Annotated in this window: 98 protein-coding genes and 2 pseudogenes (2 of these 100 only partly in view); 46 read left to right on the top strand and 54 right to left on the bottom strand. The window is 72.5% G+C overall.

Translation table 11 applies throughout. The features are described 5' to 3' along the window. Positions 1 to 178, top strand: the final stretch of a protein-coding gene (locus tag GCL84_RS18095) for an ABC transporter permease (protein ID WP_156756667.1). Its footprint begins 563 nt before the window's first position; the window shows 178 of its 741 coding nt (coding positions 564–741); its start codon lies off the left edge, out of view; the stop codon is at positions 176 to 178. Positions 179 to 189: 11 nt separating this feature from the next. Continuing rightward, positions 190 to 1,119: an ABC transporter substrate-binding protein gene (locus tag GCL84_RS18090; RefSeq protein ID WP_156756666.1), complete on the top strand. Its 930-nt coding sequence runs from the start codon at positions 190 to 192 to the stop codon at positions 1,117 to 1,119. A gap of 54 nt (positions 1,120 to 1,173) precedes the next feature. Here GCL84_RS18090 and GCL84_RS18085 read toward each other — a convergent pair whose 3' ends face one another. Then, positions 1,174 to 1,953: an IclR family transcriptional regulator gene (locus GCL84_RS18085; RefSeq protein WP_156756665.1), complete on the bottom strand. Its 780-nt coding sequence runs from the start codon at positions 1,951 to 1,953 to the stop codon at positions 1,174 to 1,176. An 83-nt stretch (positions 1,954 to 2,036) separates the two neighbouring features. On the opposite strand from GCL84_RS18085, the gene hutH reads away from it, so the two are divergent. Genes hutH through hutI form a run of 5 tightly spaced genes read left to right on the top strand, consistent with a single transcriptional unit; the run spans position 2,037 to position 8,827 of the window. Further along, positions 2,037 to 3,575, top strand: a complete 1,539-nt coding sequence (gene hutH, locus GCL84_RS18080) for a histidine ammonia-lyase (protein ID WP_156756664.1) — start codon at positions 2,037 to 2,039, stop codon at positions 3,573 to 3,575. After that, positions 3,572 to 5,227: a urocanate hydratase gene (gene hutU / locus GCL84_RS18075; protein WP_156756663.1), complete on the top strand. Its 1,656-nt coding sequence runs from the start codon at positions 3,572 to 3,574 to the stop codon at positions 5,225 to 5,227. The genes hutH and hutU overlap by 4 nt, the downstream gene beginning before the upstream one ends. Then, entirely contained in the window at positions 5,224 to 6,405 is a 1,182-nt protein-coding gene (locus GCL84_RS18070; RefSeq protein WP_156756662.1) for an allantoate amidohydrolase, read from the top strand. The genes hutU and GCL84_RS18070 overlap by 4 nt, the downstream gene beginning before the upstream one ends. Next, on the top strand, positions 6,402 to 7,679 hold the full coding sequence (locus tag GCL84_RS18065) for a formimidoylglutamate deiminase (RefSeq protein WP_156756661.1): 1,278 nt from the start codon (positions 6,402 to 6,404) through the stop codon (positions 7,677 to 7,679). Before GCL84_RS18070 ends, GCL84_RS18065 begins: the two co-directional genes overlap by 4 nt. Beyond that, positions 7,676 to 8,827: an imidazolonepropionase gene (gene hutI, locus GCL84_RS18060; RefSeq protein ID WP_156756660.1), complete on the top strand. Its 1,152-nt coding sequence runs from the start codon at positions 7,676 to 7,678 to the stop codon at positions 8,825 to 8,827. The genes GCL84_RS18065 and hutI overlap by 4 nt, the downstream gene beginning before the upstream one ends. Here the strand turns inward: hutI and GCL84_RS18055 are convergent. Then, the gene (locus GCL84_RS18055; RefSeq protein WP_156756659.1) at positions 8,772 to 11,534 is read right to left on the bottom strand and encodes an NACHT domain-containing protein; all 2,763 of its coding nucleotides are present in this window, start codon (positions 11,532 to 11,534) and stop codon (positions 8,772 to 8,774) included. The two genes, hutI and GCL84_RS18055, sit on opposite strands and share 56 nt — an antisense overlap. 72 nt (positions 11,535 to 11,606) lie before the next feature. On the opposite strand from GCL84_RS18055, the gene GCL84_RS18050 reads away from it, so the two are divergent. Further along, on the top strand, positions 11,607 to 12,593 hold the full coding sequence (locus GCL84_RS18050; protein WP_156756658.1) for an aldo/keto reductase: 987 nt from the start codon (positions 11,607 to 11,609) through the stop codon (positions 12,591 to 12,593). Here GCL84_RS18050 and GCL84_RS18045 read toward each other — a convergent pair whose 3' ends face one another. The 10 genes from GCL84_RS18045 to GCL84_RS18000 form a co-directional block, all read right to left on the bottom strand. After that, positions 12,594 to 12,773: a DUF6104 family protein gene (locus GCL84_RS18045; RefSeq protein WP_156756657.1), complete on the bottom strand. Its 180-nt coding sequence runs from the start codon at positions 12,771 to 12,773 to the stop codon at positions 12,594 to 12,596. It lies immediately after the preceding gene. 69 nt (positions 12,774 to 12,842) lie between these two features. Then, the gene (locus GCL84_RS18040; RefSeq protein WP_156756656.1) at positions 12,843 to 16,616 is read right to left on the bottom strand and encodes a multifunctional oxoglutarate decarboxylase/oxoglutarate dehydrogenase thiamine pyrophosphate-binding subunit/dihydrolipoyllysine-residue succinyltransferase subunit; all 3,774 of its coding nucleotides are present in this window, start codon (positions 16,614 to 16,616) and stop codon (positions 12,843 to 12,845) included. 466 nt (positions 16,617 to 17,082) lie between these two features. After that, positions 17,083 to 20,823 (bottom strand): ABC transporter ATP-binding protein, encoded by a 3,741-nt coding sequence (locus GCL84_RS18035; protein ID WP_156756655.1) that lies wholly within the window; start codon positions 20,821 to 20,823, stop codon positions 17,083 to 17,085. Positions 20,824 to 20,963: 140 nt separating this feature from the next. After that, positions 20,964 to 21,866, bottom strand: coding sequence for a hypothetical protein (locus GCL84_RS18030; protein WP_156756654.1), 903 nt, complete (start codon positions 21,864 to 21,866; stop codon positions 20,964 to 20,966). Continuing rightward, the gene (locus tag GCL84_RS18025) at positions 21,863 to 23,200 is read right to left on the bottom strand and encodes an ABC transporter ATP-binding protein (RefSeq protein WP_197523332.1); all 1,338 of its coding nucleotides are present in this window, start codon (positions 23,198 to 23,200) and stop codon (positions 21,863 to 21,865) included. The genes GCL84_RS18030 and GCL84_RS18025 overlap by 4 nt, the downstream gene beginning before the upstream one ends. A gap of 74 nt (positions 23,201 to 23,274) precedes the next feature. Further along, positions 23,275 to 23,679 carry a hypothetical protein gene (locus GCL84_RS18020; protein WP_235926392.1) on the bottom strand — a complete coding sequence of 135 codons (405 nt, stop codon included), beginning with the start codon at positions 23,677 to 23,679 and terminating at the stop codon, positions 23,275 to 23,277. Continuing rightward, complete coding sequence (locus tag GCL84_RS18015; protein WP_156756652.1) at positions 23,676 to 23,882, bottom strand: hypothetical protein; 207 nt, start codon at positions 23,880 to 23,882, stop codon at positions 23,676 to 23,678. The genes GCL84_RS18020 and GCL84_RS18015 overlap by 4 nt, the downstream gene beginning before the upstream one ends. 468 nt (positions 23,883 to 24,350) lie before the next feature. Further along, entirely contained in the window at positions 24,351 to 25,469 is a 1,119-nt protein-coding gene (ald, locus tag GCL84_RS18010) for an alanine dehydrogenase (protein WP_156756651.1), read from the bottom strand. 124 nt (positions 25,470 to 25,593) lie between these two features. Further along, positions 25,594 to 27,057 carry a PucR family transcriptional regulator gene (locus tag GCL84_RS18005; protein ID WP_235926391.1) on the bottom strand — a complete coding sequence of 488 codons (1,464 nt, stop codon included), beginning with the start codon at positions 27,055 to 27,057 and terminating at the stop codon, positions 25,594 to 25,596. Between the two features lie 21 nt (positions 27,058 to 27,078). Beyond that, positions 27,079 to 27,945, bottom strand: coding sequence for an SGNH/GDSL hydrolase family protein (locus tag GCL84_RS18000; protein ID WP_156756649.1), 867 nt, complete (start codon positions 27,943 to 27,945; stop codon positions 27,079 to 27,081). Between the two features lie 208 nt (positions 27,946 to 28,153). Between GCL84_RS18000 and GCL84_RS17995 the strand changes: the two genes are divergently transcribed. Beyond that, the gene (locus tag GCL84_RS17995) at positions 28,154 to 29,458 is read left to right on the top strand and encodes a bifunctional o-acetylhomoserine/o-acetylserine sulfhydrylase (RefSeq protein ID WP_156756648.1); all 1,305 of its coding nucleotides are present in this window, start codon (positions 28,154 to 28,156) and stop codon (positions 29,456 to 29,458) included. Beyond that, positions 29,455 to 30,501, top strand: a complete 1,047-nt coding sequence (gene metX / locus GCL84_RS17990) for a homoserine O-acetyltransferase MetX (RefSeq protein ID WP_156756647.1) — start codon at positions 29,455 to 29,457, stop codon at positions 30,499 to 30,501. Before GCL84_RS17995 ends, metX begins: the two co-directional genes overlap by 4 nt. A 102-nt stretch (positions 30,502 to 30,603) precedes the next feature. Here metX and GCL84_RS17985 read toward each other — a convergent pair whose 3' ends face one another. The 4 genes from GCL84_RS17985 to GCL84_RS17970 form a co-directional block, all read right to left on the bottom strand. Continuing rightward, positions 30,604 to 31,089 carry a hypothetical protein gene (locus GCL84_RS17985; protein WP_197523331.1) on the bottom strand — a complete coding sequence of 162 codons (486 nt, stop codon included), beginning with the start codon at positions 31,087 to 31,089 and terminating at the stop codon, positions 30,604 to 30,606. Positions 31,090 to 31,146: 57 nt separating this feature from the next. Then, entirely contained in the window at positions 31,147 to 33,180 is a 2,034-nt protein-coding gene (locus GCL84_RS17980; protein WP_156756645.1) for a bifunctional diguanylate cyclase/phosphodiesterase, read from the bottom strand. A gap of 5 nt (positions 33,181 to 33,185) precedes the next feature. Then, on the bottom strand, positions 33,186 to 33,974 hold the full coding sequence (locus GCL84_RS17975; RefSeq protein WP_268891361.1) for an SAM-dependent methyltransferase: 789 nt from the start codon (positions 33,972 to 33,974) through the stop codon (positions 33,186 to 33,188). A 126-nt stretch (positions 33,975 to 34,100) separates the two neighbouring features. Next, a complete protein-coding gene (locus GCL84_RS17970; RefSeq protein WP_235926389.1) occupies positions 34,101 to 34,724 on the bottom strand; it encodes an SACE_7040 family transcriptional regulator in 624 nt (207 codons plus the stop codon). A 166-nt stretch (positions 34,725 to 34,890) separates the two neighbouring features. Between GCL84_RS17970 and GCL84_RS17965 the strand changes: the two genes are divergently transcribed. From GCL84_RS17965 to GCL84_RS17950, 4 genes are all read left to right on the top strand, one after another. Further along, entirely contained in the window at positions 34,891 to 35,685 is a 795-nt protein-coding gene (locus tag GCL84_RS17965) for an SGNH/GDSL hydrolase family protein (RefSeq protein WP_156756642.1), read from the top strand. 95 nt (positions 35,686 to 35,780) lie between these two features. Further along, a complete protein-coding gene (locus GCL84_RS17960) occupies positions 35,781 to 37,394 on the top strand; it encodes a carboxyl transferase domain-containing protein (RefSeq protein WP_156756641.1) in 1,614 nt (537 codons plus the stop codon). A gap of 8 nt (positions 37,395 to 37,402) precedes the next feature. Continuing rightward, the gene (locus GCL84_RS17955) at positions 37,403 to 39,388 is read left to right on the top strand and encodes an acetyl/propionyl/methylcrotonyl-CoA carboxylase subunit alpha (protein WP_156756640.1); all 1,986 of its coding nucleotides are present in this window, start codon (positions 37,403 to 37,405) and stop codon (positions 39,386 to 39,388) included. Further along, positions 39,385 to 40,542: an acyl-CoA dehydrogenase family protein gene (locus GCL84_RS17950; protein ID WP_156756639.1), complete on the top strand. Its 1,158-nt coding sequence runs from the start codon at positions 39,385 to 39,387 to the stop codon at positions 40,540 to 40,542. The genes GCL84_RS17955 and GCL84_RS17950 overlap by 4 nt, the downstream gene beginning before the upstream one ends. A gap of 93 nt (positions 40,543 to 40,635) precedes the next feature. Here GCL84_RS17950 and GCL84_RS17945 read toward each other — a convergent pair whose 3' ends face one another. Then, a complete protein-coding gene (locus tag GCL84_RS17945; RefSeq protein WP_156756638.1) occupies positions 40,636 to 41,250 on the bottom strand; it encodes a hypothetical protein in 615 nt (204 codons plus the stop codon). Between the two features lie 127 nt (positions 41,251 to 41,377). Beyond that, positions 41,378 to 42,175, bottom strand: a complete 798-nt coding sequence (locus GCL84_RS17940; protein ID WP_235926387.1) for an SAM-dependent methyltransferase — start codon at positions 42,173 to 42,175, stop codon at positions 41,378 to 41,380. Between the two features lie 91 nt (positions 42,176 to 42,266). On the opposite strand from GCL84_RS17940, the gene GCL84_RS17935 reads away from it, so the two are divergent. Then, positions 42,267 to 43,316, top strand: coding sequence for an alpha/beta fold hydrolase (locus tag GCL84_RS17935; RefSeq protein ID WP_235926406.1), 1,050 nt, complete (start codon positions 42,267 to 42,269; stop codon positions 43,314 to 43,316). 142 nt (positions 43,317 to 43,458) lie between these two features. On the opposite strand, the gene GCL84_RS17930 is transcribed toward GCL84_RS17935, so the two are convergent. Then, positions 43,459 to 43,971 (bottom strand): hypothetical protein, encoded by a 513-nt coding sequence (locus GCL84_RS17930; protein WP_156756636.1) that lies wholly within the window; start codon positions 43,969 to 43,971, stop codon positions 43,459 to 43,461. 204 nt (positions 43,972 to 44,175) lie between these two features. On the opposite strand from GCL84_RS17930, the gene GCL84_RS17925 reads away from it, so the two are divergent. Continuing rightward, entirely contained in the window at positions 44,176 to 44,370 is a 195-nt protein-coding gene (locus GCL84_RS17925; RefSeq protein WP_156756635.1) for a DUF5302 domain-containing protein, read from the top strand. Positions 44,371 to 44,378: 8 nt separating this feature from the next. On the opposite strand, the gene GCL84_RS17920 is transcribed toward GCL84_RS17925, so the two are convergent. From GCL84_RS17920 to GCL84_RS17905, 4 genes are all read right to left on the bottom strand, one after another. Continuing rightward, positions 44,379 to 45,764, bottom strand: coding sequence for a WS/DGAT/MGAT family O-acyltransferase (locus tag GCL84_RS17920; RefSeq protein WP_156756634.1), 1,386 nt, complete (start codon positions 45,762 to 45,764; stop codon positions 44,379 to 44,381). Between the two features lie 82 nt (positions 45,765 to 45,846). Next, a complete protein-coding gene (locus tag GCL84_RS17915) occupies positions 45,847 to 47,343 on the bottom strand; it encodes a serine/threonine-protein kinase (protein ID WP_328618779.1) in 1,497 nt (498 codons plus the stop codon). Between the two features lie 154 nt (positions 47,344 to 47,497). Then, complete coding sequence (locus GCL84_RS17910) at positions 47,498 to 47,698, bottom strand: DUF397 domain-containing protein (protein ID WP_235926386.1); 201 nt, start codon at positions 47,696 to 47,698, stop codon at positions 47,498 to 47,500. An 8-nt stretch (positions 47,699 to 47,706) separates the two neighbouring features. Beyond that, positions 47,707 to 48,567, bottom strand: coding sequence for a helix-turn-helix domain-containing protein (locus tag GCL84_RS17905; protein ID WP_156756631.1), 861 nt, complete (start codon positions 48,565 to 48,567; stop codon positions 47,707 to 47,709). Between the two features lie 431 nt (positions 48,568 to 48,998). Here GCL84_RS17905 and GCL84_RS17900 point away from each other — a divergent pair. The 3 genes and pseudogenes from GCL84_RS17900 to GCL84_RS17890 form a co-directional block, all read left to right on the top strand. Continuing rightward, a pseudogene (locus GCL84_RS17900) lies at positions 48,999 to 49,709 on the top strand (FAD-binding oxidoreductase); the annotation flags it as partial. Between the two features lie 29 nt (positions 49,710 to 49,738). Continuing rightward, positions 49,739 to 50,596, top strand: coding sequence for a MaoC/PaaZ C-terminal domain-containing protein (locus tag GCL84_RS17895; protein ID WP_156756630.1), 858 nt, complete (start codon positions 49,739 to 49,741; stop codon positions 50,594 to 50,596). Positions 50,597 to 50,645: 49 nt separating this feature from the next. Beyond that, positions 50,646 to 51,260, top strand: a complete 615-nt coding sequence (locus GCL84_RS17890) for a class I SAM-dependent DNA methyltransferase (RefSeq protein ID WP_197523329.1) — start codon at positions 50,646 to 50,648, stop codon at positions 51,258 to 51,260. A 72-nt stretch (positions 51,261 to 51,332) separates the two neighbouring features. Here GCL84_RS17890 and shbA read toward each other — a convergent pair whose 3' ends face one another. Further along, positions 51,333 to 51,956, bottom strand: a complete 624-nt coding sequence (shbA, locus tag GCL84_RS17885) for an RNA polymerase sigma factor ShbA (protein ID WP_268891360.1) — start codon at positions 51,954 to 51,956, stop codon at positions 51,333 to 51,335. A 500-nt stretch (positions 51,957 to 52,456) separates the two neighbouring features. Between shbA and GCL84_RS17880 the strand changes: the two genes are divergently transcribed. The 3 genes from GCL84_RS17880 (at position 52,457) to GCL84_RS17870 (ending at position 56,222) form a co-directional block, all read left to right on the top strand. Beyond that, entirely contained in the window at positions 52,457 to 53,410 is a 954-nt protein-coding gene (locus tag GCL84_RS17880) for a D-2-hydroxyacid dehydrogenase (RefSeq protein ID WP_235926385.1), read from the top strand. A 279-nt stretch (positions 53,411 to 53,689) separates the two neighbouring features. Next, positions 53,690 to 54,985 carry an acyl-CoA dehydrogenase family protein gene (locus GCL84_RS17875; RefSeq protein ID WP_156756756.1) on the top strand — a complete coding sequence of 432 codons (1,296 nt, stop codon included), beginning with the start codon at positions 53,690 to 53,692 and terminating at the stop codon, positions 54,983 to 54,985. 25 nt (positions 54,986 to 55,010) lie between these two features. After that, entirely contained in the window at positions 55,011 to 56,222 is a 1,212-nt protein-coding gene (locus GCL84_RS17870) for an acyl-CoA dehydrogenase family protein (protein WP_156756628.1), read from the top strand. Positions 56,223 to 56,416: 194 nt separating this feature from the next. On the opposite strand, the gene GCL84_RS17865 is transcribed toward GCL84_RS17870, so the two are convergent. Then, the gene (locus GCL84_RS17865; RefSeq protein ID WP_156756627.1) at positions 56,417 to 57,019 is read right to left on the bottom strand and encodes a hypothetical protein; all 603 of its coding nucleotides are present in this window, start codon (positions 57,017 to 57,019) and stop codon (positions 56,417 to 56,419) included. A gap of 144 nt (positions 57,020 to 57,163) precedes the next feature. Next, positions 57,164 to 58,750, bottom strand: coding sequence for an alpha/beta hydrolase family protein (locus tag GCL84_RS17860; RefSeq protein ID WP_156756626.1), 1,587 nt, complete (start codon positions 58,748 to 58,750; stop codon positions 57,164 to 57,166). A 183-nt stretch (positions 58,751 to 58,933) separates the two neighbouring features. On the opposite strand from GCL84_RS17860, the gene GCL84_RS17855 reads away from it, so the two are divergent. Beyond that, positions 58,934 to 59,917: a LysR family transcriptional regulator gene (locus GCL84_RS17855; protein WP_156756625.1), complete on the top strand. Its 984-nt coding sequence runs from the start codon at positions 58,934 to 58,936 to the stop codon at positions 59,915 to 59,917. Between the two features lie 250 nt (positions 59,918 to 60,167). On the opposite strand, the gene GCL84_RS17850 is transcribed toward GCL84_RS17855, so the two are convergent. The 5 genes from GCL84_RS17850 to GCL84_RS17830 form a co-directional block, all read right to left on the bottom strand. Further along, entirely contained in the window at positions 60,168 to 61,316 is a 1,149-nt protein-coding gene (locus GCL84_RS17850) for an acyl-CoA dehydrogenase family protein (RefSeq protein WP_156756755.1), read from the bottom strand. After that, positions 61,316 to 62,134, bottom strand: coding sequence for a hypothetical protein (locus tag GCL84_RS17845; protein WP_156756624.1), 819 nt, complete (start codon positions 62,132 to 62,134; stop codon positions 61,316 to 61,318). Before GCL84_RS17845 ends, GCL84_RS17850 begins: the two co-directional genes overlap by 1 nt. 20 nt (positions 62,135 to 62,154) lie before the next feature. Continuing rightward, positions 62,155 to 62,844, bottom strand: a complete 690-nt coding sequence (locus GCL84_RS17840; protein WP_156756623.1) for a histidine phosphatase family protein — start codon at positions 62,842 to 62,844, stop codon at positions 62,155 to 62,157. A 227-nt stretch (positions 62,845 to 63,071) separates the two neighbouring features. Next, complete coding sequence (locus GCL84_RS17835) at positions 63,072 to 64,403, bottom strand: hypothetical protein (RefSeq protein ID WP_156756622.1); 1,332 nt, start codon at positions 64,401 to 64,403, stop codon at positions 63,072 to 63,074. Further along, entirely contained in the window at positions 64,403 to 64,918 is a 516-nt protein-coding gene (locus tag GCL84_RS17830) for a GNAT family N-acetyltransferase (protein ID WP_156756621.1), read from the bottom strand. The genes GCL84_RS17835 and GCL84_RS17830 overlap by 1 nt, the downstream gene beginning before the upstream one ends. Positions 64,919 to 64,958: 40 nt before the next feature. Between GCL84_RS17830 and GCL84_RS17825 the strand changes: the two genes are divergently transcribed. Continuing rightward, positions 64,959 to 65,933: a hypothetical protein gene (locus tag GCL84_RS17825; RefSeq protein WP_156756620.1), complete on the top strand. Its 975-nt coding sequence runs from the start codon at positions 64,959 to 64,961 to the stop codon at positions 65,931 to 65,933. A 392-nt stretch (positions 65,934 to 66,325) separates the two neighbouring features. Here the strand turns inward: GCL84_RS17825 and GCL84_RS17820 are convergent, their stop codons facing one another. Together GCL84_RS17820 and GCL84_RS17815 are read right to left on the bottom strand one after the other, a co-directional pair. Continuing rightward, on the bottom strand, positions 66,326 to 66,508 hold the full coding sequence (locus GCL84_RS17820) for a DUF397 domain-containing protein (RefSeq protein ID WP_156756619.1): 183 nt from the start codon (positions 66,506 to 66,508) through the stop codon (positions 66,326 to 66,328). An 81-nt stretch (positions 66,509 to 66,589) separates the two neighbouring features. Next, positions 66,590 to 67,660, bottom strand: a complete 1,071-nt coding sequence (locus tag GCL84_RS17815; protein WP_156756618.1) for an MBL fold metallo-hydrolase — start codon at positions 67,658 to 67,660, stop codon at positions 66,590 to 66,592. Between the two features lie 524 nt (positions 67,661 to 68,184). On the opposite strand from GCL84_RS17815, the gene GCL84_RS17810 reads away from it, so the two are divergent. Next, positions 68,185 to 68,817 carry an LPXTG cell wall anchor domain-containing protein gene (locus GCL84_RS17810; RefSeq protein WP_156756617.1) on the top strand — a complete coding sequence of 211 codons (633 nt, stop codon included), beginning with the start codon at positions 68,185 to 68,187 and terminating at the stop codon, positions 68,815 to 68,817. A gap of 62 nt (positions 68,818 to 68,879) precedes the next feature. Here the strand turns inward: GCL84_RS17810 and GCL84_RS17805 are convergent, their stop codons facing one another. Continuing rightward, complete coding sequence (locus tag GCL84_RS17805) at positions 68,880 to 69,332, bottom strand: Lrp/AsnC family transcriptional regulator (RefSeq protein ID WP_197523328.1); 453 nt, start codon at positions 69,330 to 69,332, stop codon at positions 68,880 to 68,882. Positions 69,333 to 69,427: 95 nt separating this feature from the next. Next, positions 69,428 to 70,051: a TetR/AcrR family transcriptional regulator gene (locus GCL84_RS17800; protein ID WP_197523327.1), complete on the bottom strand. Its 624-nt coding sequence runs from the start codon at positions 70,049 to 70,051 to the stop codon at positions 69,428 to 69,430. 31 nt (positions 70,052 to 70,082) lie between these two features. Between GCL84_RS17800 and GCL84_RS17795 the strand changes: the two genes are divergently transcribed. Both GCL84_RS17795 and GCL84_RS17790 read left to right on the top strand, forming a co-directional pair. Continuing rightward, positions 70,083 to 70,529: an HIT family protein gene (locus GCL84_RS17795; RefSeq protein WP_235926383.1), complete on the top strand. Its 447-nt coding sequence runs from the start codon at positions 70,083 to 70,085 to the stop codon at positions 70,527 to 70,529. A gap of 405 nt (positions 70,530 to 70,934) precedes the next feature. Next, entirely contained in the window at positions 70,935 to 71,924 is a 990-nt protein-coding gene (locus GCL84_RS17790; RefSeq protein WP_156756615.1) for a hypothetical protein, read from the top strand. A 215-nt stretch (positions 71,925 to 72,139) separates the two neighbouring features. On the opposite strand, the gene GCL84_RS17785 is transcribed toward GCL84_RS17790, so the two are convergent. Then, positions 72,140 to 72,736, bottom strand: a complete 597-nt coding sequence (locus GCL84_RS17785; protein WP_156756614.1) for a TetR/AcrR family transcriptional regulator — start codon at positions 72,734 to 72,736, stop codon at positions 72,140 to 72,142. A gap of 80 nt (positions 72,737 to 72,816) precedes the next feature. On the opposite strand from GCL84_RS17785, the gene GCL84_RS17780 reads away from it, so the two are divergent. Both GCL84_RS17780 and GCL84_RS17775 read left to right on the top strand, forming a co-directional pair. Next, entirely contained in the window at positions 72,817 to 73,716 is a 900-nt protein-coding gene (locus GCL84_RS17780; RefSeq protein WP_156756613.1) for a sterol desaturase family protein, read from the top strand. A 66-nt stretch (positions 73,717 to 73,782) separates the two neighbouring features. Beyond that, positions 73,783 to 75,237, top strand: coding sequence for a cryptochrome/photolyase family protein (locus GCL84_RS17775; protein WP_156756612.1), 1,455 nt, complete (start codon positions 73,783 to 73,785; stop codon positions 75,235 to 75,237). Here GCL84_RS17775 and GCL84_RS17770 read toward each other — a convergent pair. After that, positions 75,234 to 77,591 carry a helix-turn-helix transcriptional regulator gene (locus tag GCL84_RS17770; RefSeq protein WP_156756611.1) on the bottom strand — a complete coding sequence of 786 codons (2,358 nt, stop codon included), beginning with the start codon at positions 77,589 to 77,591 and terminating at the stop codon, positions 75,234 to 75,236. The genes GCL84_RS17775 and GCL84_RS17770 overlap by 4 nt on opposite strands. After that, positions 77,588 to 79,096, bottom strand: a complete 1,509-nt coding sequence (locus tag GCL84_RS17765) for an Hsp70 family protein (RefSeq protein ID WP_156756610.1) — start codon at positions 79,094 to 79,096, stop codon at positions 77,588 to 77,590. The genes GCL84_RS17770 and GCL84_RS17765 overlap by 4 nt, the downstream gene beginning before the upstream one ends. Before the next feature lie 290 nt (positions 79,097 to 79,386). Here GCL84_RS17765 and GCL84_RS30140 point away from each other — a divergent pair, with 290 nt between their 5' ends. The 7 genes from GCL84_RS30140 to GCL84_RS17730 all read left to right on the top strand — a co-directional run bounded on the left by GCL84_RS30140 (position 79,387) and on the right by GCL84_RS17730 (position 89,073). Continuing rightward, positions 79,387 to 81,117: an IniB N-terminal domain-containing protein gene (locus GCL84_RS30140; protein ID WP_156756609.1), complete on the top strand. Its 1,731-nt coding sequence runs from the start codon at positions 79,387 to 79,389 to the stop codon at positions 81,115 to 81,117. Between the two features lie 110 nt (positions 81,118 to 81,227). Continuing rightward, complete coding sequence (locus tag GCL84_RS17755; RefSeq protein WP_156756608.1) at positions 81,228 to 83,027, top strand: dynamin family protein; 1,800 nt, start codon at positions 81,228 to 81,230, stop codon at positions 83,025 to 83,027. Next, complete coding sequence (locus GCL84_RS17750) at positions 83,024 to 84,160, top strand: P-loop NTPase family protein (protein WP_156756607.1); 1,137 nt, start codon at positions 83,024 to 83,026, stop codon at positions 84,158 to 84,160. The genes GCL84_RS17755 and GCL84_RS17750 overlap by 4 nt, the downstream gene beginning before the upstream one ends. Before the next feature lie 139 nt (positions 84,161 to 84,299). After that, positions 84,300 to 84,671: a hypothetical protein gene (locus GCL84_RS17745; protein ID WP_156756606.1), complete on the top strand. Its 372-nt coding sequence runs from the start codon at positions 84,300 to 84,302 to the stop codon at positions 84,669 to 84,671. Next, the gene (locus GCL84_RS17740; protein ID WP_197523326.1) at positions 84,668 to 86,062 is read left to right on the top strand and encodes a DUF2867 domain-containing protein; all 1,395 of its coding nucleotides are present in this window, start codon (positions 84,668 to 84,670) and stop codon (positions 86,060 to 86,062) included. Before GCL84_RS17745 ends, GCL84_RS17740 begins: the two co-directional genes overlap by 4 nt. 150 nt (positions 86,063 to 86,212) lie before the next feature. Next, entirely contained in the window at positions 86,213 to 86,533 is a 321-nt protein-coding gene (locus GCL84_RS17735) for a hypothetical protein (protein WP_156756604.1), read from the top strand. A gap of 14 nt (positions 86,534 to 86,547) precedes the next feature. Continuing rightward, positions 86,548 to 89,073 carry a tetratricopeptide repeat protein gene (locus GCL84_RS17730; RefSeq protein ID WP_197523325.1) on the top strand — a complete coding sequence of 842 codons (2,526 nt, stop codon included), beginning with the start codon at positions 86,548 to 86,550 and terminating at the stop codon, positions 89,071 to 89,073. Between the two features lie 192 nt (positions 89,074 to 89,265). On the opposite strand, the gene GCL84_RS17725 is transcribed toward GCL84_RS17730, so the two are convergent. From GCL84_RS17725 to GCL84_RS17705, 5 genes are all read right to left on the bottom strand, one after another. Next, entirely contained in the window at positions 89,266 to 89,433 is a 168-nt protein-coding gene (locus tag GCL84_RS17725) for a DUF397 domain-containing protein (protein WP_156756752.1), read from the bottom strand. A gap of 388 nt (positions 89,434 to 89,821) precedes the next feature. After that, entirely contained in the window at positions 89,822 to 90,151 is a 330-nt protein-coding gene (locus GCL84_RS17720; protein ID WP_156756602.1) for a hypothetical protein, read from the bottom strand. 285 nt (positions 90,152 to 90,436) lie between these two features. After that, positions 90,437 to 90,886: a hypothetical protein gene (locus tag GCL84_RS17715; protein ID WP_156756601.1), complete on the bottom strand. Its 450-nt coding sequence runs from the start codon at positions 90,884 to 90,886 to the stop codon at positions 90,437 to 90,439. Positions 90,887 to 91,058: 172 nt separating this feature from the next. Beyond that, positions 91,059 to 91,226 (bottom strand): DUF397 domain-containing protein, encoded by a 168-nt coding sequence (locus tag GCL84_RS17710; RefSeq protein ID WP_156756600.1) that lies wholly within the window; start codon positions 91,224 to 91,226, stop codon positions 91,059 to 91,061. Between the two features lie 2 nt (positions 91,227 to 91,228). Continuing rightward, positions 91,229 to 92,059, bottom strand: a complete 831-nt coding sequence (locus GCL84_RS17705; RefSeq protein WP_235926405.1) for a helix-turn-helix domain-containing protein — start codon at positions 92,057 to 92,059, stop codon at positions 91,229 to 91,231. Between the two features lie 105 nt (positions 92,060 to 92,164). Here GCL84_RS17705 and GCL84_RS17700 point away from each other — a divergent pair, with 105 nt between their 5' ends. Together GCL84_RS17700 and GCL84_RS17695 are read left to right on the top strand one after the other, a co-directional pair. Next, entirely contained in the window at positions 92,165 to 92,602 is a 438-nt protein-coding gene (locus GCL84_RS17700; RefSeq protein WP_156756598.1) for an SRPBCC family protein, read from the top strand. 85 nt (positions 92,603 to 92,687) lie between these two features. Continuing rightward, positions 92,688 to 93,167, top strand: a complete 480-nt coding sequence (locus GCL84_RS17695) for a hypothetical protein (protein WP_156756597.1) — start codon at positions 92,688 to 92,690, stop codon at positions 93,165 to 93,167. Between the two features lie 4 nt (positions 93,168 to 93,171). Here the strand turns inward: GCL84_RS17695 and treZ are convergent, their stop codons facing one another. The 4 genes from treZ to GCL84_RS17675 all read right to left on the bottom strand — a co-directional run bounded on the left by treZ (position 93,172) and on the right by GCL84_RS17675 (position 100,337). Then, positions 93,172 to 94,890 (bottom strand): malto-oligosyltrehalose trehalohydrolase, encoded by a 1,719-nt coding sequence (gene treZ / locus GCL84_RS17690; RefSeq protein WP_156756596.1) that lies wholly within the window; start codon positions 94,888 to 94,890, stop codon positions 93,172 to 93,174. Next, positions 94,887 to 97,139: a malto-oligosyltrehalose synthase gene (treY, locus tag GCL84_RS17685; RefSeq protein WP_156756595.1), complete on the bottom strand. Its 2,253-nt coding sequence runs from the start codon at positions 97,137 to 97,139 to the stop codon at positions 94,887 to 94,889. Before treY ends, treZ begins: the two co-directional genes overlap by 4 nt. A 5-nt stretch (positions 97,140 to 97,144) precedes the next feature. Continuing rightward, positions 97,145 to 99,262, bottom strand: a complete 2,118-nt coding sequence (gene glgX, locus GCL84_RS17680) for a glycogen debranching protein GlgX (protein WP_156756594.1) — start codon at positions 99,260 to 99,262, stop codon at positions 97,145 to 97,147. A gap of 94 nt (positions 99,263 to 99,356) precedes the next feature. Further along, entirely contained in the window at positions 99,357 to 100,337 is a 981-nt protein-coding gene (locus tag GCL84_RS17675) for a serine/threonine-protein kinase (protein WP_197523323.1), read from the bottom strand. A gap of 172 nt (positions 100,338 to 100,509) precedes the next feature. On the opposite strand from GCL84_RS17675, the gene GCL84_RS17670 reads away from it, so the two are divergent. From GCL84_RS17670 to GCL84_RS30670, 3 genes are read left to right on the top strand one after another with little or no spacing between them, the layout of a single operon-like run. Continuing rightward, entirely contained in the window at positions 100,510 to 100,920 is a 411-nt protein-coding gene (locus GCL84_RS17670) for a BatC protein (RefSeq protein ID WP_197523322.1), read from the top strand. Further along, positions 100,917 to 102,161, top strand: coding sequence for a cupin domain-containing protein (locus tag GCL84_RS17665; RefSeq protein ID WP_235926379.1), 1,245 nt, complete (start codon positions 100,917 to 100,919; stop codon positions 102,159 to 102,161). Before GCL84_RS17670 ends, GCL84_RS17665 begins: the two co-directional genes overlap by 4 nt. Beyond that, a complete protein-coding gene (locus tag GCL84_RS30670; protein WP_156756592.1) occupies positions 102,158 to 103,039 on the top strand; it encodes a sucrase ferredoxin in 882 nt (293 codons plus the stop codon). Before GCL84_RS17665 ends, GCL84_RS30670 begins: the two co-directional genes overlap by 4 nt. 125 nt (positions 103,040 to 103,164) lie before the next feature. Here the strand turns inward: GCL84_RS30670 and GCL84_RS17655 are convergent, their stop codons facing one another. Both GCL84_RS17655 and GCL84_RS17650 read right to left on the bottom strand, forming a co-directional pair. After that, entirely contained in the window at positions 103,165 to 103,575 is a 411-nt protein-coding gene (locus tag GCL84_RS17655) for a DUF1707 SHOCT-like domain-containing protein (RefSeq protein WP_197523321.1), read from the bottom strand. A 208-nt stretch (positions 103,576 to 103,783) separates the two neighbouring features. Continuing rightward, the gene (locus tag GCL84_RS17650) at positions 103,784 to 104,893 is read right to left on the bottom strand and encodes a S1 family peptidase (RefSeq protein ID WP_156756590.1); all 1,110 of its coding nucleotides are present in this window, start codon (positions 104,891 to 104,893) and stop codon (positions 103,784 to 103,786) included. Between the two features lie 302 nt (positions 104,894 to 105,195). Between GCL84_RS17650 and GCL84_RS17645 the strand changes: the two genes are divergently transcribed. The 4 genes and pseudogenes from GCL84_RS17645 (at position 105,196) to GCL84_RS17630 (ending at position 109,653) form a co-directional block, all read left to right on the top strand. Continuing rightward, on the top strand, positions 105,196 to 105,426 hold the full coding sequence (locus tag GCL84_RS17645; RefSeq protein WP_156756589.1) for a hypothetical protein: 231 nt from the start codon (positions 105,196 to 105,198) through the stop codon (positions 105,424 to 105,426). Between the two features lie 14 nt (positions 105,427 to 105,440). Next, on the top strand, positions 105,441 to 106,355 hold the full coding sequence (locus GCL84_RS17640; protein WP_156756588.1) for an alpha/beta hydrolase: 915 nt from the start codon (positions 105,441 to 105,443) through the stop codon (positions 106,353 to 106,355). Further along, positions 106,352 to 107,991: pseudogene (locus GCL84_RS17635) on the top strand (ABC-F family ATP-binding cassette domain-containing protein). The gene GCL84_RS17640 and the pseudogene GCL84_RS17635 overlap by 4 nt, the downstream one beginning before the upstream one ends. A gap of 198 nt (positions 107,992 to 108,189) precedes the next feature. Continuing rightward, the gene (locus GCL84_RS17630) at positions 108,190 to 109,653 is read left to right on the top strand and encodes an AlkA N-terminal domain-containing protein (RefSeq protein WP_156756587.1); all 1,464 of its coding nucleotides are present in this window, start codon (positions 108,190 to 108,192) and stop codon (positions 109,651 to 109,653) included. A 26-nt stretch (positions 109,654 to 109,679) separates the two neighbouring features. Here GCL84_RS17630 and GCL84_RS17625 read toward each other — a convergent pair whose 3' ends face one another. Then, entirely contained in the window at positions 109,680 to 110,909 is a 1,230-nt protein-coding gene (locus GCL84_RS17625) for a nucleotide sugar dehydrogenase (RefSeq protein ID WP_156756586.1), read from the bottom strand. Between the two features lie 9 nt (positions 110,910 to 110,918). Beyond that, positions 110,919 to 111,224, bottom strand: a complete 306-nt coding sequence (locus GCL84_RS17620) for a hypothetical protein (protein ID WP_156756585.1) — start codon at positions 111,222 to 111,224, stop codon at positions 110,919 to 110,921. Between the two features lie 279 nt (positions 111,225 to 111,503). Here GCL84_RS17620 and GCL84_RS17615 point away from each other — a divergent pair, with 279 nt between their 5' ends. Then, positions 111,504 to 112,040: an EF-hand domain-containing protein gene (locus tag GCL84_RS17615; protein ID WP_156756584.1), complete on the top strand. Its 537-nt coding sequence runs from the start codon at positions 111,504 to 111,506 to the stop codon at positions 112,038 to 112,040. Between the two features lie 66 nt (positions 112,041 to 112,106). Here the strand turns inward: GCL84_RS17615 and GCL84_RS17610 are convergent, their stop codons facing one another. The 3 genes in view from GCL84_RS17610 to GCL84_RS30125 are tightly spaced (each overlapping or abutting the next) and all read right to left on the bottom strand, a layout consistent with a single transcriptional unit that may run on beyond the window. Next, positions 112,107 to 113,411: an FAD-dependent oxidoreductase gene (locus tag GCL84_RS17610; RefSeq protein ID WP_156756583.1), complete on the bottom strand. Its 1,305-nt coding sequence runs from the start codon at positions 113,409 to 113,411 to the stop codon at positions 112,107 to 112,109. Beyond that, on the bottom strand, positions 113,408 to 114,439 hold the full coding sequence (locus tag GCL84_RS30130) for an Ldh family oxidoreductase (protein ID WP_156756582.1): 1,032 nt from the start codon (positions 114,437 to 114,439) through the stop codon (positions 113,408 to 113,410). Before GCL84_RS30130 ends, GCL84_RS17610 begins: the two co-directional genes overlap by 4 nt. Further along, positions 114,436 to 115,343, bottom strand: the 3' portion of a protein-coding gene (locus GCL84_RS30125; protein WP_156756581.1) for a Gfo/Idh/MocA family oxidoreductase. 106 nt of this gene lie beyond the right edge of the window; only the last 908 of its 1,014 coding nucleotides appear in the window; the start codon falls outside the window, past its right edge; the stop codon is at positions 114,436 to 114,438. Before GCL84_RS30125 ends, GCL84_RS30130 begins: the two co-directional genes overlap by 4 nt.

The following is a 115,343-nucleotide window of genomic DNA, read 5'->3' as shown; positions in this document are numbered from 1 at the left end:
CGAGTTCGACCAGATGGCCGCGGGCGCGATCCTGATCGCCGCGCTGGCCATCGTGGTGGAGCTGGTGCTCACCGGCGTGCAGTGGCTGGTGATCTCGCCTGGTTTGCGCAAGGCACGCACGACCCGCGTCAAATCGACCCAGCAGCGGGCTCTGGAGCCCGCTTCGGAAAGCACATGAGGAGCCCCAGGATGAAGCGCGTACTCACAGCGGTGGCAGCGGCCACCACGGCGCTGCTCACCCTCTCCGCCTGCGGGGGGTCCTCGGACCCGCTGGCGAACCAGCCGGGGGGCGACGCCGCCCCGTCGGACACGATCGCGATTGGCTCGGCGAACTTCCCGGAGAGCACCCTGCTCGCCGAGATCTACGCGGGCGCGTTGGAGGCCAAGGGCGTCAAGGTCGAGCGCAAGCTCAGCCTGGGCAGCCGCGAGACCTACTACGCAGGCCTGCAGGACGGCTCGATCGACCTGATCCCCGAGTACACCGGCGTGCTGCTGGTGCACGTCAACAAGCTCGCGGGCAAGGACGACACCGCCGAGAGCACCGAGGACGAGGTGTACACGGCGCTGCGGTCGGCGCTGCCGGACACCCTCACCGTGCTCGCCAAGTCGACCGCGGAGAACAAGGACGCCGTGGTCGTCACCAGGGCGTTCGCCACCGAGAACAACCTCAAGACGATCGAGGACCTGGCCAAGCTCGGCCCGGTGGTCTTCGGCGGCCCGCCGGAGTTCCAGCAGCGCGGCGACGGCCTGCCCGGCCTGGCCAAGGACTACGACCTCCAGATCAAGGAGTACCGCTCGCTCGACGTGGGCGGCCCGCTGACCGTCGAGGCGCTCAAGACCGGCAACGTGCAGGCCGCCGACCTGTTCACCACCGACCCGGCGATCGAGACCAACGACTTCGTCGCCCTCGAGGACCCGAAGTCGAACTTCGCCGCCCAGAACGTGGTGCCGCTGATCAACAAGGCGAAGGCCACCGACACGGTGAAGACCACGCTCGACGCCGTCTCGGCCAAGCTGACCACCGAGGCGCTGATCGAGCTGAACGCCAAGCTCGCGGGCCCGACCAAGCCGAACGCCGCCACGGTGGCCAAGGAGTGGCTGGCCCAGGCGGGCGTCTGACCGCTCCGCGACGAGGGCCCGCACCCGCTCGGGTGCGGGCCCTCGCCACGTCCATCAGCCCCCGGCCCCGCCGATCCGCCTGCTCAGCTCCCCGGCGGCCTCGGTGGTCGCCCGCGCCTGCCCCGGCCAGGTCTCCCCGCAGCCCGGGTCGGCGCACTCGTGCCGGAACGTCGTGCTGATCGCCGCGACCGCGCTGCCGTTGTGGTCGCGCACCGCCGCCGCCACCGACGCGAAGCCCTCGGTCACGAAGCCGTCCTCCACCGCCCACCCCCTGGCCCGCTCCCCGGCCAGCAGCGCCCGCAGCCCGGGCAGGTCCCCGGGCCCGCGCCCGGTGCGCCTCGCGAACGACCCCCGCCCCGGGAACAGCGCCCGCACCTGCGCGGCGGGCACGTGCGCCAACACCGCCCGCCCCGAGGCCGTCAGATGCGCGGAGACGCGCACCCCCACATCGGTGACCGTCTGCGTCCTCGGCGGCTTCTCCCGCGCCACGTAGAGGGTCTCGGCCCCGTGCAGCACCCCCAGGTGTGCCACGTGCCCGGTCCGCCGCGCCAACCGGGCCAGCACCGGACGTCCCAACCGCTGCAACGGGTCGTGCCGCAGGAACGCCGACCCCACCTCGAACGCGGCCACCCCCAGCCCGTAGCGCCGCTCCTCGGGCAGGTGCGTGACAAACCCGGCCGCCACCAGCTCGCCCAACAGGTGGTAGGTCGTCGACCGGGGCAGGCCCAGCTCCCGCGCCACGGCCGCGGCCGTCACCGGCCCCGCCTTGGTGGCCAGCAGCCGCAGCACCGCCAAGCCCCGCCGCAGCGCGGGCACGTCGCTGCTGGCACCCATGGCCGCACCCTAGTCTGAGATCCCAGACGGAGACACCCGATCTCCCCTCGTGCCACGGCCGCCGCACCGCTGTCATGGACCACATGGAGCAGGTCCTGATCGACGGCGGCGGCCTCACCCGCTCAGACGTGGTCGCGGTCGCCCGAGGCGCGGCGACCGTCCGGCTCACCGCCGAGGCGCTGACCGGGATCGCCGCCACCCGCGCGCACATCGAGGCGCTGGCCGACGCCCCCACCCCCACCTACGGCATCTCCACCGGCTTCGGCGCCCTCGCCGTCCGCCACATCCCCCAGGACCGCCGCACCGACCTCCAGCGCTCCCTCATCCGCTCGCACGCGGCGGGCGCGGGCCCCGAGGTCGAGCCGGAGGTCGTCCGAGCGCTGATGCTCCTGCGACTGCGCACCCTGGCCACCGGCCGCACCGGCGTCCGCGTCGAGACCGCGCGGGCCCTCGCCGCGATGCTCAACGCCGGGATCGTCCCCGTGGTCCACGAGTTCGGCTCCCTGGGCTGCTCCGGCGACCTCGCCCCGCTGTCGTCGATCGCCCTCGCGCTGATGGGCGAGGGCGAGGTGCACAACGCCGAGGGGGATCGGTTCCCCGCGGGCACAGCGCTGCGCCGGGCGGGCATCACCCCGGTCGTGCTGGCGGAGAAGGAGGGCTTGGCCCTGGTCAACGGCACCGACGGCATGCTCGGCATGCTCTCGCTCGCCGCGGCCGACCTCGCCGCCCTGCTCGACACCGCCGACCTGACCGCCGCGATGAGCGTCGAGGCGCTGCTGGGCACCGACCGGGTCTTCGCCACCGACCTGCAAGCCCTGCGCCCACACCCCGGCCAGGCGGTCAGCGCCGCCAGGATCGCCGCGCTCCTCGCGGGCTCCGGCATCGTCGCCAGCCACCGCGGCCCGGAGGACACCCGCGTCCAGGACGCGTACTCGCTGCGCTGCGCCCCCCAGGTGCACGGCGCCGCCCGGGACACCCTCGCGCACGCGGAGACCGTCGCCGACCGCGAACTGACCGCCGCCATCGACAACCCCGTGGTGCTGCCCGACGGCCGGGTCGAGTCCAACGGCAACTTCCACGGCGCCCCCGTCGCCTACGTGCTGGACTTCCTGGCCATCCCGGTCGCCGACGTCGCCAGCATGGCCGAGCGGCGCACCGACCGGATGCTCGACGCCACCCGCTCGCACGGCCTGCCCCCGTTCCTGGCCGCCGACCCCGGCGTCGACTCCGGGCACATGATCGCCCAGTACACCCAGGCCGCCGTCGTCTCCGAGCTCAAGCGCCTGGCCGCGCCCGCCTCGGTCGACTCCATCCCGAGCAGCGCCATGCAGGAGGACCACGTGTCGATGGGCTGGTCGGCCGCCCGCAAGCTGCGCCGCGCCATCGACGGCCTCACCACCGTCCTGGCCGTCGAACTGCTCACGGCCGCCCGCGCCTTGGACCTGCGCGCCCCGCTCACCCCCTCCTCGGCCACGGGCGCCGCCCGCGACCTGCTCCGCCAGACCGTCCCCGGGCCCGGCCCGGACCGCCACCTGGCCCCCGAGATCGCCGCCGCCGAGGCCCTGGTCCGCTCCGGCGCCCTGCTCAGCCGCACCGAGGAAGCCACCAGGAGGCACCTGTGACCCCCGGACCCCGTCCCGTCCGCGCCGCCCGCGGCACCCGGCTCACCGCGAGGAACTGGCAGACCGAGGCCGCGCTGCGGATGTTCTACAACAACCTCGACGCCGAGGTCGCCGAGCGCCCGGACGACCTGGTCGTCTACGGCGGCACCGGCAAGGCGGCCAGGGACTGGGCCAGCTTCGAGGCCATCACCCGTGAGCTGACCACCCTGGCGGCCGACGAAACCCTCCTGGTGCAGTCCGGCAAGCCCATCGGCGTGCTGCGCACCCACGAGTGGGCCCCGCGCGTGCTGCTCGCCAACTCCAACCTGGTCGGCGACTGGGCGACCTGGCCGGAGTTCCGCAGGCTGGAGGCCGCCGGGCTGACCATGTACGGCCAGATGACCGCCGGGTCGTGGATCTACATCGGCACCCAGGGCATCCTGCAGGGCACCTACGAGACCTTCGCCGCCGTGGCCGCCAAGCGCTTCGGCGGCTCGCTGGCCGGAACGCTCACGGTCACCGCCGGGCTCGGCGGCATGGGCGGCGCCCAACCCCTGGCGATCACGATGAACGGTGGCGCCGCCCTCTGCGTCGAGGTCGACCCGGCCCGCGCCCGCCGCCGCGCCGAGACCCGCTACCTCGACGAGGTGGCCGACTCCCTGGACGACGCGATCGCCCGCGTCACCGCGGCCAAGCGCGCCAGGCAAGCGCTTTCGGTCGGCGTCATCGGCAACGCCGCCGAGATCCTGCCCGAGCTGCTGCGCCGAGCCGTGGACGTCGACATCGTCACCGACCAGACCTCCGCCCACGACCCGCTGGCCTACCTCCCGCGCGGCGTCGACCCCGCCGACTGGGCCGACTACGCCCGGGACAAGCCCGACGAGTTCACCGACCGCGCCCGCGAGTCCATGGCCGAGCACGTCGAGGCCATGCTCGGCTTCCTGGACGCGGGCGCCGAGGTCTTCGACTACGGCAACTCCCTGCGCGGCGAGGCCCACCTCGGCGGCTGCGCACGTGCCTTCGACTTCCCCGGCTTCGTGCCCGCCTACATCCGCCCCCTGTTCTGCGAGGGCAAGGGCCCGTTCCGCTGGGTGGCCCTGTCCGGCGACCCGGCCGACATCGCCGCCACCGACCGGGCGATCCTGGACCTGTTCCCGCACAACGAGTCCCTGGCCCGGTGGATGGCGCTCGCGGGCGAGCGGGTCGAGTTCCAGGGCCTCCCGGCGCGCATCTGCTGGCTGGGGCACGGCGAACGGCACCTGGCAGGCCTGCGGTTCAACGAGATGGTGGCCTCCGGCGAGCTGTCCGCCCCGGTCGTCATCGGCCGCGACCACCTCGACTGCGGCTCGGTGGCCTCGCCGCACCGCGAGACCGAGGCCATGGCCGACGGCTCCGACGCCATCGCCGACTGGCCGCTGCTCAACGCCCTGGTCAACACCGCCTCCGGCGCCACCTGGGTGTCCATCCACCACGGCGGCGGGGTCGGCATGGGCCGCAGCATCCACGCGGGCCAGGTCACCGTCGCCGACGGCACGGCGCTGGCCGCCGCCAAGATCGAGCGGGTGCTGTCCAACGACCCGGCGATGGGCGTCCTGCGCCACGTCGACGCCGGGTACGACCGGGCATCCGAGGTGGCGCGGACGTCCGGCCTGACCATCCCGGCGCGCCCGTGACGGGCCTGGCGGACCTCGCCGGGGTCGGCGTCGACCGGCGGGGCGGCTTCGCCAGGCACGGGTTCTCCGGTGTGGACCTGGAGCTGCGCCGGTGGTTCGCCGAGGAGGCCGAGCGGCGCGGGCTCGACGTGGAGACCGACCGCAACGGAAACACGTGGGCGTGGTGGGGTCCCCCGGGCGAGTCCGCCGTGGTGACCGGGAGCCACCTCGACTCGGTGCCGGGCGGCGGCGCGTTCGACGGGCCGCTGGGCGTTGTTGCCGCCTTGCGGGCTATCGACCTGTTGCGGGGCAGGGGTTTCACGCCGGGCAGGCCGCTCGCCGTGGTCGTGTTCGTCGAGGAGGAGGGCGGGCGGTTCGGCAGCGCGTGCCTCGGGTCGCGACTGCTGACCGGCGCGCTCGACGCCGACGCCGCGCGCCGGTTGACCGACCCGGGCGGGGTCTCGTTGGCCGAGGCGGTGCGGACGTCCGGGTTCGACCCGGCCCGGCTGGGGCGGGACGGGGGCGCGTTGCGGCGGATCGGGGTGTTCGTCGAGTTGCACGTCGAGCAGGGGCGCGGGCTGGTCGACCTGGGCGCGCCGGTGGGCGTGGCGTCGTCGATCCTGGCGCACGGCCGCTGGCGGTTCCGGTTCACCGGCGAGGGCAACCACGCCGGCGCCACGATGATGGGCGACCGCCGCGACCCGATGGTCGCCGCCGCCGCGACCGTGCTCGCGGCTCGACGGGCCGCCGTGGACGACACCCGGGCCACCGTCGGCCGCCTGGTCCCGACACCCGGCGGCACCAACGTCATCCCGTCCAGCGTCGACCTCTGGCTCGACGCGCGCGCCCACGACACCCCGCGCACCCGCGACCTCGTCGCCACCATCACCGAGGCGGCGTGCCGCGCCGCCGCCGACGAGGGCTGCGCGGTCGGGATCACCGAGGAGTCCTACGGCGATCCCGTGACCTTCGACGTCGGGTTGCGCGATCGACTTGTCGACACCCTCGGCGGCGTCCCCGTGCTGCCCACCGGCGCCGGGCACGACGCGGGCGTCCTCGCCGCGCACGCGCCCACGGCGATGCTGTTCGTGCGCAACCCGACCGGGGTCAGCCACGCGCCGGAGGAGTTCGCCGAGGAGGCGGACTGCGCCGAGGGCGCGCGAGCGCTGGCGGACGTGCTGGCGGAGCTGGCTCAGTGACAGCCAGGTACTGGGCGCCATGGGCGTGGCTTCCTTCCGGGATCGAGGAGGGCGTTCTCTTGGAGGTCGCTGGCGGGGTGCTGGAAAGTTCTCGCCGGGGTTCACCCGATGGGGCGATTTCGTTGCCGGGCCTGGTCCTGCCCGGCATCGCCAACGCGCACTCCCACGCCTTCCACCGGGTGCTGCGCGGGCGCACCCACGGGGACGGCGGGACGTTCTGGACGTGGCGGGAGCGCATGTACGAGCTGGCCGCGCGGCTGGACCCGGACTCCTACTTCCGCTTGGCACGAGCGGTCTACGCCGAGATGGCCCTCGCCGGGTACACCGCCGTCGGCGAGTTCCACTACCTGCACCACAGCGCTTCGGGCCCCTACGACGACCCCAACGCCATGGGCCAGGCGCTGATCGCGGCGGCGGGAGAGGCGGGCGTGCGGCTGACGCTGCTCGACGCGTGCTACCTCGCGGGCGGAATCGGCGAGCCGCTGTCCCCGGTCCAGCGCCGATTCTCCGACGGGACAGCGCAGGCCTGGCTCGACCGTGTCTCAGTCCTTGAGTCGCCGCAAATGGCTCGGACCGGCGCGGCGATCCACTCGGTGCGGGCGGTCCCACGCGGAGACCTGGCAGTCGTGGCCCAGTTCGACGGGCCGTTGCACGTCCACGTCTCCGAACAACCCGCCGAGAACGAGGCTTGTCTGGCCGCCTACGGGCGCACCCCGACGCAGCTCCTGCACGAGGCGGGCGCGCTCGGCCCGCGCACCACCGCCGTCCACGCCACCCACCTGGCCCCGGCCGACCTCGTACTGATCGACAACGCCTGCTTCTGCCCCACCACCGAGGGCGACCTCGCCGACGGGCACGGACCCGCGCGGGAGCTGCTCGACGCCGGGGCGCGGCTGTCGATCGGCAGCGACCAACACGCCGTGGTCGACCCGTTCGCCGAGGTCAGGGCGTTGGAGCACGGGGAGCGATTCCGCAGCGGGACGCGCGGGCGGTTGAGTCCGCAAGAGCTGGTGACGGCCATGACGACGGCCGGGTACGCGTCGCTGGGCTGGCAGGGCGGCCTGGTCCCGGGCGCCGTGGCGGACTTCGTCTCGGTGCGGATGGACTCGGTGCGAACAGCGGGATCGCTGCCAGAACAAGCGGTCCTGTCGGCTTCGGCGTCTGATGTGGACACTGTGGTCATCGGCGGGCGGGTCGTGGTGCGCGGCGGTGAGCACGTGCTTGGCGACGTGGGGCGGCTTCTGGCGGACGCGATCTCGCAGGTGTGGACATGAGCACCCTCATCACCGGCATCGGTGAGCTGACAACACAAGGCGGCCTCGGCACCCTGCACAACGCCGCCCTCGTGCTGGAAGGGGAGCTGATCGAGTGGGTCGGCCCCGCCACCTCCGCCCCCCACTGCGACACGGCTGTCGACGTCGAGGGCCGGGCGGTGCTGCCCGGCTGGGTCGACTCGCACACCCACCTGCTGTTCGCGGGCGACCGCTCCGCCGAGTTCGGCGCGCGCATGGCCGGGAAGCCCTACGCCGCGGGCGGCATCATGACCACCGTCGAGGCCACCCGCGCAGCCACCGACGACGAGCTGCGCGCCAACCTCCGCCGGTTGGTGGCCGAGGCGGCATCTCAAGGAACCACCTGCCTTGAGACGAAAACCGGCTATGGCCTCACTGTCGCCGACGAGCTCCGCCTGGCCCGCCTCGCCGCCGAGCAGGTCGACGAGGTCACCTACCTGGGCGCGCACGTCGCCCCTCCCGACACCCCCGACTACGTCTCCCTCGCCGCGGGCGACATGCTCACCGCCGTCGCCCCCCACGTCCGCTGGGCCGACGTCTTCTGCGAAACCGGCGCCTTCACCGCGGACGAGTCCCGCGAGGTCCTCACCGCCGCCGCTGCCGCGGGCCTGGGCCTCCGCGTCCACGCCAACCAACTCGCCCCCGGCCCCGGCGTCCAACTGGCCGTCGAACTCCACGCCGCCTCCGCCGACCACTGCACCCACCTCACCGCGCAGGACATCGACGCTCTCGCCAGCTCCACCACCGTCGCGACCCTCCTCCCCGCCTGCGACCTCAGCACCCGCCAACCCCTCCCACCCGCCCGCGCCCTCTTGGACGCAGGCGCCCGAGTCGCCCTGGCCACCAACTGCAACCCCGGCAGCTCCTACACCACCTCCATGCCCTACTGCGTCGCCACGGCCGTCCTCCAGATGCACATGACCATCGACGAAGCCCTCACCGCCGCCACCCGAACCCCGGCGCTGTCCCTCCACCGCCCCGACCTGGGCCACCTCATCCCCGGGGCCCGCGCCGACCTGCAAGTCCTCGACGCCCCCAGCGCCACCCACCTCGCCTACCGCCCCGGCGTCCCCCTCACCTGGGCGGTCTGGCGAAAAGGGACTCTTTTGCGTCCTGTACCAGCACGATGACCTCGCTTCTGCGCCGCCTGCTCTCCGCACGCTCGTGGAGCATGGTCGCCCCGTAGATGACCTCTTCCAATGATGCTGCCGTGTGCTGCTCGACCAGCCCCCGTTCGCCCGCGAGGCAGACTGCCATGACCCTGATCGTCGACGCGGCCTCGCGGTGCAGCTTGCCTGGCGACTGCAAGACCACACTCGCGCGGCGCAGCTCACGACTCGCGTGCTGCGCCCAAGGCGGCATGCCCGACCACTCGGCCAGCAGGCTCTTGACCCGGTTCCACCTGGGCAGCACCGACCCCGGGTTCATCACCCGCTCCCCCTGGGTGAAGGGCAGGCAGTTCAGCAGTGAGTCCGTGAAGGCCCTCTTGTCCGCGTGCGCGGTGGCCTTCTCGTAGGCTTCCGCGAGGGCCTTGCCCACGTAGGTGCTGAGAATCCCCACCGGCCCACGGGCGTCCAGGAAGACCACGGGCGGGAAGCGGTGGAGCATCACCCTGATCTCGCCCCGCCACCGGTCGGCCCACATCCGGGCCTCGTCGGCGGTCAACCTCGACTTGGGCATCGGAGTTCGGTGGAACACACCCCACTTGCTGGCCCGGAAGAGCCGCACGTGCTGCGCGGTGTCGTCTGGCGACTCGCTCAAGTACACGAGGGCGCTCCAGACGTCCACCGCGGCGATCAACGGGATCAGCCTGACCAGATCGGTTTCGAGGATCGGGGTCAGGGCTGACTGCGTCACCCAGTGCGGGTGCTCGCCGGGGTGGCCGTTGCGCAACCCGGTTGTCGTCCACACGTCCTTGTCCGCCACGCACCCGGCTTCGGGTCGGGCGAGTTCGCGCATGCTGGGGAACCGAATGCCCTCGCCGAGGGTGCTCTCCGCCCACCGGGAGAATTGCGCGGCCTGCTGGTCGCCGATACCGATCACCGGGCCGGCGCTGTGCGCCATGCGGGTCACTCCTGCGGTAGTCAGCTCGAAGAGCCGGTAGAGGTTGGCGGGGACAGGCGATCGGCACAATCGAGCCCCGCTGGGCAACGTGACCGCGTCGCGCAGGTAGCGGCTGAGCAGCACACCCGCGACCAGCCTCAGCTGGTCCAGGGGGAGACGTCCGTCCTGGGCGCTGTCGAGCATCGCCCACAGGTCGGCGCGCAGGGTCGCGTCCAAGTCGGCGCCGTCCTCCAGACAGTCGTAGGCGCGGATTAGGGCGGGCACGGTGCCCCGCGCCAAGCAACCGCGCACAACCTCGTCCGCGTCCACCAGGGCGGTGTAGAGCAAGGTCGTTTCGCGCCACCACGGGTTGTCGGCGTTCTCGACGAGCAGTGCCACCAGTGCCTTGTCGCGGATGTGCACCGCGGTCAGGTACTCCTGGAACGTCAGGTGCGCGAAGGCGTAGCGATCGTTCTCGCGCTCGACTAGCAGGCCGTTCGACGACACGTCGGCCACGACATCCTCGGCGGTCATCTGGGTGGAGACGCGGCGCAGCAACGGGGTGAAGGTCTCGACGACTGCCGCTTTGGGCAGCTCCCGGACGCCCTCGACCATCAGGCGGTGCGCCAAGGCCCGCAGCAGGCCCTCCAACCGGTCGCCGGGAATGGCCCTGTCCAAGCGTTTCGCCTCTTGGCGGCGCCACAGCATGACCTGGCAGATCTCGGCGTAGAGGTCCACGCGGCGGCCGGGGAGCGCGCCCCGGTACTTGTGCACGTTGGCGATCATCGTCAGCAGCAGCGGGTTGGCGGTCAGCTCGTCGAGGTCGGAGGCGTCACGCAGGCGGCTCAGCAGGTCCTCCGCCGCTGTCGCCGCTGCACGGTCGACATCGTCGCCCACCGTGCCGGTGGTGATGCGCTCGCTGGCCCGGTACCAGGTGTGGACGAACTCCTTGACCTGCCCGGGGGTGAAAGGGCGGGTGGCGAGGATGCGTGCGCCCTCGACAGGGGCCTCCTCGTACCCGCCGCGGCGCGAGGTCAGGACGAAGTCGTTGTCCGGGTAGGTGCGGGCCTGGTGCTCGACCCAGGACGACACCGTCAACCGATCCTCGCGGCGGGCGACCTCGTCCAAGCCGTCGAGCAGGACGACGCAGTCACCCGCGCGCAGGCGCTGCTCGAACCAGCCGGGTGGGACGCGGGCCGCTTCGTCGCGCAGGGTGCCCGCGACGACGGTGGGCAGCGCGACGCCCCTGGTGACCGCGTCGATGTGGTCGCGGAGGTAGAGCAGGACCGGGATGCGGCGTTTGCGGCCGCGGTCGGTGCAGATGCGGCGGGCGGTGTGGCGCAACAGGGTCGTCTTGCCGCTGCCGGGGGTGCCGATGACAGCGAGCAGCGCCGGGGCGTCCTGGTCGAGGAAGTCGCCGATGTCGTGCCTGGCCGCCGCGCCGACGTGCGCGATCAGGCCGCCGCCGACCTGGTGTGCGGGTTGGGGGACCAGACTGACCTGGACGTAGACCTCGTCGAGCTCCGGGGTGGCCACGCCCAGGGTGGCCAGCCCCTTGAGGTCTATGAACCGAAGACCCGCCAGCACGGACTCGCGGTAGGTGTGCGCGTAGCGGCGGGTCATCCTGTCGAGCCGGTCGACCACCCGGGCCTCGCGGCGTTTCCACACCTTGGCCGCGACCCCGCTCACCGCCCCGCAGACTCCCACCAGCGTCCCGGCGATCGGGCCCCACGCCGCCGCGGTGCCCACCGCCCCGGCGATCACGGTCGCCGCGGCGCCGATCTCCTTGATCAAGTTAGGTCCCCCTCGATTTGGAATGAGGCACGGTACACCGACCTGGAGCGGCTCCGGGGTTACGTTGGAGGCATGGAGTACACGAACCTCGGACGCAGTGGGCTGTCGGTTTCCCGGTTGGTGCTGGGGACCATGAACTTCGGGCCGGAGACCTCGGAGGAGGACAGCCGGACGATCATGGATCAGGCGCACGAGCACGGGATCAACTTCTTCGACACGGCGAACGTGTACGGCGGGACCAAGGGGCTGACCGAGGAGATCATCGGGCGCTGGTTCGCCCTGGGTGGTGGGCGGCGGGACAAGACCGTCCTCGCCACCAAGTTGTACGGGCCGATGGGGGACTGGCCCAACGACAACAAGCTCTCGGCGCTCAACATCCGGCGGGCGGCCGACGCGTCGTTGAAGCGCTTGCGGACCGACCACATCGACCTCTACCAGATGCACCACGTCGACCGGGACACCCCGTGGGACGAGATCTGGGAGGCCTTCTCCGTGCTGCGCCAGCAGGGGAAGGTGCTGTACTTCGGGTCGTCGAACTTCGCCGGGTGGCACATCGCGCAGGCCCAGGAGGCGGCGCGGCAGCGGGGGTTCCTCGGCCTGGTCAGCGAGCAGTCGATCTTCAACCTGCTCAACCGGTTCGCCGAGCTGGAGGTGCTCCCGGCCGCGCGGCACTACGGCCTCGGGGTGATCCCCTGGTCCCCGCTGGCGGGCGGGCTGCTCGGCGGCGTGCTGCGCAAGGGGCGCGAGGGCACCGGGTCGCGGGGGAACTCCGAGCGGGCGGCCAGCGGGGTGGCCAAGCACCGGGAGGCGCTGCGGGCGTTCGAGGACCTGGCCGAGGCGCGCGGGCAGGACCCGGCCGACATCGGGCTGGCCTGGGTGCTGGCCCAGCCCGGCGTGACCGGGCCGATCATCGGGCCGCGGACGGTCGAGCAGGTGGACGGGGCGCTGCGGGCGCTGGAGACCACGCTGGACGACGAGGTGCTGGCGAAGCTGGACGAGCTGTTCCCGGCGCCGGGGCCGCAGGGCTCCAAGCCCGCTCCGGAGGCCTACGCCTGGTGATCAGTCCTCGGGATCGTCGTCGTCGCGGGCCAGGAAGGTGGCCAGGCGCTCCACGGCGTTCTCGTAGTCGGGGTGGAGGTCGACGAAGGCGCGCATCCGGTCGGCGAGCCAGGACAGGCTGACCTGCTCCTCGCCGCGGCGCTCCTCCAGCTCCTCGATGCCGCGATCGGTGAAGTACAACGTGAACTCCCTAGAGAACGGCGGAACCGCCGGGGCGAGCACGCCCCGGCGGTTCCGCAGTGTTCCAGATCAGTCGAACGCCTTGGCGATCAGCGCCCGCTGCTCCAGCTCGTGCACCTTGCTCGACCCGGCCGACGGGGCCGACATCGGCCTGCGCGACACGCGCGTGATGCGCGAGAGGCGGTCCGGGAACAGCTCCGGCAGGATCAGGCCGTAGAACGGCCACGAGCCCTGGTTGGCGGGCTCTTCCTGGACCCAGCGCACGTCCTGGGCGTTGGAGTAGCGCTCGAACACCAAGCCCAGCTTGCGCTCCGGCACCGGGTAGAGCTGCTCGACGCGCACGATGGCGGTGTCGGTGACCCCGCGCTTCTCGCGCTCGGCGACCAGCTCGTAGTAGAGCTTGCCGGACACGAACAGGATCTTGCTGACGCCCGCGGGGTCGACCGCGCTGTCGTCGATGATCGACTCGAACCGGGTGCCCTCGAGGAAGTTCTCGACCGGGGAGGTCGCGGCCTTGTTGCGCAGCATCGACTTCGGCGTGAACACCACCAGCGGGCGCTGCACGCCGTCGAGGGCGTGGCGGCGCAGCAGGTGGAAGTAGTTCGCCGGGGTCGAGGGCACCGCCACGGTCATGGAGCCCTCGGCGCACAGTTGCAGCCAGCGCTCGATGCGGCCCGAGGTGTGGTCGGGGCCCTGGCCCTCGTGGCCGTGCGGCAGCAGCACGACGACGTCGGAGAGCTGGCCCCACTTGGCCTCGGACGAGGAGATGTACTCGTCGATGACCGACTGCGCGCCGTTGACGAAGTCGCCGAACTGCGCCTCCCACAGCACCAGCGCGTCCGGGTTCGCCACCGAGTAGCCGTACTCGAAGCCCAGCGCCGCGTACTCCGACAGCGCCGAGTCGTAGACCATGAACCGGCCCTGGTCCTCGGACAGGTTCTGCAGCGGCAGGTACTCCTTGCCCGTCTTGCGGTCGATCACCGCGGCGTGCCGCTGGGTGAACGTGCCGCGCCGGGAGTCCTGACCGGCCAGCCGGACCATGCGGCCCTCGAGGTTGAGCGCCCCGAACGCCAGCAGCTCGCCGAACGCCCAGTCGATGCCGCCCTCGCGGGCCATCTTCACCCGGCGCTCCAGCACCGGCTTGACCCGCGGGTGCGGGTTGAAGCCCTCGGGCAGGTCCATGTGGGCGTCGGCGATGTGCTCGAGCACCTCGCGGTTGACGCCGGTGGCCAGCTTGGCGGGCACCTGCTGCTCGGACTCGACCGACGGGCTCGGCGAGATCGGGTGCTTCTCCAGCTCCCGCACCTCGTTGAACACGTGCTCGAGCTGCGAGGAGAAGTCGCGCAGCGCCTTCTCGGCCTCCTCGACGGAGATGTCGCCGCGGCCGATCAGCGACTCGGTGTAGCCCTTGCGGACCGAGCGCTTGGTGTCGATGACGTCGTACATCCCGGGCTGGGTCATCGAGGGGTCGTCGCCCTCGTTGTGCCCGCGACGGCGGTAGCAGATCAGGTCGATGACGATGTCCTTGTTGAACGCCTGGCGGTAGTCCATCGCCAGCCGGGCGACCCAGTAGCAGGCCTCCGGGTCGTCGCCGTTCACGTGGAACACCGGAGCCTGGATCATCTTCGCCACGTCGGTCGCGTACTGCGACGAGCGCGAGTTCTCCGGGGCGGTGGTGAAGCCGACCTGGTTGTTGATGATCACGTGCACGGTGCCGCCGGTGCGGTACCCGCGCAGCAGCGACAGGTTCAGCGTCTCGGCGACCACGCCCTGACCGGCGAACGCGGCGTCGCCGTGCAGCGCGACGGGCAGCACGGTGAAACCCTCGCCGCCCTTGTCGAGCAGGTCCTGCTTGGCGCGGACGATGCCCTCGAGGACCGGGTCGACGGTCTCCAGGTGCGACGGGTTCGCCGTCAGCGCCACCCGGGTCTCGCCGTCGCCGAACATGCGGAAGTACTTGCCCTCCGCGCCCAGGTGGTACTTCACGTCGCCGGAGCCGTGCGCCTGGCCCGGGTCGAGGTTGCCCTCGAACTCCTGGAAGATCTGCGCGATCGGCTTGCCGACGATGTTGGCCAGCACGTTGAGGCGGCCGCGGTGCGGCATGCCGATGACGACCTCGTCGTACTCGAACTCGGCTGCCTTGTCCAGGACCGTGTCCAGCAGCGGGATGACCGACTCGCCGCCCTCGAGCGAGAACCGCTTCTGCCCGACGTACTTGGTCTGCAGGAACGTCTCGAACGCCTCGGCCGCGTTGAGCTTGGACAGCACGTACTTCTGCACCGCCGCGGCGGGCTTCTCGTGCGGCACCTCGACGCGGTTCTGGATCCAGAGCCGCTCGGCCGGGTCGAGGATGTAGGTGTACTCGACGCCGACGGTGCGGCAGTAGGAGTCGCGCAGCACGCCGAGGACGTCGCGCAGCTTCATCCGCTCCTTGCCCGCGAAGCCGCCCACGGAGAACTCGCGGTCGAGGTCCCACAGCGTGAGCCCGTGCGAGAGCACGTCGAGGTCGGCGTGCTTGCGCTGGCGGTAGTTCAGCGGGTCGGTGTCGGCCATCAGGTGGCCGCGGGTGCGGTACGCGTCGATGAGCGCGATCACCCTGGCGGTCTTGTCGACGCCATCGAGGGTGAGGTCCTCGGTCCAGCGGATCGGCTCGTAGGGGATCCGCAGCGAGGTGAAGATGTCGTCGTAGAAGTTGTCCTCGCCCAGCAGCAGGCGGTGGATCTCGCGCAGGAACTCGCCGGACTCCGCGCCCTGGATGATCCGGTGGTCGTAGGTGGACGTCAGCGTGATGATCTTGCTGATGCCCATCTCGATCAGCGTCTTCTCGCTGGCGCCCTGGAACGGGGCCGGGAACTCCATCGCGCCGACGCCCAGGATCGTGCCCTGGTTCACCGACAGGCGGGGCACCGAGTGGTTGGTGCCGATGCCGCCCGGGTTGGTCAGCGAGATGGTGGTGCCGGAGAAGTCGTCCGCGGTCAGCGCGCCGCCGCGGGCCTTGCGGATCAGGTCCTCGTAGGCCTGCCAGAACTGCGAGAACGTCATGTCCTCGCTGCCCTTGATGGAGGCGACCACCAGGTTGCGCGAGCCGTCCTTGCCGGGCAGGTCGATCGCCAGGCCGAAGTTGACGTGCTCGGGGGTGACGACCGAGGGCTTGCCGTCCACCTCGGCGTAGTGCCGGTTCATGTTCGGGTACGCCTGCAGCGCGCGCAGCATGGCGAAGCCGATGAGGTGGGTGAAGGAGACCTTCCCGCCCCGGGTCCGCTTGAGGTGGTTGTTGATCACGATGCGGTTGTCGGCCAGCAGCTTGGCCGGGATCGCCCGCACGCTCGTCGCCGTCGGCAGCGTCAGCGAGGCGTTCATGTTCTTGGCGATGGCCGCGGCCGGGCCGCGCAGCGGCTTGTGCTCCGCGCCCTGCCCGGAGGAGGCCTTCGCGGCCGCGGCGGCGGGCGCCTTGGACGGGGCGTCCGGCTTGGCCGACGGCGCGGGCTTGGTGACCGGCGGCGCGGGCTTGTCGGCCTGCTTGGCCGCCGCCTTCGGCGCGGAGCCGTTGGTCGGGGCCTTGTCGGAGGCGGCCTTGTCGGACGCCGCCCGCTCCGGCGTGGCGGCCTTCTCGGCGGCGGGGGGCTTGGGCCTGGTGGCGGTCGTCGTGGTCGCGGCCTGCGCCGTGTCACTCCCCGCCTCGGCCTGCGCTGACCCGGCGGCGCGCGGGGTGGGCTTGTAGTCCGCGAAGAAATCGTGCCACGCGGAATCTACCGACTGCGGGTCCGCGAGGAACTGCTCGTACATCTCCTCGACGAGCCACTCGTTGGCACCGAACTGTGACGCGGGACTGCTGCTGGACACGGCTGGCTCTCGCCTCTATCCATCTCTCGATCTGGTAATGAGCACAACTCCCGCCAGGCTAGTCCTCGGGTACTGCCAAACGGGAATCAACCTGGTACCCGTGAGCCACCTCATGGCCTGCATCGGTTCAGTACACGATCCAGTGGGCCGTCACGCCGACGAGCGGCCGATCATGAGCGACGGGCGGTTATCTCCGGACAGGCGGGGTGTTCTGTGTGGTGGGACCGGTCAAGTGGTCCTGTGTCACACGGTCCGTCGAGGGGTGCGCCGGAGTACGGCGTGCTACGGAAGACGGTCTAGCGTGCTTGAGCTGTTCGGCTTCCCGCCGCGCGTCGGTAGCGGCCGTTCGCCATCCGATAAGTCCGTTTCTCGGCACGATTCGGACCCCTGGGTCGCCGAGCGGTGGGTTCTGGGCGACCTGCGGCAGGTTTGACCACCCGCGCAACGGGGTAAATGAGGGTGCTTGTCAGCCTGCCTCCTGCGGGGTGGGCTGGGCGGTCCCGAGGCGCCACAGGTGGGCGTAGGCGCCATCCTTGGCCAGAAGGTCGGCGTGGGTGCCCTGCTCGACGATCCGGCCGTGGTCGAAGACCACGATCCGGTCGGCCTTGGCCGCGGTCGCGAGCCGGTGCGCCACGACGAAGGTCGTGCGCCGGTGGGCGAGCCGCTCGCTGGCGGCCAGGACGGTGGACTCGGTCGCCGGGTCCAGCGCGGCGGTGGCCTCGTCGAGCAGCAGCACATCGGGGCGGACCAGCTCGGCCCGCGCCAGGGCCAACAACTGGCGCTGGCCCGCGGAGAGCCCTTGGCCGCGCTCGCCTACGGGCTGCCGGAAACCGTGCGGCAGCGTGGCCACCATGTCCAGGGCGCCCACCGCGCGCACCGCCTCCTCGATGCGCGGCGCGCCCGCGTCGGGGTCCCCGTAGGCGACGTTGCGGGCCACGTCCCCGGTGAACAGGTGCGCTTCCTGGGGCACCACACCGAGGCGGCCGTGATAGGCGGACAGGTCGTAGGAGCGCAGGTCGACCCCGTCGACCAGGACGGCCCCCTCGGTCGGGTCGTAGAACCGGGCGATGAGCTTGACGACGGTGGACTTGCCCGCCCCCGTCGCGCCGACCAGCGCCACCGTCTCCCCCGCCTCCACGGTCAGCGACAGCCCGCTGACGGCGGGGGTCTCGGTGCCCGGGTAGCGGAAGGTGACCCCGCGCAGCTCGACCTTGCCGCGCAGGCGTTCCGGCACCGGGACCGGGTCCTGGGCGGCGGGGACCGAGGTGGGGGTGCGCAGCAGTTCGGCGATGCGCACCAGGCCCACCCTGGCCTGCTGGTAGCCGTCGAACACGCTGGAGAGCTGTTGGACGGGGGCGAAGAACAGCCCGAGGTAGAGCAGGAAGGCCAGCAGCACCCCCGGGGACAGCGTCCCCTCGGCGACCCGGGTCGCGCCCACCACCAGCACGGCGGCCTGCGCCAACCCGGACAGCATGCTGACGAACGGGAAGTACGTCGCGATGTAGCGCTGCGCCCGCAGCCTGCTGCGCCGGTAGGCGTCGCTGCGCTCGGCGAACGCCTCCGCCGACCGACCCTCGCGGGTGTGGGCCTGCGCGACCCGCAGCCCGGACACGTTCTCCTGCATGTCGGCGTTGACCGCGCTGACCCGCTCCCTGGCCTGGGCGTAGGCCGTCGACGACAGCCGCTGGAAGACCACCGTCGCGACGATCACGACCGGCAGCACCAGCAGCGCCACCCAGGCCAGCGACGCGTCGGTGACCAGCAGCGCCACCGTCACCCCCAGCACCGTCAGCAGGCTGGCCGCCGCCGAGGTCAGGCCGGTCTGCAGGAACGTCGACAGCGCGTCGACGTCGGTGGTCATCCTGGTCATGATCCGCCCGGCCATCTCGCGCTCGTAGTAGTCGAGCCCGAGCCGCTGCAGGTGCGCGAAGCTGCGCACCCGCAGCACGTACAGCAGCCGCTCGCCGACCCGCGCGGCGAGCACGGTCGTCGCCGCCGTCTCCGCCCACTGCACGGCCACCAGCAGCGCGGCCACCCCGGTGGCCACCCACAGCGCGCCCTGCGTCCCGGTGAGCACGCCCGCGTCAACGCCCTGCCGGAACATCGCGGGCAGCGCCATGATGACCAGCGCGTCAAGCAGGACCAGGGCCAGCACCCCGAGCAGCGCCACCCGCGCCGGGCGCAGCAGCCCACGCAGCCGGAACCCCGGGTCGGGCGCTCTCGGGTCCTCCCCGGCCAACCGGGGCCGCTCGCTCGCCGGTGGCAGGGCGGCCACGTCGGCCAGCAGGTCCTCGGTGGCGGGCATCCCGCCCAGCGCCGATGCCTGCGAGCCCGGGCCGCCGACGCCGCTCTGCGCCGCCGCGCGCGCCCCGCCCGCGGTCGGCTCCTCCTCGACGTGCGCGGGCCAGAGCCGTGCTGTCGTCCCGTCCTCGCCGGGCGCCAGTTCATCGACGTCGCGGCGCTGCGGGGCCTCGAGGGTGTCCTCCGGCCCGGCCAGCAGCGACCGGTACAGCTCGCACCGCCCCACCAGCTCCGCGTGCGGTCCGACGTCGACCAACCGCCCGCCGTCGAGCACGGCGATCCGGTCGGCCAGCGCCAGCGACGACCGCCGGTGCGCCACCAGCAGCGTGGTCCGCTCGGCGGTGACCTCCCGGAGCGTGTCGTGGATGGCCGACTCGGTCGCGGTGTCCACAGCGGACGTCGCGTCGTCGAGCACCAGCACCCTCGGGTCCGACAGCAGGGCCCTGGCCAGCGCCACCCGCTGCCGCTGCCCGCCGGACAGCGTGAGCCCGCGTTCGCCGACGACCGTGTCGTAGCCCTCGGGCAGGGCGCTGACGAACCCGTGCGCCTGCGCCGCCCGCGCCGCCGCCTCCACGTCGGCCGCCGTGGCGCCCGGTCTGCCGTAGGCGATGTTCGCGCGGATGGTGTCGGAGAACAGGAACGCCTCCTCGAACACCACCCCCACGGTGGTCCGCAACGACTCCAGCCGCAGGTCGCGCACGTCGATCCCGCCGACCCGGACAGCCCCGGCCTGCACGTCGTAGAACCGGGGCAGCAGCAGGGACACGGTCGACTTGCCCGACCCCGCCGTGCCGACCAAGGCCAACGTCTCGCCCGGCGAAACGCGCAGCGACACATCGGAGAGCACCGGCTCGCTGCGGGTGTACCCGAAGGTGATCGCGTCCAGCTCCACCTCGACCGGCCCGTCCGGCACCGCGCGCGCGTCCGGCCGGTCGACCACGTCCGGCTGCGAGTCGATCAGCTCGTGCACCCGCTCCACGCCCGCCCGCGCCAGTTGCGCGTTGATCAGCAGGCTGGACAGCAGCCGGGTCGGGCCCACCAGGTTGGCCACGTAGCTGGCGAAGGCCAGGAACGTGCCCAGGGTGACCTGCCCGTTGAGCGCCAGGTACCCGCCCAGCGCCAGCACGGCCACCTGCCCCACCGACGGCATCGCCACCAGCGTCGCCGCCGGGCGCGAGGTCAGCCTGGCCGCGCGCATCCGCTCGCCGAACAGCTCGCGCGCGGTCTTCTCCAGCCGGGCGACCTCGCGCGCCTCCTGGCCGAACCCCTTCACCACCCGGACGCCGGTCACCGCCTCCTCGACGTGCTGGGCCAGGTCGGCGGCCCGCTGCTGGGCCGACCACGTCGCGGGGAACAGCGTCCGCTTGCTGCGCGCCGCCGTGTAGGCGACGACCGGCGTGACCACCAGCGCCACCAGGGTCAGCAGCGGCGACAGGTACAGCATCGCCGCCAGCGCCGCGACGGCGAACACCACCGTGCCCACCGACATCGGCACCATCATCAGCAAGCCCTGCACCAACTGCAGGTCGGTGATCGAACGCGACACCACCTGCCCGGTGCGCAGCGCGTCCTGCTTGCCCCCGTCGAGGCGCTGCACCGCGCCGAACACCGCCTGCCGCAGGTCGTGCTGGACGTTGAGGGCCAGCCGCCCGCCCAGGTACCGGCGCAGGAACGCGCCCCCGAAGGTCAGCAGCTCCATGCCGACCAGCGCCGCCACCAGCCAGGTCAGCCGCTCGGTCTGACCCGCGACGGCGTCGTCGACCACGAACTTGATCAACAGCGGCCCCGCGGCCTGGAAGCCGACGCTGACCACGGACGCCGCCAGGGACGCCAGGACCAGGCCGCGGTGCTTCCAGCACGCGACCCAGAGGCGGCGAATCCAGCCTGGGGAGGGTTTCTCGGGCACGTCGTCAGGTTAGGCGCGTGGACCGACACTTGGTGACCAGTCGACCGCCCCTGTGGACAACCCGACAGGAACCGCCCGCCGCCTGTGGATGATTTGGCGCGACAGCGAACCAGCGGCCCGGCCGGACCACTGGAACTTGATCAGGTGATGTCGCGCGACTTCGTCCGCAGCCAGCCGGCGCCCAGCGCGAGCAGCGCCCACCCGAGGAACACCAGCACGCTCAGCCAGCCCGCGAACGCCCCGGGGCTGCCCGCCACCAGTGTCAGGACCAGCCGCGCGAGGTCGAGGCGCGCCTCCGAGATGACGGTGCCGTCGACCGCGGCCAGGCCTTGGACCTGGTCGAGCAGGATCGACACCACGGTGCCGCCGGTGATGCCGTTGCCCGCCCCGCCGGGCAGCGCGCCCGCGATGAGCGCGACCGACGGGTCCTCGTTGAAGGTCAGCACCGTCTCCAGGACCGGCCCGACGACCAGCACGTAGCCCAGGAGCACCAGCACCGCGCCCACCGGACTGCCGATCAGGGCGCCGAACCCCAGGCCCAGCAGCGTCCACAGCATGCAGGCCAGCAGGCCCGCGAAGACCACCAGCAGCCAGTCACCCGCGCTGGGCAGCTCCCGCTCCGGCGAGCCGACGAGGAGGCCGACGCTGGCCGCCACGCTGATGAACAGCCCGTAGACCAGGCCCCACACCGCGTAGACGGCCGACTTGGCCCCGATCACGGCCAGCCGCGAGGGCGCGGTCAGGAACGTCGTGGTGATGGTGCGGCGGCTCAGCTCGGTGGTCATGGCCAGCGCGCCGAACAGCATCGGGAACGTCGAGGCGATGTTGAACCCGCGCGCCAGCGGGATCAGGCCCCAGGTGACGTCCTCCAGCGACTCCAGCGGCAGGCGGATGAACGACAGCTCGGCCAGCTCGCTGGTGAGCCCGGACGCGGAGGTCGCCCAGGCCCAGACGAACCCGGCCAGGACGGCGGGGATGAGCAGCGCCCACCACAGGCTGGTGGTGGTGGTCTTGCGGAACTCGGAGGAGATCAGGCCGGTCATCGGGGGCCTTCCTGGCCGGCGCCGCCCTGGGCGTCCGGTGGTGGTGGGGCGGGGGGAGCCTCGACCGGGGCGGGTTGCGCGGGCGGCGGGTCCGATGCCGGGTTCTGGTACGCGGACTGGTCGGCCGGGGGCGCCTGGTTGCCCGCCTGCAGGTACTCCGGGGGCAGCACCGGGTACTGGGCGCCCGGGGTCGGCTGGTCGGGGGCCTGCTGCGGGAAGCCGGCTTGCGGGGAGTAGCCACCTTGTTGGGGGTAGCCGGGCTGTGGGGGGTAGCCGGGCGGTGGGGTGAAGCCACCCTGCGGGGGGTACCCGGGCTGCTGCTGCCCGTACCCAGGCTGCTGCCCGTAACCAGGTCCGTAACCGGGTGGCGGCCCGTAGCCGGGCTGGACGTAACCGGGCACCTGGTAGCCGGGCGGCCCGCCGTGGTGCGGCCCGGCGTGCTGGGTGAGCTGGAAGAACAACTGCTCCAGATCGACCCGCTCCTCCTGGACCCCGTACAGCGCCACCCCCGCCTGCGCCGCGGCGTCACCCACCTGCCGCACCGTCACCCCGGAGACGGCGACCCGCCCGTCGGGCAGCGGCTCCACGCTCGAGATCCCCTCGGCCTGCAGGGCCGCGATCAGCGCGGTGTGGTCCGCCGGGGTCACCAGGACCCGGGACTGCTGGGAGGCGCGCAAGTCGTCGAGGCGGCCGTAGAACATGGTCTGACCGCGGCTGATGATCACCACCTGGTCGATGGTCTGCTCCACCTCGGCCAGCAGGTGGCTCGAGATCAGCACCGAGCGGCCCGCGGCCGCGTAGGCCTTCAGGAACTGGCGCAGCCAGGCGATGCCCTCCGGGTCCAGGCCGTTCGCGGGCTCGTCGAGCACGAGCACCTGCGGGTCGCCCAGCAGCGCCGTCGCCAGCGCCAGCCGCTGCTTCATGCCCAGCGAGAACGCGCCCACCTTGCGGCGGCCCACCGCGCCCAGGCCCACCAGTCGCAGCGCCTCGTCGGCGCGCGAGTCCGCGACCCCCATCGCGGCCGTGTACACCCGCAGGTGGCCGATCGCGCTGCGGTTGGGGTGGAACCCCTGGGCCTCCAGCACCGCCCCCACGACCCGGCCCGGATTGGCCATCCGGCCCATGGGCACGCCGTTGATCGTCGCCGTGCCCGCGGTGGGACGCACCAAGCCCAGCAGCATCCGCAGCGCCGTGGTCTTCCCCGCGCCGTTCGGCCCCAGGAAGCCGGTCACCGACCCGGGCTCCACCTGGAAGCTCAAGTTCTGCACCGCGTGCACCGCGCCGAAACTCTTGCTCAGCCCCTGCACCACGATCCGCCCGCTGCCGTCCTGCACACGGACCTCCCCATCGACAGGCGTACGACGAGGCCCATCTTGCCCCATCCGGCCGCGCCCGCGTGGGGGACCGGTCAGCCCGGGGCGGTTCTCGGCGCCGGGTATACCCGCGCCACCACTTCGCCGGAACCGTCGCGGACCACGTCACCGTGCGCCACCACCGGCTTGCGCCTGCGCCCCCGACGACCGGTGGCCTCGGTCAACCCGCCGATCAACTGGTCGTGCGCCATCCGCCAGACCGGGCACGGCCACCGGCGGCCCCGCCGCCCGCGCCACGCCGACGACGGGCACACCGGGCAGCGCCCCGCCTCATCCGGCTGGTGCACCGACAACAGCAACCGCCAGCCCTCGGCCAGCCTGCTGATCCCACTGCGCGCCACCGGCACCAGCGCCGCCGCGTCCGAGTGGTCCGCGGCCTCGTCCCACTGCGCCAAACCGCGTAACACCGCGGCGCGCAACCCCTCGTCGCCCGGCGTCACGCCGACCCCGCCCGGTCCGCGGCCTCGTCCAGCACCACGCCCAACGACCGCGTCTGCTGCGCCGACAACACCGCCGCCGCCCCGGGAGGCGGCACCAACACGACCGTGTCGTCCTCCACCAGCACCGTCAACGCCCGGTCGCGACCGAACGGGTCATGGCACCCCACCCACCACCGGGGCTCCTCGTTCCTGGACTGCGTCATCCCCTGCACATCGGCCACGCGGGGGGTCACCCACAGGGTGACCAGCCCGCAATCACCCCAATGCTGGCTTCTTCACCTGAAAGTGTGGGTTGCTGGTGAAGAAGTAATCGAGACGCAACCGCCCCCCGCTTAGCCAACCTCCACCACTTATGCCTAAGCTATAGGTGGCGGCCCGCTCCCAGTGACCCCCAGGCTGGTTGAGCGGGCCGCCCTCGAAAGCCCTCCCCTGCTCGCGCTTTGCGCTTCGCCTTGTTCGAGGGCCTATCTCCCGGGGGGCGACCCCCCGGACCCCCACGGTGCGGCTGGGCGCGTGGGTGGGTTGGGGCGCGTGGGTGGGTTGGGGCGCGTGGGTGGGTTAGGGCGCGTGAGTGGGTTAGGGGCCTTGGGTGGGTTAGGGGCCTTGGGTGGGTTTGGGCGTGTGGGTGGGGGAGTGGGGGTTGTGTTGTGGGTGGGGGTGGGGGTGGGGGGTTAGTGGGGGAGGAGGGATTTTAGGGGGGTGTGGGGGAGGGTGTGGGCTTTGGCTACGGGGGGGTTTGTTAGGTGGCCTTGGTGGGTGTTTAGGCCTTGGGCTAGGGCGGGGGTGGTGGAGAGGGCCTGGTGCCAGCCTTGGGTGGCCAGGGCTAGGGCGTGGGGGAGGGTGGCGTTGGTGAGGGCGTGGGTGCTGGTGGTGGGGACCGCGCCGGGCATGTTGGCCACGCAGTAGAAGACGGTGTCGTGGACGTTGTAGGTGGGGTCCGCGTGGGTGGTGGGGTGGGAGTCCTCGAAGCAGCCGCCCTGATCGATGGCGATGTCGACCAGGACCGCGCCGGGCTTCATCCGGGCCACCATGGCGTTGCTGATGAGCTTGGGGGCCTTGGCGCCGGGGATGAGGACCGCGCCGATGACCATGTCGGCCTCGCGTGCGGCGTGCTCGATGGCGTAGGTGGTGGAGGCGAGGGTCTTGAGGCGGCCCTGGAACTGGACGTCCAGTTGGCGCAGGCGGTCCAGGTTGGTGTCCAGGACCGTGACGTCCGCGCCCATGCCCAGGGCGATGGTGGCCGCGTTGACGCCCGCGACACCGCCGCCGATGACGACCACCTTCGCGGGGAGGACGCCGGGGACGCCGCCGGGCAGCACGCCCCGGCCACCAGAGGGCTTCATGAGGGCGAAAGCGCCCACCTGGGGGGCCAGCCTGCCCGCGACCTCGGACATCGGGGCCAGCAGGGGAAGGGCGCCGGAGGGGGTCTGCACGGTCTCGTAGGCGATGGCGGTCGTCCCGGCGTCCAGCAGCGCGCGGGTCAGCGGCTCGTCGGCGGCCAGGTGCAGGTAGGTGAACAGGACCTGGTCCCGGCGCAGGTGCGGGTACTCCTCGGCGATCGGCTCCTTCACCTTGAGCACCAGCTCGCCCTCGGCCCACACGTCCTCGGCTGTGGGCAGCACCTTCGCGCCCGCGCCGACGTAGTCCGCGTCCGAGATCGCCGAGCCCTCGCCCGCGCCCGCCTCGACGAACACGTCGTGGCCGCGCGTGGACAACTCGTGCGCGCCCGCGGGTGTGAGGGCCACTCGGTACTCGTGGTTCTTGATCTCCCGGGGGACTGCGATCTGCACCGGCCTGGTCCTCTCGCTCGCGAATAGGTGTCCCTTACCACGGTCTCGCCGTCCCGGGCCGATGTCATCGTGCCCGCAGCACGATGTTCAACCGAAGGTGTAGTGATCGGGGCACGAGAGAACCTCAATGCCAGCGATCGGCGACCAACTGGATGAGCAACGCCACTCGGGTGTCCGGGTCGGCCAGGTCAGCGCCGAGCAGCGCGGTCACCCGGCCCATCCGGTACCGCAGGGTGTTGGGGTGGATGCCCAGCGCCGACGCCGCGGCCCGCGGGTCGCCGGGGTGGCGCAGCCACTCGTACAACGTGTCCCGATACCAGGAGTCCTGACCGTGCAAACGCGACAGAGGTCCAACCCCGCCGACGGCGCCCACCACCGCGGTGGCGGCCCGGTGCAGCACCAGCACAGCCCAGGCGTCGTCGTAGACCGCCAGCGGTCCGACCGCCAAACCCGCGCGCACCAGCGAAAGCGCCTCGTCCGCCTCGGCCCGTCCGCGCGCCAGCTCGCCGGGGTCCACCGCGGACCCCGCCGCGGCGACCGGACCGTCCGGTGTGGCCAGTGCGGCGCGCAGCGCGGGCCAACCGCCCTCGTCCGGCACGACCGCGTAGAGCACCCCGTGGGCCTCGGCCAGCGCCGTGCGGTTGCCGATGCCCGCGCCGAGCCGGTCGGCCAGCGCCAACCGCGTCCCCTCGTCGTGCGCGTCCACCGCCACCACCCGCAGCGGCCCCGGGCCCAGGTCCAGGCGCGCCGCCACCAGCCGCCCGCTCACCTCGCCGAACAGCGCGGCGCGCAGCAGCTCAGCGGACCGGCCGCGGTCGGCGTCGGCGCTGGCCCGCCGCCGCAGCAGGTGCAGCGCGACCACCGGGGCGGTGTCGGCGAATGCCTCGGCGCGCTCCTCCGACACCGGCCCGGGCACCACCGCCCACATCGATCCGAGCAGCTCCCCGCCCATCCGGATCGGCACGACCAGCCTGGGCTTGGTCCCGTCCGGCTGCTCCGGCACGAAGATCACCCGACCGCGCGACAGGTCGCGGAAGACCCCGCGCGAGCGGAACTTCGCCAGCACGTCCCGCGGCACCCGCCTGCCCACGATCGTCGAGACCCTGGCCTGGTCCGCCCCGTCCTGGCTGGCCGAGTGGGCCAGCACCCTGGAGTTGGCGTCCTCGATGGTCACCGGGGCGCCGACCACGGCGGCGGCCGCGTCGGCCAGGCCGAACAGGTCGCCGAACGGCTCGTCGCCCGGCGCGTCGAGCACCGACCGCAGCAGCCACACCAGTTGCGCCCACGACGTCCCGGCGGCCACCTCGACCACCGCGAGCCCGACCGCCCGCGCGGTCGCGAGCGCGGGCCCGGCCGCCAGTGGGGACTTGAGCAGCAGCGCCGCGGCCCCGCGGCCCCCGGCTGCGGTGGCCAGCGCCTCGGCGTCGGCCGGGGTGGCCGCGGCGACGCCGAGGACCAGGTCGCCCGCAGCGGTGTTGGCCCCGTCCGGGTCGGCGATGACGACGTCGGACACGGCGGTGGCGCCCGGCGCCACCAGCCGCAGCAGGGCAGGCCCGACCTGGGTCACCACGTCCTCGATGTCGGCCACGGGGTCCATTCTGGCCCGTGCTCAGCGCGTGGCGGCCAGCCAGGCGAGCGCGGCGACCGCGGCCATGCCCGCGGCGTTGGGGTGGACGGGGCTCGCCGGGGAGGCGGGCCGCAGCGGCTCCACCCAGCGCCGCACGGGCGGGGCGCAGGCGTCGCGGCCCTCCGCGTAGGGGTACGGGTCGACGAAGGTGTCGCCGTTCTCGGCCGCCGCGGCGGCGAGGGTGCTGTTGAGGAGGCGTTGGGTGGCGTCGAAGTAGGCGGTGTCGCCCGCGGCGAAGGGCACCAGCGGCCAGCAGCCCGCCCCGGCGGGCAGGATTCGCGGGTAGCCGACGACGACCACCTCCGCGTCGGGCGCGCGTTGGTGGATCGTGCGCAGCGCGGCGACGACGTCCTGGCCGGCCTTGGCGACCCTGGCCGCGAGCAGGTCGCTGCCGGAGGCGGTGTAGCGCCGCCTGCACCGGTCGCCCGCCGGGTCGGCGCTGCCCTCTCGCGCGCAGGTCGCCAGGACCTCGCCGAACCCCACGTCGTTGCCGCCGACGGTCAGCGTCACCAGGTCGGTGTCCGCGGTCAGCGCGGCGAACTGCGGCTCGGCCGTGCCCTGACCCAGGCGCTGCGCCGCGCGCAGGTCGGCGGTCACCGCGCCGCCGCACGAGACGTCCACGAAAGTGGGAACTTCGAGCCACTCCGCCAGCAGGGCGGGGTAGTTCGCCGTGGACCGCCCGCAGCCGCCCCCGGTCTGCTCCGGGATGCCCGGGCCCGCCGCGTAGGAGTCGCCCAGGGCCACATAGCGCTGGTAGGTCGGGATATCCGAAACATGTTCGGCTGATGAGGCGGCGGGTGTCCCGGCGGCCAGTGCGACCGCGCAGGCGAGCAGGACGCGCAGGCGCATGGGCGGATGCTCCCCGTCCGCCCGCGGGCGGTCAAACGAGAGCGTCCCACTCCGTGGGCGCGCCGACCAGCCCCCGGGCGATCGCACTAGGTTGCCAGGTGTGGCCGTTCTGACCGCTCGGCCGCACATCGACCTGCTGCGGGTCGTCAGCGCCGCGTGCGGCTGACCCTCCGCTCGACCACCTGACTCGACGAAGGAGCCCTTTCCCATGACCGATCCCGCGGCCTGGTCGTTCGAGACCAAGCAGGTCCACTCCGGCGCGGCCCCGGACCCGGCCACCGGCGCCCGCGCCACCCCGATCTACCAGACGACCTCGTACGTCTTCCGCGACACCCAGCACGGCCAGGACCTGTTCAGCCTCGCCGAGCCGGGCAACATCTACACCCGCATCAACAACCCGACCCAGGAGGTCCTGGAGAGCCGGGTCGCCGCGCTCGAGGGCGGCGTCGCCGCGCTGGCGTTCGCCTCCGGCTCCGCGGCCGTCACCGCCGCGATCCTCAACCTGGCCAACGCGGGCGACCACTTCGTGTCCAGCCCCTCGCTCTACGGCGGCACCTACAACCTGTTCCACTACACGCTGCCGAAGCTGGGCATCGAGGTCACCTTCGTCGACGACCAGGACGACATCGAGCAGTGGAAGGCCGCGGTCCGGCCGAACACGAAGCTGTTCTTCGCCGAGACCCTGGCCAACCCCGGCTCCAACGTCCTCGACATCCGCAAGGTCGCCGACGCCGCGCACGAGGCCGGTGTGCCGCTGGTCGTGGACAACACCGTGCCCACCCCGTACCTGGTCCGCCCGATCGAGCACGGCGCGGACATCGTCGTGCACTCGGCCACCAAGTACCTCGGCGGCCACGGCACCACCATCGCGGGCGTGCTGGTCGACGGCGGCACCTTCGACTTCGGCAAGGACCCGGCCAGGTTCCCCGGCTTCACCGAGCCGGACCCCAGCTACAACGGCCTCAAGTACTGGGAGGCCCTGGGCCCCGGCGCGTTCGCGGCCAAGGCGCGCGTGCAGGTCCTGCGCGACACCGGCGCGGCCGTGGCCCCGCTCAACGCCTTCCTGATCCTGCAGGGCATCGAGACCCTGTCGCTGCGCATGGAGCGGCACGTGGCCAACGCCCAGGCGCTGGCCGAGTGGCTCGAGCAGCGCGACGAGGTGGAGAAGGTCTACTACGCGGGCCTGCCGTCCTCGCCGTACCACGCCACGGCGCAGAAGTACCTGCCGCGCGGCGCGGGCGCCATCGTCTCCTTCGACCTGCGCGGCGGCGTCGACGCCGGTCGCAAGTTCGTCGACGGCACCGAGCTGCACAGCCAGTTGGTGAACATCGGCGACGTGCGCAGCCTGATCGTGCACCCGGCGTCGACCACGCACAGCCAGCTCACCCCCGCCGAGCAGCTTGGCAGCGGGGTCACCCCGGGCCTGGTCCGGCTCGCGGTGGGCATCGAGAACGTCGAGGACCTCAAGGCCGACCTGGAGGCAGGTTTCCGGGCCGCCAAGGCCGAGCTGTGAGTGCCCTCCCCCCTCCCGCTCGGGAGGGGGACCCGACCGGGCCCAGGCGCTTCGCGGCCCTGGGCCCGGTCGGTGCTCTCCCGTCGGTCACCCTCGCCTACGAGACCTGGGGCGAGTTCGACGGCTCCAACGCGGTCCTGGTCGAGCACGCCCTCACCGGCGACGCGCACGCCGGGCCGGACGGTGGCTGGTGGGAGGGGCTGATCGGCCCCGGGCGCGCCGTGGACACCGACCGGTGGTTCGTGGTGTGCCCGAACGTGCTGGGCGGTTGCCAGGGTTCGACGGGGCCGTCCTCGACCGCGCCGGACGGCGTCGCCTGGGGCAGCCGGTTCCCCCGCGTGGGCATCCGCGACCAGGTCGACGCCGAGGCGCTGCTGGCCGACGCGCTGGGCATCGGGACGTGGGCGGCGGTGCTGGGCGGGTCGATGGGCGGCATGCGCGCGCTGGAGTGGGCCGTGTCGCGGCCGGGGCGGGTCGCCGCGGTGCTGCTGCTGGCGTGCCCGGCGGCGGCCAACGCCGACCAGATCGCCTGGGCCGCGTCGCAGCTCGCCGCCATCCGCGCCGACCCGGACTGGCGCGACGGCGACTACCACGGCGGCCCGCACCCGGACGCGGGCCTGGGCGTCGCGCGCCGCATCGCCCACACCACCTACCGCAGCGCCCCGGAGCTGGCCGAGCGCTTCGGCCGCACCAGGGAGGTCGACGGCCGGTACGCCGTCGAGTCCTACCTGGACCACCACGCGGCCAAGCTGGTCGGCCGGTTCGACGCGGGCAGCTACGTCATCCTCACCGAGGCCATGAACGACCACGACATCGGCCTCGGCCGCGGCGGTGTGGCCGCCGCCCTGTCCAAGGTCACCGCCAGGAGCGTCGTCGCGGGTGTCGACAGCGACCGCCTGTACCCGCTGTCGCAGCAACAGGAACTCGCCGACCTGCTGCCCACCTCCGACGGCCTGCACGTGCTGACCTCTTCCGCGGGCCACGACGGCTTCCTCACCGAGATCGCCCAACTGTCCAGCCTGGTCAAGCGCCTGCTGGGCTGAGCCCGCCCCAGGCCGTGTTTCGAAAGACGCTGTTCGCGATAGCCGCACCGCCAGGAACCACCCCGATCACGACTCTCATCGAACGGACTTCCAAAACACGACCTAGCCGCGGGTGATCCAGGCCGGGACGGGCAGGTCGCGCGACAGGCACTCCTCGGACAACCGCAGCGTCCAGCGCAGGGCCTGCGCCATCAGGGTCGCCATCTCCGCCGGGGCGGCCTCGCGCAGCGCGATGTCCAGTTGCGCCTTCGCCGACTCGGTGTCGCCGTGCACCTCCGCCAGCAGCGTGCGCACGGCGGTGCGGACCGGCGGGTCGGCCTCGTCGATCGGCACCTCGTGGCCGTCGTCGTCGTAGACCTGCATCTTCACCGGGACCGTCCCGCCGGAGCCGAGGGCGCCGACCATGCCGCTGCACTCGCGGAACAGGATGAGCATCAGCTCCCTGGCGTCGGAGTGGCTGTCGTCCGCCCCGCCCACCTCGTCGGCCACCCGGTCCAGCGCGCCGTCGTCGGCGCCCTCCCGCATGGCGGCGAGGGCGTCAGCGGCGGCCGCGGTGAGGCGGCGCGTTCGGTCCGGGTCGGCGTCCACGGCCCCATCCTGCAACAGCCCCGGCCCGGCCGGGGAGATCAGGTCGGTCCGATTCGCTCACTTGGCGGCGGACTCGCCGTGCAGGACGTCCTCCACGTCGGCGGGGCCGCCGAAGGCGATGCCCTCGCCGGTGGTGGCGCCGTTGTCCGCCCACCACGTGGCTTCCTCCTGGTCACGCACCCCGAGCACACCGACCTCCAACCCGATCGAGGTCAGCTCGGCCAACAGGGTGCGGGTGGCGCGCACGGCGACCGCGTCGGCGGGCAGCCAGTCCGGGCGCCACCCGGAGAATGGGTCGCCGAGCACGATCGAGCGCACCCCGAACCGCTCCGCCAGCTCCAACTGGGCCGGGCCGCCGGAGAACCGGTGCAGGCCCGCGGTCACGCCCATGTCGACCAGAGTGCGCAGGTTGTCCCGGGCGTCGCCGCGCGCGTCGACGACGGCCGGGGTGTCCAGCAGCAGCTCCAGCAGGTGGGCGGGCACCGCCGCGGCGGCCAGGGCGTCGCGCACCGACCCGGCAAGGTCCGCGTCGGCGGTCTGGGCCCGGCTCAGCCGCACCCGCAGCACCGGGCCGTCGCCGGGGAACATGGCCCGCCACACCGGGAGCTGCCGGGCCGCGGTGGTGAGCAGCCAGGGCGCCAGCGCCACCGAGAAGCCGGTCAGCTCGGCCAGGTCGAGCACCTCGGGCAGGTCCGGGCGCGCGGCCGGGTCGAGCACCAGGGCCCGCACCCGCACCGCCGAGCGCTCGGCCAGCCCGATCACCCGGTCGTAGGCCACGACCAGCTCGCCGATCTCGTGCGCGGCGGGCAGCGCGGTCGCCGCGGCACCCAGCCTGCGGGCCCGGCGGTCGTCCTGCGGGTCGTGCACCGCCCACTGGTCGGGGCCGGTGGCCTTGGCCACGCCGAGCGCGGCCGAGGCCACCCGGTGCAGCTCGGCCGCCGACAGCTCCCCGGCCGGGCGGCGCACCACCCCGATGCCCGCGGTGACGGCCAGCCCGATGTCCCCGTCGTAGTACGGCTCGGCCAGCTCGGCGCGCACGAGGGCGACCAGCTCGGGGATGCCGGGCGTGGCGGGCCCGTCGAGCAGCAGCACCGCGAACTCGTCGCCGTCGACCCTGGCCACCAGCGCCTGCTCGTCCTCGACCAGCCTGGTCAGCCGGGCCGCCACCGCGCGCAGCAACTGGTCGCCCGCCGCGTGCCCGTGCGTGGCGTTGAGCAGGCCGAAGCCGTCGAGGTCCAGGCAGGCCAGCGTGGTGCTCGTCGTCGGCGCGGCCTGGGCGAGCAGCGTCTCGGCGCGGGTGGTGAAGTAGGAGCGGTTCGGCAGGCCGGTCAACGCGTCGTGCAGGCTCTGGTGGCTGAGCCGGGTGCCCAGCAGCTCCACCTCGCTGAGGTCCTGCACCATCGTCACCGCGTAGTCCGGGCGTCCCTCGTCGCGCACGATCGACGTGCTCACCAGCACCCACGCCGACTCGCCGTCGGGCCTGCGCACCTCGCGGCGGGTCGGGGTGGTGCTGATCGGGTCGTCGCCGAACAGGTGGTCCTCGAGGGCGGTCCCGCAGAGCTTCCCGGCCGGGCTGCCGAGGATCTCCGCCAGCGCCGGGTTGACCTCGACCAGCCGCCGGTCCGCGTCGGTGATCGCGATGCCGGTCGCCGCCTCGGTGAACACCTCGCGGAAGCGGTGCTCGGTGTCGCGCCGCCCGCGCTCGGCCTGCTGGACCGCGCCGAGCAGGGCCCGCTTGAGGTCCTCCTGCTGCTCCAGGGTCCGCGTGCGCAGCGCGGAGGCGTACCCGGCGGACACCGCGGCCAGCAGCCGCACCACCCGCCCGGCGGGGAAGCCCTCGGCCACCAAGCCGTCGGACAACACCCCGAGCGAGCTGGTGAGCGTGTTCTCACCGGTCAGCGCCCCGGTGACCATCATGGCGCCGACGTCCTCGCCCACCGCGGGGTCGAACGGCTCGACTGACAGCGCGCCCACGAGCGAGTCGGCCAGCCCGGCCACCAGCGTGCGCACGTCCGTCGCGGACCTGGGCACGTAAGCGGTGGCCGCGACCGCGCGCAGCCAGGCGTCGACCAACTCCTCCTTGGCGCTCACCGCTGCTAGCGCTTGCGGCCGACGCCCGCGTAGATGCCCGCCCGGCCCGGGTCGTCCCCGTCGTCGAGGCCCGCGTCCGGCCGCCACAGCGCGGTCGGCACCACCCCGGGCTCGACCAGGTCGTAGCCGTCGAACAGGGCGGTGACCTCGGCCAGCGTCCGGGGGTACATCGGGTCCCGGCTGGTCTTCATCACCTCGACGATCCGGTCCATCTCCTCGGGCATCAGGTCGCGGGTGAACTGCGACAGCGCCAGGTAGCTGCCCGCGACCATCGGGTCGCGGTACCGCGCGACGATGCCCGCGGGGTCCTTGGCGGGGGCGACGAAGTGGAACACCCCGGCCGTGATCAGCCCGATCGGCTCGTCGAAGTCCAGCAGCGCCCGGGTCTCCGGGGCGTCGAGGACCTGTTCCGGCACGGCCATGTCCGCCTGGACGATCGTCGCGCCGGGGTTGTCCTTGAGCATCATCACGCTGTGCGCGTAGGCGACTTCCTCGTAGTCGACGTACACCACGCGCGCGCTCGGGTCGGCGTCCTGGGCGATCTCGTGCACGTTGCCCACGGTGGGGATGCCCGACCCGAGGTCGAGGAACTGGCGCACCCCCTGCGAGATCATGAACAGCACCGACCGGCGCAGGAACGCCCGGTTGTGCCGCGCGATCTCCCGCCCGTTGGGCTGGGCCTTGAGGAACCGGTGCGCCAGGTCCCGGTCGTGGGCGAAGTTGTGCCCGCCCCCGAGCAGGTAGTCGTACAGCCTCGCGGCGCTGGGCCGCTCCATGTCAATGCCCTCGGGCACCCAGTCGTTCGGCTCCACCACGAGACAGCCCCTCTCGTCCTGTTGCGTGGCGGACAGGTTACCCACCGCAGTGTCCGCGTGGTCGAGGTGCGCCCGACTTTTTTGGGACGTCTGTGCCCGGGTGGCTCAACCGGCGCTGAACCCGGGTTGGAGTCCGTCCCGCCCGACCGGCGCGTGCACGAGCGCCGCCATGGCCATGTCGGTCAGCAGGTCCGCCATCTGGTCGCGGTCGAGGTGCCTGCTGTGCGGGGTCGAGTTGATCAGGCCGAACACCGCGTGCGCGGCCGCCCTGGCCGTCGGCTCGGACACCGCGGGGACCGAGGTGCGGATGACCTCGACCCAGGTCTCGACGTAGCGGCGCTGCAACGCGCGGACCTTGCGGCGGTCGGGGTCGGTGAGGTTGCCCAGGTTGCGCTCTTGGACGGTGATCAGCGCGGGGTTGTCCAGGGCGAAGTCGACGTGGAAGCGGACGAGTTCGCCCAGCGTGGCGCCGGGTTCGGCGACGGTGGCCACCCTGGCCTGGCCGCCGGTGAGCAGCACCTCGCTGATCGAGGTGAGCATCTCGCCGAGCATGGCGTCCTTGGACCGGAAGTGGCGGTAGAGCGCGGGGCCGGAGATGCCCACCGCGGAACCGATGTCGTCGATGCCGACGCCGTGGAAGCCGTGCCGGGCGAACAGCTCGGCGGCGGCGGCGAGGATCTGCTCGCGGCGGGTGGGCTTGGGGTCCGTCGACTCGGCTGAAAGGGCCACACGGGGCATCGTACGGGCGTCTGGTTAGCGCTTGCTAACCGACTGTCGGGGGCGTCACCCCCTGCCGGAGTGGCAATTGTTAACTACTTGTATCGCGTTCCGGTGGGCACTTTTCCCCTGGTAGGGATGACAACTGTCGGGGATCCGCCAGAGTCGGAGGCTGGAAATGCGCATCACTCATTCATTGGCCGCGGCGGCCTTCGCCGTCGTGACCGCGGTGGGGCTGGCGGCTCCCGCCGCCGCGGCCCCCGCCGCGGGCAAGTACGTCGCCCTCGGCGACTCCTACGCCTCCGGCACCGGTGCTGGCAGCTACGGCGACAGCGGCGGCTGCAAGCGCAGCGCCAACTCCTACGCGCGGCTCTGGGCCGACGCCAACGCCCCGTCGGCGTTCTCGTTCGCCGCCTGTTCCGGCGCGGTCACCTCGGACGTGCTCGACAACCAGCTCTCCGCCGTCACCGCGGACACCGCCCTGGTCACCATCTCCATCGGCGGCAACGACGCGGGCTTCGGCACCGTCATGACCAACTGCAACCTGGGCTCGGACGCGACCTGCGTCGCCGAGAACGCGGCCGCCCAGGACTTCGCCCGCTCCACCCTGCCCGGCAGGCTGGACAGCGTGTACTCCCAGATCGCGGCCCGCGCCCCGTCCGCGCGGGTCGTCGTGCTGGGCTACCCGCGCATCTACCAGCTCGGCGGCTCCTGCTCGATCGGCCTGAGCGAGACCAAGCGCGCCGCCGTCAACGGCTCCGCCGACGCCCTCGCCGAGGTCGTCTCCGCCAGGGCCGCCGCCCACGGCTTCACCTTCGTCGACGGCCGCACCGCCTTCAGCGGTCACGAGATCTGCGCCTCCGGCGACCGCTGGCTCAACAGCGTCACCTACCCGGTCGACGAGAGCTACCACCCCAACGCCGCAGGCCACAGCGGCGGCTACTACCCCGCCCTCCGCGCCGTCACCGGCTGACCCGAGTCTTCGCGCGGGGCGCGCCCCTGGACGGTACTGTTAGTCAGCGCTAACATCACGAGCAGGGTTAACGCTGACTAACTACGGGGTGACTGATGGACGCGCCGGTGCTGCGGACAGCAGTGGACGAGGGGTCCGAGGCCTTCGCGGACAACGCGGAGCGGCATGGGGCCCTGGTCGACGACCTGCGCGACCGGTTGGCCGCCGCCGCTCTCGGGGGGCCGGAGCGGGCGCGGGACAAGCACGTCGCCCGGGGGAAGCTGCTGCCGCGGGAGCGGGTGGACTCGCTGCTGGACCCGGGGTCGCCGTTCCTCGAGCTGTCGCCGCTGGCGGCCGGGGGGATGTACGGCGACGAGGCGCCCGCGGCCGGGGTGATCACCGGCGTGGGGCGGGTGTCCGGGCGCGAGGTCGTGGTGGTGGCCAACGACGCGACGGTCAAGGGCGGGACCTACTACCCGATGACCGTCAAGAAGCACCTGCGGGCCCAGGAGGTCGCGCTCCAGAACAACCTGCCGTGCGTCTACCTCGTGGACTCCGGTGGCGCGTTCCTGCCCATGCAGGACGACGTGTTCCCCGACCGCGACCACTTCGGGCGCATCTTCTTCAACCAGGCCACCATGTCCGCGCGCGGCATCCCGCAGATCGCCGCCGTCCTCGGCTCCTGCACCGCGGGCGGCGCCTACGTCCCGGCGATGGCCGACGAGGCCGTCATCGTCCGCGACCAGGGCACGATCTTCCTCGGCGGCCCGCCGCTGGTGAAGGCGGCCACCGGCGAGGTCGTCAGCGCCGAGGACCTCGGCGGCGGCGACGTGCACTCCCGCGTCTCCGGCGTCACCGACCACCTGGCCGACGACGACGCGCACGCCCTGCGCATCGTCCGGTCCATCGTCAGCACCCTCGGCCCGCGCGCGCCCCGCCCCTGGGACGTCGCCCCCGTCGAGGCGCCCGCCGTCGACCCGGCCACCCTCTACGGCGCCGTGCCCGCCGACCCGCGCACCCCCTACGACGTGCGCGAGGTCATCGCCCGGGTCGTCGACGGCAGCCGCTTCCGCGAGTTCAAGAAGGAGTACGGCCCCACCCTCGTCACCGGGTTCGCGCGCGTGCACGGGCACCCCGTCGGCATCGTGGCCAACAACGGCGTGCTGTTCAGCGAGTCGGCGATGAAGGGCGCGCACTTCATCGAGCTGTGCGACCAGCGCTCCATCCCGCTGCTGTACCTGCAGAACATCACCGGCTTCATGGTCGGCCGCGACTACGAGGCGGGCGGCATCGCCAAGCACGGCGCGAAGATGGTCACCGCCACCGCGTGCGCGCGCGTCCCGAAGTTCACCGTGGTCGTCGGCGGCAGCTTCGGCGCGGGCAACTACTCGATGTGCGGCCGCGCCTACTCGCCCCGGTTCCTGTGGATGTGGCCGAACGCGCGCATCTCGGTCATGGGCGGCGAGCAGGCCGCCGCCGTGCTCGCCACCGTCCGCCGCGACGGGGTCGAGGCGCGCGGCGGCGAGTGGTCGGCCGAGGACGAGGAGGCGTTCAAGGACCCGATCCGCGGCCAGTACGAGGAGCAGGGCAACCCCTACTACTCCACCGCCCGGCTCTGGGACGACGGTGTCATCGACCCCGCCGACACCCGGCAGGTGCTCGGCCTCGCGCTCTCCGCGGCGGCCAACGCCCCACTCGAACCCGTCCGCTACGGCGTCTTCCGGATGTGATGACCCACATGTTCAGCACCGTGCTGATTGCCAACCGGGGCGAGATCGCCGTCCGGGTCATCGCCACGCTGCGCCGCCTCGGTGTGCGCTCCGTCGCCGTCTACAGCGACGCCGACGCCGACGCGGCGCACGTGCGCGACGCGGACGAAGCTGTCCACATCGGACCGTCCGCCGCCCGCGAGTCGTACCTCGACATCGCCAAGGTCGTCGCGGCGGCCAAGCGGACCGGCGCGCAGGCCATCCACCCCGGCTACGGCTTCCTCGCCGAGAACGCCGACTTCGCCCGCGCCTGCGCCGCCGCCGGGATCGTGTTCATCGGCCCGCCGGTCGCCGCCGTCGAGGCGATGGGCGACAAGATCCGCGCGAAGCTGACCGTCACCGCCGCGGGCGTGCCCGTCGTGCCCGGCCGCACCGAGCCGGGCATGGACGACGCGGCGCTGGCCGAGGCCGCGCACGAGGTCGGCTTCCCCGTGCTGCTCAAGCCGTCCGCGGGCGGCGGCGGCAAGGGGATGCGGCTGGTGCACTCCGCGGCGGGCCTGGTCGAGGCGATCGAGTCCGCCCGGCGCGAGGCGCGCGGCTCCTTCGGCGACGACACGCTGCTCGTCGAACGCTTCGTCCAGCGACCCAGGCACATCGAGATCCAGGTGCTCGCCGACGCCCACGGCGCGGTGGTGCACCTCGGCGAGCGCGAGTGCAGCCTGCAGCGCCGCCACCAGAAGGTCGTCGAGGAGGCCCCGTCGCCGCTGCTCGACGCCGAGACCCGCGAGCGGATGGGGCGGGCGGCGGTCGAGGCGGCCAAGGCCGTGGACTACACCGGCGCGGGCACCGTCGAGTTCATCGTCTCCGCCGACCGGCCCGACGAGTTCTTCTTCATGGAGATGAACACCCGCCTGCAGGTCGAGCACCCGGTCACCGAGCTGGTCACCGGCCTCGACCTGGTCGAGCAGCAGGTGCGCGTCGCCGCCGGGCAGCCGCTGGCGATCACCCAGGACGAGGTGCAGTCGCACGGGCACGCCATCGAGGCCCGCGTCTACGCCGAGGACCCGGCCGCCGGGTTCCTGCCCACCGGCGGCACGGTGCTGGCGCTGCGCGAACCGACCGCCGAGTGGGCGCGCGTGGACTCCGGGCTGCGCGTGGGCACGGTCGTCGGCTCCGACTACGACCCGATGCTGGCCAAGGTCATCGCCTACGGCGCCGACCGGGCCGAGGCGCTGGCCAGGCTGTCGGCCGCGCTGGCCGAGACGGTCGTGCTCGGCGTGGGCACCAACACCGCCTTCCTGCGCGCGCTGCTCGCCGACGACGACGTGCGCGCGGGCAGGCTCGACACCGGGCTGGTCGAGCGCTCGCTCGAGCGGCTCACCGGCGCCGCCGAGGTCCCGGACGAGGTCCTCGCCGCGGCGGCGCTCGACCGGCTGGCCGCCTCGCAGCCGGTCGGCACCGTGGTCGACCCGTGGGACGTGCCCAACGGCTGGCGGCCGGGTGCGCACGCCCCGGTCGTGCTGCGGCTGACCTGCGGCGGTCGGGCCGAGACCGTGCGCGTGACGGGGTCGCCGTCGGCGGCGTCGGTGTCGGTCGGCGCGGCCGGGGCCGTGCGGGCCTCGGCCGCCGTGGTCGGCGACGACCTGCGGGTCGTGCTGGACGGGCGCGTGCTGCGGTTCGCGCGCGCGGCGTCGGGCCCCACCCTGTGGCTGGCGGGCGCGGGGCGGACCTGGGCGGTGGCGGAGCACTCGGTGCTGGACGGGGACGCGGGGGCCGCCGGTGCGGGCGGCCCGGTCACCAGCCCCATGCCCGGCACGGTGCTCGTGGTGAAGGTCGCCGAGGGCGAGCGGGTGGTCGCCGGGCAGCCCCTGGTCGTCGTGGAGGCCATGAAGATGGAGCACACCGTCACCGCACCGGTCGACGGCGTCGTCTCCGAGATCCCCGTCCGCGCGGGCAACCAGGTCGCGCTGGCGCAAACCCTGGCCGTGGTCACCCCACCGGAGGCTGAATCATGATCGACATGGAGCTGGGCGAGGAGCACGAGGCGCTGCGCGAGACCGTGCGGGAGTTCGCCCGCGCCGAGGTCGCGCCGGTCATCGGCGACCTCTACGAGCGCGAGGAGTTCCCGTACGAGATCGTCGCCAAGATGGGCGCGATGGGCCTGTTCGGCCTGCCCATCAGCGAGGAGCACGGCGGCATGGGCGGCGACTACTTCGCGCTGTGCCTGGCGCTGGAGGAGCTGGCGCGGGTCGACTCTTCGGTCGCGATCACCCTCGAGGCCGGGGTGTCGCTGGGCGCGATGCCGATCTACCGGTACGGCACCGAGGAGCAGAAGCGGCGCTGGCTGCCCGACCTGGCCGCAGGGCGCGCGCTGGGCGCCTTCGGCCTGACCGAGCCCGGCGGCGGCTCCGACGCGGGCGCCACCCGCACCACCGCCCGCCGCGACGGCGACTCGTGGGTGGTCAACGGCTCCAAGGCCTTCATCACCAACTCCGGCACCGACATCACCGCGCTGGTCACCGCCACGGCCGTCACCGGGGTCAAGGCCGACGGCCGCAAGGAGATCACCGCCATCATCATCCCGTCGGGCACCCCCGGCCTCGGGGTGTCGAAGAAGTACTCCAAGGTCGGCTGGAACGCCTCCGACACCCGCGAGCTGTCCTTCACCGACGTGCGCGTCCCCGCCGAGAACGTCCTCGGCGAGGTCGGCCGCGGCTACGCCCAGTTCCTGTCCACACTGGACGAGGGCCGCGTCGCCATCGCCGCCCTGTCCACCGGCTTGGCCCAGGGCTGCGTCGACGAGTCGCTCACCTACGCCGCCGAGCGCGAGGCCTTCGGCAACCCCATCGGCAGCTACCAGGCCATCCAGTTCAAGATCGCCGACATGGAGGTCCGGGCCCACACCGCCCGCCTCGCCTACTACGCCGCCGCGGCCAGGATGCTGCGCGGCCAGCCCTTCAAGAAGGAGGCCGCCATCGCCAAGCTGGTCGCCTCCAACGCCGCCATGGACAACGCCCGGGACGCCACCCAGGTCTTCGGCGGCTACGGCTTCATGAACGAGTACCCGGTGGCCCGCTTCTACCGCGACGCCAAGATCCTCGAGATCGGCGAGGGCACCAGCGAGGTCCAGCGCATGCTCATCGCCCGCGAACTCGGCCTGCCCGCCTGAGCCTGTGGACGGATTCCACGGAACTGTCGGCCCTGGGCCGTAGCGTGGAAATCGGGGGTCCCCCTGGACGGGGGACCCCCGATTTCGCGTCTGTCAGACGCAGGTCTGCGGGTCCGGCGTGGGGCGGGGCTCGCCCTCGAAGGAGACGGTCTCGCCCGCGAGCTGGAGCATCGCGCCGTCCAGGGTGTAGGCGATGACCTCGCCGCTGTAGGTGGGGTCCTGCCCGCCGGGGTTGTCGGCGTCGCCGCTGGTCACCTGGATGGTGCCCTCGGCGCACGAGTAGCCGTTGACCTGCGAGACGCCGCCGCCCTCGTAGAGGTAGAAGGGCTCACCTGCGGGGCCGAAGACGGCCTGGAGGCTGTCGTTGTGCAGGACCCAGATCGTCATCGTCACGGTGTTGGCGCCGAGGTAGCCGGTGGTGATGACCTCGTTGGCGCCATCCCGGTTGACGTCGGTGACGCGCAGGGGTTGGACGCCGTTGGGGTCGGAGTCGCCGGTGGCGGTGTACTCGCGGCCGTTGACGGTGGCGGTGATCTGCTGCCTGGTCGGGTCGCCCGGGACGGTTCGCGCGGTGACGGTGTCGGCGACACCGTCACCGTCGAGGTCGGCGGTGGCGGTGACCGGGTCGGCCGAGGCGCTGCCGACCAGCCCGACCAGTCCGAAGGTGACTGTCGCGCCCGCGAACGCGGACAAAAGTGCCTTGCGCACAAGAATTCCCCCGAATCCCTTGTGGTCATCCGTGTGGATGCGGCGCTCGTTGCGCCTAGTGGGAAGACGGGTGGATCGCGGCGGACGTTGGGGCAATGTGACCGGGGTCACGATAATGACGGCCGTCTCACGGCTTGCGGGCCACCAGCGCGTAGGCCATCGACTCGCGGGGGTCGCGCCCGTCCAGCTCGGTGTCCGGCCGCCACTGCGGCGTCCACACCACGCCGGGCTCGAGCACCTCCAGGCCCTCGACCAGCGCCAGCAGGTCCGCCTTGCCCCGGTCGACGCCGGGGGTGCCGTTCTCGGCGTAGAGCGCGAGGACCTGGTCCGAGCCAGGCAGTTTGGCCTCCCCGGTGCCGTGGGTGATCACCAGCACGCTGCCGGGGGCCAGCGCCTCGACGTAGCGGCGGATCGCCTCCTCCGGCTCGGCCACGAAGTGCAGGATCGCCACCATCAGCAGCGCGACCGGCTGCTCGAAGTCGATCAGCTCCCGGGTCGCCCGGGCGCCGAGCACCGCGTCGGTGTCGAGCATGTCGGCCAGCAGCGCCACCGCCCGGTCGGAGTCGCGCAGCACGATCTCGCTGTGCGCCACGGCGATCGGGTCGCTGTCGACGTAGACCACCCGCGCGTCCGGCACGGTGTCGTGCACGTTCCCCACGGCGGGGATGCCGGAGCCCAGGTCGAGGAACTGGGTGATGCCCGCCGCGCGGCTCTCGCGCACCGCGCGGCGCAGGAAGTCGCGGTTGAGCAGCGCCGCTGTCTTGGCCGCGGGCATGACGGCGAGGAACCGGTCGGCGAACTCCCGGTCGGGGGCGAAGTTGCACGCCCCGCCGAGCAGGTAGTCGTAGATGCGGGCCGGGTGCGGCCGCTCCGGGTCGATGGCGGCCGGGTCCAGCCCCGGTGAACGCTCCGAGTCGTCTGACACCGCGTACCTCCCCAGTTACCCACTGCTCACAGGGATACTAGACGCGTGTCCGGCTCCGGGCACGCGTCGAGCACGGGGAGCAGCAGTGGGACTGGCAACGGCGCCGCAGTGGGTGTCCTCGGCGACGGCGAACGTGTCCGCCAAGCTGTTCCGGGGCGGGCTCGCCGACCTGCGCCCCACCCCGCGGGCCCTGGTCGACAAGGGGCGGACCCGCTCGGTCTACCGGTTCACCCCGCGCGGCGGCGGCGACCCGGTGCTGCTGGTGCCGCCGCTGGCCGCCCCGGCGCTGTGCTTCGACCTGCGCCGCGGCTGCAGCCTCGCCGGGCACCTGGTCGGGCGGGGGCGCTCGGTCTACCTCGTCGACTACGGCCAGGTCAGCTTCGCCGACCGCAACCTGGGCCTGGAGCACTGGGTCGACGACGTGCTGCCGCAGGCCATCGCCGCGGCCTCCCGCGACGCCGGGGGCCGCCCGGTGCACGTGGTGGCCTGGTGCCTGGGCGGGATCATGTCGCTGCTGGTGGCCGCCGACCGCCAGGACCTGCCCATCGCCTCGCTGACCACGGTCGCCGCACCGATCGACATGTCCGCCATCCCGCTGGTCGCCCCGATCAAGCCGCTGACCGACATCGCCGACAGCTGGCTGTTCACCCCCGCCTACCGGCTCCTCGGCGGCGCGCCCCGGGCCCTGGTCAAGCGCGCCTTCCAGATCTCGGCGATCGACAAGGTGATCACCAAGCCCTACGCGGTGCTGCGCAACCTCGACGACGCCGACTACCTGGCCCAGCTCGAGGCCGTCGACCGCTTCACCGACAACATGGCCGCCTACCCCGGGCGCACGTTCGGCCAGATCTACCACCGGTTCTTCCGCGCCAACGACCTCGCCCACGGCGAACTCGACCTCGGCGGCCGCCGCATCGCCCTGCGCCAGGTGGCCGTCCCCACCCTGGTCATCGCGGGCGACAGCGACACCATCGCCCCGCACCGCGCCGTGCGCCGCGTCGTCGACATCCTGGACAGGTCGCCCGAGGTCGAGTTCCACACCTGCCCCGGCGGGCACCTCGGCGTCCTGGCGGGCCGGGCCGCCCGCACCACGACCTGGCGGCACATCGACCAGTTCCTCGACCGGCACAACCCGCTCTAGCGCTGTTTCAGAAGTGGGTGGCCGCAGGCGCTGTTGTCTGTGTCGGGAGCTGCCTACCTGCTGTCCGGCGGCCGTGGTTCCCGGATCGGGGACGGTGCCGGGTGGGGACGAGGGGGCGGGTGGCGGGTTGGTGAAACAGGGTCTAGCGCGGGTCGTCGGTGTCGTGGGGGCGGCGGACCGGGCGGGGGACGCGGGTCAGCGCGCGGACGCGGCGGGTGCGGCCGTGCACGGCCAGCAGCGCCAGCAGGTCCCCGTCGACCTCGGCGGCGAGGCGGCGCTGGGCCCAGTCGGAAGCGGCGAGCACGGCGTCGCTGGGCACGGGGCGGCCCGCCAGCGCGTCGCGCAGCAGCTTCCACTCGTCGAGCCGGTGCTTAAGGAAGTCGACGTGCTCGATCGAGGCCTCGACCGCCGCGGCCCACGCGTGGAAGTCCCCGCGGGCCCGGCCGCGCTCGTCGATGCGGGCCACGACGGCCGCCGTGGCCATCTCGACCTCGGGATCTCGCAGCACCAGCCGCAGGAAAGCGCGCTCGTCAACCGGGTCGGCTGACCGGTACCACTCGAAGCGCAGGTGCTCATCCGCCGCCAGCGCGCGCGGGTCGTGGTCCAGGCGGCCGGTCAGCGCCGCCACGGACGCGATGTGGTCGAGCAGGTTCACCGTTCACTTCCTCCGCGCGCCAGCGTAGTGGGGCCGATCATGGCCCTCACGCTCGCCCGATGGACGCCGCGCCCGCCCGGCGGGTCGCGGGTGGCCGCCGTCGCGGGGACCGCTTCCGTTGACGCCCGGTAACCTGGAAACCGATCGACTCGGCGACCCCGCCCGTGCCAGGGTGGGTGGCCCGAGCCCTACACGGAGGTCCCAGTGTCGCAAGACCAGCCCGACGCGCAGCAGGAGAGCACCGAGCCGGAGGACCTCAAGAGCAAGTTCAAAGCCGCGCTGGAGCGCAAGCAGGCCAAGTCGCAGGCAGGCCAGGAGCACACCACCGGCGGCTCGAAGGTGGGCGACGCCCACGGCCGCGCGGGCGGCAGGCGCCAGTTCCGCCGCAAGTCCGGCTGATCAGGCCCTCAGCGCGGGTGCTCCTCCATCGAGGCCAGCGCGTCCTCGATGAACCCCAACATCCGCTGCAGGCGCGGGACACTGCGCCTGCAGCCGGTGAGGCCGAACTCCATGTCGCCGTTGTAGCTGGTCACCGTGATGTTGAGGGCTTGGCCCTCGTAGGGGACCGAGACCGGGTACACCCCGGTCATCCGCGCGCCGTTCCAGTACAGCGGCACGTCCGGACCGGCCACGTTGGAGATCAGCAGGTTGAACGCGGGCGGGGTCACCTTCACCGCGCCGGGCACCAGTGACGCGGCCAGCGGCGCGAACGGGATGGCGCTCAGCGCGGTGATCTGCAGCGGTGTCATGCCGCGGTAGAAGTCCTTGCCCCGCCGCATCGACTCGGCGATCAGCGCCAACCGCCGCGCCGGGTCCGCCACATCGGTGGCCAGGGTGCACAGGATGAGCCCGACGGCGTTGCCGCCCACCGCCTCGCCCTCGCGCAGCGAGATCGGCACCCCGGCCACCAGCGGCTTGTCCGGCAGCTCGCCGAGTTCGAGCAGGTACTCGCGCAGCGCCCCCGCGCACATCGCCAGCATGACGTCGTTGACCGTGGCGCCCGCCGCCGCGCCGACGGCCCGGATCCGCGAGAGCGGCCAGCCCTGCGCGGCGAACCGGCGGGCGCCGGTGATCGGCACGTTGAACATCGACTTCGGGGTGTCGAACGGCAGCGTCGCCGACTGCTCCTGGAACACCTGGTTGACGTAGCGCGCGATCGCGGGCCCCAGTCCCAGCACGCCGCGGGCGGTCTTGGCCGCCGAGACCAGCCCGGCGAGGGGCTCCGGCTCGCGGCGCGCGGGCTCGCGGCGCGCGGGCGCGACGACCGCGCTGGTGGGCGCCCGCGGCGACCACGGCGGGCGCACGCCCATGTCGTCGGGGTCGGCGGAGAGCGTGTCCTCCAGCAGCCGCAGCGCCGAGACGCCGTCGAGCAGGGCGTGGTGGGCCTTGGTGTAGACGGCGAACCTGTTGCCCTGCAAGCCCTCGATGAAGTGGCACTCCCACAGCGGCCGGTGCCGGTCGAGCAGCGAGCCGTGCAGCCGCGACACCAGCTCCAGCAGCTCGCGCACCCGGCCCGGGGTGGGCAGCGCGGACAGCCGGACGTGGTACTCCAGGTCCAGGTTGTCGTCGCTGCCCCAGACCCACTGCCCGACGGTGCCGATCGGCCCGCGCGGGCGGCGGCGGAACAGCGGCCGGATGTCGGTGTGCTCGAGCAGCCCGCGGTGCAGGTCGCTGACGTAGCCGGGTCCGGCCCCCTCGGGTAGCTCGAACAGTTGCAGCCCGCCGACGTGCAACGGGTGCTCCCGCGTCTCACCGAGCAGAAACATCGAGTCCGTCACCGGCATCACGGGCATGGGGGTCCTCCTCGACCTCGGCGCCCCCCACGCTGCCACCCGATCGTGGCCACCGCAATCACGGTCCGGGGTGGACGCGCGGTCACCTCGGGTCGGAGTCGATCAGCAGCGCCCCGCCGCTGGACACGACCTTCACCTGCCTGCCGCGCGTCTCCTCCGCCCCGTCGGCGGTCTTGGTCGTCACCTGCACCGGCACGTTGACCGAGCCGTCCTCGTTGGGCGTGACACCGCGGGCGTTGGCCGAGCTGACGTAGGCGAACTGGCCCCAGTGCTGGTCGAACCCGGCCCGGTCGCCGAACACCGCCTTGGCGTTCGGACCGAGCATCGCCCACCGCTGGTCCAGGGGTGCGTCGCCGTAGAACTGGATCACCAGCCTGCCCGCGCTGCTGTAGTCGGTCACCTTCCCGTCGGCCGCGTCCACCGTGGTGGGCGGGCTGGTCACGGGGACCGTCGACGGCGGCTCGCCCGGCTCGCCGGGCACGGTGACGAAGCTGGTGACGACACCGGGCTGGGTGGTCTCCTGGCCGTTGTTCCGGTTGGTCAGCACCACGGTCACCACCGCCGCGAGCAGCGCGACCACGGCCAGGCCCGCGCCGATGAGCACACCCCTGCCCTGCGCCTGCCTGCCCTGCGCTTGCCTGCCCTGTGGCCGGGCGGGCCGCGCGCGCGGGGCGGGTGGCGCCGGGCGCTGCTGGCGGGGCGCGGCGGAGGGCATCCGGGAGGTGGGCGGGGGCGCGGCGGCCCTGGCGGGCACGGTGCGGTCCTCGCGCGGGGGCTTGCGGGGCTGAGCCTGGGCGGGCAGCGGCGCGGTGGGCTGGGCCAGCGCGGAGACCGCCTGCTCCATGGTCGGCCGCTCGTCCGGGGCGACGCTGAGCAGCGCCATCAGCGGGCCGGTGAGGTCCCCGGCGCGGCGGGGCGGGTCGATGTGGCCCGACGACACCGCGTGCAGCAGCGCCAGCGGGTTCTGGTTCAGGCCGAACGGCGGCGTGCCCTCGACCGCGTGGTAGAGCGTGGCGCCGAGGGAGAACACGTCGGAGGCGCGGCTGGGGTCCTGCCCGCGCGCGATCTCCGGGGCCAGGTAGGCGGGGGTGCCCGCGAGCATCCCGGTCTCGGTGACGGTGCCGTCATCGATGGCCCGGGAGATGCCGAAGTCGGTGATCTTCACCGTGCCCTTGTCGTCGAGCAGGATGTTGCCCGGCTTGACGTCGCGGTGCACGATCCCGGCCGCGTGCGCGGCGGCGAGCGCGGCGGCCACCTGCGACCCGATCGCCGCGACCTGCTCCGGCGGCAGCGTCCCGCGCTCGGCGATCACCGCGGACAGGCTGCGCGAGGGCAGGAACTCCATGATCAGGCACGGGTCGCCCGCGTGCTCGGCGACGTCGAGCATGGCGATGGCGTTGCGGTGCTGCAGCCGCGCGGCGATCCGCGCCTCGCGCATCGCCCGCCGCCGCGCCTCGTCGGTCTGCGCGGGACTGAGCCCGGCGCGCACCACGAGCTGTTTGATCGCGATGACCCGTTCGAGCCGCTCGTCCTTGGCCCGCCAGACGATGCCCATCGCGCCGCTGCCGATGACGTCCAGCAGCCGGTACCGGCCGGCGACCAGCTGACCCTGTTCGATGACCAGCCTCTCCTCGTGTGTGGTTCCCGTCCCCGACTCCGACGTCCGAGACTAGCGAACCACCCGGGAGCACCGGCCATTCGTCCGCCCGACCGGTCGGGGGCAGCGACGGGAATCAGACAGCGCGTGCCGCGAGCTCCCCGGATTTCAGGCTGGCGCGGAACTGGTCCCACCCCGCCCGGGAGATGGTGTGCGCGGGCGCGGCGGCGTTCTTGGAGTCCCGCAGGGCGGCGGAGCCGTCACCGAGGATGGCGACCTGGACGCAGTTGCCGTTGGAGCAGAAGCTGCTCTGCCGGAATTCGGAACGGGTTGTCACAGACATTCCTATTTGTGCTCGGCCATGATCCTGCTGATCATGGCATCCGATTCATCCTCGCCGAGGCTTTTCTCCGCGAGGGACTGGAAGAATTCGGTGTACCGCCGCACGTCGGATTCCACCTCCAACCAACGGTCGCCACCGGGGAGTTCGATGTGGACGGCGTTCCTGTCGAAGTCGCTGTCGAAGGTGAAGATGACGAAGGAGCACTGCGTGCCCATGTCGGGCGGGGCGCTGAACGGCAGCACCCGGAGCCGGTCGTGGCGCGTCGGGTTCACCTCGAGCAGCGTGGCGAGCTGTTCTCGCATGGTCGCTGGCGAGCCCACGGTGCGCCGCAGCGTCGACTCGTCGAGGATCACGTCCAGGCGCGGCCGGTCGGTGCGCGCGCGGTGGGCGACCTGGCGCTGCATGCGCAGTTCCACGCGCTTGTCGATCGTCGCGGCCTCGGCGACGGGGTCGATCGCGCGCAGCAGTGACCGCGCGTACTCCTCGGTCTGCAGCAGGCCGAAGATCGCCGACATGGAGAAGTCCCGCTGCAGGGAGGCCTCGGACTCCAGGGAGATGTACTGGTCGAGGTTCGTGGTCAGGGCGGCGTTGAGCTCCTGCCACCAGGCTTGGCGCTTGCCCTCGCCGACGAGGCGGATCAGGCGGTCGACGGCCTTCTGGTCCGCGAGGCCGTAGAGGCCCAGCAGGTCGCGCACGTCGCGGGACTTGGGGATGCCCTGGCCCGTCTCCAAGCGGCTGATCTTGCTGGTGCTGCACTCCAGGTGCGCCGCCGCGTGGTTGAGGTGCAGGCCCGCGGCCTCCCGGAGGCGGCGCAGTTCGGCGCCGAGCCTGCGTCGGGGGATCAGGGGCCCCTGTCCGGGCATCGGCTCTCCTTGTCAGCCGCCGACCCGGGGCCGTCGGTGGTGCGGATTGTTTTCATGCAATTGCATAACCGCGTAGACGGTACACCTCCCGGCTGTCCGTCAGCGAGACATGTCATGCGATCGTGTTGCTTCCGCGCTGGTCCGGTCGAACGTATCCGGAGTGCGGGCGTTCTGCCCCTTGTGGGGGAAACAGCATTGCAATTACTCAAATGACTTGCCCCATGTATATGTCGGATCGCTCCCTCGGCTGTGGCGGCGGTGGGACCCGCCGCGCGGAGTCCGGGCAGGGGTGGGGCGCGGCCAGGCGCTCCGCGGGGGCTTGGCGCGGGGTGGGTCGGCAGACGATGATGGTCAGGTACATGTCAGTACCTGGCTTGCTCGTCGTGGCTGCGCCCCGCGCGCGTGGAACATGGAGGTACCCGGTGGCCGCTCTGACCTCGCACCTGCTGCCAGTGGCCCAGGTGGTCGCCGAGACCCCCGACGCGCGGTCGATCGTGTTCGACGCCGACCTCGACTACCGGCCGGGCCAGTTCCTCACCCTGCGCGTGCCCAGCGAGCGGACGGGGTCGGTGGCGCGCTGCTACTCGCTGTCGAGCTCCCCGCACGTCGGGGACCGCCCGCAGGTCACCGTCAAGCGCACCGCCGACGGGTACGCCTCGAACTGGATCTGCGACAACGTCGAGGCGGGCCAGGAGATCGAGGTCCTCGCCCCGTCCGGGGTCTTCGGCCCCAAGCACTACGACGACGACCTGCTGCTGTTCGCGGGCGGCTCCGGCATCACCCCCGTGATGTCCGTGCTCAAGTCGGCCCTGGAGCAGGGCGAGCGCAACGTCGCCCTGGTCTACGCGAACCGCGACCGGCACTCGGTGATCTTCGCCGAGCACCTCGACGCGCTGCGCGCCCGCCACGGCGACCGGCTCACCGTGACCCACTGGCTGGAGACCGAGCGCGGCCTGCCGTCGGCGGGGGCGCTGGTGGAGCTGGCGCGCCCGCACGCGGCGGCGCACGACTGCTTCACCTGCGGCCCGCAGCCGTTCATGGCCGCGGTCACCGAGGCGCTGACGCTGCTGGAGGTCCCGCGCGAGCGCAGGCACATGGAGCGCTTCGTGTCGCTGGCGGCCAACCCGTTCGAGCGCGCCGAGCGCAAGCCGCTGCCCAGCCGCGCGGCGGGATGAGCGTCGACCCCGCCGCCGCGGTCGGCTCCCGGCTGCCCGACGTCGAGCACACCTGGTCCCCGGTCGACGTGCTGCGCTACAACCTGGCCCTCGGCGCGGGCAGCGACCCGTTCGACCCCCGCGAGCTGCGCTACGCCTACGAGGACGACCTGCGCGTGCTGCCCACCTACGCCGCGCTGGTGCCCAGCCTGGGCATGTTCGAGCCACCCGCGCTGCGGCTGCCCGGCGTCCGCGCCGACCTGGCCAAGGTGCTGCACGGCGCCCAGTCGGTCGCGCTGCCGGTGCCGCTGCCGACCTCGGGCTCGGTGCGGGTCCAGCGGGTGGTCTCGCACGTGTGGGACAAGGGGGTCGACGCCGTGGTCGTCATCGACGCCACCGCGCACGCCGACGCAGGCCCGCTGTGGACGAGCCAGTCGACGCTGGTCGTGCGCGGGGCGGGCGGCTTCGGCGGCGGACGGGGCCCCAGGACGGCGCCGTGGGAGCCCGACCGCCCGCCGGACCTCGCCATCGACTCGGCGACCCTGCCGCAGCAGGCCCTGCTCTACCGGCTCTGCGGCGACGCCAACCCGCTGCACGCCGACCCGGCCTTCGCCAGGGCCGCGGGCTACCCGGCGCCGATCCTGCACGGCCTGTGCACCTTCGGCGTCGTGTGCAAGGCCCTGGTCGGAGCGGTCCTCGACGGTGACGCGGACCCGGTGACCGGGTTCAGCGCCCGCTTCGCGGGAGTGGTCTACCCGGGCGAGTCGCTGCGCACCCGGGCCTGGCTGGAGGACTCGGCGCTGCGCGCCACGACCACCGCCCCCGGCCGCGACGAGGCGCCCGTGCTCGACGCCGTGGAACTGCGCTGGGGATAGTTGCGCACCACCCTGGACCAGGGCGGTGCGCGCGGGCATGCTGTCTCGCGTGACCGACGAGACCTCCCCAGCCCCCTTCGACCTCATCGGCGCGCGCTACGACGAGTCGTTCGTCGAGCGCGACGTCCAGATGGGCGAGGCCCAGTGGCTCATCGAGCAGCTCCCCCCCGGCTCCCGCGTGCTCGACCTCGGCTGCGGCAGCGGACTGCCCACCTGCAAGCAGCTCGTCGCCGCGGGCATGGACACCGTCGGCGTCGACGAGTCCTCGGTCATGCTCGAACTCGCCGCCCAGCAGGCCCCCGGCGCCACCTACATCCAGGGCGACCTGCGCGAGCTGGACGCCCTCGGCGAGTTCGACGCCGTGGTGACCTTCTTCGCGCTGCTGATGCTCCCGCGCGCCGACGTCGTCCGGACGCTGGAGGGCATCCGCGGTCTGCTGCGCGGCCCGAAGCTGGTGCTGATCAGCATGGTGCAGGGCGACTTCGACGCGCTGCCGGTCAACTTCCTCGGCTCGCCGACCACGGTGACCGCCTACCCGCCGGACCGGCTGCGCCAGGTGGTCGCGGAGGCGGGCTTCGAGGTCGTGTCGATGCGCGAGTACGAGACGCAGGCCGAGCCGGGGCGCATCGAGGTGCAGCTCTACCTGCGCGCCAGGGTTCTCTGACCAGCCCTCTGACCAGGACACCGCGAGGCCCGCGTTCCAGCGAACGGGGCCTTCGCGGTCTTCCCGGGGCTCTTACACCCAGTCTTGGATCGACAGGCTGCCGCGCAGGCGGGTCAGCGCCCGGTGCTGCGCCACGCGCACGGCGGTGGCGGTGAGGCCGATGGCGGTCGCGGTCTCCTGGGCGGAGAGGCCGACGACCAGGCGCAGGACGAGGATCTCGCGCTGGCGGGGGGCGAGGGTGTCGAGCAGCCCGACCAAGCGGGAGCGCATCTCGCCGCGCAGGGTGGCCTGCTCGGGGCCCAGGCCGTGGTCGATGGTGTCCGGGACGTCGGCGACGGGGTCGGAGCGGTCGCGGCCCGCGCGGCGGTAGTAGTCGGCCACCTTGTGCGAGGCGATCCCGTACACGAACGGCAGGAACGACTCCGGCGCGTCGTTGTAGCGGGGGAGCGCGCCGAGGACGGCCAGCATGATCTCCTGGGCCACGTCGTCGGCGGAGGAGTAGGCGCTGCCGGTGCGGCCGATGCGGGCGCGGCAGTAGCGCACGATCGCCGGGTTGATCCAGGCGAACAGGGTGCCGATCGACTGCTCGTCGCCCGCCATCGAGGCCGCGACCAGCTCGTGGAACGCGCCGCTCTTGAGCCGGGTGAAGACCGCGTCCGTGGTGGCGGTCGACCGCGGCTTGGCCGTGCCGGGCACGGGTGGTGGAGAAGAACTCACATGAGCCCCCAGAGTGTTCGGCGCGCCAGTGTGGGTGGGTGCGCCAGCGAGGTCCGGAACGGTGCTGGTGTCCCGGCTCACCGCGGTTCCCGTCCGTTAGACCGTCGGATTCGATGGTGGCCCTGACGGAGAGTGATCGTAGCCGGGTTCTTCGCCCCACACCAGAGGGTCCACTGCTGCATGAGGGTGATAGTTCTCGATTCAACCTCGCGCCGGACAGGGTCCAAGGTCCCAAGCTGGCGCAGAACGCCCCGGACGGCGGCCGGTTCGCCCGTCCGTCGTACGATATCCGGTCCAACCTGCACTTCTGTGTGTTCCGGTCGACAGCCGTAGGCTGGTACCGCAGCCCCGGCGACCGGGGTGGGGGCCAGGGCCGGGTGCGGCCGGGCCGCCTCCGCGGCCTGCGCGATTCGCACTACTCCACAAGGGTGATGACTTCCACTGATGGAGCAACGGGCAACAGGGAGGGAACTCAGCTGATGGACAGCGGCACGCCGATCGTGGTCGTCCTGCACGCGGCGGACCGGCCGCCCGCGATGGGACAGGTCGAGGCGCTGGCCCGCATCCGCTACGCCCGCTCGTCCGACCTGTTCTCGGCGCTCAACGGCGCCGACGTGCTGTTCGTGTGGGACGGGCGCACCACCGCCCTCAGCCGCGCCTGGGACGGCGCGAACGCGCTGCGCTGGGTGCACGCCGCGGGCGCCGGGGTCGACCACCTGCTGTTCCCCGAGCTGCGTGAGAGCGACGTCGTGCTGACCCACTCCCGCGGCGTGTTCGACGAGCCGATGGCCGAGTACGTCCTCGGCCTCGTCCTGGCCTTCGCCAAGCGCCTGCCCGCCATCATCCGCATGCAGCAGCGCAAGCACTGGCAGCAGCGCGAGACCGAGCGGGTCGCGGGCTCGCGCGCCCTCGTCGTCGGCGGCGGGCCGATCGCCCGCGCGGTCGCCCGCAAGCTCGGCGCCGCGGGCGTGGTGGTCTCCGGGGCCGCCCGCGTGTCGCGCGCCGACGACCCCGACCTCGGCGACGTCGTCCCCTACGGCCAACTGCGCTCGGTGCTGCCCCACCACGACTGGGTGGTCATCGCGGCCGCGTTGACCGCGGAGACGCAGGGCATGGTGGACGCCTCGTTCCTGCGCGCCATGCGCCCGACCGCCCGGCTGGTCAACATCGGCCGCTCCGGCCTGGTCGTGCAGCCCGACCTGATCGACGCGCTGGACGCGGGCGAGATCGCGGGCGTGGCCTTCGACGTGTTCCCCGACGACCCGCTGCCGCCCTCGTCGTCGCTGTGGGACATGCCCAACGTCCTGATCTCCCCGCACATGTCCAGCGACGTCATCGGCTGGCGCGAGGAACTCGTGCGCCGCTTCCGGGACAACCTGGAGCGCTACCTGGCGGGCAAGCCGATGGTCGGAGTTGTCGACAAGCGCCGCTGATTTGTGCGCGGCGGACAATTCCCGCGCCTGTCGCCAGCCATCCGCGTCACCACCCCATAACTGGCCGTGATGCCGAAATCACGGCCCTGAGCTGGGTGAACACCATGCGGCGGCCGGGTTTCGACGACTAGTCCAAGCGAGTGACGCCGGTCACACGGGTCGATCCGAACCGATTGCTACTCTAGAGTAGGTTAGCCGGATCGACCGGGTCGACATCGAGGTGGGAGCTTCATGGCCACGAAGGAACGAGCGGGCACCGGGCAGCCCAGGCGCGACGCCATGGGGACTGTCCTTGCCGCGTTGAACAAGCTGGCGGGCGCCGAGGTCCTGGACCGCTTCGGCCTTCGCAAGCCGGTGGAGAAGGGCCTGTACGAGACGACCCGCGCGGGCTTCGTCGCCGCGGGCGCCGCGAGCCGCACCTTCGCCTCGGCCACCAAGCAGAGCAAGCCCGAGCGCCTGCCCGCCGCCCCGCAGCGCGGCCAGTTCGACATCACCCCTGACGAAGAGCAGGGCATGATCCGCGAGACGGTGGTCGAGTTCGCCGCCGAGCAGATCCGCCCCATCGCCGCCGACGCCGACGCCAAGTGCGAGGCGCCGCAGGGCCTGCTGTCGCAGATCCAGGAGCTGGGCGTGACGCTGGTCGGCGTCCCCGAGCAGCTCGGCGGCCTGGGCACCGAGCGCTCCGCGGTCACCAACGTGCTCGTCGCCGAGGCCCTCGCGCACGGCGACATGGGCCTGGCCGTGGCCTGCCTCGCGCCGTCCGCGGTCTCCAACGCCCTGGTGCTGTGGGGCGACGAGACCCAGCAGTCGACCTACCTGCCCGCGTTCGTCGGCGAGAACGTCCCCGCCGCCGCGCTGGCCGTGCAGGAGCCGACGCCGCTGTTCGACCCGTTCTCGCTCAAGGCCAAGGCGTACCGCACCGCGGGCGGCTTCGTGCTCGAGGGCGTGAAGTCCCTGGTGCCGCGCGCCAACCAGGCCGAGCTGTTCGTCGTCGCCGCCGACCTCGACGGCCGCGGCCCGGCGCTGTTCATCGTCGAGTCCGCCACCCCGGGCGTCTCGGTCGAGTCCGAGCCCGCCATGGGCCTGCGCGCCGCGGGCATGGGCCGCCTGCGCCTGGACAAGGTCAAGCTGCCCGCCACCGCGCTGCTCGGCGGCGGCAAGGCCGACGCCTACGCCGAGGCCATCCGCCTGTCGCGCATCGGCTGGTGCGCGCTGGCCGTCGGCACCGGCCAGGCCGTGCTCGACTACGTGATCCCCTACGTCAACGAGCGCCACGCCTTCGGCGAGCCCATCTCCAACCGCCAGTCGGTGGCCTTCATGGTCGCCAACATCGGCATCGAGCTCGAGGGCATGCGGCTGCTGACCTACAAGGCCGCCGCGCGCGCGGAGCAGAACAAGACCTTCGCCCGCGAGACCGCCCTCGCCCGCAGGCTGTGCGCCGAGAAGGGCATGCAGATCGGCAACGACGGTGTGCAGCTCCTCGGCGGGCACGGGTTCGTCAAGGAGCACCCCGTCGAGCGCTGGTACCGCGACCTGCGCGCTATCGGTCTCACCGAAGGCATCGTCCTCGTCTGAGGGCCCCAGAAGAGGATTAGCTGAGATGACGATCAACCTCGAGATCCCCAAGAAGTTCGAGCAGCTCGTGGACCAGGCCCACGCGGCCGCCGCCGAGTTCTTCCGCCCGAACTCCCGCAAGTACGACCAGGCCGAGCACACCTACCCCAAGGAACTCGACATGCTGGCCGCCCTGCTGGACGGCCTGTCGGCCTCCGGCGGCGGCGCGGGCGCCGGTGGTGTGCGCCGCGACGGCAAGAAGGACGAGAAGCCGGGCAACCGCAACGGCTCCAACATGCAGCTCCTGCTCGGCACCATGGAGATGTGCTGGGGCGATGTGGGCCTGCTGCTGTCGATGCCCCGCCAGGGCCTGGGCAACGCGGCCATCGCCTCGGTCGCCAACGACGAGCAGCTCGAGCGGTACAAGGGCAAGTGGGCCGCCATGGCCATCACCGAGCCCGACACCGGCTCGGACTCCGGCGCCATCCGCGCCACCGCGGTCAAGGACGGCGACTACTACGTCCTCAACGGCGAGAAGATCTTCGTGACCTCGGGCGAACGCGCGGACTGCGTCGTCGTCTGGGCCACCCTGGACCGCTCGCTGGGCAAGGCCGCCATCAAGAGCTTCGTGGTCGACCGCGGCACCCCCGGCTTCGAGCTGGTCCGCCTCGAGCACAAGCTGGGCATCCGCGCCTCGGACACCGCCCACTTCCGCCTCGAGAACGTGCGCGTCCACAAGGACAACCTGCTCGGCTCCCCCGAGGTCAACACCGAACAGGGCTTCGCGGGGGTCATGCAGACCTTCGACAACACCCGCCCCCTCGTCGCCGCCATGGCCATCGGCGTGGCCCGCGCCTCCCTGGAGGAAACCCGCCGAATCCTGGAGGACTCCGGCGTCGTCATCGACTACGACCGCCCCGCCCAGGTCCAGTCGGCCGCCGCCGCCACCTTCCTCCAGCTCGAGGCCGACTACGAGGCCGCGTACCTGCTGGCCATGGAGGCCGCGTGGATGGCCGACAACCGCCAGCCCAACTCGCTGCAGGCCTCGATGGCCAAGGCGAAGGCCGGGCGCTCCGGCTCGGACATCACGCTGCGGTGCGTGGAGCTGACCGGGTCGCTGGGGTACAGCGAGAACTCGCTGCTGGAGAAGTGGGCCCGGGACTCGAAGATCCTCGACATCTTCGAGGGCACCCAGCAGATCCAGCAGCTCATCGTGGCCCGTCGCCTGCTCGGGAAGTCGTCGGCTGAGCTGAAGTGATTGTGTAGCAACAGATTGGCACAACGGCCCCTGAGTCCATTGCGGACTCGGGGGTCGTTGTCGTCGTTTGAGTGGTTTGCGACCAGAGCCTTCTCAGGCCGTTCGGAGGCCGCCCGCGCGGCCAAGTCTGGCCGGTGTCGCAGCAGTGGGCTGCGGGGCCACTGCCTACGCGCTCTGCTGGCTTGAGGGTGCCGTCAGAACGCCCATTCCCAACCGCTGGAGCCCGCCGGTCGGAACACGAGCAGGCCCGATGTGCTCTTCGACTCGAGCATGACCACGCCCTTGTACTGCGAGGCGGGCGAGAGTGCGTCCGAGGTCAGGTGGTCCTTCGGGTCCACGCAGGGGTAGGTGGCGGCGACCTCGGTCTCCGTGACGCCGTCTTGGCCCACGACCGAGAACGAGTACGGGTTGATGGAGAACATCATCATCTCGTCGCTGTCGTATGTCGGCTCGGTCTTCACCGTCATCTCCAGGGCGATGTAGTGGCCTTTTGCCGACTTCTCGCTGAAGCCGTCGGTGCACTTCGGGTCCACGGTGATTTTCTCGATGCTGAAAGTGACCGTGGAGGCACCGCCCTGGGTGGGCGAAACCCCGGCGGCCTCGCCGATCTGCTTTACCAGGTTGCCGCGGGGCGACTTCGCGGGGGTGTCCGCCGCGTGTTCGGCGCTGGCGCTCGGCGCTGCCCGGTCGGCGGAGTGCTGGGCGTCGAGCGCCGCCTGGCTCGAGGCCGTGTCCGGGTGGGCCGTACACGCCGTTAGGACGCTCAGGACGAATGCTCCCGCCAACAACTGCTTCATCTTCGAATGCTCCTGCTCTCAGTGGCTCACCACCACGTCGCAGAACCCTCATCCGACGTTACTTAGCGTGAACACAAACAGCGAACGCCCCCCGGTCCTGTGCGGACCGAGGGGCGTTCGCTGTCTGGGGCCAGGTCGGGGTGCTCAGTAGACGAGGACCAGCTTGGGCTGGGTGGCGGGGCTGCGGTTGCCCGCGTTGTCCTTGGCCACGGCGGTGGCGGTGTAGATGCCCTTGACGCCGGTGAGGGACCAGGTGTCGCCGGTGAGGGTGGCCTGCTTGACGACCCTCTTGCCGAACAGCTCGGTCAGGGTGACCTCGACGGAGGCGACGCCGGAGGTGGCGTCCGCGGTCGTGCCGGTGAGGGAGCGGACGAAGCCCGCGCTGGTGAGGTTCGCGTCGGGGGCGGTGCCGTCGTACTTGAAGGTGTAGGGCTTCTCGGCGGTGCGGCGGCCCTGGGCGTCGGTGCAGGCGCCGGTGACGCGGCCCGTCGTGGTGTCGGGTCCGCTGTAGGTGGTGGCGTCGCAGGTGGTGGCGCCGGTGGCGGACCAGGTGGCGGAGAAGGGGGTGGTGTGCCAGCCCGCGGTCTCCGGGTCGATCTTGAGGACCGTCTCGGCCAGGGGCTCCTCGGGCTCCTCGATGTCGGCGAAGAGGGTGTCGGCGAAGGCGAGGGCGTCCTGGATGGCGGTCTCGGGGGCGCCGGTGTGGCTGGCGGGGTAGGTCTTGTAGGTCAGGGGCTGGTTGTTGGCCTCGAGGTCGTCGACGAGCTGCTGGGTCAGGGCGGTGGGGACGACCTCGTCGTTGGTGCCCTGGATGATCATGAGGGGGCGGTCGTAGCCGGTGACCGGGACGTCGAAGACGGCACCCCACGCCTGCTGGAACTCGGCGCCGAGGTCCTTGGTGAACATGTCCGCGAGGTTGGTCAAGCTGATGATCTGCATCAGCGCGCCGCTGCAGAGCACCTCGGCCTTGTCGACGATCTCCGTGCCCAGCGGCGTCAGGTAGGAGGCCAGGTCGAAGTCCGGCATCGCGACGCGCGCGCCCGCGAGGATGTAGGTGAAGAACAGCTTGGTGCCGTTGCTGGCCAGCGCGGGCGGGAACTTCGGGCCGATCAGCGACACGAAGTAGGACAGGTTCGACGGCACGCCGTGGCCGATCGTGCCCCGGAAGTCGAGCTCGGGGGCGTAGGTGGTGGCCACCCGGCCGGTGTGCACCGCCGCGTGCCCGCCCTGCGACTGGCCTGCGACGAACCAGTGCTCGGACAGGCCCGGGTCCAGCGCCCGACCGGCGCGGACGATGTCGATGACGTTGTGCGCCGCGGCCTCGCCCGCCAGGTACGCGTGCTTGTCCTCGGTGCCCATGCCCGCGTAGTCGGTGGCCACGACGGCGTAGCCCGCCTGCAACCAGTGGCTGAGGTAGCCGTTCGGGTTGAGCACGGACGGCGCGCAGTCGTCGCCCACGCCGGTGGTGCCGTGCGCCCACGACAGCACCCGCCAGCCGCCCTCGGGCGCGGGGCCCTGCGGCAGGTAGACCAGGCCGGTCACCTCGTTCGGGGCGCCGGTCGGGCCGGTCGAGGTGTAGCGGATCTTGTGCCCGGCCGCCGCCCCGGAGGGCAACTGCCCGCCCGCCAGCGGGGTCGAGCTCACCAGGCTGCCCGGGCCGTCGTCGGCGACCGCGGACGGCTGGACCACGGCGAGGACGCCGCCGACCACCGCCGCGGCCGCGACGATCACCCCGAGTGCACGTCGTCGGACACCCACTGCGTACTCCCTCTTTTGCGAACATGCCGGTTCATAGAACGTATTGACATTCATTCTCGCAGGTCAAGGCACGGTTCGGCACTGCGTGAAAGTTGTCACGGGATGAGTAATCGGGTGTGGAAAGTGCACATGGCCCCGGCCAAATAGCATTGCACCATGGAGTTGGAGTTCCGCCACCTGCGAATCGTCATCGCGGTGGCCGACGAGGGCAGCATCACCCGCGCCGCGGCCGCGCTCGGGCTGTCCCAGCCATCGCTGACCTCCCAACTGCAGCGCATCGAGAAGTCGCTGGGCGCCCCGCTGTTCGAGCGGGTGCGCACGGGTGCCGTGCCGACCGCGTTCGGCCGGTCCGTGCTGGCCAAGGCGCGCACCGTGGTCAGCGGCATGGCCGACCTGCGCGGCGAGCCATCGCCCACGACGTCCGGCGGGCGGGTCGAGCTGCGCCTGGGCGGGTTCCCCGGCCCGCTGCTGTCGGTGGTCACCACCCGGCTCGCCGACCTCTACGCCCGGCAGCGGGGCCCGGACGCCCCGCGCCCGGCCGTGTCCGTGCACACCGACCCGTCGGCGGCGGCGGTGCTGGCCAGGGTCAAGGCGGGCAGGCTCGACGCCGCGGTCGTCATCGACTACCTGGGCTTCGAGATCCCCGAGGTGGAGGGGGTGCGGCGCGCGGTCGTGGTGCCCAGGGAGCCGCAGTTCGTCGCGATCGCCGAAGACCACCCGCTGGCCGCCGCCGAGACCATCGACCTGGTCGACCTGGCGGGCGAGGACTGGCTGGTCGACCCGCAGGAGGACCACGGCGGGGTCGGCCCGCTGCGGCACGCCTGCCGGGCGGCCGGGTTCGAGCCCAGGATCAACCACCAGATCTCCGACGCCAGCTCCGCCCGCGAGTTCGTCAGCACCGGCCAGTGCGTCAGCCTGGCCCAGCCGACCTCCACCGAGGGCCGGGGCCTGGTGGTCCGCCCGTTCACCGGCGACCCCATCCTCGAGCGGGTCGACCTGGCCTGGCGCGACCCGTGCCCGATCGACCCGGTGCTGCTGCACCGGGCCGTCCGCGAGGCCTACCTGGCCATCGTCGACCGCAACACCAGCTACAGCCGGTGGTGGGCGGACCGCGGGGCCCTCGCCGACCCGCTGGCCTGACCGGTTGTCACCGGAAAGTGGACCCGGGTTTGCCCCACCCGGGCCAGGGCGAGGACCATGGGGGTTGGTCGGCGTCTTCGGCGTCGTGCAGGGTCGACTCCCGAAGCCCCGCCGGCCGTGCGCTCATCGCCAAGCGATCGCGGCCGGGACACCGCGCATCGCGCCCTCGTGCGATGAGAGCCGCGGGGCCCCGGAGCTCGTCTCCGGGGCCCTCGTCGCGGCCCCGGCTCAGCACTGACCCAGCACTGCCCTACAAGCCGTCCTCCATGAGCCTGCGCGCGATCACGGTCCGCTGGATCTCGTTGGTGCCCTCGCCCACGATCATCAGCGGCGCGTCGCGGAAGTAGCGCTCGACGGTGAACTCCGTGGAGTAGCCGTGACCGCCGTGCACGCGCAGCGCGCTCGTCGCGATCTCCAGCGCCGCCTCCGAGGCGAACAACTTGGCCATGCCCGCCTCCAGGTCGACGCGGTGGCCCCGCTCGAGGCGGGTGGCGGCGTGCACGAGCAGCGTCCTGGCCGCGGTGAGCCGGGTGGCCATGTCGGCGAGCAGGTTGCCGACGGACTGGTGCCGCCAGATCGGCTGGCCGAAGGTCTCCCGGGTCCTCGCGTAGTCCACCGCGTCGTCCAGGGCCGCGCGGGCGACGCCGGTCGCGCGGGCGGCCACCTGGATGCGCCCGACCTCCAGGCCGGACATCATCTGCGCGAACCCGCGGCCGGGCGCACCGCCCAGCACGGCGGTCGCCGGGACGCGGACGCCGTCGAAGCGGACCTCGCAGCTCTCGACGCCCTTGTAGCCCAGCTTGGGCAGGTCGCGCGACACCTCCACCCCGGGGACCTTCTCCACCAGCAGGACGCTGATGCCCCGGTGCGCGGGCTCGGCCGCCGGGTCGGTCTTGCACAGCAGGGCGATCAGCCCCGCGCGCCGGGCGTTGGAGATCCACGTCTTGGCGCCGTCGACCACGTAGGAGCCACCGTCGCGGCGGGCGGTCGTGGTGATCGCCTGCAGGTCCGAGCCGCCCGCGGGCTCGGTCAGCGCCATCGTCGCCCGCAACTCCCCGGTCGCCAGGCGCGGCAGGTAGGCGGCCTTCTGCTCCTCGGTGCCGAAGCGGACCAGCAGCGCGCACACGACCGAGTGCCCGCCCATCGCCCCCGCCAGGCTCATCCACCCGCGCGCGAGCTCCTCGGTGACCAGCGCGAAGCACGGGGCCGACACCCGCGCCTGCCCGTGGGGCTCCGGCACCAGCAGCCCGAACACCCCCAGCCGCTTCATCTCCGCGATGAGCGCGTCCGGGTAGGTGTCGGCGCGCTCAAGGTCCCGCGCGACCGGCCGCACCCGCTCGTCGACGAACTCGGCGACCGTGTCGACGATCGCGCGCTCCTCGGTCGACAGGTCCGCGATCACAGGTCGAACCGCGCCTCGGCCTCGGCGTGGATGCCCGCGCCCACCACCGACAGCGCCCCGTCGAGCCCACCGGTCACCAGCACCGGGTCGCCCGCGAACACCGGCTTGGCGAACCGGTAGCGCATCGACACCATCGCCACCCCGGCCCGGCGCGGCAGCTCGGCCATCAGCAGCGCGAGCAGCGGACCGTGCACGACGAGGTCCGGATACCCCTCCTCCTGGTGCGCGTAGGGCGCGTCGTAGTGGACGCGGTGCGGGTTGGCGGTCAGCGCGCTCACCCGGAACAGCAGCACCGGGTCGGCCCGCAGGGGCAACTGCCACGGCGACTCGGAGAGCGGTGTCCGCTGTGGACGGTCGAACCGCTTGGGCCCGGGATCGCCGCTGCGGTAGGCGATGTCGTGCTCCTCGACCAGGCAGAGCGCGCCGCGCTGGGAGACCTCGTGCCGCACGGTGACGAACACGACCTCGCCGCCGCGGCCCTGCTTGACCTCCACCCCGGACAGGCTCGACACCCGCCGCGCGGACCACCCGAACCGCAGTGGCGCCCGCCAGCTCAGCCGCCCGCCCGCGATCATCCGCCGCCGGTCGGGCAGCGGCGGCAGGAAGTGCCCGTGCAGCGGGTGCCCGTCCGGTCCCAGCTCGTCGCCCCTGGGCTGGTCCAGGAAGTTGAACCAGTGCCACAGCGGCGGCAGCACCCCCTCCGGCGGCTCCTGGTCGATCACCGCCGCGAACGCCGCCGCCTGCGCGGCGTCGACCGCGTCGTCGGACGTCACCGCCCCCGGCTGCCACCCGTCGAGGTACCGCGCAAGCGCCATGCCCACACCCAACCACGCCCTCAGCTCTGCGGCGATCCGGAGATCGACAAGTCGTCAGCCAGGTGCGCGGTGTCGTTGAACCGCCGCACGGCCCACGTGTCGCCGACCACCACGACGTGCGAGAGGGACCCGTTGTCCGCCCCCAGGAACGCGAACGGCTCCGACCCGCTCGCCCGCGCCAGCACCTCGGCGATCACGCCGCCGTGGGTGAACACCGCCACCCGCCGACCGGGGTGCCGCGCGTGGATGCGCCCGACCGCGCCGACCAGCCTGCCGGACAGGCTCTCCCTGCTCTCGGCGTTCGGGATGACGTCCCACCGCTGCTCGGCCCGCAGGCGCAAGGCCACCGGGTCGCCCTGGGCCACCTTCTGCCGGAAGAGCCCGCCCTCCCAGTCGCCGAGGTGCACCTCCCGCAGGTCCGGGTCGACCTCGGGTCTGAGCCCCAGCGCGTCGGCGAGCGGTTGGGCGGTCTCGACGGTCCGGCGCAGGGTGGAGGCGTAGATGGCGTCGAGGGGTGTGTTCTTGAGCCTGACCGCGATGGCGGCGGCTTGGGCGCGTCCTTCCGGCGCGAGTTCCGGGTCGCCTTGGCCGTCGATCAGGGGGAAGCGGCGGTCGGGGTCGGCGGGCGCGGATTCGCCGTGCCGGAAGAGCAGGAGCTCGGTCGCGCCGGGTGGGGGCTGGTAGCGGTGCTGGCGGATCTTCTGGGGCATACAGCCAGCGAACCGGGGCTGGGGTGGGGAGTCAACGGGTCGCTGCGGGCTGTGGATGGGATTGGGACTTGTGGACAAGTCCGGCTTGGTCGGGGGGAGTTGTCGGTGCCCGTGGGTAACGTTGAAATCGGGGGTCCCCAAGGGAAGATGATCTTGGGCAGGGCAGGGCAGGGCAGGGCAGGGACCGGGGCGATGGGTGGGGCAGGCGTTGGGCTGGGCCGGGTGGGTCAGACCAGGAGTTGGGTCATGGACTGGCGGAGGGTGGCGCTGGGTTCGGTCGCGATGGCTGCGCGCAGGGCGGTTTGGATGTCGGGGGACCAGGTGGCCGGGCCCCAGGTGGTGAGGGTGCGGGTGGCGACCGCGCGGGTGTGGGGCTCGGGGGAGGCCAGGGCGGCCAAGAGGAACTCGGGGCCGTGGTTGGGGTGCGGGGCCAGCGCGGCGGCCAGGGCGTCCAGGGCCGCGGGGGCCAGGGGGTGCTCGCCTGCCGCGGCGAGGATCTCGGGCAGGCGGTGCGGGGTGAGCCAGGTCAGCAGCATGGGCCAGTCCTCGCCGGTCCGGCGGACGTGGGCCAGCAGGGCCGGGAACGGGTCGATGCCCTGCGACGACGCGCCGCTGAGGGCGGCGTGGATGTGGGCGGGGTCGCGCAGGCCCGTCTCCACCAGGGGGCGCCAGGCGGGGGACGACAGCAGGTCGCGGACGCGGCGGGTCAGGGTCTCGTGCCAGGCGAGGGTCCAGCCTCGGGTGCGGTAGCGGGTGTCCCAGCCGGGGCCGGACAGGTAGACGTCCAGGCGGGTGAGCAGGGTGAGGTGGCCCAGGGTGTGGTCGGCGTGCTCGAGCTTGCGCAGCAGCGCGGCCAGCAGGGACGGGGTGTCCGGGATGTCGTCCAGGACCTCGAAGTGGGCCTCGTCGAGCAGGGTGCTGATGATCTCGCACGCGGAGCCGAGCAGGGCGGGGTCGACCGGGCCCGCCAGCACCTCGGCGAGGTGGCGGGCGGCGATCGGGATCAGGTAGGGCTCGGCGGCCGAGTGGCGGTAGCCGTCGCGGACGAGCCATTCGCGGACCTCGGGCGAGGCGCACTCGGTCAGGCAGGACACCACGGCCACCCGCGGCCAGCCCTCGACCGAGCGGGCCAGGCGCATCAGCGGCACCGACGGGTCGGGTAGGACCTCGGTCAGGCGGGTGGCCGCGGTGGCGGTGAAAACCGGGTGCCTGCCGACCTCGAGCAGCAGGTCGACGTCGTCGGGGCCCAGCAGGGTCAGGCCGAAGCGCACCGGGCCGCGGTCGTCGGCCTCGGTCACCAGGCGCACGCCCAGGGCGCGCAGGCCGTCGTCGGGGGCGGTGTGCGTGGGGTCGCCGGACAGCAGCGCCGCGTACAGGTCGTCGTAGCCGCCCCCGGTGACGGCGGCGGGCAGCAGGTCGGTGACGTCGACCGGGGCCGAGGTCGACCAGACCGCGGGCGCGTCGGTCAGCAGGGCCAGCGCCGACTCCAGGCCCGCCACGTCGGGCAGGTCGTCGGTCAGCGGGCCGTCGTGCCCGGCGATGTGGGTGTAGATCGACATCACGCGGGGACTGGCAGGGCCTTCGAGAGGGTGGCGAAGACCAGGTCCGGCCGCCTGGGCTTGCCGAACCTCTCGTCCCCGTAGGGGAACGGCGACGTCTCGCCGGTCAGCGCGTACCCGCGCCGCTCGTACCAGGCGATGAGCTCGGCGCGCTGGGCGATGACCTTCAGCCGAACCTGCCGCGCGCCCCGCTCCAGCGCGATCCGCTCCGCGTGCGCCAGCGCCTGCCCGCCGATCCCGACGCCCTGCGTGCCGGGCCGCACCGCGAACATCCCGAACTGGGCGTTGTCGTCGGTCAGCTCCAACTCGAAGCACACCACCAGTTCACCGCCGGACTCGCCGAGCACGATCAGCGGCAGCCTCTCGCGCACCCCGTCCGCGTTCGTGCGCTGCCCGTCGAGCAGGTGCGCCTCGGTGGTCCAGCCCACCTGGCTCGAACAGCCCCGGTAGGCCGATTCGACGAGGGCGGTGAGCGCGTCGACGTCCGTCTCGGTCGCCGGGCGGAAGGTGAGCACGGGCCGAGCCTAGCGGCGGCGGGTGGATACCCTCACAGGCATGGGACTGTTCGGCCGGAAGAAGGCGCGCGAAGCGATCGCTGCGATAGCCGAGACCCTGGTGCTGGACCGCTGCTGGGACGACATGGCCCTCGACGCGGGTGTCGACGCGGTCCGCGACGGGCACCTCAAGGCCGCCCAGGCCCTGCTGCGCGAATGCCGCGACTACCACGAGTTGCGCACCCAGCGCGTCCGCGCGCTCGCCGACGCCGCGGTGGGCCAATCGATGGAGATCCGGTCCATGATCGCCCGCGGTCTCGACCAGCCCGACGCCGCCGACGCCCTGCTGCTGCTCGGCTCCACGCTCCTGGCCGAGGCGAGTGAGATCAGCGCCAACGACCGCCTCGCCGCCGGACGGCTGCGCGAGGCCCGCGACCCCCTGCTCGCCGCGGCCAAGCTCGCCCCGGTCGACGCCACCCCCTGGGTCGAGCTGCAGCGCTGCGCCCGCGCCATGCGCCTCAACGGCGACCGCGTCTGGCACGAGGCCATCAAGCGCTGCCCGACCTCCTACCCCGCGCACAGCGCCCGCTTGCAGAGCCTCACCGCCGCATCGGACGGCTCCCACGAGGCCATGTTCGAGTTCGCCCGCGACACCGCCGACAAGGCCGCGGCAGGCAGCCCCCTGACGGCCATGCTCCCGCTGGCCCACGCCGAGTACCTGATGCAGGAGGGTGACCGCTTCCTCGCCGACGGCAGCACTTGGGCCTACGTCCGCCTGCACGCCCGCTACTTCCGCGGCCCCCTGCGCGCGGAGCTCGAGCGGGCTGACGAGAAGTGGAGCGGGGGGACGGCGCGCGTGCGGGCTTACGACAAGGAGGCGCACAACCTGTTCGGGTGGGCCATGTTGGAGGCAGGCGACCACGCGCGGGCTCGGGCCCACCTGGCGTTCGTGGGCAACCGCCCATCGGCGTTGCCTTGGAGCTACGGGGGCGAGCACGCGTTCGCGCGCGCTCTGATCCGGCTGGGGCTGAACTGAGCCAGGCCCTGTGGACAACTGCGCGCCTGTGGATGGCTGGTGTTCGGCGGGCCGGTTTTGTCGGTGTGCGCCGGTAGCGTTGAAACCGGGGGTCCCCCGAGCCGGATGATCTTGGTCGGTGGAGGGGTGGCGGGGCTCTGGTCGCTGATCCGGGTGGGGGCCGGTGGCTCACGGTCTTGATCCAGTTCGTCCGTGCCACCATCCCGAACCTGGCATGGCCCCACACCAACGTCGCCCCCCGCAGACCAGGCCGAGGCGCCTGACCTCGGGTTTCGACGCCTGATGTGCTGCGCAACCGCTTGCGGGCCCGGCTCACCGACTTCGATGGCGTCACCGCGTGCGTGGCTCAGGATGGGTCTGGGCCCGCGCGGCGGCGGGCCCAGACCCGCTGGTCAGCGGAGGTGGGTCAGCAGGGCGGCGAGGGTCTCCTGGGGGAACACCAGGGTGGGGCCGTCGGGGTTCTTGGAGTCGCGGACGGCCAAGGGGCCGGGGGTGGCTAGTTCAACGCACTGGCCGCCGTTGGTGTTGCTGAAGGTGCTCTTGCGCCAGCGGGGGGTGGTCGGGTCGAACGGCATCGGGGCTCCTCCTGGTCGGGTTGCCTGGACGGAATCCAGGATAGGCCGGGGGCGGAGCTGTGGGGATCGTCCAATGGGGACTCAGCGCAGGGCCCGCCACCAGGGGTCGAGGTCGCCGGGGTCGGAGACGTCGACGCGCTGGCCGGGCTTGGGGACGGTGACCAGGACACCCCGGCGGTCGGCTTCCGCGCAGAGGCGTTCGACGGGTTCGGTCCAGCCGTGGGTGGCGAGGTTGAACGTCGCCCAGTGCACCGGGACCATCAGCCCGCCGCCGACGTCCTCGTGGGTGGCGACGCCCTGCTCCGGGGTCATGTGGATGTCGGGCCACGCGTCGTTGTAGGCGCCGATCTGGACCAGGGTGACGTCGAACGGGCCGTGTTCGGCGCCGATCTCCCGGTAGCCGTCGAAGTACCCGGAGTCGCCGGTGTAGAAGGCGCGGTGCACGGGGCCCGCGATCACCCAGGACGCCCAGAGGGTGCGGTCCCGCGCGAAGAGGCGGCCGGAGAAGTGCTGCGCGGGGGTCGCGGTGAGGGTGATGCCGGACAGCTCTGTCTTCTCGTCCCAGTCCAGCTCGATGATGCGGTCGTCCGGGACCCCCCAGCGCTCCAGGTGCGCGCCGATGCCCAGCGGAACGACGAAGGGGGCGGTCTGGGTGCGGGCCAACTCCTGGATCGTGGGCAGGTCCAGGTGGTCGTAGTGGTCGTGGGAGATCAGGACGGCGTCGAGCGCTGGAAGCTCCGACAGCGCTGTCGGCGGCTGGTGGAGGCGGCGGGGGCCTGCGATGCGAGAAGGGGACACGCGGTCGCTCCAGACCGGGTCGAGTAGGACGCGCGCGCCGTCGATCTCGACCAGGGTGGTGGCGTGGCCGTACCAGGTGAGGTGCAGCCCCTGCGCCCGCGCCTCGGGGATGGTGGGCGCGACGAGGGGGACCTCGCCGTTGGGGGTGCGGCGCTGCCCGCCGCGCACCAGCTCCTTGACCGCCGTGGTGACGGCGACCGGGCGCGGTGCGGTCCGGTTGTGGAACCGGCCGCCGCGGAACTGCGGGGACCGGGACACCCGCGCGGCCCGGCCGCCCGTGGCGCGACCGCCGAAGGCCTCGCGAGAGAGCACTGCGTCGACCAGGCCGCTCAGGTCCACTGGAGAGCGTTTCATGTCTCCAGCCTGCCATCGCTGGGTTGAGGGCACTCTCAGCGACCAAAGTCCGACTTTGCGGGGACGCACAGTGATTCTTTAGCGGCCGGGCAACCCCGGCGCCGCTCACGCGTCAACGCACGAAAAGCCGTGTGGATCAGTCCTTTTCACGACAGATGTTGAGTCCGAATGCGCAATTGCGCCGGATCGTTGTCGCGGGTTCACGCTGAGCCTCCATGCGCGCGCCTTGGTGCGTCGGTCACACCTGGTTGGGCGCGGTCAAGCGGCTTTTCGTGACGCTGTGTGCGCTCCAGTTGGGCGAGTTGTGACCCGCCTGCATCCACATTGCGTAGGAATCATTAGCTCTTTCCCCCATATGGACTACAGCCGCTGCAACACTTCTGGATAACAAATCCACACCTAGTACCCACCCGGCTGTGGCTTCACTCGACTAGGTGACTACTGTCTCGGCCCATAACGTCACGCGGCTTTGGGGAGTCGGGGCTGCGGACGACTTTTCCCCAGCACTAACCGAGGAGAGTTCCGTGAGCACGTCCCGTTCCCGTGTCCTGGCTCGCGCCGCCGTCGTCGGCGTCCTGGCCTCCGCCGCCAGCATCGGCCTGGTCGGCACCGCGTCCGCGCACACCCCAAGGTTCGACGCCAAGTGCTACGCCGCGGAAGAGCGCAGTGAGGTCAAGCTCAACCTGACCGCCTACGCGGGCGGCGACAAGAACACCGTCCTCGTCACCGACAACGGTGAGGAGCTGGTGAACACCACGTTCGGCAAGTCGTTCTCGCAGGTGTGGCCCGACCTGGACCCGACCATCGAGCACGAGATCGTCGTCAAGGTCGTGGCCAGCGACAACGCGAAGTACAACTTCGACGCCACCGAGACGATCGACGCGTGCGTGGAGCCGGTGAAGGAGACCACCCCGCCGGAGGAGCCCACCACCACGCCGGAGGAGCCCACCACGGCCCCGCCGACCTCGGAGACCACCCCGCCGGTCGAGACCACCGCCCCCGCCCCGTCCACCACCCCCGCCGCGGTCCCCGTGGGTGAGGACGACCTGGCCGACACCGGTGCCAGCATCGCCCTCCCGCTGGCCATCGGCGGCGTGCTGGTCCTGGGTGGCGCGGGCGCGCTGGTCGCCGTGCGCCGCAAGACCGCCAAGGGCTGATCCAGCCTGGAGTGACGAAGCCCCGGGGACCACGGGTCCCCGGGGCTTCGGTCTGCCCTGGGTCAGATGATCGGCACCTGCTCCGCGCGGTCGCGGGCCTCGAACACCAGCACGGTGTTCACCGACAGCACCTCCGGGCGGGCCTCGAGCCGCTCGTTGATCAGCCTGCGCAGGTGCTCGGTGTCCGGGACCGCCACGCGGACCAGGTAGTCGTCCGGGCCCGCAAGGTGCAGCAGGGACAGCGTCTCCGGCTGCTCGAGCAGGTACTCGGAGAGCACGTCCGCGCGGTGCGGACGGGCCCGGATCGACAGCAGGGCGCTCAGCGGCCTGCCCAGCGCCGCCAGGCTCACCGAGGCGTGGAAGCCGGTGAGGACACCCCGGCGGCGCAGCGACCGCACGCGTTCGAGGGCGGTCGACGGTGCCACGCCGACCTTGCCCGCCAGTTCCTTGTTCTGCAGGCGCGCGTCCCGCTGGAGTTCACGCAGGATGGCGATGTCGACTTGGTCCAGGTCCACCGGGCCGCTCCCCTTCCGCTCGAAAGTTCAGCCAGAGGGGGTTCGGAGCGGGGGCGGGGGTGGTTTGGTCGCGGGGCGGATTCGTCGAACCGGGTTCAGAGTGGGCCGTGGGGGACCAGCAGGTCGACGATGATCCGGCGGGTCTGCACCAGGGTGCCCACGTGGCCGCCGGGGACCAGGCGGAACGCCAGCCGGGACATGACGTCGCCGATGGTGACGACCTGGATCATCGTGGTGCGCAGGTCCGGGGTCGCGGGGAAGCCGAAGCGCTCGACGAGCATCTGCGCGAACGCCGGGGACAGCGGGTCCTCGACGCTGGACGCCGACTCGAGCTCGCCGGAGGCGATGCCCGCGCCGCTGAGCGCGCGGAAGCCGTCGTCGGTGCGGCACATGTCGACGTAGATGTCGTAGGCGTGCTCGACGGCGGTGCGCCACTGCGCGGGCGGCATCCCCCCGGTTTCCTCGTCGACCCGGCGCAGGTACCGCGCCGAGTTGCGTTCGACGACGGCTTTCATCACCGCGATCTTGTCGGGGAAGTACCGGTAGACCGAACCGATCGAAACCTTGGCTGACTTCGCGATGTCGGCGGTCGTCGTGCCGACGAAACCCTTCTCGGTGACCACGCGCGAGGCGGCATCCAGAATCCGCTCGATCTGACGGCTTGCTCGATACTGCGTGGGTGCTCTGCGCACCTGGTACGGCGTGTCTGGAACGGTCACCGCACCATTGTGCCCAGAGTGTGATGAGGGTATGGGCGGAGTGGAGGAACGTATGTCGCAAACATGCTCGTTCTGTCAGGTGATCGCTGGTCAGTCGCCCGCCCAGATCGTGGTCGAGGACCAGGCGGTGCTGGGCTTCCTCGACCACCGCCCACTTTTCCGGGGTCATGTCCTGCTCGTGCCCAAGGAGCACCACACGATCCTCAGCGACCTTCCCGCCGACCAGGTGGCGCACTTCTTCACCACCGCCCAGCGACTGGAACGGGCGGTGGAAGACGGGCTGGAAGCGGCTGGGTCGCTCATCCTCATCAACAATGTGATCAGTCAATCGGTTCCCCACTTGCACCTGCACGTGATCCCGCGCAACCCGAAGGACGGCCTGCGGTTCTGGCTCGGACCCCGGCACCCCTACGACGCGGAGAACCCGGCCGAGGCCTACGCCGAGAAAATCCGTGCGGCACTCGCCGCGCAACAGTGATCCATTCGGTCGAATTGGTTCACCGACCTGCATTTTGCATTTCTGGGTGTTCCGCGGCGTTCGTCGGCCGGTTGTCGCGGGTGGGCGGCGCGGACGTCTTGGTCCGCTGGAGCGCCTGGCGGGCTCCGGCATGTCGGCTCCTGGGCCGCGCTCGTCCTGTGGGCGGCCGGGTGTCGATCGCCTGCGAGGCGGGGCTTTCAAGATCATCCGACGCTGGGGACCCCCGGATTCCACGTTACTGGGTGGGGGTGACAGTGGGGGCGGGCCGAAGTCGGGTTGTCCACAGCCTGGGGATGGTCGCGCGATCGGCCGTCTGGACCAGTGGGGGGCTCCGACGTTCGTATCTTCGAGGGAATGTCGTCGGCCGTGCTACTCCTGGCCGGGTCGAGCAGGTACCCACCTACTGTGGATTTCACGACGCGCTGGCGGACGCCCGCCCTGGTGGTGGTCGCGGGGCTGGCCCTGCCGTGGCTGCTGGGACTGGCGCTGGGGTGGGGGCGCTGGCTGATCATGCTCGCCCTGGTCCTGTCCCTGGGGGCCAGCGGGCTGATCGTCAAGCAGGTCCTCTTCCGCCGGGAGCAGCGGGCGCTGCGGGAGGAGGCGGCGCGGCAGCGGGCGGCCCTCGCGAAGCCGCCGACGCCCCCGCACTCCGAGCACCATGTGCCGTCGATCCCGGTGGACAGCGCTGAGCCGTACTACCGTTTCATGCTCTCTTGCACTGTCTGCTGGATTCCGCAGGGGGTGGGGCAGCAGCAGCACGGGAACCTCAAGGGGCTCGCGGTGCACGCGATCCTCGAGCGCGCGCGTGCGGTGACTGTTGGTGGGGCGCCTGCGGACGTTGACGCGGTGCAGGCCCGGTTGGCGGCTGACCTCGGCGCGATGCTGTCCGACCGTTCCGGTCAGGTGGTGGCGTGGGCGGAGTCGATCGGGCTGACGGTGCCCGACGAGGACGCGCGGCGGCTGGCGCGGCTTGCCGAGTTGCGCAAGGAGAAGCAGGTCCGGCAGCAGGAGCGGGAGTTGGAGGAGCACAACCGGGCCTACCTGGCCGATGAGGTGCTGACCGACCCCGGGACGGCTGTGGTGTGGTGGCTGTCGCGGCACCCGGAGCAGGTGCGCGAGGCCGCTGATCTGCTGCCGACGTTCGCGCAGTTGACGGCGGCGGTGAACAGGTCGGAGACCGAGCCCACGTACACGGCTGAGCGGCTGGACACCGCGGGTGGGGCGGAGCGGCCCGCGCTGAGCGCGGTGGCGAACCCGGGGTGGCCGCGGATCACCGGGCACCCGGAGGACGATCGGCGGCTGCTGCGGCGGCGGGCTGATGATGAGTCGCCTGCCTGGCCTCGGTCGTCTTCGGATGACTCGGATGGTTCGGAGGGCACTTCGTCGGTTCGGTAGGGCTCGCGGGGTTGTGGATGGGGGGTTGAGTTGTCCACAGGCAAGATCCACACCGGCCTCGGGCGGGCCCTGGGCGGGTAGGATGGAGCTGGGCTCGGCCCCCTGTGGTGTGGTGGGGCTGTGGTGTGGTGGGGCTGTGGTGTGGTGGGGCTGTGGTGTGGTGGGGCTACCGGGAGCGCGGCGTGGTGGGGGTGGGGGGACTGGGAGGGGTGGGGTCAGGGGAGGAACAGGGCTTGGATCAGGCGGTCGCAGCGGGTGGACATGTCTGTGGCGGATTGGTCTGGGTGGGCGTGCCACCAGCGGACCAGGGCGGTGACGGCGTTGAGCCAGACGTCGACCAGGGCGGAGGCGTCCAAGGGGTTGGTGTTGCCTCGTTCGGCCAGGAGGGTTGAGACGCCGTCGGTGGCCATCTCGGCGAGTTTGGCGCGGTAGGTGGCGGCGGTGTGGGCGGCGGGGCTGCCGGGGGGTGGGGTCAGGTCGTGGATGAGGGTCCAGTCGTGGGGGCGGGGGGCCAGGGCGGTGAAGACGGCGCGGAGGGTTTCCGAGGCGAGGCGCATGCCGTTGTTGTCCCGGGCGGCTTCGATGCTGGCGATGATGGTCGCGGCGCCTCGGTGCAGGGCGGCGACGAACAGGCCGTCCTTGGAGCCGAAGTAGCTGTAGACGAGCGGCTTGGAGATACCTGCCAGCGCGGCGACGGTGTTGACCGAGGCCCCCGCGTAGCCGTTGCGCCCGAACTCGGCGACCGCGGCGTCGAGGATCTGGGTTTCCCGTTCGGCGCGGGGGACGCCCTTGGTTCCGGTGCTGGCGGTCATCCGACCAGCTTATCGAGTGGGCTGGGCAGTGAATTGACTCCGAGGTAAGTTACTCGGAGGTCAATTACTGGAGGTGGCTCGTGCTCGAAGCGCTGCGGCACCAGTTCGGCGATCCGGTCGGCTACGCGCTGCCGGTGTTCGCGCTGTTCATCGGTATCGAGCTGGTCGCCCTGCGGGTCCTCGACGACGAGCAGGCCAAGGGCTACCACGGCCGCGACACCCGGGCGAGCCTCATGGCGGGGCTGGGCAGCCTGGTCGTGGGCCTGGTGTTCCGCACCGCCGCGCTGCTGCTCTACACCGTGCTGTGGGACCACTTGGCACCGTGGCACCTGCCCGCCGACACCTGGTGGTCGTGGGTGCTGCTGCTGCTCGGTGTGGACTTCCTCTTCTACTGGTACCACCGGTTCGCCCACCGGGTGCGGCTGGCGTGGGCGGCCCACCAGGCGCACCACTCGAGCGAGTACTTCAACCTGGGCACGGCGCTGCGCCAGAAGTGGAACCAGTGGTTCGAGGTGCTGGTCTGGATTCCCCTCCCGCTGCTCGGTTTCTCGCCGTGGACCGTCTACGCGGCGTTCTCGGTCAACCTCATCTACCAGTTCTTCGTGCACACCGAGAAGGTCGGCAGGCTGCCCCGGTGGTTCGAGTTCGTGTTCAACACGCCCTCGCACCACCGCGTGCACCACGGCAGCGATCCGGAGTACCTCGACCGCAACTACGCGGGCGTGCTCATCGTGTGGGACCGGCTCTTCGGCACCTTCCGCGCCGAGGGGCGCAGGCCCACCTACGGGCTGACAACGCCCGTGGGCACCTACAACGTGCTGCGCCTCCAGTTCCACGAGTACGGGGCGATCTGGCGTGACGTGCGCTCGGCCAGGGCCTGGCGCGACCGGGTGGGCTTCGTGCTCGGGCCGCCGGGGTGGCGGCCTGATCAGGGTGCCGTGTCCGGCCGAGAGCCGGGCGGATCTGTCCACAGGGGCTGAAAGGGTTGCGCGGCAGGGGGTTGTGATCGTCGGGCGGTGCGGCGGTCGCTGGGGGACAGTGGGGGCATGACCGCCGTGTGGCTGTTCGGGGACCAGGTCGGGTTCGCCAGGGGGCTGGACCGGCCGGTCGTGCTGATCGAGTCCCGAGCGGCGTTGCGGCGCCACCGGTACCACCGGCAGAAGGTGCACCTCGTGCTGTCCGCGATGCGCCACCTCGCCGCCGAGCTGGGCGATCGGTGCTCCTACATCGTGGCCGACACCTACCGGGACGGGCTGCGGGAGTTCGGGGAGAAGGTCGCCGTCTTCGAGCCGGGGTCGCACGCGGCCGAGGACCTGGTTCGGCGGCTCGAGCATGACGGTGTGGTCGAGCAGGTCATGCCGACGCGGGGTTTCGCCTTGTCCAAGGCCGATTTCGCGGAGTGGGCGGGCAGTCGGGAGTCGTTCCTGATGGAGAACTTCTACCGGGAGCAGCGACGTCGGTTCGGGATTCTGATGGACGGCGTCGAGCCGACGGGCGGCCGGTGGAACCTGGATGAGGACAACCGCGAGCCCCCTCCGTCGGGCGGACTCAGCGTGGGGCGCGCCTATCGGCCACGGGAGAGCAAGGTGGACGAAGAAGTCCGTGAGCACATAGATGGGCTGGGGCTGGACCTGGTGGGGCGGGATGGTCCCAGGCTCTTCGCGGTCACACGGCAGGAGGCGCTCCGGGCGTTGCGGCGTTTCCTGGATGAACGGCTGACCGACTTCGGCGCCTATGAGGACGCCATGATGGGCGGGGACTGGACCATGGCGCACTCGCTGCTGTCTGTGCCGTTGAACCTCGGGTTGCTAGATCCCCTGGAGGTGGTTGAGGCAGCGGAGGAGCGCTACCGACAGGGCAAGGCCCCGCTGAACAGCGTTGAGGGGTTCGTGCGGCAGATCCTCGGCTGGCGGGAGTACGTGTGGCACCTGTATTGGCGCTTCGGGCCGGAGTATCTGCGGCATAACCACTTGGGGGCGCACCAACGGCTTCCGGACTGGTGGGCGGATCTGGATGGTGAGGCTGTGCAGGCCGCGTGTCTACGGACGGCTATGGAGGGGGTGCGCGACCGGGGGTGGACGCATCACATCCAACGGCTGATGGTGCTGGGGAACCACGCGTTGCAGCGGGGGTTTCAGCCCGCTGAGCTGACGCGGTGGTTCGCGACCGCGTTCGTTGACGGGTTCCCGTGGGTGATGCCGGTCAACGTGATCGGGATGAGCCAGCACGCGGACGGAGGTCTCATGGCGACGAAGCCCTATGCGGCAGGCGGGGCCTACATCAACCGGATGAGCGACCACTGCGGGGACTGCGTCTTCGACCCCAAGAGCCGGTTGGGCGAGGACGCATGTCCCTTCACAGCGGGCTACTGGGCGTTCTTGTACACGAACAACCACACCCTCGCGGGCAACCGGCGGATGGCGCGACCCTTGGCGGCCGCGCGGAAGTTGAGTGACGGTGAGCAGGTGTGGCGGCAGGAAAGCGCTCGGGAGCAGTTCTAGCGGGTGACCATGGTGCGGAGTTGGGCCAAGAGGTCGGCTCGGCTGGTGGCTCCCAGGCGGGAGCGCATCCGGGCCATGTGGTGCTCCACGGTCTTCGCGGAGATGAAGAGGCGGTCGCCGATCTGCTTGTAGGTCAGTCCCTCCACCACGAGCGCGGCCACTTGCAGTTCGCGGTCGCTGAGGCGGGCGCCCGCGCGGGTCTCGTCGGGGGTGGGGGCGCTTTGCAGGACCCGGGCGCGGTCCAGGAGGGCGACCATGGCCTTGCGGTCGGATGTGCGGATGGCGGCTTGGCCCGCCAGTCGGGCGCCGTCCCACCACAGGCCCGCGGCGTGCAGGCCGCGGGCGGCGGCCTCGACTCGGTCGGCGTCCACCGCGCCCTCCAGGACGCGGCGCCAGCAGTGGGCCGCCTCGGCGAGGGTGGCGTGGAAGGGGCTGGTGGCCGCCGCGGCGGAGAGGGCGTCGGCGTGGGACTGGGCGGCGGTGGGCTGTTCGGCGATGATCTCCGCGTGCAGGCAGTTCCAGTGCAGCATGGCCGACCAGGCGGGGGGATCGCCCAGGTCGGACAGCAGGGCCCAGGCCTGCGACAGGTGCGGGGCGAAGCGCTCGCGGTCGCCGAGGCGGGCCGCGGCGACGGCGAACTCGCCGAGCGGCAGCAGCGCGTAGAGGTCGACCGGGTGGCGGACGACGGCTTCCTGCGCCTGCTCCCAGATCTCGCGCAGCGCGGCCAGGTCGCTGTCGCGGCGGGCGGCGCCGACGGCGAGGGCGACCGCGAACAGCCAGTCGCGCTGGGACAGGTCGGCGCCGATGCCGGGGGCGGTGCCCTCCCCGCGCAGCATGGCCGACCAGGAGCGCAGCAGGCGGTGGCGGGTGGTGAGCACCGCGCCGCCGATGCCCGCGGCCGCCGCCCGGTCCAGCAGCGACTCGGCGATGGGCGCGGCCCCGGTGTGCAGGGCGAGCAGGGCGCCGAGGGCGGCGGGGCTGTCGGGCAGCAGGGACTGCGGGCCCAGGGGCTCGAGCATCTCGGCTGCCCGGACCACAGTGGACAGCGCGGCCGGGTCGGCGCCCTTGACCGAGCTCAGGATACCTGCCGCCGCTGAGCTGATCGCGCCCGCCATCAGGGTGGTCGGCTCGCCGGAACCGCTGTGCCGCAACGCCTTCTCCGCGTCGGCGAGCCTGCCGACGCCGAGCAGGCCGATGGCGGCGAAGGCGCCGGACCCGGCGTAGTCGTGCAGTTCCGCGCTGCGGGCGAGCTGTCCCCGGTGGGCGAGCACGGCGGCTGCCACGGCCGCGGCCGCCCCGCGCCGCGGGCAGTCGGTGGCCAGGACGGCGTCCGCCCGGCGCAAGGCGCTGTCCAGCGCCCCGGACAGCGCCTCCGCCTCGGCCCGGCGCACCTCGTCGACCGGGTGGCCCGCGTCGGCCGCCGCCTCGTGCAGCCGCACGGCGTGCGCCGGGTCGGCCTGCTCGGCGGCGGCCGCGTAGACCGCTGCCGCCGACCCGCCGGACGACCCGGCCCTGAGCAGGGCGTCGGCGAACTCGACCATGGCCCCGCCGCGGCGCAGCCGCTCGTCGGCGAGCGCGCTCAGCACGGCCGCGCGCTGGTCGGCGGGCACCAGGTCGCGCAGCGCGGTGGCCACCAGCGGCGGGACGGACCCGTCCGGGCCGACCATGCCGCTGGCCCTGGCGCGCTCCACGGTCTCGGCGGGCTCGGCGACCAGGCAGCCGAGCAGGTCGCCGCCCACCCCGGCCTCGAGGGCGATGAGCACCGCGGTCACGTCCGGGTCGAGCCGGTCGACGTCGAAGCGGAAGTCCTCGATCGCCGAGGCCGGGATGGCCTCGGTGTCCGCGCCCAGGTGCGGCGCGAGCCGGTGCACCAGCCCGGGGATGCCCGCGGTGTGCCGCAGCGCCAACGAGATCACCGCGTCGGGCAGGCCCCGCCCGGCGGTCGCGGCCAGGCAGCGGGCCGTCCGGTCGCGGTCGAACGGGCGCAGCACCACCTGCCCGCGCAACCGGGACAGCAGGGCGGTCAGCGCGGCGGGCCGGGGCCGGGGCCGGGCGGCCACGACCAGCCCCACCCCGGGGTCGGCGGCGGCCTCGGTGAGCGCGCGCAGGTCGGCCTCGCCCGCCAGGTGCGCGTCGTCGACGAGCAGCAGCCCGGTCAGCTCCCGGCCCGGCCGGTGCGCGCGGGCGTCCGGCGCGGTGGCCAGCAGGTCGAGCAGCGCGCTCTTGCCCCAGCCGCCGGGCGCGATGACCGCCAGCCGCACCGGGGACAGCGCGCCGCTGGTGATGGCCGCGCACAGGCGCTGCGTGGGGTCGTCGAGGATCAGCTCGGCGGGCAGCGGGTGTCCAGGGATCAACGGGGTTCCTCGGCTGGGTCTTCGCTCTTCGTCCGGGGTTTGCGAGCGGTGTTCGGCCGGGCGGCGGGTTTGCGCGCGGCCTGTTCGGGCGGCGCGTCGCGTTTGCGGGCGAAGCGGCTGACGGGTGGGACGAGCGGGCTGATCTCGACCGGTGGGCGCGGCGGCGGGGGCTCGTCGAGGGTGGTGGGCAGCACCGGGGGGTCGGGCACCGGGGGTGGCGGGGGCTGCACCCGGGGTGGTGGGGCGGGGACGTGCGGGGTGAGCAGGAGCGGGTCGGCGGCCAGGTGGTCGGGCAGAGCGCGGTGCGGGACGACCAGGCCGTCCGGGCGCTGGGCGGGGGTGTGCGGGGTGGCGCCGGGGGGCGGGTCGGTGCCGAGGGAGCTGGGGAGCAGGTGGGAGCCGGGGATGGGGGGTCCTGGGGTGTTGGTGGCGGGCAACGGCTTCAGGCGCGGGTCGCTGCCGGGGCCGTCGGGGTGTGCGGGGGTGGCTGGGTGCAGGCGCGGGTCGCTGCCGGGGAAGGGGCGGCGGGGCCGGGTGGGGGCGTGGGGGAGGGGGCGGGCGGCCAGGGCGGCGCCGAGGGCGGGGGTGGCGGCGGGGTTGTCCTCGGTGGGGCAGGCGGTGAGGGTGCGCAGGAGGGGGACGTTGGCGGTGCCTCCTGCCAGGAGGGCGCCAGCCAGGGCGTCGGGGGGCACGGTGGTGAGGGTGGCGCGGATGGTTGCGGCGATGGCGGCGAGGGCGGGGCGGGCCAGTTCCTCGAAGGCCTGGCGGGTCACCCGGACGTCGCCGTCGGGGTGGGGCAGGTGGACCTCGGCGCTGGTCGACAGGCGTTCCTTCGTCGCCGTGCGGGTTTCGGGCGGGAGGTCCCCGAGCAGGTCGTCCAGGGCGTCGCCGGGGTGGGGGTGGGTGGCGTGGGCGGTGAGCTCGAACGCGCCGGGGGTGCGGTGCAGGACCGCTGTCTCCAGGGCGGAGCCGCCCGCCAGTGCGACCACCAGGGCCGCGCCGGTGGGCACGGGGGTGTGGTCGTGGCGGGCCTCGGCGGCGGCGGTGACCGTGGGGATGAGCAGCGGGTTGGGCAGCCCGGCCTCCACCACGGCCTCGCGCAGGAGGCGGCGGCGGTGCGGGCCCCAGTCCGGGGGGTGGGTGACCGCGACCCGGTCGGGGTCGGCGCCCTCGACGGCGGCGACCGAGTCGACCACCCAGGCGGCGATGGCGGCGACCAGGGTCTCGGCCGGGTAGAGCTCGCCGCCCAGCAGCACGGCGGCGTCGTCGCCGACGCGGTCCAGCGGGTTCCTGGCCAGCCGGTCGGGCTCGGCGGCCGCGCGGCGCAGGGCGGCGCGGCCCAGGACCACGTCGCCGTCGCCACCGACGAACAGCACGGCCGGGAACCAGGGGGCGCCGCCGTCGACGGGGACGACCTCGGGCGGGGTGTGGCCGTGCGGGGTGCGCCTGCAGACCGCCGCCACACCGCGCGAGCGGCCCACGTCGATCCCGAGCACGTAGGGCAATGCGACTCCATCCGGTGGCGGTGGTGCTGGGCCGATGGGGTGGGCCAGGGGGCTAGTTCGTACCAGTCCGGCCCCCACGGGGGTCAACCCCGGGTGGTCAATCTCCGAGCCCCTAATCCCCTAATAGGTGAACGTTTATCACCCGATCTAGGTACGGGGTGTCACGGGGAGTGTTCCCCGATGTGGGGGAGTCCCCCCGGTCCCTAGGTTGATCGTGGTCAGCCCGGGGTCGATGCCCCCGGCCTCGGGCCACCAGGCTTTGAGCACCAGATCCACCGAGGAGAACCCCCTTGTCTGTCCAGTCCACCCCGGACCAGACCGCGCAGGCCCCCCAGGCCCCCCAGGCCATGGACGCCGCCCAGGCCCAGGCCCCGCAGGCCGCCGAGGAGCAGACGCTGCACGACTTCGTGCTCAACCTGCTCTCCGACGACGCCGCCCGCTCGGCGTTCGCCCAGGACCCGGCCGCCGCCCTCAGCGGCGCGGGCCTCGGTGACATCACCGCCCAGGACGTGCAGGACGTCATCCCGCTGGTGATCGACTACACCCCGATCGGCGACGGCGGTCAGGCGTTCGAGCTGGCGCTGTCCAACGGCGACCCGATCGTGCAGCTCCAGGCCGTGGCCGACGCCGCCGAGGGCGCTGCCGCCGTCGCCGCCGGTGTGACCACCGACGAGTTCACCGCGACCGCCAAGGGCGTCCTCACCGAGGACGGCCTCTACGGCGAGGTCAACGTCGACACCGAGCACGGTGGCGCGTCCGGCTGGCTGGACGCCACCGCCGAGGGCGTGTCCGTCGACACCGCCTTCGACACCGAGCACCTCCGGGGCGAGGCGGGCGCCGCCGTCGGCACCGACGGCGACTTCTCCGGCTACGCGCGCCTGGACTCCGAGGCGGCGACCGTGGACGCGGGCGTCGAGGGCTCCGTCCTCGACCGCGTCGAGGGCTCGCTGGCCCTGGACTCCGAGCACTTCACCGCGGGCAACGCCTTCGCCGCCTCCGCTGAGGGCGTGCAGGTCTCCGCGCACGGCGAGAGCGACCTGGCCGCCTACGAGCTGGGCGCCGACGCCTCCACCGACGGCGTGTACTCGGGCGCCTTCCTGGCCACCGACCACGGCAACGCCGGCTACGACCTGGCGCTGGACCGCGACGGCCTGGCCGCCTCCACCGGCGTGCAGACCGACCAGGTGCACCTCGACGCGCGCACCGAGGTCACCGAGTCCTCCCTGGGCCTGGAGACCGAGTCGGCCTCCGCCGCCGCCGAGCTGGGCCTCGAGGACGGCGTGAACGCGGGCGCCGCGCTGGGCGTCGAGCAGCTCATCGGCGTCGACGCGGGCCTGGTCCTGGACGAGGACGGCTTCGCCGCGGGCGCCACCGTCGCCACCCCGGTCGGCGAGCTGGGCCTCGAGGGCTTCGGCATCCCGGCGCTGACCGCGCCGGAGCTGCCCGGCCTGGACGGCCTGCCGCTGGACGGCCTCGGCGCGCTGCCGCTCGACCCGGGGACCGTGCTCGACGGTGAGGCCCTGCGCGGCGCCGACCTGTCCGCGGGCACCGTGGCCGACTTCGTCACCACCGGTGGCGCGCTGATCGGCGACACCGTCGACACCGCCGCCGCGGCGGCCCCGGCGGGCCTCGGCGACTTCCTGACCGGCGCCACCGCCCCGGTCACCGCCGCCGTCGACACCGGTGCGGGCACCATCGCCGACACCATCGACGGCCTGCCCGCCGTCCCGGCCCTGCCCGTGCTCCCGGCGCTGCCGGAGGTTCCGGACCTGGGCGCGCTGCCGACCGAGCTGCCCACCGACCTGCCGCAGCTGCCCACCGACCTGCCGGTGGACCTGCCCGTCGCGCTCCCGGAGCTCCCGGAGCTGCCGGTCGCCAACCCGCTGACCGAGCTGGAGAAGCTGCCGGAGACCGTGTCCGGCGCGCTGTCGGACAGCCCGCTGGGCGACGTGGTCCACGGCACGACCGACCTGCTCGGCGGCCTCGGCAACCTGGACGACCACCTGCACCTGGGGCACTGATCGCCCGACTGGGTGAACCAGTCACTCGCTAGCTGAGGCAGGCGGGGTACGTCCATTGGATGTACCCCGCCTGTTTCATGTCACGGAAGCGTTACGGCACACTCTTATGGGTGACCGTCTCGCCGTGGCTTGAGCTGCTCGACGACACCATCCGCGCGTGCGCCGCGGGCAGGCGCCCTGACCTGGTGAACCGACTCGCCGACCGCCGGGCGGGGTTGCTGGACCCCGGGCAGCGCGTCGCCGTGGTCGGCAAGCCGGGGCAGGGCAAGAGCCAGTTGGTCAACGCGCTCCTCAACGCCCCGGTCTGCGCGGTCGGCGACGACCTGACCACCACCGTGCCCGCCGTCGTGCGCCACGCCGAGAGCCCCGAGGCCGCCGTGGTCACCGACGAGCGCCTCGCCATCGGGCCCGCCGCGGCGGACGGGCCGGTCGAGGCCGCCACCGGCCGGGCCAACAAGCTCGCCCTGGTCCGCGACGACGTGCTGCGCGCCGAGGTCGGCCTGCCCCGTGCCCTGCTCGGCGCCGGACTGGTGCTCGTCGACTGCCCCGGCGTCGGCGACCCGGGGTGCCCGCGCACCGCCCGCGCCATGAACGTGCTGGCCGAGGCCGACGCGGTGCTGCTGGTCTCCGACGCGACCGGTGTGCTCAGCGCCCCCGAGATCGACCTGCTCGTCCAGGTCTCCCGGCTGTGCCCGACGATCCTGGTCGCCCTGACCAAGATCGACATGGTGCCGGGCTGGCGCGAGGTGGCCGAGCGCGACCGCGGGCTGCTCGCCGAGGCCGGGGTCGCGGCCCCGCTGCTGCCGGTGTCCTCGGCGCTGCGCCTGGTCGCGGCCAAGGCCGGGGACAAGCGGCTCAACGCCGAGTCCGGGTTCGCCGAACTGGTCGACGCGCTGCGCCGCGAGGTGCTCGCCGACCCGGCCGGGGTCGCCGCCGCGGCGGCCGCGGCCACCAGCGGACTTGCCCTGGACCAGCTCATCGTGCCGCTGCGAGCGGAGTTCGACGCGGGCCAGCCCGCGGCCGACCCGGTGGCCGTGGCCGCCTGGCACGCGGCCGGTCGGCGGGTGGAGGAGTTGGCGCGGGAGGCGCAGCGCTGGCAGACCCTGCTGTCCGACGACATCGCCGACCTGATGGCGGACATGGACTTCGACCTGCGCGACCGCACCCGGCGCATCCTGCGCGCGGTCGACGACTACTTCGACGCCGCCGACCCGGCCAAGGTGTGGCCGGAGTTCCAGGAGTGGATGGCGCAGAACCTGACCTCGGTGGCGGAGGTGCACTCGGCGTGGCTGCTGGAGCGGTTCGAGTGGACCGCGGGCCGGATCGCCCGGCACGCCGTGCCCGACGCCGCCGACCTGCCCGCCGACCTGGTCCAGGAGATCACCGGCGAGCGCGTCGACGCGCTGCGCGCGCCCAACATCGAGAAGTTCTCCGTGCCGCAGAAGCTGTTCGTCGGCCTGCGCGGCTCCTACGGCGGCCTGCTCATGTCCGGCCTGGCGACCTCGCTGGCCGGGCTGCCGCTGATCAACCCGTTCTCCGTCGGCGCCGGTGTCGCCTTCGGCGCCCGCAGCGTCTTCGAGGAGCGCGGCGCCCGGCTCAAGCGCCGCCAGGCCGTGGCCAAGACCACCGCCCAGCGCCACGTGGACGACTTCTTCCTCGCCTACGGCAAGGAGACCAAGGACGCCACCCGGCTCATCCACCGCGCGCTGCGCGACCGCTTCGCCGCCGTCGGCCAGCGGCTGCGCGCGGAGGCCACCGAGTCCGCGCGCGCGATCAAGGTCGACATGGACGCCACCGTCGCCCGCCAGGGCGCCAGGGCCGCGGAGGTGCGGCGCGGCCTGGAGAAGCTGATCGCCCTGCGGCGGCGCGCCGAGTCGCTGCGGGCCGCGCGGACGGCGCTGTCGGCATGAGCCTGGCGACCACGGCGTGGTCCCTGCTGGACCAGGCGCTGCCGCTGTTCCGCGACAACCCGCGCGCCGAGCGCTTCCTGCACGCCGCCCGGTCCCGTGTGGAGGGCCCGCTGCGCGTCGGCATCACCGGGGCCCCGGGTTCCGGCCGCACCACCCTGATGAACGCCGTCGTCGGCGAACCGGTCCCCACCGACCGCCTCACGGTCGACTGGCCGGGCGACGTCGAGCTGATCGACTCGGCCGAGCCGGACGTGGACGCCTCGGTGTGGCTGACCCCGCACCCCGCCGTGGACGTCACCGCCCTGCGCGGCCGCGACCCGGTGACGGTCCTGGTGGTGCTGTCGCGGGCCGACGAACTCGGCGGCGGGCGGGTGGACGCGCTGGTCTCGGCCCGGCAGGTGGCCAGGCGGGCGGCCCGGTCGCCGGGGTTGGGCGTGCTGTCCCAGGACGTCATCGCCGTCGCGGGGGTCCTGGCGCTGGGGGCGTCGACCATGACCGCCGCCGAGGCCGAGGCGGTCGTCGCGCTGGGACGGGTGCCCAAGGCCCAGTTGGACGCCGCGTTGTTGTCCGTCGACCGGTTCCGCGCGGCGACGCCCGCGGCGGGGGCGTTGCTGGACCGGTTGGGGTTGTTCGGCACCCGGTTGGCGGCGACGCTGGCCCGGCGGCCGGGGGTGGACCTGGTCGGGGACCTGGTGCGGGCCAGCGGGGTGGCGGACTTGCGGGCGGCCATCGGTGCGCGGTTCGCGGCGCGGGCCTCGGTGTTGCGGGGGCGGTCGGGGTTGACGGCCCTGGAGGCCGTGCTGCGGCGGGAGCCCCGGTCGGCGGGGTTGGCGGAGGAGGTGGAGCGGGCGCTGGCGTCGGCGCACGACCTGCGGGAGTTGCGGTTGTTGGCTGACTTGGACACCGGGAGGGTGGTGCTGGGCGCGGAGGAGGCCGAGGCGCGGTACCTGTTGGGGCAGCACGGGGTGACGCCCGCGGAGCGGTTGGCGGTGTCGGATGACGCGCCGGGGGCTGTGGCGCGGTGGCGGGCGGTGGGGGAGGACGTGCGGCGGGATTCGGCTGCGCGGCGGGCCGCGTTGGTGGTGGTGCGCAGTTGCGAGGAGATGGTGGCGCGCGGGGTGATCTCGGCGTAGTGGCGGGATCTGCCGGTGGCGATGATCCTGAGTGGTGGCGGTCGAGGGTGGGTTGGGACACAGGTGGTCGAGTGGTGGGGTGGGTGGGGCGGGGTTAGCTTTGGGGGAGGTCTCGGCTAACTGTGGTGAGGGGCGTGTGATGGTGGTGGCACCCGGGGGCGGCGTGGACTGGGGTGACCAGCACGACCGACTCCTGACCTTCGTCTTCCGGGTGTTCGACTGCTGTGTCCGGGACGCGGACGCGGCCAGTGCGCTGACGGTGGAATTGTTCGGGCGGCATCACCAGTTGGTGGACAGTCCGGACCTGGATGACGCCGACACGCGGGCGCTCGTGGTGGGGGCGATGTCCGCGGCGCTGCGGGAGCGGTTCAGCCGGGCGGCGATCCGGGTCGCGGTGGGGCACGCGGCCTGGCAGGACCGGATGGCGGCCGTCAAGGGCGCCGGGGCCACCGAATGGCACGGACTGCTCGCCTGGGTGCGGGCGTTCACCGGGGATCTGAGGCTGACATGACGGTCGCGGTGGCGGGAGCGAGCGGCTACGTCGGGCACAAGCTCGTCGAGTCCCTCGACGCGGACGGGGTGAGCGTGCTGGCGCTCGGGCGCAACAGCGCGAAGCTGCCCGATGGCGACAACGTGCGGCACTGCCCGGTCGACGTGGGGGACACCGAGGCGCTGACCGAGGTGCTCGCCGGGGTCGAGACGGCCTACTACCTGGTCCACGCGATGGCGGGCGGGTCCGACTTCGAGGAGAAGGACCGCGCGCTGGCCCGTTCCTTCGCCGACGCGGCCGCCGCCGCCGGGGTCGATCGGATCGTCTACCTGGGCGGCCTCGGCGCCGACGAGCTCTCCCCGCACCTGGCCTCGCGCCAGGAGGTCGGGATGCTGCTCGCCGAGACCGGGGTGCCGGTCGTCGAGCTGCGCGCCGCGGTGATCATCGGCTCCGGCAGCATCTCCTTCGAGATGCTGCGCTACCTCACCGAGCGGCTGCCGGTCATGGTGTGCCCGAAGTGGGTCACCACGACGGTGCAGCCGATCGCCGAGTCCGACCTGGTGGCGTCGCTGCGGCTGGCGGCCGACCAGGAGCGCGTCGGCGCGGGTGTGCACGAGGTGGGCGGCCCCGACGTGCTCACCTACGAGGAGCTGATGCAGCTCTACGCGAAGGTGCGCGGGCTGCCCAGGCGGCGGGTCGTGCGGGTGCCGTACCTGTCCCCCGGACTCTCGTCGTACTGGGTGCACCTGGTGACCCCCGTGGACAAGGCGGTGAGCAGCTCGCTCATCGACAGCCTGCGCAACGACGTCGTGGTCACCCAGGTGGAGAGCCCGTTCACCGCCCGGGTGTCGATGGTCGAGGCCATCGAGCACACCCTGGACGACCAGCGCGAGCGGATGGCCACCGACGTCCTCGACGCCGACAACGGCGTGCACGACGGTGTTTTCACCCTCAGCACCTCCGTGGACATGGACCCGTCGGAGGCCCAGGGCGCCCGCCTCGACCTGTCCCGCTGCGGGAACAACCTGCACTGGTACGGCTGGGCGTGGGCGTGGGTGCTGCGCATCTGGCTGGGCAAGCTCTTCGGTGAGAAGCTGGTGCTCCAGAAGCCCGACGACGTCGTCGTGGGCGCGGCGGTGGATTGGTGGACGATCGCCTCCATCGACGACCACCACATCGTCCTCTACACCGACAAGTGGTTCTGCGGCGAGGCGTGGCTCGGTTACCGCATCGACGTCAGCACCTCACCGGAGCTGCGGCAGGTGGGGGCGTTGCGTTCTCGGGGTTTGCTCGGGTGGGCGTACTGGCGTGCGGTGTACCCGGTCCACCTGGTGGTGTTCCGGGTGATGGCGCGCAAGCAGACCCGGCGCGCGCACGCCCTGGCGCGGGCGGTGCGGGACAAGGCGGCGTAGGGGGCGCACACCCCGTTCCCCGTTCTCGACCCTGGACGTCGTGCCGAGGCCGTCGCTAGGTCGTGTTGTGTGGACTCCGTGTCCGGCATCTGGGTTACACCGGCGGCCTGTGGTGGTTGTGGGGGTGGCGCTTCGGGCACGATGGCGAGCATGGCGACGTGGCGGCGGATCGTGCTGTGGGTGGGGTGTGTGCTGCTCCTCGGGGGTCTAGGCGTGTTCTTCGTGCTTCTCGGTTTGGAGCGGGCCGATCGAGCTGCCAGCGTCACCAGTGCGTTCGTCGGCATCGTGGGGTTGGGTGTCGCGATCGCTGCCTACGTCGCGAACCGGAGAGCACCCGCACAGCCACGGCGGGACGGGGGCACCACCAACTCGATATCCGGCGGTGAGTTCCACAACGACGTCATTCAGACCGGGAGTTACGTGGAGCGAGATCGGTCCGGCGGGCGTCGAACGCATGACCGCGAGGCCTGATCGAGGGAGCGACTGTGCGCTGGCACCAGGCCAAGACACCGGTGAACTCCATCTCCGGTGGCGTGTTCGTCGGCACTGTGATCCAGGGCAAGGAGGTGACCCTCACCCTCCCCCCGAAGGTGGAGCCTGCGCTCGGCGGACTCCCGCGCTCGATCACCGGTCTCATCGGCCGTGACAGCGAGTTGGCCGAGGTGGTGACACAGTTTGAGGGGCATGGGAGCGGGTCTTGTCTCGTTACCGGGTTGGGCGGGGTCGGCAAGACAGCGCTTGCCGTCGAAGCCGCGCATGTCGTGCGCGAACGCGGCTTGTGCCCCGGGGGTGTTCTGTTCCTCGACCTCCACGGATACGAGAAGGAACGGCTGGTCAGCGCCAGCGACGGGCTGGGTTCGTTGCTGCGGTCGCTCGCGGTGCCCGGAGAGCACGTTCCCGAAGGCGCCGATGACCGGGCGCGCCTGTTCCGGACGATCCTCGACGCCTTCGCTGCCAACGGGCGGCCTCTGTTGCTGGTACTAGACAACGTCTCTTCGCGGGTACAGGTTGAGCCCCTGCTACCTGGTGACAAGGGCACCGGAGTGTTGATCACGTCCCGGCACACGCTCGACGTGGACGCGCGGTTGTGCGAGCTGGGCGTGCTGGATTCCTCGGACTCGGTAACGCTGCTCCAGCACGTGCTGCGCCAGCGCCGCGGCGCGGTGGACACGCGGGTCGAGGACAACCCGCGGGATTGTGAGCTGATCGCCAAGTCGTGTGCCGGGTTGCCGCTCGCGCTCAACATCTGCGGTGCGCTCTTGGCCGATTCGCCAGCGCGCCCGCCTGCCTCGCTCGCGGCTGCCCTTGATGACGGGCTCACCAGGCTCGATCGGCTCAGCCGCGAGGACAGGGCCGTGCGGGTGGCGTTCGACCTGTCGTATGAAGACCTGGCCGACAGGCCTGCGACACTGCTGCGTTTGCTGCCGGTCGCGCCTGGTGCTGATTGGTCGACCCACGCCGCTGCTCTGCTGCTCGAGGTCGATGACCACACCGCTGAAGAGCTCCTGCGGCGGCTGTCGACTGCCCACCTGGTCGAACCAGGTGACGTGTGGGGCAGATGGCGCCTGCATGACCTCATCCGGCTCTACGCCGACGAGCACGGTCACGCCCGCGCCGACTCGGACGGGCGAAACGGCGCACTGGCACGTCTGCTCGACGGCTACAGCGCGCTCGCGCTCGATGCCACCGCTCGGCTACGGGAACAGACGGGAGAGGACTCCACTGCGACATTGGTGAAGTGGTTGGCGGCGGAGCAGGCCAACCTGATCGCCGCTGTCCCCGTCGCCGCAGCCGCAGGACATCAGGCGGCGATCGACCTGGCGGTGGTGATCGCGCCCTACCTGATCAAACGCGGTGAGTACGACAGTGTCCTGATGGTGACCGCCATCGCGAAGCGTGCCGCCATTGAGGCGGGTGACCGGTTCGGTGAAGGCTTAGCCGACTATCACCGCTCGCGGGCTCAGCGAGCATGTCTCCAGATTGCCGACAGCATCGCTTCTGCCACGGACGCGACAACGATTTTCGGCGAGATCGGCACACGTCCAGAACATGAGATCGCTGCGCTCCGCGAACTTGGAGTTGCGCTCCGCCTTGATGACCGGGAAGACGAAGCCCTTCCCGTCGCCGAAAAGCGCCTGCGCCTATCGCTCAAGCTCGCTGATCCTCACGACGAATCCCTAGCGTGGCAAGAGCTAGGCCTGACGCTGGTGGAAAATGGCAGCACAGAAGCTGGATTGGCCGCAGGCCGGCGTGCCTTGGCCATTGCCCAGGAACTGGACGCTCCCTCGGTCGAAGCCAATGCCTGGTGCACTATGGGTCAATTGCTGCGCCTAACCGGGCACTTCAAAGAAGCGGTCACCAGTGCGCGCCTCGGCCGAGATCTCTACCGCCAACACGGTCATCACCGAGCCGCGGCGATGGCGTCCAACGGACTAGGTCTCGTGCTCCTCAGCATGGGCGATACAGCGGACGCACTCGCCGAGATCACAGCGGCGAACGAATACCTCACCAGCTTGCCCGAGCTTCTCTATCCACAAGAAGCACAGGCATCGGCATTGCACGTCCTGTTCGCCGAAGACCAGTCCGAGATGGCGGCCATCGCCACACGCCTCCAGGCAGCGGGGCAGGCAGAACTAGCGGACATGGTTCAGCAGGTAGACCCGGACCAACTAGTGAACGGCTTCCTCGACGATCTTCGCGAGCTCTCCGCCGACGACCCGAGTCGGCCGTGGATGGAACTCTGTTTCCTGCTCGCCACGCTTGAGCGCTCCGACGAAGCCGGGGTGGCGCTCCGGCACTGCGTCGAAGTCCACGAAGTCGAGGCTCTTCGCTGGCCCGATGCCGCGGAGCGAGAGATCCATGCCGTGTTCCTCAAGGAGGTTGACGGAGACGAAGACGCGTTGTTGGAGAATGAAATTCTCACGGCGCAACTGTGCGCCATCAAGCCCCTGCTTCCGCCCGACCACTCAGCAGCCGCCCTGATAGGCCGCCTCATTGCCTCGTTGCGGTAATCCGCGATGCACAGCGGTGACACCGGGCAGCGGGCGGCCCCCCACCGTTGCCTAGCGCGGTTGCCGTGGACGTGCCGGGGATAACGGCGCAGGGATCGAGGTACACCGGCGCTCCGTTCGCGGGGCTGTTCGTCGCGGGCTCGGGCAGGTTAAGGGGGTCCAGGTTGTGCCTGGACCCCCTGTGGGGAAGACCTAGCGGCGATCCAGGGTGCCGGACTTGGCGGCTGACACCAGGTTGGCCAGGTCCAGGACCACGACCGGGCCCGAGGGGTTCTTGCTGTCCCGGACGGCGGTCAGGCCCTGCCTGACCTCCACGCAATCACCGCCGGATCCGCTGAAGCTTGCCTTGCGCCATTCCATGATCACGCCTCCTTCAGGATCTCTCGAGTTTAGTGTGGCTTCGGCAGCGGAAAGGGCGCTGTGATCCAGCATGGTCATCCGCTTCGTCGTTGCCCACGACCAGCTCTTGTGCTGGTGCGGTGTCGGGGAGGTCTGCGGTGATGGTGTGCAAGCTGGCACCGAACGGGGCTTCGGTCTCGAGGATGCTCATGGGCCGGTCGAGGTCCCCCGATCGCAGGCGTTGGACTGCTCGCCGACTGTGCCGTCCTGCGGCGTCCGGTAATAGACCTCGGTGATCACAGGTCCTGGTTTCCCTCGTAGGTGTAGGGACCCGGCGCGCACGCCTTGGCGCGGGCGGTGCGGGACAAGGCCGCGCAGGGAACCCACACGTGGCCTGGCTGGTGGCGGGTTATCGGGGGTCGGTCGGGATTTCTTCCCATTCGCCGAGGTCGCCGGAGTAGCGGACGCCGATGGTGGTGGGGAGCAGGTCGCGCAGGATGTGCGCGAGGGTGCGGCCTCGGGAGTCCCACTGCTGTCGTTTGGTGATGTCGTCGTCGGTGTCGGGTAGTGCGGTTGCCCATCTGAGCAGGGCGGTGCGGATGCTCGGGGGCAGCCAGGCCGTTTGCGGGTCGGCGGCGAGGTCGATGGGTTCGTCCAGTTCACCGTCGCGGATGAGGACGAGGGGGCCCAGTTGAGCGTCGACCTGGAGGCCGATGGCGGTGACGTCCGGGTAGGTCATGGGAGGTGCTTGATCCTCTTGTGCTCGACTGGGACGACGGTGACGATGTAGCCGTTCGAGGATATGACGACCCCGAGGTAGACGTCACGGCCGCTGTGGGTTGTGCTGTAGACGGGGATGCCGCTTCCGGTGGTCCCCACGGGAGTTCCGCCAGTGGCCGCACTGATGGCCACGGTCGCGATGTCCTTCGGGGAAATGCCCTGGTTCCTGAATTGGGAGAGTCTTCCGGGGCGGTAGAGGTGCGCGAGCCCGGATCGGTGGTCGCCTTGTTCGAGCCGGACGGGCCTACCGCCGGGGGGCGCGTCCGATGGCTTCGACCCGGTCGGGCGATATCAGGCCGCCATCGCGTTGAACCTCTGCGATCAGGTCTCGCTCCCGTCGGTCGAGTGTTGAGGGGCCGCGCGGGGCTGGCAGCGGCGGCGTCTTGGGCAGTTCAATCGGAGCGGACCCGGGAGTGTCGGGGGTGGTGGGGATGACGCCCACGAGGGAGGCGGTGTAGTTCTCGAAGGTCTTTGCCACGCGCCTGAGCACGGAGATCACAGCGCGCAGTTCAAGGGTGGCTTCGTTGAGTGCGGCGAGCGCCTGCTGGACTTCTTCGTCCGTTGTCGCGTCGAGCCGGTGTAGCTGGCTGCGAACCTCCTGCACGTCCGCGAGCGCCCTGCCGAGGTGCCGTAGCGGGAGCATCGCGACCCCGATGAGGACGGCGTCGCGGAGCTGGCCGATGTTGGTGATCACTTCGTGCTTCGGATCGGGTGCGAACGCGCATGTCTGGCGTGATCGCCGGGGACAGCGGCGAAAGGATCGAGGTGCACCGGCGCTCCGTTCGCGGGCTGTTCGTCGCGGGCTCGGGCAGCTTCCGATGGACAAGGGGGTCCAGGTTGTGCCTGGACCCCCCTGTGGGGAAGACCTAGCGGCGGTCCAGGGTGCCGGACTTGGCGGCTGACACCAGGTTGACCAGGTCCAGGGCCACAACCGGGCCCGAGGGGTTCTTGCTGTCACGGACGGCGGTCAGGTCTTGCCTGACCTCCACGCAGTTGCCGCCGGTGTCGCTGAAGCTCGCCTTGCGCCACTCCATGATCACGCCTCCTTCAGGATCGACCGAAGCTTAGTCTGGCTTTCGGTAGCGGGAAGGGCGCTGTGATCCAGCATGGTCATCCGCTTGGTGTAGGGCTCCGCCTGGTCGTCGTGCAGGTAGACCCCGCCTTCGGCGACCTCGACGTTCACCACGGGTGTGGTGTTGGGGAACGTCATGTAGAGCCAGGAGTGGCTGAGCGACCCGATCGGCAGGTGTTGCGGAACGACACGGACGCCGATGCCCCGGTCTCGGGCGTCCAGCAGGTGCTTGATCTGCTCCCGGTGCTTCTCTGGGCCGCCGAACGGGGTTCGCAAGGCTGTTTCGCTGATGTAGGCGCTGTAGTCCACGGTTCCGAGGATCTGCTGCCGCCTGCGTCGAGCGACCCAGCGCAGTTCGGCGGTTTCCCGCTCGATGCCACCGGACAGCATCAGCGCCATCGCGTAGCCCTCGGTCTGCAGGAGACCGGGGACCAGCGTCACCGCCCAGTCGGTCAGGCTGTCGGCGTCGACCGCGTAGCTGGCCAGGGTCCCCATCTCATCCGGCACGCCGGGCAGTGGGCGGTCCCACCAGCCCGTCGCGTTGTCCGTCTTGACCTCATTGAGGAACTCCCGGCGCTCGGCGGCGGGGATCTTGTACGCGGTGAGGATCATCGCTACCTCGTCGGTGTCGATGTGGCGTTTGCCGTTCTCGATCCTGGACATGGTGGCCAGGCCCCAGCCGAGGGCTTTCGCTGCCGCCTCTAGGCTCAAAGTCGTTCGTTCCCGGCGTACGGCGCGCAATCTCGCACCAATGATTCGGTCGCGTGGCCTCGGTGGGAGCCGTAGTCCTGACACGGTTTCGCCTTCCCGCACTTGGAAGGAACTGCACCTTCCTGGAAGGTGAGTCTACCGCTCCTTGTTTTCCGGCGGTGCGGGGTCAGGCCGCGTAGGGTCGGGGACATGGCTTCGCGCAAGGTTTCCGACTCCAGGGTGATCGGCGCTCCCGCGGCCGAGATCTTCGAGCTGTTGGCCGATCCCGCTCAGCACCCGGTGATCGACGGGTCCGGCAGCGTTCGGGGCGCGCGGCCCGGCAGTCAGCGGCTCGCGCTCGGCTCGAAGTTCGGCATGGACATGAAGATCGGTCTGCCGTACAAGATCGAGAACACCGTGGTGGAGTTCGAGGAGGGCAGCCTGATCGCGTGGCGGCACTTCGCGGGGCACCGGTGGCGCTGGGAGTTGCAGGACCAGGGTGACGGGACGACCAAGGTCACTGAGACCTTCGACTGGTCGCGGGTGGGGGCCGCGTGGTTCATCGAGCTGGTCAAGTTCCCGGCCAAGAACCTGAAGGGAATCCGCGCGACGCTCGATCGACTCGAAGAGAGGTACCCGGTCCGGTAGGGCGTGAAACCCTGCTCTGACCTGCGGGTTAGGCCGCGTGGGTGTCGTCGGGCGAAGGGCGCTCGGCGGTGTCACCATTCGGGTTATGAGCTACCCGGACAGAGATCCCGAGCGGACCAGGGCGATGCCGCAGGAGCGGCACGCGGACCCTGCCCAGCCAGTGCGCCACGACGAGCAGTACGTCGCGCCCGACCAGGAGGTCGTGCGCGAGCGGGTCGAGGACAGCCACGCGCAGCGGCGCCGGACCATCCGGATGATCACCTCCGCGGTGACCTTCCTGACGGGGCTGTTCGCGGCGGTGCTGGTCGCCCAGATCATCCTCACCGTCGCCGAGGCCAACCCCGACAACGGGTTCGCGAGCTTCGTCGGCGGGTTCTCCTCGGCGGTCTCGCTCGGCTTCGACGGGCTGTTCTCGCCCGGCTCGGCCAAGCTCGCCACCGTGCTCGACTACGGCCTCGCCGCGATCGTCTGGCTGCTGATCGGCGCCGCGATCAACTTCCTGATCCGCCGCTTCGCCTCGCCCGGCCCGCGCCGCGAGGTGCGCTACCGCCGGTCTGTCGAATAGCCGCTCAGGCCCGGACGATCGCGAACGAGTCCGGGGGCAGCACGACCGTGTCGACTCCGACCTGGGGGTCGCCCGAGGTCAGCAGGGTGGCGGTGGCCGCGATCGGCAGCGAGACCGACGCCGTCGACAGGTTCACCGCCACCCTGATCGCGCCCCGGTGCACGACCAGCCAGCCCTCGCCCTCCTCCACCTCGAAGTGGGTGAGGCGGGGGTCGCTGAGCTCGGGGTTGTCCTTGCGGAGCCTGATGAGCGCCCGGTAGGTGTCGTAGACGGCCCGGTGGGCGAGTGCGTCCAGCTCCGTCCAGTCCAAAGTGGAGTTGCGGACCGTCGCGGCGGACATCGGGTCCGGCACCTCGGACTCGCCCCAGCCGTGCTCGGCGAACTCGCGGCGGCGGCCGGTGCGCACGGCGTCGGCCAGGTCGGCGTCGGGGAACGAGGCGAAGAACTGCCACGGGGTCGTGGCCGCCCACTCCTCGCCCATGAACAGCATCGGCGTGTAGGGGGAGCTGAACACCAGCGCGGCCCCGCACAGCACCCGCGCCGGTGCGACGGTGGCGGTGAGCCGGTCGCCGGTGGCGCGGTTGCCGATCTGGTCGTGGTTCTGCAGGTAGGCCAGGAACCGGTGCCCGGAGGCGGTGCGGGTGTCGATGGGGCGCCCGTGGGTGCGCTTGCGGAAGGACGACCAGGTGCCCGTGTGGAAGAACGCCTGGCGCAGCGTCGTGGCCAGGCCGCCCTCGAAGTCGGTGTAGTAGCCGCTGACCTCGCCGGTCAGCGCGACGTGCAGGGCGTGGTGCAGGTCGTCGCACCACTGCGCGGTCAGGCCGTAGCCGCCGGACTCGCGCGGCGTGGTGTGCCGGGGGTCGTTGAGGTCGGACTCGGCGATCAGCGACAGCGGGCGGCCCAGCGCGGCGGACAGCGCGTCGACCTCGGCCGAGAGGTCCTCCAGCAGGTGGGTGGCCCTGGTGTCGCGCAGCGCGTGCACGGCGTCGAGGCGCAGCGCGTCCACGTGGAAGTCCCGGAACCAGGACAGCGCGTTGTCCAGCACGTACCGGCGGACCTCGTCGGAGTCCGGGCCGTCCAGGTTCAGCGTGGGGCCCCAGATCGTCGACCCGGCGAAGTACGGGCCGAACTTGTCCAGGTACGCCCCCGACGGGCCCAGGTGGTTGTAGACCACGTCCAGCGCCACGCCCAGCCCGCGCGCGTGGCAGGCGTCGATGAACCGCTTGAACCCGTCCGGGCCGCCGTAGGGCTCGTGCACCGCGCCCCACAGCACCCCGTCGTAGCCCCAGCCCGCGTCGCCGTCGAAGGAGTTGACCGGCAGCACCTCGACGATGTCGACGCCCAGGTCGACCAGGTGGTCGAGCTTGCCGATGGCCGCGTCGAAGGTGCCCTCGGTGGTGAAGGTGCCGATGTGCAGCTCGTAGAGCACCGACCCGGCCAGCGCGCGCCCGGTCCAGTCCGCGTCGGCCCAGGTGTGGGCGCCGTGGTCGTATCGGCGGGACGGGCCGTGCACGCCGTCGGGCTGCCAGAGCGACCTGGGGTCGGGGTAGGACTGCTCCTCGTCGTCGAGGACGAAGGCGTAGTCGGTGCCCGCGGCCGTGCCCGGCACCTCGACGTGCCACCAGCCGCGGTCGTCCCTGGACATCTCGTGCCGTCGGGAACCGGTCGCCAGGCGCACCCGGTCGCGGTTGGGGGCCCAGACGGAGAACTGCTCGGCGGTCACGCTTGTCCTCTCACCAGGACGGCCACGGGGTAGTCGGAAAGCAGGTCGCTCAGCTCGCCCGCCGCGGGCCTGCCGGTGAGCGCGTCGGTCCAGTCGCCCCCGGGCAGGTCCAGGACCGTCCCGCCCCAGCCGGGGGAGCGCACGGGCAGCCGGGTGGCGACGGCGATCAGGCCGCTGCGCTCGAAGGCCACGACCCGTTCGGCGGCCGGGCCCGTGGCGTGCACCGGGCGGTACCCGGTGAACAGCTCCGGGCGCTCGCGGCGCAGCCGCAGGACGGTGCGGACCAGGTGCAGCTTGGCCGCGCCGGTGTCGTCGACCGGCGGGCGCCAGCCCCCGGCGAGCCTGGCCAGCAGCGCGCGGCGGGCGTCGAAGTCGACGTCGCGGCGGTTGTCCGGGTCGACCAGGGACAGGTCCCACAGCTCGGTGCCCTGGTAGACGTCGGGGATGCCGGGACCCGCGAGTTGCAGCAGCTTCTGACCCAGCGCGTTCGACCAGCCGTAGGGGGTGATCTTCTCGGCGAACGCCGCCACCTCGGCGGCCACCTCGTCATCGGCCAGGACGGCGGCGTGCCAGGCCTGGACCTGCGCCTCGAACTCCTCGTCGTGGTCGACCCAGGTCGTGCGGACCTTGGCCTCCTTGGCGGCCTTGTCCAGGTAGGCGGACATGCGCTCGGTGGAGATCGGCCACGCGCCCAGCAGCGTCTGCCAGGCCAGCAGGTTCAGCGTCGGCTCGGCGATGCCCGCCCGCTCGGTCCAGCGGCGCACGGCCGCGGCGAACTCGTCGGGCAGCTCGGCGAGCACGGCCAGCCGGGCCCGCACGTCCTCGGAGCGCTTGGTGTCGTGCGTCGACAGCGTGGTCATCGCCTCGGGCCAGTCGGCCTCGCGGGCCGCCTGCGCGGCGTGGAACTCCTCGACGGAGACGCCGAAGTGGTCCGGGGAGCCACCCACCTCGTTGAGCGCCAGGAACCGGGAGTACCGGTAGAAGGCGGTGTCCTCGGTGCCCTTGGCCACGACCATGCCGGAGGTCTGCTGCAACCGGGTGGCCAGCTCGCCGCCGGGGTCGGCGCGGACCTGGGTGTCGATGGCGGCGACCGCCTCGGCCAGCTCCGGCCACGCCGTGCGCACCCGCTCGACCGCCCCGGCCCAGTACCGCTCGTGCTCGGGCAGGTAGGAGCGGTACACGGTGAAGGCGGCCATCAGCTCGCCCACCGCGCGCCGGGCGGCCATGGCGTCCACGCCGACGACGTGGTCGGCGATCCGGCGCACCTCGGTGGCCAGCGACGTCGTGGTGATGAGCTGGCGGCACTCCTCGACCAGCGCCGCGAAGTCGACCGGCACGCCCAGCTCGCGCGCCAGGCCGGTGAAGGCGGGCTCGGCGGACTGGTCGACGAACACCCCGCACACCTCGCGCAGCGCGTCGTAGCCGGTGGTCCCGGCGACACCCCACGACCCGGGCAGCGGCTCGCCGGGCTCCAGGATCTTCTCCACCACGACCCAGGTCCCGGACCGCTCCACCAGCCGCCGGGCGTAGCCGCCCGGGTCGGCCAGGCCGTCGGGGTGGTCCACCCGAAGCCCCTGCACGTCGCCGTCGGCGACCCAGCGCAGCACCTCGGCGTGCGTGGCGTCGAAGACCTCCGGCACCTCGACGCGCACGCCGGCCAGGGTCGTCACGTCGAAGAACCGGCGGTAGTTCAGCTCCGCGCCCGCCCGGCGCCAGTCGACCAGGCGGTAGTGCTGGCGCTCGTGCACCTCCTGCGTCGTGCCGGTGGCGGTGCCCTCGGCCAGCGGGAACTCGTGGTCGTGGTAGGTGAGCCTGCCGTCCTTGATGGCCAGCTCGTCGACCGCGTCGTCCGAGCCGAGCACCGGCAGCAGGACCGGGAAGGACTCGATGTCGAAGTAGCCTGCGAACTCCGACGCCGGACCCTTCGCCAGCACGTCCCACCACCAGGCGTTCTGCGCGGGGACCTCGACCGACATGTGGTTGGGCACGATGTCCACCACGAAGTCCAGGCCCAGCTCGCGCAAGCGCCTGACCAGCGCCTGACGGCCCTGCTCGCCGCCCAGCTCCGGGTTGGCCCGCGATGTGTCGACCACGTCGTAGCCGTGCGTGGAGCCCGTGACCGGGGTCAGGATCGGCGACGAGTACAGCGCGCCGACCCCCAGGTCGTCCAGGTAGTCGGCGATGGCCGCGGCGTCGGCGAACCCGAACCCCGGCCGCATCTGCAATCGATAGGTCGACCTCGGTGCCACGGGGTCTACTCCGTTCCGGTGCGGCGCAGGACGATCAGCGAGCGGGACGGCAGCGACAGCGGGGCGTCCTTGGTGACCACCCTGGGGATCGGGGCGGACACCTCGCCGGTGGCGGTGTCGAGGACGACCTCCCACTCGGCGCCGTACTCGCCCTCGGGCACGGTGACGTCGATGTCCTCGTGGTGGGCGTTGAAGCACAGCAGGAACGAGTCGTCGGTCACCCGCTCGCCGCGCTGGTCGAGGTCGGGGATGCCCTCGCCGTTGAGGAAGGTGACGATGCACCGGCCGAAACCGGATTCCCAGTCCTCGTCGGACATCTCCTGCCCGCTCGGGGTGAACCAGGCGATGTCGCGCAGCTCGTCGCCGCGGCGGATCGGGCGGCCCGCGAAGAACCGGCGGCGGCGGAACACCGGGTGGTCGGCGCGCAGCTTCGCCACGGCCGCGGTGAACTCGACCAGGTCGGCGTTGGTCTCGGCGAACGACCAGTCCACCCACGACAGCTCGCTGTCCTGGCAGTAGCCGTTGTTGTTGCCCTGCTGGGTGCGGGCCATCTCGTCGCCGTGCAGCAGCATCGGCACGCCCTGGGACAGGAACAGCGTGGAGATCATGTTGCGCCGCTGCCGCGCCCGCAGCGCGTTGACCTCGGGGTCGTCGGTCGGGCCCTCGACGCCGCAGTTCCACGAGCGGTTGTCGTCGGCGCCGTCGCGGCTGTCCTCGCCGTTGGCCTCGTTGTGCTTCTCGTTGTAGGAGACCAGGTCGTTGAGGGTGAACCCGTCGTGGGCGGTGATGAAGTTGATGGAGGCGAACGGCTTGCGGCCGTCGTCCTGGTAGAGGTCCGACGAGCCGGTGATCCGCGAGGCGAACTCGCCGAGGGTGGCGTGCTCGCCGCGCCAGAAGTCGCGGGCGTTGTCCCGGTACTTGCCGTTCCACTCGGTCCACAGTGGAGGGAAGTTGCCGACCTGGTAGCCACCGGGGCCGACGTCCCACGGCTCGGCGATCAGCTTGACCTGCGAGATCACCGGGTCCTGCTGGACGATGTCGAAGAACGCCGAGAGCCGGTCGACGTCGTAGAACTCCCGGGCCAGGGTGGAGGCCAGGTCGAAGCGGAAGCCGTCGACGCGCATCTCGGTGACCCAGTAGCGCAGCGAGTCCATGATCAGTTGCAGCGTGTGCGGGTTGCGCACGTTGAGCGAGTTTCCGGTGCCGGTGTAGTCCATGTAATACCGCTGGTCGTCCTCCACCAGCCGGTAGTACGCGGTGTTGTCGATGCCGCGCATGGACAGCGTCGGGCCGAGGTGGTTGCCCTCGGCGGTGTGGTTGTAGACCACGTCGAGGATGACCTCGATGCCCGCCTCGTGCATCGTGCGGACCATCGACTTGAACTCGGCGACGTGCGCGCCCTGGGCCGTGGTCATCGCGTAGTCGGCGTGTGGGGCGAAGAACGCGATGGTGTTGTAGCCCCAGTAGTTGCGCAGCCCCTTCTCCTGCAGGCCGTGGTCGTGCAGGAACTGGTGCACCGGCATCAGTTCGATGGCGGTCACGCCCAGCTTCTTGAGGTGCTCGATGACCCCCGGGTGCGCCAGGCCCGCGTAGGTGCCGCGCATCTGCTCGGGCACCTCGGGGTGGCGGATGGTGAGCCCGCGCACGTGCGCCTCGTAGATGACCGTCTCGTTGTACGGCGTCTTCGGCGGGCGGTCGGTCGCCCAGTCGAAGTACGGGTTGACCACGACGCCCTTGGGCGCGTGCGCGGCCGAGTCGTCGTCGTTGCGCTCCTCGGGGGTGCCGAACTGGTAGCCGAAGACGGCCTGGTCCCAGTCGACCTCGCCGTCGACGGCCTTGGCGTACGGGTCGAGCAGCAGCTTGTTCGGGTTGCAGCGCTGGCCCTCGCCGTTGTGCGGGCCGGTGACCCGGTAGCCGTAGAGCTGGCCGGGCAGCACGCCGGGCAGGTAGGCGTGCCAGACGAAGCCGTCGACCTCGGGCAGGCGGACCCGGTGCTCGGTGCCGTCCTGGTCGAACAGGCAGAGGTCGACGCGGGTCGCGACCTCGGAGAAGAGGGCGAAGTTGGTGCCGGCGCCGTCGTAGGTCGCGCCGAGCGGGTAGGGGGTTCCCGGCCAGGGCCGCACGCAGTCTCCTCGCATCGCACATCGGCCCGGTCCCGGGCTCCTGCTGCCAACTTTATTGTCCCCGGGGGCTGGTCTGCCCGACGAGGAACGGCCGTCAGCGCCCCGGGGGCCGCAACTGCTTCGTCGAGTGCGCTCCAGACACCCCCGCCCGGCCCAACGCGCCGCGCAACACCGACGTCGCCGTCCGGTCGCCGCGCAGCAGCGGGATGCGCACCGTGGTCGCCCGGGGGGCGGGCACCGGTCGCGGCGGCAGCGCCGCCGGACGCCCGTTCAGCGGCCCGCGCAGCGCGCACAGCGCCAGCCTGCGGGCCACCTCGGGCATGTCCGGGCGGTCCTCGGGGGTGCGGGCGGTCATCGACCTGAGCAGGTCGGCCCAGACCCTGGGCAGCCACTTGGGCACCCGCGGGCTGCGGCTGAGCCGGGCGATGGCGGCCTCGATGTCCGGTCCGGTGAACTCCGGCTCGCCGGTCAGCGCCTCGAGCAGCACCAGGCCCAGGGAGTACACGTCGCCCGCCGGGCCGGTCTCGGCCCCGCGCACCTGCTCTGGGGCCAGGTAGGCGGCGGTGCCGACGCAGTGCCCGGCCGAGGTGAGCCGTTCGGTGCCCATCGCGCGGGCGATGCCGAAGTCGGCGAGGAAGCAGGTGCCGTCGCCGTCGACGAGGACGTTCGACGGCTTCATGTCCCGGTGCACGATGCCGCGGGAGTGCACGTAGGCCAGCGCGTCGGCCAGTCGCATCCCGATCCGGGCCACCGTGTCGGCGGGCAGGACGCCGCGGTCCATGTGCGCGCGCAGGGTGGAGCCGTTGACCAACTGCATCACCAGGTAGGGGCGGCCGTCGGCGGAGCCGATGTCGTAGAGCCGGACCAGGCCGGGGTGCGACAGGCCCGCCAGCAGCCTGGCCTCGGTCTCGAGCCGGGCGATCGTGGCGCCGTCGGCTTTGGGGTGGAACAGCTTCACCGCCACCGGGCGGCCCAGGCGCACGTCCACGGCCCGGTGGACGTCGGCCATCCCGCCGCTGCCCAGCAGCGCGCCGAGGCGGTACCGGCCGTCGAGCGGCGACTCCGTCGTGCCCATGCCACCTCCGCCTGTGCCGCGCCCGCTGTCAGCGACCATACCGGGCGCGCGGCCCGCGCGGCGGTCGCCGCCCGATCGGGGCGAGGGGGACTGGTCACAGGCATGGAATGCCGCCGATCGGGGTAAGACACCCGCAGTGGCAGATCGCCACCTCAGAGCGCAAGGAGGCGTTATGTCCCTGGAAGACGACGACATCCGCAGTGGACACATCGGCGGGTCCGAGGGGCCTGCCGACAGTGCTGCGGGCAAGGCCGACCACGGTGCGTCGGGCACCCCGGGCGGCCACGACGGCGGCGCGGACGGCGGGGCCGATGGCGGCGCCGACGGCGGTGCGGACAGCGGCGCCTCGGGCACGGCCGACCACGGCGCCTCCGGCGTTCCCGGTGGTCACGACGGTGGCGCCGATGGTGGTGCCGACGGTGGCGCGGACTCCGGCGCGGGCTCCCACCACGGCCCGGCCGACAGCGGCGCGGGCACGGCCGACCACGGTGCGTCGGGCACCCCGGGCGGCCACGACGGCGGCGCCGACGGTGGCGCTGATGGCGGTGCGGACGGTGGGGCGGACGGCGGAGCGGGCAGGTGAGTGCGCCCTCTGCCGCCGGGCGGTCCGCGGTGGCGGACCGCCCGGCCCTGCGCCGGTGCGTGGCCATCGACCCCGACGTGTTCGCGGGTGATTTCTGGGGCCGCGCGCCGCTGCTGAGTTCGGCGGAGGCGCTCCCGAAGGCGTTCGAGGACCTGCTGACCCTGACCGACGTCGACGAGCTGCTCTCGCGGCGCGGCCTGCGCACCCCGTTCCTGCGGGTGGCCAAGAACGGCTCGGTCCTCTCCTCGGCCCAGTTCACCGCGGGCGGTGGCGTCGGGGCCGAGATCGGCGACCAGGTCGCCGACGACAAGGTGGCCAGGCTGTTCGACGAGGGCTCGACCCTCGTGTTGCAAGGTCTGCACCGGCTGTGGCCCCCCATCATCGACTTCTGCTCCGCGCTCTCGGCCGACTTGGGCCACCCCGCGCAGGTCAACGCCTACATCACCCCGGCGTCCTCACAGGGCTTCTCGGCCCACTACGACGTGCACGACGTGTTCGTGCTACAGGTCGCGGGCGAGAAGCGGTGGATGGTGCACGAACCGGTCCACCCCGACCCATTGCGCAACCAGCCCTGGGACCAGCACGCTGCCGCTGTGGCTGCTCGCGCCTCGGAGGCGCCTCTCATCGATGAGGTCCTGCGCCCCGGTGACGCGCTCTATCTCCCTCGCGGCTATCTGCACTCGGCGCGCGCGCTGGGTGAGGTGTCGGCGCATCTGACCGTTGGCGTGCATGTGATGACCCAGTACGCGCTGGCTGAGGCTCTTCTGACTATCGCGGGCTCTGACGCCGACTTGCGCGCCTCGCTGCCGCTGGGTGTCGATGTGGCTGACCCGGACGCTCTCGCGCCGTTCGTCGCCGCTGCTGCTGCGACTCTGACTCGCGCCGTGGGCAGTGCCTCACCCGCCGACGTCGCTGGCCGGGTGCGCGACCGGGTGTGGAAGGGCACGCGCCCCGCCCCCCTGGCGCCGCTGGCCCAGGTCGCCGCCGCGCAGGACCTCGTCATCGGGGCCCGGGTCCGCCTGCGCCCCGGCCTGCGCCACCGCGTGACCTCCGCGGGCGACCGCTGCGTCCTCGACGTCCCCGGCAACAACCTGTCGCTGCCCGCCTCGACCACTCCCGCCCTCAACGCCCTGCTCACCGGCGCGACCGCCGTGGTCGGCACCCTGCCCGGCCTGGACGACGCCGACCAGCTCGTCCTCGTCCGCCGCCTACTCCGCGAGGGGGTCCTCGTCCCCGGATGACCGAACGCTGCGCCGCCGCCTGCACCCGCCGCGGCGATCCCCAGGAAGGCACCGCCCCACCGGTCTCGACCTGGCTCCTGATCGAACAACCCCGCGCCTGGGGACCTGATCCCTGGCGCGATTGCGACCTGCCCGTCGAGGTGGTCGAGGGGTTGGCGGAGCGGGTTCGCGGCACGGGGACGCGGGTGCTGTTGATCCGGCGGCCCGGGCGGACCGCCGCTGACGGGCCGCTGCGGTGGGCCTTCGTCGACTCGGTGGCTGGGACGTCGTGGTGGTCGACGTTCACCGACCCGGCTGCGCTGTTGTCCGCGCCTTGGCGCTCGGGGGTCGCGTCTTCGGAGCCGGTGTACCTGGTGTGCACGCATGGGCGGCATGACGCTTGCTGTGCGATCCGGGGACGGCCGGTGGCCGCGGCTCTGGCGCTGTCGCACCCCTCGGAGACCTGGGAGTGCTCGCACGTGGGCGGGGACCGGTTCGCGGCCAACCTGGTGGCGCTGCCGTCGGGGCTGTACTTCGGGAAGGTGACGCCGGAGTCGGTGGGGGAGGTGGTGTCGGAGTTGGCGGCCGGGCGGTTGGTCTTGGAGCACGTGCGGGGGCGGTCGACGGTGTCGGCTCCCGCGCAGGCGGCGGAGTTCCATGTGCGGGGGCGGGTGGGGGAGCGGTCGGTGTCGGCGTTGGCGCCGGTGTCGGTGGAGGCCCTGGGGCGGGATCGGTGGCGGGTGCGGTTGGCGGGGGTCGCGGAGGGGGTGGAGGTCTCTGCTCGGTTCGAGGAGGCTGATTCGCCGTTGACGTGCAGTGCCGGGCGGGCGGGGGCGGTTCGGCACTTCCGGGTGGAGCCGGCCATTTTCGGAGAGTCGGCAGCCGCGGCAGAGGACTAGCGGTCATGCCTTTCCTGCTGTTGGTGGTGCTCGGCAGTCCACACCATCTTTGAAGGCGGTGCTCGATAGGGGTGAACTCTCTCAAACAACGGTTGGGGTGCGGCTTCGCCGGCGGGGGGCGCGTGCTAACTGGCGAAGATGAAGACGAAGCCCAGCAGGAGGATGGGGGCCACTGCCCACCAGGTCGACGTGACCGCGGCGACGGTGATCACCGCTGCGACCGCCACCCCGAGGACGCTGAGCACCAAGACCTTGGTGCGGCGGGGATTGGTCTTCTCGATCAGCGGGTTGTCGTCGGGGACGCGGGTGACCTCGGACTTGGGGGTTCGGGGGCCGAAGACCGGCAGCGGCGCCGGGAGGTCCTCGAAGAGGTCCAGGAGGTCGCCGCGGGTGGTGGCGGTGGTGGCGGCCTCGCAGCGGGCTGTGTACTCGGTTATGTCCAGGCGGCCTTCGGCCAGGTGGGTGCCCAGGGCCGCCACCGCGGCTTCCCGGTCGTTCGTGCCGACGCGGAGGTTGGACTCACGGCCTGTCGCCATAGTCATCACTCTACGTGGACTGGGGGTGGTGTGGTGGTCGGACACGACCTGGCGCGGGTGCGGGGGCGCTCTCCGGCATCGACGGAGGGGCCGCGATGAGCGGGCGCCGCCCCGCGCCGCCGAGTCCGATGTGGACCGCCTGCTGGCCGCACTTCGAGCCGCGGACCGCCCCCGGGGGCTTCCCCCGGGGGCGGTGTGGACGCGCAGGTCAGCCGGTGGTCAGCGACAGACCGTAGGCACCCAGGATCTCGGACACGGGCTGGAAGTAGGTCGTGCCGCCCGAGGTGCAGTTGCCCGACCCGCCGGAGGTGACGCCCTGGGCCTGCGAGCCCGACACCCACGCGCCGCCGGAGTCGCCCGGCTCGGCGCAGACGTCGGTCTCGGTCAGGCCGGAGACGCTGCCCTCGGCGTAGTTGACCGTCTGGTTCTTCGGACCGACCGAGCCGCAGTGCCAGCCGGTGGTGGAGCCGGATCGGCAGATGCTCGCGCCGGTCGCCGCCTCGGCGGAGCCGGTCACGGTGACGTCGCCGTTGCCGTAGCCGCTGACCACGGGCGAGGCCGACCACGACGAGGTGGTGCGCACGTAGGAGTAGTCGTTGCCCGGGAACGACGAGCCCGCGAAGGTGCCCAGCGCCGAGTCGTCGGCCGCGGCCACGCTGTCGCCGGTGCTGCCGCAGTGGCCCGCGGAGACGAAGCCGCCGCTCACGGCGAAGCCGATCGAGCACCGGCCCGCGCCGTTGATGTAGTACGCCTCGCCGCCGACCACGGCGCCCGCGTAGGTGCGCGGCGCGGTGGTGGTCTCCTCGACCCGCACCGGGCCCGCGGCCTTGGCGGCCTCGACGAAGGACGACACGTCGGCCCCGGTGGCGCCCTCGAGCACCTCGACCACCACGGTGTTGGCCCTGGTGTCGACGTACCAGCTCGTCACGGCCTTGGGCGCGGTGGCGGCCCGGGCATCGATGGCGGCCTTGGCCTCGGTCAGCGCCCGCTCGGTGTGCTCGACCACGCGGGTCCGCACCCCGTCGGAGCCGACCCGCGCGGCCAGGTCCGCCCTGGTCAGCGACACGACCAGCGACCCGTTCTCCAGCCAGGCCCCGCCGAAGGCGTCGCCTGCCAGCGCGCGCAGGCCCGGGAGCCTGCTCAGGGCGGCCTGCTCACCGGCCACGCGCTGCTGCACCTGCTCGGCGGTCAGGCCGAGGTCGCGTTGCAGCGCCGGGACGAGCGCCTCCGGCGCCGCCGAGGCGGTGCCTCCCGCGGTGACGACAGCCGTCGCGGCCAGCCCGACCAGGCCCACGACTGTGGCAAGACTTCTGCGCATGGGGATTTCCTCGATTCCTTGCTCGCAGGGACGATCGAACGGCGGTCCCCCGTTTAGTCGAAGCCCTCGCTGAAGGTCACCGTCCGATAACCGAAACGCTAGATCGGGCTTGCCCAGGTGGGGCACCCTACGAAAGTCGGTTACGCAAATTTCTCACCTGTTGAGCCGCGAACCGGTGACGAGGCTGATCAGATGGCGACCACACAGGTGGCCCAACACAATGGGGCAACCGGGTGAAGATCGAGAGCGGCCCTGTTGACCGGGTGCGTCAGCCGCGGGGCCGGGGAGGGTCAGGGGATCGGATGGCAGTGGACGGGTGGCCGCCCCCGGGGTGGCTGGTCACCTTCGCGACCTGGGACCTGAGCAAGGGGCGCGCGAGGTTCATCGGGATCGGCGTGGCCGCCGGACCGCCCCAGCGCGGGATGGGATTGCCGCTGCGCCCGGTCCCCGGGGGCGGACCGGTCCCCGAGTGGGTCTCCCGATCGGACATCATGGACGCGGTGCCGCCGCCGGAGTGGGGCGCGGCCGAGTGAGCGGAGGTGGCCAGGTGCCCCTGCACCCCCAGGTCGCGGCGGTGCTGGCCGCCGCCCCGGCGCGCGAGGCGGTCAGCGACGACGCGCTGCCGCGGCTGCGGGCGGCGCTGGCCGAGGGCGCGGCGGCGTTCTCCGGGCCGGGCACGGAGGTCGCCAAGGTGTCCGATGTGGACGCGGACGGTGTCCCGGTGCGGCTCTACCTGCCCGGGGACACCCCGGCGCTGGTCGTGTTCCTGCACGGCGGGGGCTGGGTCAACGGCGGTGGCCTGGACACCTACGACCCGCTGTGCCGCTACCTGGCCGCCTTGTCCGGGGCCGCGGTCGCCGCGATCGACTACCGGCTCGCCCCGGAGCACCCGTACCCGGCGGCGTTCGAGGACATCGACACCGCGGTGCTGTGGCTGCGCCGGACCGGGGCCGCGGAGTTCGGCCTCGACCCGCACCGGGTCGCCGTCGTGGGCGACTCCGCGGGCGGGCACCTCGCCGCGGTCACCGCGCGGCGCTGGCGCGACGTCGGCGCCGGGTTCACCAGCCAGGTCCTGATCTACCCGGTGGTCGACCCGGGCACCCCGGACAAGGACCCGGCGGCGTTCGCGCTCCCGGACCTGGCCGCCGTCCAGCTCGCCGACGGCCGCTACTGCTGGGACCGGTTCGCCCCCGAGGGCTACGACCGGGCGCACCCGGACCTGTCGCCGCTGGCCGCCGACCTGGCCGGGCTGCCGCCCGCGCTGGTGGTCACCGCCGAGTACGACGTGCTGCGCACCGAGGGCGAGGCCTACGCGCACGCGCTGGCCGAGGCCGGGGTGCCGACCGTGTCGGTGTGCTACCAGGGCCAGGCCCACGACTTCCTGCGCGGGCTGGCGCTGTTCGACGCCGCGCGGGCCGCGGTGGCCCAGGTCGCGGCGACGCTGCGGGCGGAGCTGGCGTGAGCGCGACGCTGGTGGCCAAGGGCGTCGCCGCGGGCCACGGCGACCGCCTGCTGTTCGACGGCCTGGACCTGGTCGTCGCGCCGGGTGACGTGATCGGCCTGGTCGGGGTGAACGGCGCGGGCAAGTCGACGCTGCTGCGCACCCTCGCCGGGCTGCTGGCGGTCGAGGACGGCGAGGTCCGGCTGAGCCCGGCCACCGCCACCGTCGGCTACCTGCCGCAGGAGCCGGACCGGCGGCCGGGGGAGACCGTGCGCGACTTCCTCGCCCGCCGCACCGGGGTCGCCGAGGCGCAGCGGGCGATGGACGCCGCCGCCGAGGACCTCGCCGTCGCCCGCGCGGGCGCGGACGACGCCTACGGCGTCGCGCTGGAGCGCTGGCTCGCCCTGGGCGGGGCCGACCTGGACGACCGGGCCGAGACCGCGGCCGCCGAGGTCGGCCTGGGCGTGGCGCTGGAGCAGGAGATGGTGTCGCTGTCCGGCGGGCAGGCCGCGCGCGCCGGGCTGGCCTCGCTGCTGCTGAGCCGCTACGACGTGTTCCTGCTCGACGAGCCGACCAACGACCTCGACCTCGACGGCCTGGCCCGGCTGGAGGCCTTCGTCGGCGGCCTGCGCGCGGGGGTCGTCGTGGTCAGCCACGACCGCGAGTTCCTCGCCCGGACCGTCACCGCCGTGCTCGAGCTGGACCTGCACCAGAACCAGACCTCGCTGTTCGGCGGCGGCTACCAGGCCTACCTGGAGGAGCGCGAGATCGCCCGCAGGCACGCCCGCGAGCGGTTCGAGGAGTTCGCCGACACCAAGGCGGGCCTGGAGGAGCGGGCGCGCACCCAGCGCGGCTGGATGGAGCACGGCGTGCGCAACGCCCGCCGCAAGGCCAAGGACAACGACAAGATCAGCCGCAGGACCCGCCAGGAGGCCACGGAGAAGCAGGCGTCCAAGGCGCGCCAGACCGAGCGGATGATCGAACGCCTCGAGGTCGTCGAGGAACCGCGCAAGGAGTGGGAGCTGCGCATGGAGATCGCCGCCGCGCCCCGCGCGGGCGCGGTGGTGGCCGCGTTGCGCGACGCGGTGGTGCGCCGCGGCCCGTTCACCCTCGGCCCGGTGACGCTGGAGGTCGGCTGGGCCGACCGGGTCGCGATCACCGGGGCCAACGGCGCCGGCAAGTCGACCCTGCTCGCCGCCCTGCTCGGCCGCGCCGCGCTCGACGGCGGCGAGGCCTACCTCGGTCCCGGCGTGCAGGTCGGCGAGGTCGACCAGGCGCGCGGGCTGTTCCTCGGCGACAACCGCTCGCCGACGCCTTCGAGCGGCAGGTTCCCGAGTGGCAGACCGCCGACGTGCGCACCCTGCTGGCCAAGTTCGGCCTGCGCGCCGAGCACGTCCGGCGCCCGGCGGCGACGCTCTCGCCCGGCGAGCGGACCAGGGCGGCGCTGGCGCTGCTACAGGCGCGCGGGGTCAACCTGCTCGTGCTCGACGAGCCGACCAACCACCTCGACCTGCCCGCCATCGAGCAGCTCGAGAGCGCGCTGGCGACCTACCCGGGGACCCTGCTGCTCGTCACGCACGACCGCCGGATGCTCGACGCGGTCGCCGTGGACCGCCGCGTCGAGGTCGTGGACGGGACTGTCCACGAGCGCGGCTGACCCGACGCCAAGGAGAGAGGATTCCTCGACACTGCACGGGAACCTGCGCGATCATCCGATCGGGACAGTGCCGCGCCGCGCTGTGTGAGGATGTGGGCACGCACAGTCGCTAGCGGGAATGCGACGCTTTGGCCGAGTTGTCATCCAGGTCGTTTTACCGCTAGCACGCTGTACGGGGTGACCATCATCCTTGGCCGGGTGCATGAGGATTTCGATCGCTGCGTGCGCGCGGTGCGGTCCAAGGACGCGCGGTTCGACGGCTGGTTCTTCACAGCCGTCCGCACCACGCGCATCTACTGCCGCCCGAGCTGTCCCAGCATGTCGCCCAAGGCGGAGAACATGGTGTTCTTCCCGAGCGCCGCCGCCGCGCAGAGCTCCGGCTTCCGCGCCTGCAAGCGCTGCCGCCCCGACGCCTCCCCCGGGTCGCCCGAGTGGAACGAGCGCGCCGACCTCGCCGCCAGGGCGATGCGGCTGATCGCCGACGGCGTCGTGGACCGGGCGGGGGTGCCCGGCCTGGCCTCCCGGCTGGGCTACAGCGTGCGCCAGGTGGAGCGCCAACTCCTCGCCGAGTTCGGCGCCGGACCGCTGGCCCTGGCCCGCGCCCAGCGCGCGCAGACCGCCCGGCTGCTCATCGAGACGACCGCGCTGCCGATGAGCGAGGTCGCCGCCGCCGCCGGGTTCGGCAGCATCCGGACGTTCAACGACACCGTGCGCGAGGTGTTCGCGCTGCCGCCCACCGAGCTGCGGCTGCGCGCGGGCAGGCAGGTGGCCAGCCCCGGCGTGATCTCGCTGCGGCTGCCCTTCCGCGAGCCGCTGTGCCCGGACAACCTGTTCGGCCACCTCGCCGCCACCGCCGTGGCCGGGGTCGAGGAGTGGCGGGACGGCGCCTACCGCCGCACCCTGCGGCTGCCGCACGGCAGCGGCATCGCCACGCTGCGCCCCACCACCGACCACATCGCCTGCCAGTTGGCCCTGACCGACCTGCGCGACCTGTCCCGGGCCATCAGCCGCTGCCGCAGGCTGCTCGACCTCGACGCCGACCCGGTGGCCGTCGACGACCTGCTCTGCGCCGACCCGGCGCTGGCCCCGCACGTCCGGCGCGACCCGGGCAGGCGCGTGCCGCGCACCGTCGACGGCGCGGAGCTGGCCATCCGGACCGTCATCGGCCAGCAGATGTCCCCCGCCGCCGCGCGCACCCAGATCGGGCGGCTGGTGGCCGAGCACGGCGACCCGATCGATGACCCGGCCGGCGGGCTGACCCACCTGTTCCCGCTCCCCGCCACCCTGGCCGCGGTCGACCCCGACCGCTTCGGCCTGCCCAAGGCGCGCAAGGACTCGATGGTCAGCCTGGTCACCGGGCTGGCGGGCGGCGCGATCGACCTCGGGGTCGGCGCGGACCGGGAGCGGGCCAGGGCCCGGCTGGAGGTGCTGCCCGGGTTCGGCCGCTGGACGGTGGAGACGATCGCGATGCGCGCGCTCGGCGACCCGGACGCGTTCATGGCCTGCGACATCGGCGTGCGGGCGGCGGCCCGGTCGCTGGGGCTGCCGTTCACCCCGGCGTCGCTGGCCGCGCACGCCGCGGCGTGGCGGCCGTGGCGCGCCTACGCCGTGCAGTACCTCTGGGCCGTCCACGACCTCCAGGCGAGCCCGCAGCCCGCCTGACCCGGGGCCTGGCCCCGCGAGGCGGGTCAGAGGCGGTGCACGTGGTCCCCGGCCAGGGCACCCCTGGTGTCCAGCACCGGTCGGGGGCCGCGGGCCAGCGCGGGCAGGTCGAGCGCGGCGTGGTCCTGGAGCAGGACCACCAGGTCCGCCGGGGCGCCCGGGTCCGGCTCGGCCCGCACCGGCTCGCCGTCGACGACGAACGCGGGCGCGTGCGGGTCGTGGTAGGACACCTCGGCCCCCAGCGCCCGCAGCCGCCGCGCCACGCTGACGGCCGGGGTCTGGCGCAGGTCGGCCACGTCGGGCTTGTACGTGACCCCGACGAGCAGGACCCTCGCCCCGGCCACGGAGCTGCCCGCGGCGGCGAGCACGTCGCGGGCGCGGCGCGCGACGTGGCCCGGCATGCCCGCGTTGACCTGGTGGGCGGCGTCGACCAGCGAGCACGGCAGGCCCTCGGACCGCGCCCGGTCGGCCAGGTAGCGCGGGTCGACCGGGATGCAGTGCCCGCCGACGCCCGGCCCCGGCCGGAACGCCTGGAACCCGAACGGCTTGGTGGCCGCGCAGCGCAGCACGTCGGCCACATCGATCCCGAGCCGCTCGCAGAACACCGCCAGCTCGTTGACCAGGGCGATGTTGACCAGGCGGTAGGTGTTCTCCAGCAGCTTGGCCGTCTCCGCCTCGCGCAGCCCGGCGGCGGGCACGACGGTGTCGACGAACTGCTCGTAGAACGCCGCGCACCGCTTGGCGCACAACGGTGTCAGCCCGCTGACGACCTTGGGGGTGTTGCGCAGGCCGAACTCCGCGTTGCCCGGGTCGATGCGCTCCGGGGAGAACGCCAGGTGGAAGTCGACGCCGCCGATGAGCCCGCGCGCCTGCAACAGCGGCAGCAGCACGTCCTCGGTGGTGCCGGGGTAGCTGGTGGACTCGAGCACGACCAGCGTGCCGGGCCGCAGGTGCTCGCTGACCGCGCGACCCGCGGCGATCACCGCCCGCAGGTCCGGCTCGCCGTCGACCAGCCCGGTCGGCACGCAGATGACCACGGCCTCGGCCGCGGCGACCGCGCCGAACCCGGTGGTGGCGACGAACTGGTCGGGGGTCAGCGCGGTGGTGTCCAGGCCGGGCACCGGGGAGCGGCCCGCGCGCAGCGCGTCCACCACCCGGGGGTCGGTGTCGACCCCCACCACGGTCAACCCGGCCGCGCAGGCGTGCGCGGCCAGCGGCAACCCCACGTACCCGAGCCCGACGACGACCAGGTCCACCCCGGCCTCTCAGGCCCGGAAGCTGCCGACGGAGGACACGTGCGACCCGTGGCCCGGCTTGATCCGCGCGACCGGCTCGATCGGCACCAGGCACAGCGGGTCGGCGTAGATGGTGATCGGCTCGTCGGTCTGGTTGAAGATGACGTGCGAGGCCAGCGGGAGCCGCACGCAGCCCTCGGGCTCGGGGTAGACCGAGAGCTCGGTGAACTCGTGTTGGAAGACCACGACCTGGTCCGGCTCCTCGGCCGCCGCCGCGGTGGCGGGGACGGCGGTGGCGAGGGTGAGGGCGAGCAGCACCGCGCCTGCGTGCTTCATCGAGAACTCCTTCCACAGTGGACGCCGCCCATCGTGGCCTGGTCCCACCCGCCGCGCGATCGCCGAGACGGGTATTCGTCTAACACCATAGATAGGGTTCCGGTGACCGTGCGTTAGTGCATAAAGTGCAACCATTCCCGTAATCGACACTGCGGCTGCAAGTATTCGCGGATCGCGGAAATGCACCCGAAAGAACAGGTCCGTGGCCCGGATTCGTTGCTACGGTCGCTGACGGGCGCCATTCCGCGCCTGTTTCCCTCAGTGCATAAGGAGCATGTCGTGACCGCAAGCGTTTCCGACAGCAGGTTGCAGCGCCGGTTCGAGCTCTGGGACGCCAATGGGGACGGGTCCATCGACCGCAGTGACTACGAGATCGAGGCGCGTCGCATCCTGCGCAGCTTCGGCGAGCACGAGACCTCCCCCAAGGGCCGCAACCTCGTCTCCGCCTACCTGTCCATGTGGGACGCCCTCGCCGACATGACCGGTGTCGGCCCGAACGGCTCAGTCACCATGGACCAGTTCCTCGACGCCGCCACCCGCGAGGTCGTCGACGGCGGCAACGCCGGTTTCGACCGCACCCTGCGCCCGACCATCGAGGCCATCGTCAACATCGCCGACACCGACGGCGACGGCGAGGTCAACCCGACCGAGTTCCAGAGTTGGCTGCGCGCGACGGGCGTCGACCCGCGGGAGGCGGACAAGGCGTTCGCGCGGATCGACACCGACGGCAGCGGGGCGCTGACGGTGGAAGAGCTGGTCGTGGCCGTTCGCGATTACCACCAGGGCAAGCACGACGTGGCGCTGCTGGGTCGCTGAGTTCGGCGGGGTGGCCGCCTCTCCCCGGGGGAGGCGGCTATTCCTGTGCCCTTTTCCAGAAAGGGATCAGCGGGAGATCCGGGCCTTGGCCGCGGTGATCACCGCTCTGGCCACCGTGGAGGGTGTGGCCAGGGTGGACGGGTGCTCCCGCATGTGGACCACGGCCGCGAAGCGGCGGGCCAGGACCTCGTCGCTGTGGGCCGAGGTGTTGATGAGGTCGGCGAGGGCCCGGGTGAGCCTGGTGGAGGGCGGGCGATCGCCGGTCACGTGCGGGAGGCGGGAGTCGAGGGGGGCCGAGGTCTGCCAGACGGCGTCGGCGAGGGCACGGGTGCGGTCGAAGAAGGCCGCGGTGGGGGCGGACTCGGTCAGCCAGGCGTCCAGGGCGCTCGCGTGCAGGAGGGCCGAGGGGATGCCCTGCCCGTAGACGGGGTTGCAGGAGACCACGGCGTCGCCGACCGCGATGAAGGCCTCGGGGTGGGTCTCGGCGAGGTGGTGGTCGCGGCGTTGGGCGTGGGGGAAGCGGTGCACGCGGACGGGGCCCGCGGGGGCGCAGCGGCGGACCAGGTCGGCGAAGCCCGCGGCGGGCTCGGCCAGGCAGCGGCGGCGGAACTCGCCAGGGGAGGCCGTGGGGCGGTCGTCGCCGTAGCCGGAGATCAGGCAGGACCAGCGGCTGTCGGTGACGGGGGCGACCGTGGCGACGCCGGGCGCGCCGTGCAGGCCGGTGCGGGTGGAGTGCGAGCTGAGCAGGCCGTCGAGGGTCGGGTGCTCGGCGGAGCGGTGGAACAGCGCGGTTGCGTAGCCGAGGTCGAGCTTGAGCCGCCGCCGCGGCGGCGGGGCGTACCCGAGGTGGCGCAGCCACTCGCCCCCGCGCGACCCGCGACCGGTGGCGTCGACGACGAGGTCGACCTCGCCCAGGGACCGGCCGCTGGCCAGGACGACGCCGTCGACCCGGCCACCGCGCTGGCGCAGGCCCACCACCCGGTCGCGGAACAGCCGCACCGGCGGCAGCGGCAGCACCGCGTCGCGCAGCCGGGACTCCAGCACCGTGCGGCGCACGGGCAGCAGCGGGAAGCCCGCGACCAGCGGCCGGGGGACGCCGTCGGTGCACATCCGGGTGGCCCGGGAGTCGCACAGGACCGCGCCGTCGGTGCGCACGAGACTGGTCAGGCCGGGGAACCAGTGGTCGAGCAACGACTGGGCGAGGCCGAGCAGGACGTGCATCTGCTCGCTGTGCGGCACCCCGCCGCGCGCCCCGGTGCCCTTGGGCAGCACGTCGGGCTCGATGAGCAGGACCTCGTCGAAGTGCCGGGACAGCACCCGCCCGGCGGCGAGCCCGGCGACGCTGACGCCCGCGACCACCGCACGGCTCATCGCCGGTCCAGGGGGGTGATGCCGAGGTCCTCGGCGATCGCGTCCAGTTCGGCGCGGATGTCGTCGGCCAGCGGCACGCCGTGGGCGTGGGCGTCCGCGTGCAGGCGGGACTCGGGGACGCCCGGGTAGGTCTCGCCCGCGTCGAGGACCGCGCCGAAGAGCCGGTCGGCGTCGGCGGCGAAGCCCGGGCGGAGGGTCTCGGGGGCCAGGGCCAGGGCAAGGAAGCCGATGTCGTCGTCCGCGGCGGCGTCGGCGGTGGGCCCCAGGCCCGCACCGGGGACCAGGGCGGCGAGGACCTCCACGGCCAGACCCAGGCCGAAGCCCTTGTACTCGGCCGGGCCCGGGGCGCCCAGCCAGGTGAGCCAGCCCGCGCCGCTGTCGAGGGCGGCGGGGTCGTGGACGGGTCCGGCCCCGTCGGTGAGCCAGCCGGTGGGGGCGGCGACGCCCGCGCGGGCGGCTTGGCGGACCTTGCCCGTGGGGGCCGTGGTGGTGCTCATGTCCAGCAGGAACGGCGGGTGGCCGCCCGCCGGGCAGGCGATGCCGATCGGGTTGGTGCCCAACAGCTTCCGGCCGCCGGACGGGCCGGGGGCCAGGGCCTGGTGGCCGCAGTTGGCCAGCACCACGCCGACCATGCCCTGCTCGGCGGCGCGCAGCGCGTGGAACCCGGCCGCGCCGAAGTGCGTGCCGTTGCGCACCGACACCACGCCGACGCCGTAGTCGGCCGCGCGCAGGGCGGCGAGGTCGACCGCGGCGGCGGCCAGCCACAGGCCCAGCGCGCGGTCGCCGTCGACCAGCAGCGCGGGCCCCCGGTCGACCAGGCGTTCGGGCTTGGCCTCCGGGCGGGCGCGGCCGGAGCGCAGCAGCGGCAGGTAGACCCGGGACAGGTTGGCGACGCCGTGCGAGGCGATGCCCCGGGTGTCGGCGTGCACGAGGGCCCGCGCGCTGACGGCCGCGTCCTCGTCCGGCAGGCCCAGGGTGGTGAAGACCTCGGTGGTGAACGCCGTCAGGGCCGCGGGTGTGCTGCTCACAGCGCGGCCGCCAGGGGGCGCGACGGTTCCGGCTGGGCGGTCGCCAGCTTCTTGGCCCGGGCGAGCAGGGTGACCACGGAAGCGCCGTTGGCGGGCTCGTCGAACAGCGGGTCGCCGCCCTCGAAGTGCTCGTGGGCGCGGGCGATGAGGGCGCGCAGCGAGTCGTCCCGGAAGACCGAGTGCGAGTGCGTCGAGGCGGTGCGCACCACGAGCTGGGAGTGGTCGTCGGCGTCGGTCGCGGGGTAGTGGCCGATGAGCGTGCCGCCCTCGAGCTCCACGACGACCCGGCGCTCGCGGACCGGTGAGGTCAGGTCGGTGCGGATCTCCGTGTGGACCCCGCCCGCGTGCCGCAGCGACAGCCGCGCCCCGCCCATGTGCCGGTGCGAGCGGTCGCCGACCACCATGTCCGCCAGCTCCGCGCGCGCGACCTCCGCCGTGCCCGCCACGTGCAGCGCCACCGCCACCGAGTGCGGGGCCTCGACGTCCAGCGCCGTGGTGTGGCTGTCGCCCTGCGCGGTCCTGGTGAAGCGCGGCTTGGTCTGGGTGAACGACAGCGACCGCAGCGCGCCCAGCTCGCCGCCCGCGACCACGGCCGCGATCCTCCTGGTCAGCTCGCTGCACCGCCACTGCGCCACCGGCAGCAGGTCCAGTCCCGCCTCCGCGCGCAGCCGCAGCACCCCGGCCAGCTCGACCTCGTCGGCGGCCAGCGGCTTCTCGACCAGCACCCGGGTGAAGCCCAGCCCGGCCAGCTCGGTGAGCGGTCGCAGCCGGGCGGTGGGCGGCGTGCACAGGTGCACGACGGTCCTGGCCGGGTTGATCAGCCGGGCCGCGTGCGCCAGCGACAGCGCGGGCAGCACGTCCGGCGCGGCAGGCACGGTGGCGGCGGGGTCGACGACGACGATCG

The sequence above is a fragment of the Actinokineospora pegani genome (assembly GCF_009745975.1).
Classification (GTDB): domain Bacteria; phylum Actinomycetota; class Actinomycetes; order Mycobacteriales; family Pseudonocardiaceae; genus Actinokineospora; species Actinokineospora pegani.
Note: the sequence above shows the minus strand (reverse complement) of the source record. Positions and strands in the feature narration are given on the sequence as shown.

Bases quoted from the DNA above. Each gene is read 5' to 3' on its own strand.
- GCL84_RS30670 (WP_156756592.1), top strand. From the start codon at position 102,158: ATGACCGAACGCTGCGCCGCCGCCTGCACCCGCCGCGGCGATCCCCAG.
- GCL84_RS17720 (WP_156756602.1), bottom strand. From the start codon at position 90,151: ATGACCTACCCGGACGTCACCGCCATCGGCCTCCAGGTCGACGCTCAA.
- GCL84_RS18030 (WP_156756654.1), bottom strand. From the start codon at position 21,866: ATGACCGGCCTGATCTCCTCCGAGTTCCGCAAGACCACCACCACCAGC.
- GCL84_RS18015 (WP_156756652.1), bottom strand. From the start codon at position 23,882: ATGACGCAGTCCAGGAACGAGGAGCCCCGGTGGTGGGTGGGGTGCCAT.
- GCL84_RS17650 (WP_156756590.1), bottom strand. From the start codon at position 104,893: ATGCGCAGAAGTCTTGCCACAGTCGTGGGCCTGGTCGGGCTGGCCGCG.
- GCL84_RS17740 (WP_197523326.1), top strand. From the start codon at position 84,668: ATGACGGTCGCGGTGGCGGGAGCGAGCGGCTACGTCGGGCACAAGCTC.
- GCL84_RS17905 (WP_156756631.1), bottom strand. From the start codon at position 48,567: ATGCCCGGACAGGGGCCCCTGATCCCCCGACGCAGGCTCGGCGCCGAA.
- GCL84_RS17620 (WP_156756585.1), bottom strand. From the start codon at position 111,224: ATGAAGCACGCAGGCGCGGTGCTGCTCGCCCTCACCCTCGCCACCGCC.
- GCL84_RS17875 (WP_156756756.1), top strand. From the start codon at position 53,690: ATGGGGACTGTCCTTGCCGCGTTGAACAAGCTGGCGGGCGCCGAGGTC.
- GCL84_RS17960 (WP_156756641.1), top strand. From the start codon at position 35,781: ATGGACGCGCCGGTGCTGCGGACAGCAGTGGACGAGGGGTCCGAGGCC.
- GCL84_RS17820 (WP_156756619.1), bottom strand. From the start codon at position 66,508: ATGCCGTTCGACCCGACCACCCCCCGCTGGCGCAAGAGCACCTTCAGC.
- GCL84_RS17785 (WP_156756614.1), bottom strand. From the start codon at position 72,736: ATGACCGCCAGCACCGGAACCAAGGGCGTCCCCCGCGCCGAACGGGAA.
- GCL84_RS17745 (WP_156756606.1), top strand. From the start codon at position 84,300: ATGGTGGTGGCACCCGGGGGCGGCGTGGACTGGGGTGACCAGCACGAC.
- GCL84_RS17645 (WP_156756589.1), top strand. From the start codon at position 105,196: ATGGCAGTGGACGGGTGGCCGCCCCCGGGGTGGCTGGTCACCTTCGCG.
- GCL84_RS17815 (WP_156756618.1), bottom strand. From the start codon at position 67,660: ATGAAACGCTCTCCAGTGGACCTGAGCGGCCTGGTCGACGCAGTGCTC.
- GCL84_RS18085 (WP_156756665.1), bottom strand. From the start codon at position 1,953: ATGGGTGCCAGCAGCGACGTGCCCGCGCTGCGGCGGGGCTTGGCGGTG.
- GCL84_RS17675 (WP_197523323.1), bottom strand. From the start codon at position 100,337: ATGGGCACGACGGAGTCGCCGCTCGACGGCCGGTACCGCCTCGGCGCG.
- GCL84_RS17880 (WP_235926385.1), top strand. From the start codon at position 52,457: ATGGACAGCGGCACGCCGATCGTGGTCGTCCTGCACGCGGCGGACCGG.
- GCL84_RS17840 (WP_156756623.1), bottom strand. From the start codon at position 62,844: ATGCCCCAGAAGATCCGCCAGCACCGCTACCAGCCCCCACCCGGCGCG.
- GCL84_RS17700 (WP_156756598.1), top strand. From the start codon at position 92,165: ATGGCTTCGCGCAAGGTTTCCGACTCCAGGGTGATCGGCGCTCCCGCG.
- GCL84_RS18090 (WP_156756666.1), top strand. From the start codon at position 190: ATGAAGCGCGTACTCACAGCGGTGGCAGCGGCCACCACGGCGCTGCTC.
- GCL84_RS17965 (WP_156756642.1), top strand. From the start codon at position 34,891: ATGCGCATCACTCATTCATTGGCCGCGGCGGCCTTCGCCGTCGTGACC.
- GCL84_RS17710 (WP_156756600.1), bottom strand. From the start codon at position 91,226: ATGGAGTGGCGCAAGGCGAGCTTCAGCGACACCGGCGGCAACTGCGTG.
- GCL84_RS17995 (WP_156756648.1), top strand. From the start codon at position 28,154: ATGACCGATCCCGCGGCCTGGTCGTTCGAGACCAAGCAGGTCCACTCC.
- GCL84_RS18000 (WP_156756649.1), bottom strand. From the start codon at position 27,945: ATGCGCCTGCGCGTCCTGCTCGCCTGCGCGGTCGCACTGGCCGCCGGG.
- GCL84_RS17825 (WP_156756620.1), top strand. From the start codon at position 64,959: ATGGGACTGTTCGGCCGGAAGAAGGCGCGCGAAGCGATCGCTGCGATA.
- hutI (WP_156756660.1), top strand. From the start codon at position 7,676: ATGAGCACCCTCATCACCGGCATCGGTGAGCTGACAACACAAGGCGGC.
- GCL84_RS17655 (WP_197523321.1), bottom strand. From the start codon at position 103,575: ATGGCGACAGGCCGTGAGTCCAACCTCCGCGTCGGCACGAACGACCGG.
- GCL84_RS17865 (WP_156756627.1), bottom strand. From the start codon at position 57,019: ATGAAGCAGTTGTTGGCGGGAGCATTCGTCCTGAGCGTCCTAACGGCG.
- GCL84_RS17845 (WP_156756624.1), bottom strand. From the start codon at position 62,134: ATGGCGCTTGCGCGGTACCTCGACGGGTGGCAGCCGGGGGCGGTGACG.
- GCL84_RS17795 (WP_235926383.1), top strand. From the start codon at position 70,083: ATGGGCGGAGTGGAGGAACGTATGTCGCAAACATGCTCGTTCTGTCAG.
- GCL84_RS17895 (WP_156756630.1), top strand. From the start codon at position 49,739: ATGAGCGTCGACCCCGCCGCCGCGGTCGGCTCCCGGCTGCCCGACGTC.
- GCL84_RS17870 (WP_156756628.1), top strand. From the start codon at position 55,011: ATGACGATCAACCTCGAGATCCCCAAGAAGTTCGAGCAGCTCGTGGAC.
- GCL84_RS17750 (WP_156756607.1), top strand. From the start codon at position 83,024: ATGAGCCTGGCGACCACGGCGTGGTCCCTGCTGGACCAGGCGCTGCCG.
- GCL84_RS17695 (WP_156756597.1), top strand. From the start codon at position 92,688: ATGAGCTACCCGGACAGAGATCCCGAGCGGACCAGGGCGATGCCGCAG.
- hutH (WP_156756664.1), top strand. From the start codon at position 2,037: ATGGAGCAGGTCCTGATCGACGGCGGCGGCCTCACCCGCTCAGACGTG.
- GCL84_RS17670 (WP_197523322.1), top strand. From the start codon at position 100,510: ATGTCCCTGGAAGACGACGACATCCGCAGTGGACACATCGGCGGGTCC.
- GCL84_RS17835 (WP_156756622.1), bottom strand. From the start codon at position 64,403: ATGTCGATCTACACCCACATCGCCGGGCACGACGGCCCGCTGACCGAC.
- GCL84_RS17610 (WP_156756583.1), bottom strand. From the start codon at position 113,411: ATGAGCCGTGCGGTGGTCGCGGGCGTCAGCGTCGCCGGGCTCGCCGCC.
- GCL84_RS18050 (WP_156756658.1), top strand. From the start codon at position 11,607: ATGGAGTACACGAACCTCGGACGCAGTGGGCTGTCGGTTTCCCGGTTG.
- GCL84_RS17775 (WP_156756612.1), top strand. From the start codon at position 73,783: ATGACCGCCGTGTGGCTGTTCGGGGACCAGGTCGGGTTCGCCAGGGGG.
- GCL84_RS17955 (WP_156756640.1), top strand. From the start codon at position 37,403: ATGTTCAGCACCGTGCTGATTGCCAACCGGGGCGAGATCGCCGTCCGG.
- GCL84_RS17725 (WP_156756752.1), bottom strand. From the start codon at position 89,433: ATGGAATGGCGCAAGGCAAGCTTCAGCGGATCCGGCGGTGATTGCGTG.
- GCL84_RS17855 (WP_156756625.1), top strand. From the start codon at position 58,934: ATGGAGTTGGAGTTCCGCCACCTGCGAATCGTCATCGCGGTGGCCGAC.
- GCL84_RS17950 (WP_156756639.1), top strand. From the start codon at position 39,385: ATGATCGACATGGAGCTGGGCGAGGAGCACGAGGCGCTGCGCGAGACC.
- GCL84_RS17920 (WP_156756634.1), bottom strand. From the start codon at position 45,764: ATGCCCGTGATGCCGGTGACGGACTCGATGTTTCTGCTCGGTGAGACG.
- GCL84_RS17735 (WP_156756604.1), top strand. From the start codon at position 86,213: ATGGCGACGTGGCGGCGGATCGTGCTGTGGGTGGGGTGTGTGCTGCTC.